108 protein-coding genes and 4 pseudogenes are annotated in these 103,407 nt (G+C 46.2%); 70 read left to right on the plus strand and 42 right to left on the minus strand.

Annotation, left to right across the window (positions count from 1 at the left end; genetic code table 11):
• Positions 1-618: 618 nt before the first annotated feature.
• Complete coding sequence (locus ACFQZT_RS14730) at positions 619-1,491, minus strand: sigma-70 family RNA polymerase sigma factor (RefSeq protein WP_379301075.1); 873 nt, start codon at positions 1,489-1,491, stop codon at positions 619-621.
• Between the two features lie 337 nt (positions 1,492-1,828).
• On the opposite strand from ACFQZT_RS14730, the gene ACFQZT_RS14735 reads away from it, so the two are divergent.
• Genes ACFQZT_RS14735 through ACFQZT_RS14745 form a run of 3 tightly spaced genes read left to right on the plus strand, consistent with a single transcriptional unit; the run spans position 1,829 to position 3,210 of the window.
• On the plus strand, positions 1,829-2,383 hold the full coding sequence (locus tag ACFQZT_RS14735; RefSeq protein ID WP_379301077.1) for an NADPH-dependent FMN reductase: 555 nt from the start codon (positions 1,829-1,831) through the stop codon (positions 2,381-2,383).
• A 30-nt stretch (positions 2,384-2,413) separates the two neighbouring features.
• A complete protein-coding gene (locus tag ACFQZT_RS14740; protein WP_379301079.1) occupies positions 2,414-2,761 on the plus strand; it encodes an ester cyclase in 348 nt (115 codons plus the stop codon).
• Positions 2,762-2,808: 47 nt separating this feature from the next.
• Entirely contained in the window at positions 2,809-3,210 is a 402-nt protein-coding gene (locus tag ACFQZT_RS14745) for an ester cyclase (protein ID WP_379301081.1), read from the plus strand.
• 132 nt (positions 3,211-3,342) lie between these two features.
• Here the strand turns inward: ACFQZT_RS14745 and ACFQZT_RS14750 are convergent, their stop codons facing one another.
• Positions 3,343-3,888 carry a DUF4309 domain-containing protein gene (locus ACFQZT_RS14750; protein WP_379301083.1) on the minus strand — a complete coding sequence of 182 codons (546 nt, stop codon included), beginning with the start codon at positions 3,886-3,888 and terminating at the stop codon, positions 3,343-3,345.
• A gap of 90 nt (positions 3,889-3,978) precedes the next feature.
• Entirely contained in the window at positions 3,979-4,788 is an 810-nt protein-coding gene (locus ACFQZT_RS14755; protein ID WP_379301085.1) for a M23 family metallopeptidase, read from the minus strand.
• Positions 4,789-4,938: 150 nt separating this feature from the next.
• Between ACFQZT_RS14755 and ACFQZT_RS14760 the strand changes: the two are divergent.
• Positions 4,939-5,061, plus strand: a pseudogene (locus ACFQZT_RS14760) (arsenate reductase); the annotation flags it as partial.
• Between the two features lie 15 nt (positions 5,062-5,076).
• The gene (locus ACFQZT_RS14765; protein WP_379301087.1) at positions 5,077-5,235 is read left to right on the plus strand and encodes a hypothetical protein; all 159 of its coding nucleotides are present in this window, start codon (positions 5,077-5,079) and stop codon (positions 5,233-5,235) included.
• Between the two features lie 299 nt (positions 5,236-5,534).
• Here ACFQZT_RS14765 and ACFQZT_RS14770 read toward each other — a convergent pair whose 3' ends face one another.
• Complete coding sequence (locus ACFQZT_RS14770) at positions 5,535-5,882, minus strand: hypothetical protein (protein ID WP_379301089.1); 348 nt, start codon at positions 5,880-5,882, stop codon at positions 5,535-5,537.
• A 331-nt stretch (positions 5,883-6,213) separates the two neighbouring features.
• Between ACFQZT_RS14770 and ACFQZT_RS14775 the strand changes: the two genes are divergently transcribed.
• Positions 6,214-6,609, plus strand: a complete 396-nt coding sequence (locus ACFQZT_RS14775) for a MerR family transcriptional regulator (RefSeq protein WP_379301091.1) — start codon at positions 6,214-6,216, stop codon at positions 6,607-6,609.
• A 15-nt stretch (positions 6,610-6,624) separates the two neighbouring features.
• A pseudogene (locus ACFQZT_RS14780) lies at positions 6,625-6,866 on the plus strand (YnfA family protein); the annotation flags it as partial.
• 235 nt (positions 6,867-7,101) lie between these two features.
• On the opposite strand, the gene ACFQZT_RS14785 reads toward ACFQZT_RS14780, so the two are convergent.
• Positions 7,102-8,490, minus strand: coding sequence for an NAD(P)-binding domain-containing protein (locus tag ACFQZT_RS14785; RefSeq protein WP_379301093.1), 1,389 nt, complete (start codon positions 8,488-8,490; stop codon positions 7,102-7,104).
• 339 nt (positions 8,491-8,829) lie between these two features.
• Positions 8,830-9,171 (minus strand): ArsR/SmtB family transcription factor, encoded by a 342-nt coding sequence (locus tag ACFQZT_RS14790; protein ID WP_379301095.1) that lies wholly within the window; start codon positions 9,169-9,171, stop codon positions 8,830-8,832.
• A 216-nt stretch (positions 9,172-9,387) separates the two neighbouring features.
• Between ACFQZT_RS14790 and ACFQZT_RS14795 the strand changes: the two genes are divergently transcribed.
• From ACFQZT_RS14795 to ACFQZT_RS14825, 7 genes and pseudogenes are all read left to right on the plus strand, one after another.
• Positions 9,388-9,807, plus strand: a complete 420-nt coding sequence (locus ACFQZT_RS14795) for an arsenate reductase ArsC (protein WP_379301097.1) — start codon at positions 9,388-9,390, stop codon at positions 9,805-9,807.
• Between the two features lie 14 nt (positions 9,808-9,821).
• Positions 9,822-10,145: an ArsR/SmtB family transcription factor gene (locus tag ACFQZT_RS14800; RefSeq protein WP_379301099.1), complete on the plus strand. Its 324-nt coding sequence runs from the start codon at positions 9,822-9,824 to the stop codon at positions 10,143-10,145.
• A gap of 12 nt (positions 10,146-10,157) precedes the next feature.
• Complete coding sequence (locus tag ACFQZT_RS14805; RefSeq protein WP_379301101.1) at positions 10,158-10,799, plus strand: MIP/aquaporin family protein; 642 nt, start codon at positions 10,158-10,160, stop codon at positions 10,797-10,799.
• Positions 10,800-10,813: 14 nt separating this feature from the next.
• Positions 10,814-11,233 (plus strand): annotated as a pseudogene (gene arsC, locus ACFQZT_RS14810) (arsenate reductase (thioredoxin)); the annotation flags it as partial.
• Positions 11,219-11,665, plus strand: a complete 447-nt coding sequence (locus tag ACFQZT_RS14815) for a protein-tyrosine phosphatase family protein (protein WP_379301285.1) — start codon at positions 11,219-11,221, stop codon at positions 11,663-11,665. The pseudogene arsC and the gene ACFQZT_RS14815, both read left to right, overlap by 15 nt.
• A gap of 123 nt (positions 11,666-11,788) precedes the next feature.
• Positions 11,789-12,358, plus strand: coding sequence for an RNA polymerase sigma factor SigZ (gene sigZ, locus ACFQZT_RS14820; protein WP_379301103.1), 570 nt, complete (start codon positions 11,789-11,791; stop codon positions 12,356-12,358).
• Between the two features lie 76 nt (positions 12,359-12,434).
• On the plus strand, positions 12,435-12,623 hold the full coding sequence (locus ACFQZT_RS14825) for a hypothetical protein (RefSeq protein WP_379301105.1): 189 nt from the start codon (positions 12,435-12,437) through the stop codon (positions 12,621-12,623).
• Between the two features lie 96 nt (positions 12,624-12,719).
• Here the strand turns inward: ACFQZT_RS14825 and ACFQZT_RS14830 are convergent, their stop codons facing one another.
• Both ACFQZT_RS14830 and ACFQZT_RS14835 read right to left on the minus strand, forming a co-directional pair.
• Positions 12,720-14,090: a sigma-54-dependent transcriptional regulator gene (locus ACFQZT_RS14830; protein WP_379301107.1), complete on the minus strand. Its 1,371-nt coding sequence runs from the start codon at positions 14,088-14,090 to the stop codon at positions 12,720-12,722.
• On the minus strand, positions 14,083-15,714 hold the full coding sequence (locus tag ACFQZT_RS14835; protein ID WP_379301109.1) for a transporter substrate-binding domain-containing protein: 1,632 nt from the start codon (positions 15,712-15,714) through the stop codon (positions 14,083-14,085). The genes ACFQZT_RS14830 and ACFQZT_RS14835 overlap by 8 nt, the downstream gene beginning before the upstream one ends.
• Before the next feature lie 288 nt (positions 15,715-16,002).
• Between ACFQZT_RS14835 and ACFQZT_RS14840 the strand changes: the two genes are divergently transcribed.
• From ACFQZT_RS14840 to ACFQZT_RS14855, 4 genes are read left to right on the plus strand one after another with little or no spacing between them, the layout of a single operon-like run.
• Complete coding sequence (locus ACFQZT_RS14840; RefSeq protein ID WP_379301111.1) at positions 16,003-16,836, plus strand: transporter substrate-binding domain-containing protein; 834 nt, start codon at positions 16,003-16,005, stop codon at positions 16,834-16,836.
• A gap of 19 nt (positions 16,837-16,855) precedes the next feature.
• Complete coding sequence (locus ACFQZT_RS14845; RefSeq protein ID WP_379301113.1) at positions 16,856-17,533, plus strand: amino acid ABC transporter permease; 678 nt, start codon at positions 16,856-16,858, stop codon at positions 17,531-17,533.
• Complete coding sequence (locus ACFQZT_RS14850) at positions 17,530-18,291, plus strand: amino acid ABC transporter ATP-binding protein (RefSeq protein ID WP_379301115.1); 762 nt, start codon at positions 17,530-17,532, stop codon at positions 18,289-18,291. The genes ACFQZT_RS14845 and ACFQZT_RS14850 overlap by 4 nt, the downstream gene beginning before the upstream one ends.
• A gap of 45 nt (positions 18,292-18,336) precedes the next feature.
• The gene (locus ACFQZT_RS14855; RefSeq protein WP_379301117.1) at positions 18,337-19,326 is read left to right on the plus strand and encodes an agmatinase family protein; all 990 of its coding nucleotides are present in this window, start codon (positions 18,337-18,339) and stop codon (positions 19,324-19,326) included.
• Between the two features lie 366 nt (positions 19,327-19,692).
• On the opposite strand, the gene ACFQZT_RS14860 is transcribed toward ACFQZT_RS14855, so the two are convergent.
• The 5 genes from ACFQZT_RS14860 to ACFQZT_RS14880 form a co-directional block, all read right to left on the minus strand.
• The gene (locus ACFQZT_RS14860; RefSeq protein WP_379301119.1) at positions 19,693-20,538 is read right to left on the minus strand and encodes a DUF72 domain-containing protein; all 846 of its coding nucleotides are present in this window, start codon (positions 20,536-20,538) and stop codon (positions 19,693-19,695) included.
• 144 nt (positions 20,539-20,682) lie between these two features.
• The gene (locus ACFQZT_RS14865) at positions 20,683-22,236 is read right to left on the minus strand and encodes an ABC transporter substrate-binding protein (RefSeq protein WP_379301121.1); all 1,554 of its coding nucleotides are present in this window, start codon (positions 22,234-22,236) and stop codon (positions 20,683-20,685) included.
• Positions 22,237-22,264: 28 nt separating this feature from the next.
• Positions 22,265-23,131, minus strand: coding sequence for a carbohydrate ABC transporter permease (locus ACFQZT_RS14870; protein WP_379301123.1), 867 nt, complete (start codon positions 23,129-23,131; stop codon positions 22,265-22,267).
• Positions 23,132-23,143: 12 nt separating this feature from the next.
• A complete protein-coding gene (locus ACFQZT_RS14875) occupies positions 23,144-24,079 on the minus strand; it encodes an ABC transporter permease (protein WP_379301125.1) in 936 nt (311 codons plus the stop codon).
• A 205-nt stretch (positions 24,080-24,284) separates the two neighbouring features.
• The gene (locus ACFQZT_RS14880; protein WP_379301127.1) at positions 24,285-26,429 is read right to left on the minus strand and encodes an AraC family transcriptional regulator; all 2,145 of its coding nucleotides are present in this window, start codon (positions 26,427-26,429) and stop codon (positions 24,285-24,287) included.
• A 370-nt stretch (positions 26,430-26,799) separates the two neighbouring features.
• Here ACFQZT_RS14880 and ACFQZT_RS14885 point away from each other — a divergent pair, with 370 nt between their 5' ends.
• Complete coding sequence (locus ACFQZT_RS14885; protein ID WP_379301129.1) at positions 26,800-29,130, plus strand: discoidin domain-containing protein; 2,331 nt, start codon at positions 26,800-26,802, stop codon at positions 29,128-29,130.
• A gap of 32 nt (positions 29,131-29,162) precedes the next feature.
• Here the strand turns inward: ACFQZT_RS14885 and ACFQZT_RS14890 are convergent, their stop codons facing one another.
• Complete coding sequence (locus ACFQZT_RS14890) at positions 29,163-29,435, minus strand: hypothetical protein (protein ID WP_379301131.1); 273 nt, start codon at positions 29,433-29,435, stop codon at positions 29,163-29,165.
• A 162-nt stretch (positions 29,436-29,597) separates the two neighbouring features.
• On the opposite strand from ACFQZT_RS14890, the gene ACFQZT_RS14895 reads away from it, so the two are divergent.
• From ACFQZT_RS14895 to ACFQZT_RS14905, 3 genes are all read left to right on the plus strand, one after another.
• Positions 29,598-29,768 carry a hypothetical protein gene (locus tag ACFQZT_RS14895; protein WP_379301133.1) on the plus strand — a complete coding sequence of 57 codons (171 nt, stop codon included), beginning with the start codon at positions 29,598-29,600 and terminating at the stop codon, positions 29,766-29,768.
• A gap of 181 nt (positions 29,769-29,949) precedes the next feature.
• The gene (locus ACFQZT_RS14900) at positions 29,950-30,465 is read left to right on the plus strand and encodes an NADPH-dependent FMN reductase (protein WP_379301135.1); all 516 of its coding nucleotides are present in this window, start codon (positions 29,950-29,952) and stop codon (positions 30,463-30,465) included.
• Positions 30,466-30,923: 458 nt separating this feature from the next.
• On the plus strand, positions 30,924-31,940 hold the full coding sequence (locus ACFQZT_RS14905) for an ABC transporter substrate-binding protein (protein ID WP_379301137.1): 1,017 nt from the start codon (positions 30,924-30,926) through the stop codon (positions 31,938-31,940).
• A 55-nt stretch (positions 31,941-31,995) separates the two neighbouring features.
• Here the strand turns inward: ACFQZT_RS14905 and ACFQZT_RS14910 are convergent, their stop codons facing one another.
• Positions 31,996-33,621, minus strand: a complete 1,626-nt coding sequence (locus tag ACFQZT_RS14910) for a copper amine oxidase N-terminal domain-containing protein (RefSeq protein WP_379301139.1) — start codon at positions 33,619-33,621, stop codon at positions 31,996-31,998.
• A gap of 183 nt (positions 33,622-33,804) precedes the next feature.
• Here ACFQZT_RS14910 and ACFQZT_RS14915 point away from each other — a divergent pair, with 183 nt between their 5' ends.
• The 5 genes from ACFQZT_RS14915 (at position 33,805) to ACFQZT_RS14935 (ending at position 41,630) form a co-directional block, all read left to right on the plus strand.
• Positions 33,805-34,164 (plus strand): Na-translocating system protein MpsC family protein, encoded by a 360-nt coding sequence (locus ACFQZT_RS14915; protein ID WP_379301141.1) that lies wholly within the window; start codon positions 33,805-33,807, stop codon positions 34,162-34,164.
• Positions 34,165-34,712: 548 nt separating this feature from the next.
• Complete coding sequence (locus ACFQZT_RS14920; RefSeq protein WP_379301143.1) at positions 34,713-37,067, plus strand: FdhF/YdeP family oxidoreductase; 2,355 nt, start codon at positions 34,713-34,715, stop codon at positions 37,065-37,067.
• 191 nt (positions 37,068-37,258) lie between these two features.
• The gene (gene fdhD / locus ACFQZT_RS14925) at positions 37,259-37,996 is read left to right on the plus strand and encodes a formate dehydrogenase accessory sulfurtransferase FdhD (protein ID WP_379301287.1); all 738 of its coding nucleotides are present in this window, start codon (positions 37,259-37,261) and stop codon (positions 37,994-37,996) included.
• 716 nt (positions 37,997-38,712) lie between these two features.
• Positions 38,713-41,238, plus strand: coding sequence for a trypsin-like peptidase domain-containing protein (locus ACFQZT_RS14930; protein ID WP_379301145.1), 2,526 nt, complete (start codon positions 38,713-38,715; stop codon positions 41,236-41,238).
• Positions 41,239-41,261: 23 nt separating this feature from the next.
• Positions 41,262-41,630, plus strand: coding sequence for a DUF1304 domain-containing protein (locus ACFQZT_RS14935; RefSeq protein WP_379301147.1), 369 nt, complete (start codon positions 41,262-41,264; stop codon positions 41,628-41,630).
• A gap of 77 nt (positions 41,631-41,707) precedes the next feature.
• Here ACFQZT_RS14935 and ACFQZT_RS14940 read toward each other — a convergent pair whose 3' ends face one another.
• Positions 41,708-42,550, minus strand: a complete 843-nt coding sequence (locus ACFQZT_RS14940; protein ID WP_379301149.1) for an aldo/keto reductase — start codon at positions 42,548-42,550, stop codon at positions 41,708-41,710.
• Positions 42,550-43,773 carry an MFS transporter gene (locus tag ACFQZT_RS14945; RefSeq protein ID WP_379301151.1) on the minus strand — a complete coding sequence of 408 codons (1,224 nt, stop codon included), beginning with the start codon at positions 43,771-43,773 and terminating at the stop codon, positions 42,550-42,552. Before ACFQZT_RS14945 ends, ACFQZT_RS14940 begins: the two co-directional genes overlap by 1 nt.
• A 137-nt stretch (positions 43,774-43,910) precedes the next feature.
• Between ACFQZT_RS14945 and ACFQZT_RS14950 the strand changes: the two genes are divergently transcribed.
• Together ACFQZT_RS14950 and ACFQZT_RS14955 are read left to right on the plus strand one after the other, a co-directional pair.
• Positions 43,911-44,273 carry a winged helix-turn-helix transcriptional regulator gene (locus tag ACFQZT_RS14950; RefSeq protein ID WP_379301289.1) on the plus strand — a complete coding sequence of 121 codons (363 nt, stop codon included), beginning with the start codon at positions 43,911-43,913 and terminating at the stop codon, positions 44,271-44,273.
• A 133-nt stretch (positions 44,274-44,406) separates the two neighbouring features.
• Complete coding sequence (locus ACFQZT_RS14955) at positions 44,407-44,661, plus strand: hypothetical protein (protein WP_379301153.1); 255 nt, start codon at positions 44,407-44,409, stop codon at positions 44,659-44,661.
• Positions 44,662-44,716: 55 nt separating this feature from the next.
• Here ACFQZT_RS14955 and ACFQZT_RS14960 read toward each other — a convergent pair whose 3' ends face one another.
• Positions 44,717-45,487, minus strand: coding sequence for a pirin family protein (locus ACFQZT_RS14960; RefSeq protein WP_379301155.1), 771 nt, complete (start codon positions 45,485-45,487; stop codon positions 44,717-44,719).
• Between the two features lie 167 nt (positions 45,488-45,654).
• On the opposite strand from ACFQZT_RS14960, the gene ACFQZT_RS14965 reads away from it, so the two are divergent.
• The 3 genes from ACFQZT_RS14965 to ACFQZT_RS14975 all read left to right on the plus strand — a co-directional run bounded on the left by ACFQZT_RS14965 (position 45,655) and on the right by ACFQZT_RS14975 (position 47,537).
• Positions 45,655-46,071 carry a BlaI/MecI/CopY family transcriptional regulator gene (locus ACFQZT_RS14965; RefSeq protein ID WP_379301157.1) on the plus strand — a complete coding sequence of 139 codons (417 nt, stop codon included), beginning with the start codon at positions 45,655-45,657 and terminating at the stop codon, positions 46,069-46,071.
• A 3-nt stretch (positions 46,072-46,074) separates the two neighbouring features.
• On the plus strand, positions 46,075-46,911 hold the full coding sequence (locus ACFQZT_RS14970) for a M56 family metallopeptidase (RefSeq protein WP_379301159.1): 837 nt from the start codon (positions 46,075-46,077) through the stop codon (positions 46,909-46,911).
• 71 nt (positions 46,912-46,982) lie between these two features.
• Complete coding sequence (locus tag ACFQZT_RS14975) at positions 46,983-47,537, plus strand: DUF2231 domain-containing protein (RefSeq protein ID WP_379301161.1); 555 nt, start codon at positions 46,983-46,985, stop codon at positions 47,535-47,537.
• Positions 47,538-48,436: 899 nt separating this feature from the next.
• On the opposite strand, the gene ACFQZT_RS14980 is transcribed toward ACFQZT_RS14975, so the two are convergent.
• Entirely contained in the window at positions 48,437-48,604 is a 168-nt protein-coding gene (locus ACFQZT_RS14980) for a hypothetical protein (RefSeq protein WP_379301163.1), read from the minus strand.
• Between the two features lie 493 nt (positions 48,605-49,097).
• Here ACFQZT_RS14980 and ACFQZT_RS14985 point away from each other — a divergent pair, with 493 nt between their 5' ends.
• The 3 genes from ACFQZT_RS14985 (at position 49,098) to ACFQZT_RS14995 (ending at position 53,655) form a co-directional block, all read left to right on the plus strand.
• Positions 49,098-50,843: an ABC transporter ATP-binding protein gene (locus tag ACFQZT_RS14985; RefSeq protein WP_379301165.1), complete on the plus strand. Its 1,746-nt coding sequence runs from the start codon at positions 49,098-49,100 to the stop codon at positions 50,841-50,843.
• A 293-nt stretch (positions 50,844-51,136) separates the two neighbouring features.
• Positions 51,137-53,188 carry an ABC transporter ATP-binding protein gene (locus ACFQZT_RS14990; RefSeq protein WP_379301167.1) on the plus strand — a complete coding sequence of 684 codons (2,052 nt, stop codon included), beginning with the start codon at positions 51,137-51,139 and terminating at the stop codon, positions 53,186-53,188.
• Between the two features lie 149 nt (positions 53,189-53,337).
• A complete protein-coding gene (locus ACFQZT_RS14995) occupies positions 53,338-53,655 on the plus strand; it encodes a hypothetical protein (RefSeq protein ID WP_379301169.1) in 318 nt (105 codons plus the stop codon).
• Positions 53,656-53,765: 110 nt separating this feature from the next.
• Here ACFQZT_RS14995 and ACFQZT_RS15000 read toward each other — a convergent pair whose 3' ends face one another.
• A complete protein-coding gene (locus ACFQZT_RS15000) occupies positions 53,766-54,719 on the minus strand; it encodes a nucleoside hydrolase (RefSeq protein ID WP_379301171.1) in 954 nt (317 codons plus the stop codon).
• 95 nt (positions 54,720-54,814) lie between these two features.
• On the opposite strand from ACFQZT_RS15000, the gene ACFQZT_RS15005 reads away from it, so the two are divergent.
• Positions 54,815-55,453 (plus strand): Crp/Fnr family transcriptional regulator, encoded by a 639-nt coding sequence (locus tag ACFQZT_RS15005; RefSeq protein ID WP_379301173.1) that lies wholly within the window; start codon positions 54,815-54,817, stop codon positions 55,451-55,453.
• Between the two features lie 105 nt (positions 55,454-55,558).
• Here ACFQZT_RS15005 and ACFQZT_RS15010 read toward each other — a convergent pair whose 3' ends face one another.
• Positions 55,559-56,749 (minus strand): MFS transporter, encoded by a 1,191-nt coding sequence (locus ACFQZT_RS15010; RefSeq protein ID WP_379301175.1) that lies wholly within the window; start codon positions 56,747-56,749, stop codon positions 55,559-55,561.
• A gap of 101 nt (positions 56,750-56,850) precedes the next feature.
• Between ACFQZT_RS15010 and ACFQZT_RS15015 the strand changes: the two genes are divergently transcribed.
• The 6 genes from ACFQZT_RS15015 (at position 56,851) to ACFQZT_RS15040 (ending at position 62,104) form a co-directional block, all read left to right on the plus strand.
• Entirely contained in the window at positions 56,851-57,792 is a 942-nt protein-coding gene (locus ACFQZT_RS15015) for a helix-turn-helix transcriptional regulator (RefSeq protein WP_379301177.1), read from the plus strand.
• 114 nt (positions 57,793-57,906) lie between these two features.
• Positions 57,907-58,476, plus strand: coding sequence for a hypothetical protein (locus ACFQZT_RS15020; RefSeq protein WP_379301179.1), 570 nt, complete (start codon positions 57,907-57,909; stop codon positions 58,474-58,476).
• Positions 58,477-58,520: 44 nt separating this feature from the next.
• Positions 58,521-59,108, plus strand: coding sequence for a hypothetical protein (locus tag ACFQZT_RS15025; protein WP_379301181.1), 588 nt, complete (start codon positions 58,521-58,523; stop codon positions 59,106-59,108).
• A gap of 70 nt (positions 59,109-59,178) precedes the next feature.
• Positions 59,179-59,595: an Rrf2 family transcriptional regulator gene (locus ACFQZT_RS15030; protein ID WP_379301183.1), complete on the plus strand. Its 417-nt coding sequence runs from the start codon at positions 59,179-59,181 to the stop codon at positions 59,593-59,595.
• A gap of 225 nt (positions 59,596-59,820) precedes the next feature.
• Positions 59,821-60,693: an SDR family oxidoreductase gene (locus ACFQZT_RS15035; protein ID WP_379301185.1), complete on the plus strand. Its 873-nt coding sequence runs from the start codon at positions 59,821-59,823 to the stop codon at positions 60,691-60,693.
• A gap of 187 nt (positions 60,694-60,880) precedes the next feature.
• Positions 60,881-62,104 carry a hypothetical protein gene (locus ACFQZT_RS15040; protein ID WP_379301187.1) on the plus strand — a complete coding sequence of 408 codons (1,224 nt, stop codon included), beginning with the start codon at positions 60,881-60,883 and terminating at the stop codon, positions 62,102-62,104.
• 97 nt (positions 62,105-62,201) lie between these two features.
• Here the strand turns inward: ACFQZT_RS15040 and ACFQZT_RS15045 are convergent, their stop codons facing one another.
• Positions 62,202-62,642, minus strand: coding sequence for an SRPBCC family protein (locus tag ACFQZT_RS15045; protein ID WP_379301189.1), 441 nt, complete (start codon positions 62,640-62,642; stop codon positions 62,202-62,204).
• A gap of 110 nt (positions 62,643-62,752) precedes the next feature.
• Between ACFQZT_RS15045 and ACFQZT_RS15050 the strand changes: the two genes are divergently transcribed.
• The 4 genes from ACFQZT_RS15050 (at position 62,753) to ACFQZT_RS15065 (ending at position 65,268) form a co-directional block, all read left to right on the plus strand.
• Entirely contained in the window at positions 62,753-63,559 is an 807-nt protein-coding gene (locus tag ACFQZT_RS15050; RefSeq protein ID WP_379301191.1) for a DUF6597 domain-containing transcriptional factor, read from the plus strand.
• Positions 63,560-63,799: 240 nt separating this feature from the next.
• Positions 63,800-64,222 (plus strand): DoxX family protein, encoded by a 423-nt coding sequence (locus tag ACFQZT_RS15055; RefSeq protein ID WP_379301193.1) that lies wholly within the window; start codon positions 63,800-63,802, stop codon positions 64,220-64,222.
• A 62-nt stretch (positions 64,223-64,284) separates the two neighbouring features.
• Positions 64,285-64,749 carry a phage tail protein gene (locus ACFQZT_RS15060; protein ID WP_379301195.1) on the plus strand — a complete coding sequence of 155 codons (465 nt, stop codon included), beginning with the start codon at positions 64,285-64,287 and terminating at the stop codon, positions 64,747-64,749.
• A 306-nt stretch (positions 64,750-65,055) separates the two neighbouring features.
• Positions 65,056-65,268: an HAD family hydrolase gene (locus ACFQZT_RS15065; RefSeq protein WP_379301197.1), complete on the plus strand. Its 213-nt coding sequence runs from the start codon at positions 65,056-65,058 to the stop codon at positions 65,266-65,268.
• Positions 65,269-65,701: 433 nt separating this feature from the next.
• Here the strand turns inward: ACFQZT_RS15065 and ACFQZT_RS15070 are convergent, their stop codons facing one another.
• Together ACFQZT_RS15070 and ACFQZT_RS15075 are read right to left on the minus strand one after the other, a co-directional pair.
• Positions 65,702-66,556 carry a sigma-E factor regulatory protein RseB domain-containing protein gene (locus ACFQZT_RS15070; RefSeq protein WP_379301199.1) on the minus strand — a complete coding sequence of 285 codons (855 nt, stop codon included), beginning with the start codon at positions 66,554-66,556 and terminating at the stop codon, positions 65,702-65,704.
• 21 nt (positions 66,557-66,577) lie between these two features.
• The gene (locus tag ACFQZT_RS15075; RefSeq protein WP_379301201.1) at positions 66,578-67,099 is read right to left on the minus strand and encodes a hypothetical protein; all 522 of its coding nucleotides are present in this window, start codon (positions 67,097-67,099) and stop codon (positions 66,578-66,580) included.
• Between the two features lie 883 nt (positions 67,100-67,982).
• On the opposite strand from ACFQZT_RS15075, the gene ACFQZT_RS15080 reads away from it, so the two are divergent.
• The 3 genes from ACFQZT_RS15080 to ACFQZT_RS15090 all read left to right on the plus strand — a co-directional run bounded on the left by ACFQZT_RS15080 (position 67,983) and on the right by ACFQZT_RS15090 (position 70,381).
• Positions 67,983-68,162: a site-specific integrase gene (locus ACFQZT_RS15080; RefSeq protein ID WP_379301203.1), complete on the plus strand. Its 180-nt coding sequence runs from the start codon at positions 67,983-67,985 to the stop codon at positions 68,160-68,162.
• Positions 68,147-68,893, plus strand: a complete 747-nt coding sequence (locus tag ACFQZT_RS15085; protein ID WP_379301205.1) for a tyrosine-type recombinase/integrase — start codon at positions 68,147-68,149, stop codon at positions 68,891-68,893. The genes ACFQZT_RS15080 and ACFQZT_RS15085 overlap by 16 nt, the downstream gene beginning before the upstream one ends.
• A gap of 669 nt (positions 68,894-69,562) precedes the next feature.
• Positions 69,563-70,381: a hypothetical protein gene (locus ACFQZT_RS15090; RefSeq protein ID WP_379301207.1), complete on the plus strand. Its 819-nt coding sequence runs from the start codon at positions 69,563-69,565 to the stop codon at positions 70,379-70,381.
• A gap of 37 nt (positions 70,382-70,418) precedes the next feature.
• Here the strand turns inward: ACFQZT_RS15090 and ACFQZT_RS15095 are convergent, their stop codons facing one another.
• Positions 70,419-71,282, minus strand: a complete 864-nt coding sequence (locus tag ACFQZT_RS15095) for a septal ring lytic transglycosylase RlpA family protein (RefSeq protein ID WP_379301209.1) — start codon at positions 71,280-71,282, stop codon at positions 70,419-70,421.
• Between the two features lie 426 nt (positions 71,283-71,708).
• Between ACFQZT_RS15095 and ACFQZT_RS15100 the strand changes: the two genes are divergently transcribed.
• Positions 71,709-72,590: a leucine-rich repeat domain-containing protein gene (locus ACFQZT_RS15100; RefSeq protein ID WP_379301211.1), complete on the plus strand. Its 882-nt coding sequence runs from the start codon at positions 71,709-71,711 to the stop codon at positions 72,588-72,590.
• A gap of 47 nt (positions 72,591-72,637) precedes the next feature.
• Here ACFQZT_RS15100 and ACFQZT_RS15105 read toward each other — a convergent pair whose 3' ends face one another.
• The gene (locus tag ACFQZT_RS15105) at positions 72,638-73,186 is read right to left on the minus strand and encodes a C39 family peptidase (RefSeq protein WP_379301213.1); all 549 of its coding nucleotides are present in this window, start codon (positions 73,184-73,186) and stop codon (positions 72,638-72,640) included.
• 315 nt (positions 73,187-73,501) lie between these two features.
• Between ACFQZT_RS15105 and ACFQZT_RS15110 the strand changes: the two genes are divergently transcribed.
• Positions 73,502-74,050, plus strand: coding sequence for a hypothetical protein (locus tag ACFQZT_RS15110; protein WP_379301215.1), 549 nt, complete (start codon positions 73,502-73,504; stop codon positions 74,048-74,050).
• Positions 74,051-74,110: 60 nt separating this feature from the next.
• On the opposite strand, the gene ACFQZT_RS15115 is transcribed toward ACFQZT_RS15110, so the two are convergent.
• On the minus strand, positions 74,111-74,839 hold the full coding sequence (locus tag ACFQZT_RS15115; protein WP_379301217.1) for an RlpA-like double-psi beta-barrel domain-containing protein: 729 nt from the start codon (positions 74,837-74,839) through the stop codon (positions 74,111-74,113).
• A 1,059-nt stretch (positions 74,840-75,898) separates the two neighbouring features.
• On the opposite strand from ACFQZT_RS15115, the gene ACFQZT_RS15120 reads away from it, so the two are divergent.
• From ACFQZT_RS15120 to ACFQZT_RS15155, 8 genes are all read left to right on the plus strand, one after another.
• The gene (locus ACFQZT_RS15120; RefSeq protein WP_379301219.1) at positions 75,899-76,498 is read left to right on the plus strand and encodes a sigma-70 RNA polymerase sigma factor region 4 domain-containing protein; all 600 of its coding nucleotides are present in this window, start codon (positions 75,899-75,901) and stop codon (positions 76,496-76,498) included.
• Positions 76,495-76,671, plus strand: coding sequence for a YvrJ family protein (locus ACFQZT_RS15125; protein ID WP_379301221.1), 177 nt, complete (start codon positions 76,495-76,497; stop codon positions 76,669-76,671). Before ACFQZT_RS15120 ends, ACFQZT_RS15125 begins: the two co-directional genes overlap by 4 nt.
• Positions 76,661-76,969, plus strand: a complete 309-nt coding sequence (locus ACFQZT_RS15130) for a helix-turn-helix domain-containing protein (protein ID WP_379301223.1) — start codon at positions 76,661-76,663, stop codon at positions 76,967-76,969. Before ACFQZT_RS15125 ends, ACFQZT_RS15130 begins: the two co-directional genes overlap by 11 nt.
• A 515-nt stretch (positions 76,970-77,484) precedes the next feature.
• Entirely contained in the window at positions 77,485-78,675 is a 1,191-nt protein-coding gene (locus ACFQZT_RS15135) for an NAD(P)/FAD-dependent oxidoreductase (protein ID WP_379301225.1), read from the plus strand.
• Positions 78,676-78,697: 22 nt separating this feature from the next.
• The gene (gene sigJ / locus ACFQZT_RS15140) at positions 78,698-79,561 is read left to right on the plus strand and encodes an RNA polymerase sigma factor SigJ (RefSeq protein ID WP_379301227.1); all 864 of its coding nucleotides are present in this window, start codon (positions 78,698-78,700) and stop codon (positions 79,559-79,561) included.
• 264 nt (positions 79,562-79,825) lie between these two features.
• On the plus strand, positions 79,826-80,461 hold the full coding sequence (locus ACFQZT_RS15145; protein ID WP_379301229.1) for an IS110 family transposase: 636 nt from the start codon (positions 79,826-79,828) through the stop codon (positions 80,459-80,461).
• Positions 80,462-80,986: 525 nt separating this feature from the next.
• Complete coding sequence (locus tag ACFQZT_RS15150; RefSeq protein WP_379301231.1) at positions 80,987-81,619, plus strand: SMI1/KNR4 family protein; 633 nt, start codon at positions 80,987-80,989, stop codon at positions 81,617-81,619.
• Positions 81,620-81,676: 57 nt separating this feature from the next.
• On the plus strand, positions 81,677-82,216 hold the full coding sequence (locus ACFQZT_RS15155; RefSeq protein ID WP_379301233.1) for a hypothetical protein: 540 nt from the start codon (positions 81,677-81,679) through the stop codon (positions 82,214-82,216).
• A 242-nt stretch (positions 82,217-82,458) separates the two neighbouring features.
• Here the strand turns inward: ACFQZT_RS15155 and ACFQZT_RS15160 are convergent, their stop codons facing one another.
• From ACFQZT_RS15160 to ACFQZT_RS15170, 3 genes are read right to left on the minus strand one after another with little or no spacing between them, the layout of a single operon-like run.
• Entirely contained in the window at positions 82,459-82,932 is a 474-nt protein-coding gene (locus ACFQZT_RS15160; protein WP_379301235.1) for an SRPBCC family protein, read from the minus strand.
• Between the two features lie 52 nt (positions 82,933-82,984).
• Positions 82,985-83,425: an SRPBCC family protein gene (locus ACFQZT_RS15165; RefSeq protein WP_379301237.1), complete on the minus strand. Its 441-nt coding sequence runs from the start codon at positions 83,423-83,425 to the stop codon at positions 82,985-82,987.
• Positions 83,418-83,927, minus strand: coding sequence for a MerR family transcriptional regulator (locus ACFQZT_RS15170; protein ID WP_379301239.1), 510 nt, complete (start codon positions 83,925-83,927; stop codon positions 83,418-83,420). The genes ACFQZT_RS15165 and ACFQZT_RS15170 overlap by 8 nt, the downstream gene beginning before the upstream one ends.
• Positions 83,928-84,236: 309 nt before the next feature.
• Between ACFQZT_RS15170 and ACFQZT_RS15175 the strand changes: the two genes are divergently transcribed.
• The gene (locus tag ACFQZT_RS15175; RefSeq protein ID WP_379301241.1) at positions 84,237-85,439 is read left to right on the plus strand and encodes a macrolide family glycosyltransferase; all 1,203 of its coding nucleotides are present in this window, start codon (positions 84,237-84,239) and stop codon (positions 85,437-85,439) included.
• A 324-nt stretch (positions 85,440-85,763) separates the two neighbouring features.
• The gene (locus tag ACFQZT_RS15180) at positions 85,764-85,958 is read left to right on the plus strand and encodes a hypothetical protein (RefSeq protein WP_379301244.1); all 195 of its coding nucleotides are present in this window, start codon (positions 85,764-85,766) and stop codon (positions 85,956-85,958) included.
• 15 nt (positions 85,959-85,973) lie between these two features.
• Here ACFQZT_RS15180 and ACFQZT_RS15185 read toward each other — a convergent pair whose 3' ends face one another.
• A complete protein-coding gene (locus tag ACFQZT_RS15185) occupies positions 85,974-86,537 on the minus strand; it encodes a tetratricopeptide repeat protein (RefSeq protein WP_379301246.1) in 564 nt (187 codons plus the stop codon).
• Between the two features lie 122 nt (positions 86,538-86,659).
• On the opposite strand from ACFQZT_RS15185, the gene ACFQZT_RS15190 reads away from it, so the two are divergent.
• A complete protein-coding gene (locus ACFQZT_RS15190) occupies positions 86,660-87,688 on the plus strand; it encodes a DUF3231 family protein (protein WP_379301248.1) in 1,029 nt (342 codons plus the stop codon).
• A gap of 264 nt (positions 87,689-87,952) precedes the next feature.
• Here ACFQZT_RS15190 and ACFQZT_RS15195 read toward each other — a convergent pair whose 3' ends face one another.
• The 6 genes from ACFQZT_RS15195 to ACFQZT_RS15220 all read right to left on the minus strand — a co-directional run bounded on the left by ACFQZT_RS15195 (position 87,953) and on the right by ACFQZT_RS15220 (position 92,126).
• Entirely contained in the window at positions 87,953-88,654 is a 702-nt protein-coding gene (locus ACFQZT_RS15195; protein WP_379301250.1) for a DUF998 domain-containing protein, read from the minus strand.
• 19 nt (positions 88,655-88,673) lie between these two features.
• Positions 88,674-89,483 (minus strand): alpha/beta fold hydrolase, encoded by an 810-nt coding sequence (locus ACFQZT_RS15200; protein WP_379301252.1) that lies wholly within the window; start codon positions 89,481-89,483, stop codon positions 88,674-88,676.
• A gap of 88 nt (positions 89,484-89,571) precedes the next feature.
• On the minus strand, positions 89,572-89,943 hold the full coding sequence (locus ACFQZT_RS15205; protein WP_379301254.1) for a YciI family protein: 372 nt from the start codon (positions 89,941-89,943) through the stop codon (positions 89,572-89,574).
• Positions 89,944-90,069: 126 nt separating this feature from the next.
• Positions 90,070-90,411 carry a DUF1801 domain-containing protein gene (locus ACFQZT_RS15210; RefSeq protein ID WP_379301256.1) on the minus strand — a complete coding sequence of 114 codons (342 nt, stop codon included), beginning with the start codon at positions 90,409-90,411 and terminating at the stop codon, positions 90,070-90,072.
• 30 nt (positions 90,412-90,441) lie between these two features.
• Positions 90,442-91,695 (minus strand): RNA polymerase sigma factor, encoded by a 1,254-nt coding sequence (locus ACFQZT_RS15215; RefSeq protein WP_379301258.1) that lies wholly within the window; start codon positions 91,693-91,695, stop codon positions 90,442-90,444.
• Positions 91,692-92,126: a YciI family protein gene (locus ACFQZT_RS15220; protein ID WP_379301260.1), complete on the minus strand. Its 435-nt coding sequence runs from the start codon at positions 92,124-92,126 to the stop codon at positions 91,692-91,694. Before ACFQZT_RS15220 ends, ACFQZT_RS15215 begins: the two co-directional genes overlap by 4 nt.
• Before the next feature lie 422 nt (positions 92,127-92,548).
• Between ACFQZT_RS15220 and ACFQZT_RS15225 the strand changes: the two genes are divergently transcribed.
• A complete protein-coding gene (locus ACFQZT_RS15225; protein WP_379301262.1) occupies positions 92,549-93,283 on the plus strand; it encodes a class I SAM-dependent methyltransferase in 735 nt (244 codons plus the stop codon).
• Between the two features lie 14 nt (positions 93,284-93,297).
• On the opposite strand, the gene ACFQZT_RS15230 is transcribed toward ACFQZT_RS15225, so the two are convergent.
• Positions 93,298-94,248, minus strand: coding sequence for a helix-turn-helix transcriptional regulator (locus tag ACFQZT_RS15230; RefSeq protein ID WP_379301265.1), 951 nt, complete (start codon positions 94,246-94,248; stop codon positions 93,298-93,300).
• A 127-nt stretch (positions 94,249-94,375) separates the two neighbouring features.
• Here ACFQZT_RS15230 and ACFQZT_RS15235 point away from each other — a divergent pair, with 127 nt between their 5' ends.
• Both ACFQZT_RS15235 and ACFQZT_RS15240 read left to right on the plus strand, forming a co-directional pair.
• On the plus strand, positions 94,376-94,894 hold the full coding sequence (locus ACFQZT_RS15235) for a DinB family protein (protein WP_379301267.1): 519 nt from the start codon (positions 94,376-94,378) through the stop codon (positions 94,892-94,894).
• 135 nt (positions 94,895-95,029) lie between these two features.
• Positions 95,030-95,308 (plus strand): annotated as a pseudogene (locus ACFQZT_RS15240) (isocitrate lyase/phosphoenolpyruvate mutase family protein); the annotation flags it as partial.
• Between the two features lie 14 nt (positions 95,309-95,322).
• Here ACFQZT_RS15240 and ACFQZT_RS15245 read toward each other — a convergent pair.
• Positions 95,323-95,478 (minus strand): hypothetical protein, encoded by a 156-nt coding sequence (locus tag ACFQZT_RS15245; RefSeq protein WP_379301269.1) that lies wholly within the window; start codon positions 95,476-95,478, stop codon positions 95,323-95,325.
• 164 nt (positions 95,479-95,642) lie between these two features.
• Between ACFQZT_RS15245 and ACFQZT_RS15250 the strand changes: the two genes are divergently transcribed.
• The 3 genes from ACFQZT_RS15250 to ACFQZT_RS15260 all read left to right on the plus strand — a co-directional run bounded on the left by ACFQZT_RS15250 (position 95,643) and on the right by ACFQZT_RS15260 (position 97,832).
• Entirely contained in the window at positions 95,643-96,107 is a 465-nt protein-coding gene (locus ACFQZT_RS15250; RefSeq protein WP_379301271.1) for a YiaA/YiaB family inner membrane protein, read from the plus strand.
• 103 nt (positions 96,108-96,210) lie between these two features.
• The gene (locus tag ACFQZT_RS15255; RefSeq protein WP_379301291.1) at positions 96,211-96,951 is read left to right on the plus strand and encodes a carbon-nitrogen hydrolase family protein; all 741 of its coding nucleotides are present in this window, start codon (positions 96,211-96,213) and stop codon (positions 96,949-96,951) included.
• Between the two features lie 299 nt (positions 96,952-97,250).
• Complete coding sequence (locus ACFQZT_RS15260) at positions 97,251-97,832, plus strand: TetR family transcriptional regulator (protein ID WP_379301273.1); 582 nt, start codon at positions 97,251-97,253, stop codon at positions 97,830-97,832.
• A gap of 501 nt (positions 97,833-98,333) precedes the next feature.
• Here ACFQZT_RS15260 and ACFQZT_RS15265 read toward each other — a convergent pair.
• From ACFQZT_RS15265 to ACFQZT_RS15275, 3 genes are all read right to left on the minus strand, one after another.
• On the minus strand, positions 98,334-99,161 hold the full coding sequence (locus tag ACFQZT_RS15265; protein ID WP_379301275.1) for a DJ-1/PfpI family protein: 828 nt from the start codon (positions 99,159-99,161) through the stop codon (positions 98,334-98,336).
• 108 nt (positions 99,162-99,269) lie between these two features.
• On the minus strand, positions 99,270-99,902 hold the full coding sequence (locus tag ACFQZT_RS15270; protein WP_379301277.1) for a DUF2306 domain-containing protein: 633 nt from the start codon (positions 99,900-99,902) through the stop codon (positions 99,270-99,272).
• A gap of 46 nt (positions 99,903-99,948) precedes the next feature.
• Positions 99,949-100,989, minus strand: coding sequence for a DJ-1/PfpI family protein (locus ACFQZT_RS15275; RefSeq protein WP_379301279.1), 1,041 nt, complete (start codon positions 100,987-100,989; stop codon positions 99,949-99,951).
• Positions 100,990-101,213: 224 nt separating this feature from the next.
• On the opposite strand from ACFQZT_RS15275, the gene ACFQZT_RS15280 reads away from it, so the two are divergent.
• Together ACFQZT_RS15280 and ACFQZT_RS15285 are read left to right on the plus strand one after the other, a co-directional pair.
• Positions 101,214-101,900, plus strand: a complete 687-nt coding sequence (locus tag ACFQZT_RS15280; RefSeq protein WP_379301281.1) for a response regulator transcription factor — start codon at positions 101,214-101,216, stop codon at positions 101,898-101,900.
• A 1-nt stretch (position 101,901) separates the two neighbouring features.
• Positions 101,902-103,233 carry a sensor histidine kinase gene (locus ACFQZT_RS15285; RefSeq protein ID WP_379301283.1) on the plus strand — a complete coding sequence of 444 codons (1,332 nt, stop codon included), beginning with the start codon at positions 101,902-101,904 and terminating at the stop codon, positions 103,231-103,233.
• Positions 103,234-103,407: the final 174 nt, after the last annotated feature.

The following is a 103,407-nucleotide window of genomic DNA, read 5'->3' on the forward strand; positions in this document are numbered from 1 at the left end:
AATGTCCTTTTAAAATTGGACTAGTGCACGACCAAACAAATTGAATTATGAAACTGACTCCTATGGAGGCAATTTCAATCGCTCTTCCGCAGAATCGATTGCACATCATGCAACCATCGGCTACTTCAAAGAAATGAGGGGGGAACCTTCGGGTCATCCGCTTGGCAAAGAACAAAGGTCGTTATTAGTGAACAAGTTTGACGCTAAATTTCGGAGAAATAGCCATTTCGGGACTCGAAAGAACAAAAGTCCATAAACAACGAACGATCTTCGCTAATTATGGAATTTTATTCGTTCGAAGCCTGATTGGTGGTCATTGACCCACCAAATGAGTCAAAATGTTCTCTATTAAAGACCTTTGTTNCCACCAAATGAGTCAAAATGTTCTCTATTAAAGACCTTTGTTCTTTCCATGACGGGTAAGGGGGAACTGTAGACATATAGGGCATTACCGACTGTTTAGGCATTTCATTCATCTCTACTCGAGCTTTTGCGGTCATTCCGGACAAATAGATCGATGATATTTATCCACAAATCGGCATCATGCACAGTTCCCTTTGTTTTCTATCCAATTATAATACGCACTTCTAAGCCCGAGCCGCATTGTAGGTTGGCTCGTCAGTCGCCAAGAACCGTCAGGTCGAGCTGGCCGAGGCGTACGGGGTCGGAGAACAAATCTAATCCAGCGATCTTGCCCTCCTTGAACGTTGGCATAATGACGAATAACAGTTCTCCATGCGGAACCACGGCGATGCCTATGGCTCCGTTCACGATTGCCGGTCGTGCAGCTTTGGCACCGCTAGCAATGACCTGCTTGGCTATAGCATGCGCACCGCGAATCTCCCTTATTGCACCAGCAGCTTCGCGATCGTCCCGGAGCACGACACCCGGGTCGAGTACCTTGAGCAGCGCTTCGAAGTTGCCTGCGCGTGCCGCCGAGAGGAAGGCATCAACCAGTTCGCGCTGGCGGGTAAGATCGGCGTCGGGAGCTGTCTCCGCTCCTTGCACCCTGCGGCGTGCACGGCTTGCGAGCTGCCTGGCCGCGGCCTCGGTGCGCCCTACGATGGGAGCAATCTCTACGAAGGGCATGGCGAATATATCGTGCAGCACGAACGTGATGCGCTCGGCGGGATTCAGGTTCTCAAGCACCACGAGCATCGCAAGACCGACGGAATCGGCCAGCAGCGCTTCGCGCTCGGGGTCGCTCCCGTCCTCGCGGCTCGTGATCGGCTCGGCCACGTACGCCTCCATGGGCTCCTCGTGCCGCGATTTGCGCGAGCGCAGCATGTCGAGGCACACCCGCGCGACAACCGTCGTCAGCCAACCGCCCAAATTCTCGACATTGCTTCTATCTGATCGGCTGAGGCGGAGCCAAGATTCCTGCACGGCGTCGTCCGCCTCGCTCAGAGATCCCAGCATTCGGTAAGCCACCGCTTGCAGATGGTTCCGGTAACCCTCGAATTCCTCCGCCAGCCATTTTTGTTCGTCCATCGGTCACATTCCTTCCTTATATGCCTTTTATATATATTGACGTATGAAACCCGAGCGATGTGACAGGAAGCCGGGATTTCCGGCGGGAATCGCTTCGAATTGCACCGCCAGATATTTTTTTTCGCCAACCGGTCACGTTCTCTTATCGCCATCCGTCATAGTAGTGACGAGCGAAAATGACCGATGCGACAGGAGAGCGGCCGACTCCCAAAGATGCGCAAGCGGGCGGACTCGTAAAGATCGTAACCCAAGTTTACCATTCAAACACGAATGAGCCAATTTTTGGATGACGACAATCCGAAACGATAAATTATAAGAGTGAAAGGTGATTATGAATATGAAAATTACAATGATTGCTGGCAGTAATCGCGAAGGCGCAATGAGCACGAATCTTCTTCACTATATCGATCATTTATTGAAAGCAAAAAATATATCAGCCACGCTTGTGGATCTGCGGGAGCTTCATTTACCGCTTTTTTCACCCGATAACTGGGACTTTCACCCGAACGCTCAGTATGTATTAGAAACGGCTGCAAATGCAGATGGACTGATCCTTGCGACCCCGGAATATCATGGCTCCATTTCGGGGGTGCTGAAAAACGCCTTGGATTACATGAATGCAAGTCATGTTTCGGGGAAGCCGGTGCTTTCCGTAAGTTCGGCAGGCGGTCCAATGGGGGTAAGCTCGTTATCGAATCTACAGAGCATTATTCGCGCTTTGCATGGTGTTAACAGTCCGGAGTGGATCTCTATTGGAGCTGGAAATCATAGTTTTGGTCCGGATGGTGCTCCGTCAGATGAGGGGATCAGGGAGAGGGTCGAAAGTGCGGTCGATAAGTTCGTGAATCTGACCCGGATGATTACCAATGGGATCGCTGCAGCAACAAAATGACCAACAAACAATAAAGGAGCATGATTTAGTATGAAAACGATAGAACAAAAAAATATTGAAACAGTAACCGCGTTTATCGAGGCCTTGCCGAATCCAAGTGATTTGGATCATACGGATCAATTTTTTGTTAAACAATTAGGGGAAGCATTTGCTGATAAACACTATGTGCTGGAAGAGACCATAGCCCAAGGAGAGAAAGTAATTGCAAGAATCGTTATAACAGGTACGCATAAAGGTACGTTTGCCGGACACTTACCTAAGGGCAAGTCCGTTAAGCTCACTCAGTTCCGTGAATTTCGGGTCGTAGACGATAAGATTGTCGAACATCGCGGTTGGTTTGACACGGGGACGCTATTGCCCCAAATTCAGGTCAAGTAACAAGAGGCCATAAAGCCGAACGGATAAACACAAAGGAGATGTTTACTATGGAAACGATTGAACAGAAGAATATCGAAACGGTAACCGCATTTATCGAGGCTTTTTGGAATCAAAGTGATTTGGATAGTACAGAACGATTTTTGACATCCGATTACCAAGAGCACACTTATCAATCCAAAGAAGGCCTGAAACAATTTGCCGGCAAAATATTAGAAGCATTTCCCGATAAACTCTACACAGTGGAAGAGATCATAGCCCAAGGGGAGAAGGTATTAGTGAGAATGGCTGTGAAGGGTACGCATAAAGGTATGTTTTTTGGAAACGCACCTACGGGCAATTCCATTGATGTCACCCTGTACCGCCAATATCGTGTAGTAGATGGTAAGATTGCCGAACATCGCGGTTGGATCGATATGGTGACCATGTGGCGCCAAATTCAAGCCAATTAGCTCAGGTCCCGTTGCGTGATAAAGCCAGGAATCCCTCGGAAGAGTGGAGTGGATCCATTGGCTGCCTGACCCTTGCTTTTAATCCTAGCACAGAGACATAGAAACAGGCTGTCGATTGACAGCCTGTTTCTATTATTCAACTATAATTTTAACAATGGGGCCTTCTTTGGTTTCCGAAATGAACTTTAAATATAAATTGTCCTTAACTTTATAAATTTGATTCCATGCAGGGCCGTAGGCTTCATCATCTAATTCTTGATCAGGTTCTCCTAACGCTTTTTTAACGTCGGCTGTTGTTCCCTGCCATCCTACTGTTGTTGGTTTGGCTGTAATCTTTTGAATTTTTGCATTTTTATCAAGCTCATTTAGTGAATGGATGGCCTCCACTCCATACACTTGAAATTCCAAGGAGAAGCCCTCGTATTCTAGACGATATCCGTTTTCAGAGCGCCCTGTACTTATTGGATTTGGAAGTATCTTAAGAGTTTCGCTCTTAGTAGTCCCAATTGGAACTTCAACTCCTTTAAGTTTACCCTCCAACGCCAGTTTCCATATTTCATTTTGAGTTCTGTCGATCTTTTGTTGATTGTTATTACAACCTATCAATACAATTAACATTAAGCTCATAGAGATCGTCCATACAACTAACTTTAAGAAAATCTGAATAGATTTTTGCATTAGAATCACCTCTGTCTGACAACAGATTAGCCTTTAAAGCTTAACGATCTAGTAACGAGTTTATCTACTACTTTGCGGTATTGCGAAATATTAAACTTTTAATAGGTCAGCGACTTTCTCATCTTTTAAATGAAATTTTTTCTTAAAATTTGTCAAAGAATGGTCTGTTACCGAAATATCAGCCATCCATTTTTCAAATGCATCTTGACCAACATAATTAATGAGTAATTGGTCAATAAAATAATCTGGGTTTGATAATTCATCAACTTCATGATTATCTGGTTCCAAGCTGAATGTTTGAAAGCCACTAACAAAATAAGGCCAAAAAAGCTTTGGGTTAATGGTTTGAGAAAAAGTAGGTGTCATTGTGTTACCGTTATTCACATCAAAATGAAGGTGATAATTGTCTGGAGTATTAGTACCGGTTTTTTTTGCACCTGTATTTCCTGATATTCCGATTTGTTGTCCTTTACTAACAGTATTCCCAGTGTTCACCGAAAAACTGTCAAGGTGAAGATAACGTGCGATTAGGTTATTACCATTAGGATCCTTCTGGTCATGTTTAATTGTTACATACTTAATTGCTGATGTATAGCCACTTACCAATGTATATTGTCCGGATCCCATAACGACTCCGCTTTCTACAGCTGTTACTGATTGTAATTTAACACCGATATCAATACCTTTATGCGGTTCACTTCCACCATATAACTGTGTAACATTGGTATTCGTCGTTGGCCAATCCCAATTCAGCGGGAAATAAGGATTATCTGGATCACCCATAGGGCTTATAATATTAGTACTTGAACTAGATTCTGCGTTAATAACATTTGACGAAAAAACACCAATACATGAAACAGTAAGGGCCAGAGATAAAATAGTCTTTGATATTTTCTTCATAAATTCCTCCAGATATATAAAATGTTAAGTTAACAAATTAAAAGGCGCCTTTTTAATTGGTTAAAAAAAGTAAATTCTACATTTTATTTAAAAATCCTTCTCATATTTTACATTTTAAAGAAATAATTTGAAATTAATTCCAATTTCTTAAATGGCAATGCTGAAAGATGGCACTGGGGCTTCGACGACTCTGCAAAAGCAACGGGAACCGAAGAAGAAATTACGGCGAAATTCCGTGAAATGCGCGATTCCATCAAGAACCGGATCGAGTAGTTCGTGAAGGAAGGTATGCAGAAAAACTATCAGGCATTAATCGATGATCAAATATTTTTCGGCGGTGCTGCTGACGTCGAGGATATGGTGAAAAATGAAGGCGTTGAAGTTATTGTGGATTTACGTGGAGAGGCTACGAGTGCGCCTATCTTGCAGGTAACGTGGAATGGCTAAAAGTCCCTCTGGGTGACAATGCGGAGGGACAGCAAGACCAATTGTTTCAACAAGCCATCGACCCCGTTGTAGAGAGGCTTATAAGAGCGGTAAGAAAGTTGGGTTCCATTGTGGCGGGGGAAAAGGGTGCACTGGTGCTGTAGCAGTTGGAGCATTGATAACATTGGGTAAGTAAACCATCGAAGAAGCTGAAAAACTGGCGCAAAGCATTCGCCCTTTTGTTAATATTAGACTGCCTCAACGTGAGGCGCTGGAAAAGTTATTTAATAAGTAACGTACTTACGGCCTCCGGCAGGTATTTATACTGACGGGGGTTGAATTATGTTTGAAATATTTTCGTTAATTTCTTGACTCAAGAAAGTTTTCGCCTCTTCGTTTCCGGTCAACGGAAGCCAAATCGGTTCTTCCTCGCGGCTCGCACGGACGGTAAAAGTTAAAAACGGGCAGCATTTCCGCTCCAGGCTAACCCATTCAATCAAAAGCCGCAGCGTATCCGGATCGCCAGGGAATTGATACTCGTATCCCTTTTCGATCTCTGTAACACGGAGCCTTCTTGCTTCAAGTTCTCCCCAAACGCTTTTGTACTCCACCCGCTGTTCTTTCGTAAAAACCGTATGGCAGCAAGCAACCGGTATTTCTTTTCTCATGGTTTCTACCCCCTCTAACTTTGTGCAGGAATTGCAGCTACATCCTTTTTTCATGCAAGTCGATCCGCTTTTCTTCCGCCGCTGATATATAATGACTCCCGCTATCACAAACACAAGGGACATACCCGCCACAATCAACGGATTCAAAAAGAAAGATGAGATGCCGAGAGCTGCCGCGCCACCGATCAATGGCAACGCGCAACATAAGGCACATGCCCCTAATAACCCAAGACCGGCGAGCCATTCCCCTTTTTTCATGTACATCACCTTCCAATCAAGATATAATCGAAGTATAAAACTTAAAGTTAACTTTAAGTCAAGGAGTGTTTTCATGGCTGGGCTTAGCATTGGTCAACTTGCAGCAAGGGCAGAATTGAACGCGTCGACGCTGCGTTATTACGAATCCGTTGGGTTGCTACCGTCTCCGCAGCGCCAAAACGGGCAACGCCGGTATGACGAAGGGCTGCTTGACCGTATCAACTTTATTAAAGTCGCGCAGCAAACCGGTTTTAGTATTCAGGAAATAGCTGTGTTGCTTGAAGGCTTTGAAACCGGCGATTCGCTTTCGGATCGTTGGCAACAGATGGCGAAGCAAAAGCGCTCTGAACTTGAAGAGCGAAAGAAGCATATCAATTCCATGATACGAATTCTAGACAATGGAATAAGCTGCAAATGCCTTACCTGGTCGGAATGCTTGGAGAAGATAGAAAATACGGGTTCGTGTTAGGGGATTTTTATGTTGATGGCTATATTAATTTTTGTGCTTGCTGGTCTTGCCGAAATTGGCGGCGGGTATCTAGTTTGGCTTTGGTTACGAGAATCAAAGCCCCTTTGGTATGGGGTGCTTGGAAGCAAGGCATCATTCCAACACTGCAAAGTTTCCCGACATTCGGGCGAGTCTACGCTGCTTACGGTGGCGTATTTGTTGTTCTCGCGGTGTTATGGGGATGGCTTGTCGATAAGAAAACACCCGATATATACGACTGGCTAGGAGCCGCTATTTGCATTGTAGGTGTGTCCGTCATGTTATGGGCACCAAGAAGTTAATAATTTCTTCGGGTTGAATTATGAAAGAATTATACTAACCTCCCGTTCTTAATAAAAAAGAACGTTCCCGCACCTTCGCTTGGGCTACGTCCTCCAGTATATCCAATTATCAATGAACTTCTCCTTTCAAAATAAAACCGGCATTGCCTATTAGACAACGCCGATGTGATTACTAACCGCAGCAAGAAGATTTTGATGCCGCTGGAGTCATGACTAGTGAACAACAAGTGCTTACGGTATCCGTTTTGAGTACAAGTTCTTCACTTTTTACAGGTTCACAGCATGAGCTAGTCTGTATACTACAAACACCTGTCTCGGGTAGTTCAAGTTCTACTCTCTCAGCTGCCTCATGATCACCTACTAAAGCTGCAACAACGGATCTTACTTGTTCATACCCTGTTGCCATCAAAAAAGTAGGTGCTCTACCATAGCTCTTCGATCCAACAATATAAAAGTCCCTCTCTGGTTGTCTAAGTTCTTTCTCTCCGTGTGGTCTAACCGTACCGCAGCTGTGAACGTTTGGATCGATGAGAGGCGCTAACTCCAAAGTACTTTCCAGGCTTGGATCTGTAATCACCCGGACTTCTCTTAAGAAGGATAGATCCGGACGGGAACCTGTATTTGAAACAATCTCATCAATAGCATCAATTTGAATCAATTCGTTATTTAAAGTACCAATAACCTGTATCTTTTCTCCGTTCTTTTTTAACTCTTGAATATAAAAAGGTGTTAGAACTTTAACTTTACCTGTTTCGACTAGCTTCTGAATACGTGTTCCAAGTTCCCCTCTAGCGGCGAGCTGATCTTGCTCTTGCCCTCCATAGACGTCTTTAAGCTTAGACTTCCTAAGTACCCAAACGATTTCCGTATCTTGTACTTGATCCTTAAGACCTCCGAGTTCCAAAAGTGTATTGATTGCAGAGTGACCGCTGCCTACAACGAGAACTTTCTTTCCACTGAAGCGATCTTTATGCTTGCCAAGAATCTCTGGTATACCATAGAAAACTTGCTTACTTAAAGACTGCTCCTCAGGAGTCCATACACCTTCTGAAATGACAGGGTTCGGATTAGTCCATGTACCCGAAGCATCAATGACTGCCTTGGCTTCAAACAAAATTCGATCTCCATTTTTCTCAACATGTAAAACAAACGGAAGGTCGTTGCGGCCATTTGTTTTGACCTTATTTAGGCCTTTTCGACTCACGGCAATCACTGAGGCATTCAATTGAATGAAAGGTTTTATTTCAGGTAATTCTGCTAAAGGTTTAAAATACTTCTCAACTAGTTCTAGCCCGGTAGGGATATCAGAATTATTCGGGGCAATCCAACCGTGTGAAGTCAGTAATTGACGTGCTGCTTTATCAATATTGTATTCCCATGGAGAAAAGAGACGTACATGTGACCATGTAAGAATATTGGCACCTACGTGGTTCCCGGCATCAAACAGTATAAAGGGTTCTCCCCGGGAAACTAAATGTGCTGCCGCGGCAAGACCAACTGGTCCAGCGCCTATAATGGCTACAGGTAATTGGGCCTTAGTTAGAACTGCATTTTCACTCATTGAAGATTCCTCCAAATAATTGTTTAGTTTTCATTATTCAAGACGGTTGCTACTTCCAAGAGACGCAAGTTTATTTGTTTTTAAGAGCAGGCGCATGCACAGCAAACACTTTGCGTAGTTTGTTTAGTCCGAAATAAGTTTGTGAGTTTATTGAGACTAAAACTAAATTGTTTTTGGTTCTGAACTTGAACCTCTTCTGCTAAGCTAACTTGTTTACCTTGCTGTTTTACATACATCATTTGTGGATTCACATCGTGGAATAACATGAAATAAACACTCCTTCATCAAAATATATTGATTTATAAATCAAAAAAAATTGATATTAATTCTAAAAAAAATTTATGATCGACTTGGTCTAAAAATGCAGCACAGCTCTTCTGAAAGCAAGCCGTTAACTTCAGAATTATTGATCTCGTAATAGCTCCAGGTACCAATGACTTCTTTCGTAATTAGGTTTGCATCTAATAGGATCTTCAAGTGATAAGACAATTTCGATTGAGCCATATCCACGATATCGCATAAGTCGCAAACACACGTTTTTCCTCGCTGGGTTAACTCATACATGATTTGCAGTCTTTTGCGATCCGCCAAGGCTTTAAACTTTGCCTCATACGTTTCAAAGAAGGAATCGTTCTTTTTAGTGGTAGTCTTTACTTCATGTATTGGAATTATGGTTTTCATTGTTTTCACCCGATTCATTCATCAAATATTTTTGATTTATTAACAATATAAACCAATGCGAATTGAATTGCAATAGCATAATCGAAATATTTTGATTAACTGAAACGTCTTGGAATTCCATCTAAATATGGTCCTAGATCATATTTACAATTTCTTAACTTACAAATATAACTGAATAATTATATAATCATTGACAGATGGTATAGGGTTGAGAAAATGTTGAAGAAACCAGTTCGTGTTTACTTTCTGTGTATTCAAAACCGCTGCCGCAGTCAAATAGCAGAAGCATTTGCTAAGCACTACGGTGGAGAACACGTTATAGTCGAAAGTGCAGGACTTGAGCCGTATGATATTCATCCTTTTACTGTTGAAGTCATGAAGGAATTTGGGATTGAACTTTCAGGGAATGCTTCTAAGAAAATCGATATGAAGTATTTTATTTCCTCTAATGTTATTGTTAAGCTCTGTCAACAAGTTGCCGAACGTTGTCCAATTATTCCTTTTGGTATCACTAGCGTTGATTGGAATATCGAGGATCCTCTGATAAAGGAGGATATCCAAGCGGTAAGACAAGCGAGAGACGAAATACAAAAGAAAGTGATCGAGCTGTTAAAAGGTTTGAATGTGCCTTTATAGAGGAGTGCATAGCTTTGGTTGAAATAGAAAAGTTATCGGAAGTATGCAAGCTGTTGGGGGATAAAATGAGGCTCACGATTCTTTCCCTTCTCAAAGAACGCGAACTTTGCGTTTATGAGATTGTAGAGCTCATGCAAACGAGCCAACCTAATGTAAGCCAACATATGCGAAAACTAAAAGATGGCGGTCTGGTCAAAGAAGCTAAAAAAGGCCAATGGGTGTTTTATTCCTTGAATATTGATGACAAACCGTATTTGCTTGAATTATTTGAGCACTTGCCTTCTCAAAAAGAAAAAGTAGAAAAAATATCTTGCGAACAACTGGATTGTTGTGATTAGGGGCCACTTGTGATGTTAAAGAAGAAACTGATTGCTGAATTTATTGGTACTTATTTTTTGGTTTTTGCAGGTACTGGGGCAGTTGTCATTAACGATATTACACAAAGCCTTACCCATGTTGGGATTGCAATCACATTTGGTTTGGTAGTTATGGCACTGATTTATACCTTCGGCCATATATCAGGAGCACATTTTAATCCTGCGGTTACAATTGGCTTTTTGGTAAGAGGCGATATTTCGTTTAAAGAAAGCTTGTTTTATATGGTTACGCAAATGCTAGCCGCAATTTTCGCGAGTATGACACTCTTGTTTATGTTCGGTAATGTAGCTCATTTAGGCGCAACTCTTCCTCGGTTTTCCTGGCAACAGTCATTTATTTTAGAGTTCATTTTAACTTTTATCCTCATGATGGTTATATTAGGTTCTGCCGTACATGGCAAAGCTGTTAAATCTTTTGCCGGTCTTGCCATTGGCGGGACTGTTGGGTTAATGGCCATGTTTGCGGGCCCTATTTGCGGGGCTTCCATGAATCCAGCCCGTTCATTTGGTCCTGCTATTGTATCAGGTACAACAGAGCATCTTTGGATTTACCTTGTAGCGACAGTTCTTGGAGCTGTAGTTGCATCAATCCTATATAAACAAATTCACGAATAAGGAGATATTCAGATATGGACAAAAAATTAGTTTATTTTCTTTGCACAGGAAACTCTTGCCGCAGTCAAATCGCCGATGGATTTTTGAAAGCTTTAGGCAGCGATAAATACGAAGTGAAAAGCGCAGGTCTGGAAGCACACGGATTGAACCCTCGCGCGGTTGCAACAATGAAAGAAGCGGGCATCGATATTTCGAGCCATACATCCGACGTGATAGACCCTGAGATTTTAAGCCGCGCCGATTACATTATCACACTGTGTGGTCACGCTAACGATAACTGCCCGGTTGTACGCAATGACAAGGCTGAGAGATGGCACTGGGGTTTCGATGATCCTGCAAAAGCAACGGGAACCGAAGAAGAAATTACGGCGAAATTCCGTGAAGTGCGCGATTCCATCAAGAACCGAATCGAACAGTTCGTGAAGGAAGGTAAGCAGAAAAACTATCAGGCATTAATCGACGATAAAGTATTCTTTGGCGGGGCTGCCGACGTTGAAGATATGGTTAAAAATGAAAACGTTGAAGTGATTGTGGATCTGCGCGGGGAAGCTACGGAATGCGCCTATCCTGAGGGCAACGTTGAATGGCTAAAAGTCCCCCTGGGTGACAATGCGGAGGGACCACAAGACCAACTGTTTCAACAAGCCATCGACCACGTTGTAGAGGCTTATAAGAGCGGTAAGAAAGTTGGGTTCCATTGTGGCGGCGGAAAAGGACGCACTGGTGCTGTAGCTGTTGGAACATTGATAACATTGGGCAAGAGTCAAACCATCGAAGAGGCTGAAAAACTGGCGCAAAGCATTCGTCCCGTTGTTAATATTAGACAACCTCAACGTGAGGCGCTGGTGAAATTATTTGATAAGTGATCTTATTACGGCTCCTGGCAATTATTATTGCTAAGGGGCTATTTTTTTGGAATAGTATTCGAAAAGTGCGTCCTTTTACATATTCGCACGTCTCTGTAATAAAACAAATGCCGGAGGAAGCGTATGGACACGGAGGAAGTATGGAAATCATTTTATAGCCCTTTGCGGAATTTCATTCTAAAACGGGTAACAAGTGAGCAGGACACTGATGACATTCTCCAGAATGTATTTATGAAAATACACACTAATTTAGATCATCTAAAGGACAGTGAGAAACTTCAGTCGTGGATTTATCAGATTACTCGAAATAGCATCATTGATTATTATCGAAAAGGAAAAAGCCAACTGCTGGATGAATTGCCTCTCAATCTACCCTCACCTGAGACATCGGAGGAAGTAAATGAAGCGTTCAAGGAAATATCGGCTTGTATCAGACCGATGGTACGGCAACTTTCTGAGAAATATGCGCATGCTCTCGAATTAACCGAATTTGGCGGCTATACGCAGAAACAGCTGAGCGAGGAGTTAGCTGTCTCCATTTCCGGAGCCAAATCGAGGGTACAGCGCGGTAGAGAGAAGTTGAAAGAGCTTTTGCTGAATTGTTGTGATTTTGAGTTTGATCGGCTTGGCCATATTATAGATGTTACGTCTCGTAATCATTGTGAAGGAGGTTGCGACTCGCGTTCTTGTTAGGAAAAATTTGCGTCCTTCTGAATAAATACGCGTCTACAGAAGCGTAAGACACTTCATTATTTAGGAGGAATTGAATATGAGCAAAGACATGAATACAGGCAAAGAAAGCAATGTTGAAAAAGAAAACTGTTGTGGGGGGCCTGCACCAACCGAAACGAATGCTTGTTGCGCGGCGGATGCGGACGCGAAGCCGCTAGGTAAGGATGGGTACGGGTGTAGTTCAAATTCAACGAATGCAAAGACTGCAGTTAACTCCTGCTGTTAATAAATATGGAGAAAAAAATGACCGTGAGTTCGTATCACGGTCTTTTGTTTTCGCAAAATTGCTGGGGCTGGATGACGAGGGCTGGGCTCGCCCTAGCTATAGGAGGGTCCCTTCCTCTTTATACCTCGCCATTTTGTCGCGCAGCGTCCGTTCGCCAATATCCAGCATCTCGGCCGTTTTACGGCGGTTTCCGTCAAGCTCCCGAAGCGTAGCCAATATGAGTTTTCGCTCCGCCTCTTGGGCGGTATCGCCCACATAAACGGGAACGAGCCGTCCGTCGGACGTGTGCTCGCGCTGTGGCTGAAGGTCCATCGGCAAATCGCGAATGGTCAAATGATCGCCATCCGCGAGTGCGATGGAACGCTCGATAATGTTTTGCAGCTCCCGCACGTTGCCGGGAAACGGGTAGTCGTGAAGCAAGTTGAGGGCTTCCTGCGAGATGCTCTTTATTTGTTTGGACATTTTTCCGCCGATTTTGTCCATAAAATGCCGGATCAGCAGCGGGATATCTTCCTTGCGCTCGCGCAGCGGCGGCACCTGGATCGGGATGACGTTCAGCCGGTAATACAAATCTTCCCTGAACTTGCCCTGCTGCACTTCTTTCTTCAAATCCCGGTTCGTTGCGGCAATAATCCGGACGTTGATCCGTTTCTCTTTATGCCCGCCGATCGGCGTCACCGTTTTCTCCTGCAGCACCCGCAGCAGCTTGCTTTGCAGCCCGATGTCGAGCTCCCCGATCTCATCGAGAAACAAAGTGCCCCCGTCGGCCGTCTCGAACATGCCCGCTTTGCGTACGTTTGCGCCCGTAAACGCGCCTTTTTCATAACCGAACAGTTCGGACTCCATCAAATTGGCGGGAATGGCGGCGCAATTAATCGTGGAAAACACCTGCTCCCGCCGCTCCCCTGCAAAATGGACGGCGCGGGCGACCAGTTCTTTTCCCGTCCCGCTTTCCCCCAGGATCAATACGCCGGAATCGATGTTCTTCACTTTGTCTACAAGCGCAAACACCTGCTTCATCCGGTCGCTTTCGCCGATCAAGCCGTGCACGTCGTAGGCTTTGCGGATTTCTTCGTCCAGCCATTCGACCCTCGATTGCAGGTGATACTGCTCTTGGGCTCTGCCGCATAGCACCTTGAGCTCTTCCATATCGATCGGCTTCTGCACGTAATAGAAAGCACCAAGCTTCATTGCCTCTACGGCGGAAGCGATGCTGCCGAACGCGGTCATCATGATGACGACCGTCTTGGGCGACAGTTGCTTGACCGTCCGCAGCACTTCGATGCCGTCCCGCATGCCGATTCGCAGATCCAGCAGTACGATCGCAAACGAAAGATGCGCGAACAAAGAGACCGCCTCGTCAGGATCGATGGACGTATACACTTGATAATCATCTTCCAGAATAAAAGACAACGATTTGCAGATCGAGATTTCGTCATCAATAATAAGCAAATTCGGTTTATGCATGTTCGCTCTCTCCCTGTTCGCCCGGTAATTTCAACGTCACCTTGGTTCCGGTTCCCTTCTCACTCGCCACTTCGATCGCCCCGTTGTTCTCGGCCATCAGCCGGTAGCAAATCGATAGTCCAAGTCCGACCCCTCCGGCTTTTCGCGTAAAGAACGGTTCGTAAATGTTCGCCATATCCCGGGAATCGATGCCTTCGCCGGTATCTTCAATCGTCATCCTAACATGGGAGCCATCGCTGATAGCCGTTATCCGCAGCTGTCCGCCGTCTTCCATCGCATCGATCGCATTTTTGAACAAATTGATCAGCACCTGCTTGATTTGCTGGGCATCCGCCCATACGGCGCAAGACTCCGGCACTTCAAGCCGGACTTCGATCCGTTGTTTCTCAAACAGCTGATGGAACAGCAGCACGACGGCTTGGACGGTTTCGCCGATAGGGAAAATCGTTTTCTCAGGCGGTTTGTCACGCGCGAAGTCCAGCAGTTCGCCGACAATCCGGTTCAACCGCATCACTTCCCCGGTTACATGCTCCGCAAAAAACTCCCGGTACTCCTTGTTTTCATATTTGATCGGCAGGAGCTGGGCATAAGATAGAATGGACGTAATCGGATTGCGAATTTCGTGGGCGATCCCTGCGACTAATTGGCCTAACGATTGCAGTCTGTCTTTACGCGCAAGCTCGTCCAGCGTTTTTTTGTAAGCGTCGACGCGCTTCTTCAGTTCTTTCTTCAGCGTAAGATTCCACCATAAAATAATCAGCAACACGCAGGTGGTCACGACCAGACCGATGATAAAATAAGTAATTAGGCCGCGCAAATTGCGAGGCGACGGGTAAATGTATTCGCCGAACCATTTGCGTTCGATTTTCGTGTATGTACCGTTTGTTTTGATTTTCCGCAGCCCGGCGTCGATCGGCGCAAGCAGCCGTTCGTTCCGTTTCAGAACGACCATACCGTAGTCGGTAGGCGAAATCGGATCGCCGACGAGCTTCACCTTGTCCTGCTGGCCATCCGTTTGCAGGAAATACTGTCCGGTAATTTGATTGCCGATAAACGCGTCTACTTTGCGCTCCAGCAGCATCTGGATTGCTTCTTCCTGATTTTCCCCGGCGAGTACGGTTGCAGCGGGAAACCGCTGCAGCGCTTCCCCGCTAATATCGCCTTCCTGAACGGCTATTTTCCGGTGCTGCAAGTCGCTAAGAGAGAACACGGAATAATTGTCCTTCAACACGAAAATCGCCTGCGCACTTGTAAAATACGGTTCGGAGTAGGCGTACAGCGACGCGCGTTCCTTGCTGTATTTCATCCCCTGGATGGCATCCACCCGACCTGCTTCCAGCGCCTTCAGCGCTTCGCTCCACGGCATCGGATAAAACTCGAACGTAATCCCGGTTTCGATGGAAAGGGCGTTCATCATATCGACATTAAAACCTTGAAACGTACCGTTGACCTCGAATTCGAACGGCGGAAACCGGTTATCGCCGGCGAGGCGAATCACTTGCCGCTGCTCGGGTGGCATCACATCACCAGCTGCAGCGAAAGACGGGAAGCAGAGGACCGCCGAGAGCACGGCGAACATTATACAGAGAAGCGGAATGCCCGTAACATGACCAGTTCTGCGCATTTTTCCTACATCCCCTTACGATCATGATAGTCAGTATTATATCTCAAATCGGGAAATTCCACGATGAGCCTCCAAAGGCAACGCGAATCTTCGCGTTATAAGGGCGGCAAAATCCACCGGAGCGGCAAAAACTGCCGCTTTGACTTTCTAGCTAATCTTTTATTATTCACTGTACTTTTTTGAAAACCCTTACAAAAACTCGTATTTTTCTCTATCAAATCGCTTGGCATGGAACTTGCTAGTTTATAGACATGCAGTAACCATCAAATTATAACGGGGGAAAATACAATGGCTAACCAAACGAAAAAAGTAATGCTTCTCGCAATCCTGTGCGTACTGACGATTCTTGCAACCGCTTGCGGGGGTGGGAAAGCGAGTCCGGCACCGAGCGAACAGGCCAAAACGGCAAATGCGCCTGCGAACGCCAGCACGGACGAAGTGCTGCAAAAAATCGCAAAGAGCAAAACGCTGACAGTCGGCACGGATGCGACGTTCAAGCCGTTCGAATACAAATCGGGCGATAAATACGATGGTTTTGACATCGAGCTCATTCAAGCGGTTGCCAAAGAACTTGGTGCGGATAAAGTGGAATTTGTCGATACGGAATTCAAGGGACTGATTCCTGGCTTGCAGGCCAAAAAATTCGATATGATCGCTTCCGCCATGTACATTACCGACGAGCGCAAGCAGACGATCGATTTTTCCGAAACGTATTACCCGGGCGGTCTGACGATCATGCTCAAGAAGGACAATGACAACATCAAAGGCATCGAGGATTTGAAAGGCAAAAAAGTAGCCGTGCAGATCGGCACCAAATCCGTCAAGTTCTTGGAAGAGAACCACAAGGACATTCCGCTGGTGAAGGTCGAGAAGAACACTGAAATGTTTCTGGAGCTCGAGACGGGCAAAGTCGAAGCAGTCGTAACCGGCGGGCCTGCCGCCAAGACGTACGCGAAAGAAAAAGGCACGGTAAAGGTGCTGCCGAAAGAGCTGACGGAAGAATTTTACGGATACGGTATCCGCAAAGACAATTCGGAATTCAAGAAAGCCGTTAACGAAGCGATTGCGAAAATAAAAGCGAACGGCAAATACAACGAAATCGTCAAAAAATGGTTCGAATAACGGGAAATGAGGGTTGACCATGCAGCATCTTGATTTTAGCGTCCTGGCGGAATGGCAAAACATTCGTCTCCTTCTTCAGTCGTTATGGTATACGGTTGCTTATACGCTTGCGGGGTTTGCGCTTAGCATCGTGGTCGGAACGGTCATTTCGTTCGGGCAGATGGCCAAAAACAAACCGGCGAGGCTCTTATCCCTGGCCTATCTTTCCTGGTTCCGGGGAACGCCGCTGATCGTCCAGCTTTTCCTCTTATACTATGGCTTGCCGATCCTGTTCGGCATCGATACGGTCCCATGGGTGTCCGGGGTCATCGCTTTGGCGATGTACAGCGGCGCCTACTCGTCGCAAATCATCCGCAGCACGATTCAATCGATCGACCGGGGACAGATGGAGGCCGGACGATCGCTAGGCTTCTCCTACGCGCAAACGATGCGGAAGATCATCGTTCCGCAAGCGGTTATCCGGATGCTGGCACCGATGACCAACGAACTGATTTCGCTGACCAAAAACTCGTCGCTGCTGTCCACGATCACGGTGGTGGAGCTTTTCCGGCAGGCGAACGTCCTGATCGCCGATACGTACAAGACGATGGAATTTTTAGTTGCTGTCGCTATTCTTTATTATGTGGTCAACAACATCATCGGACTCATCGGGATGAGGCTGGAGAAACGTATGGGTATGGGAGATGACATGCGATGATTCGAATTAACGGCTTACACAAAACGTATGGCAGCAACCGCGTGCTTCGGGGAGTGGATCTTCATGTAAATAGCGGGGAAGTCGTGGTTATCCTCGGACCGTCCGGTTCGGGGAAAAGCACACTGCTGCGCTGCATCAACTATTTGGAAACGTTCGAGCAAGGGAACGTATTCATTGAAGGAAAGGCGATCGGGCGCATTTTGGCCGGCGGACAATCCCGGGAGATGCCGCAAAGCGAGTTAAATGCGATGAGGCAGGAAGTAGGCATGGTTTTTCAATCGTTTAACCTGTTCCCGCACATGTCGGTGCTGCAGAACATCATGCTGGCTCCAACTTCATTACGCGACGTGCCCAAAGAGGAAGCGAAACAGCTGGCGCTCGAACTGCTCCGCAAGGTCGGTTTGGAGGAAAAGGCGGACACCCGTCCAGCGAGTCTGTCCGGCGGTCAAAAGCAGCGCGTCGCGATTGCCCGCGCCCTTGCGATGAAGCCGAGCGTGATGCTGTTCGACGAACCGACATCCGCGCTCGATCCGGAAACAGTGGGAGAAGTGCTTCAGGTGATGCGTAACCTTGCGCAGGAAGGAATGACGATGATCATTGTGACGCACGAGATGGGATTCGCCCGCGACGTGGCCGATCGGGTCGTCGTCATGGATGGCGGCGTTATTCTCGAAGAAGGAGCGCCTTCGGCCATTTTTACGAATCCGTCGCATCCGCGCACGCAAACATTTTTGAGCCAGGTGCTGCAAAGCAAATAATCCGTAGCCGGTACCGGCTCCGATTTAAGATAGGAGGCAATTTTCATGAACCAAATCCCTTATTTACAGCGGCCTAGTCTCGTTTATACACCCGGCCAAGGCGATCCTAACGTAACTCGGCTCAGCGATTGGATCACCGAATGGGACGGCACCGAATCGTTTCATGCAGCCGTTATCGGAGCGCCGCTATCGAAGAGCTCGATCAGCTTTTCCGGCGCCCATATGCATCCGACCGTATTCCGGCAGTTATTCAGCGCGTTCACGACGTATAACTTCGAAGACGATCTGGATTTGCTGCCGCTTCGCGTCCGCGACCTCGGCGACATCGTCATGCATACGACCGATATTCCACAATGTCACCATCGTATCGAGCAAGCGTTTGAAGAAGTGGCAAAACGGTTCCCGAACGTCGTTCCATGTTTGGTCGGCGGCGACCATTCGATCACGTATCCGGCTTTGACCGGTCTGCAACGCGCCCGCGGAGAACGGATCGGGTTAATCCAATTCGATGCCCATCTCGATGTGCGGGACACGGCCTCCGGGGGAAGATCGAACGGGACGCCCGTTCGCAGCCTGATGGAAACCGGCGTTGTCCGAGGTGAGGACGTTGTGACGATCGGCCTGCGCAGCTTCGCCAACTCCAAGCAGTACCGCACTTACGCAGAAGAACAGAGTGTTACGCTGTATACGGCGAAGAATGTCAGAGAGCGCGGCATTCGGACGATTCTGGAAGAAGCGATCGCTAAGCTGAAGCAGAATGTCGATGTGGTCTATGCGACTTTCGACATCGACGTGCTCGATCAGTCGGACGTGCCCGGGGTGCCGGCGATCGGACCGGGCGGCCTTGCTCCGCTCGACTTGTTTTATTGCGCGGAGGTGCTCGGGGCGTGGGACCGCGTCGCTGCCATGGACATGGTTTGCGTGGACCCGAACCGGGATACACGTGACCGAACGACGCGGATCAGCATGCACGTGCTTTTATACTTTTTGACCGGATTGGCTAAGCGGCTTAAGCTTGCACCGGGTCATATTTGACGGGAGCTTCAGGGGAGGACGTGTGGCGCACCTTCTAAGCGAGTTCGACCTTTGGGACGCGGATCGAAGCTGGAACGATGTTTTCAGCGTTAGAGACGTTGAAGTAAATAGAAACGGGTGAATAGCGATGTTTTTCATCGTTACAGAGTAGAAAAAGGCAGTATGGTGAACCGGAACGAAGCAATAGCAATGTTTTTCATCGTTACAGACGTAAGAGAAAATGGAATCGAGCCCATAATGATGATTTTCATCGTTACCGTTTGGAGTGGGCAGATGCCTTACCTAATTTCCACCTAATTCGCAAATGTATTTACACGCAAAAGGACCGTCGGGGCAATTTTCCCTGACGGTTTTTCTTTGAATCATTCACTCAAACATATCCATTTGCTCAGGAGGAAGCTGCTTTGTCTCTATACCCAGTAGATCCATAAGCTGCAAAGCGTTTGAGGCAGCATCCCCGCCCGAATTATTATTGAATATCACGCAAACCTCACCGGTTTCTTTTTCTAATCTCAAGAGGTTCTCTTTCCACTCCAGTAACTCTTCGTGGCTGTAACGATAAAGATATCGTACTTCTCGCCAATCTTTTGTTCCGCTTGAAGTCCATCCACCCGTATTTCGGCCATGGAAACGAACCATGGTTACATCGTCATTCGTTGGTTTTAAAATGGTTGGAACCGAACCCGGAAAAACTTGAGGCTCGTCACAAATGCTATGAATCCAACCTTCTTCACGCATGAATATTAACGTCTTTTCACGCATTTCCGTACTGAACCAGCTTTGGTGACGGAATTCAAGAGCTACCGGTATACCAGCCATTCGTTCCTTCGCTGATCGTAATAAAGCTACATGCTCGCGATTGCAATCAAACCACGGTGGGTATTGAAAAAGGACTGCTTTTAATTTGCCCGCCTCTAAGACAGGCCGTATAGACTCTTTGAAATTTCGGTACATATCTTCTAATTCCACTTCAGAATAGTTCTGACGCGTGTGCCCTGTCAGGCCTTGATAAGCTTTCACTATAAATGAGAAATTTTCTGAAGTGTCGGAAGCCCATTTATCAAATAAACTGTCTTTGTGGATCGCATAATAAGAACTATCTACTTCAACCAATGTAAAATACTTGTTATATGCTTTTAGCTTGTCTTGCGGCTTAACTCCAGTATATAACTGATCATGGTCTCCCCATCCTGCAAGCCCGATTGAAATCATGTTCCCACCATTTTTATGAGATTAGCTGTTATACTCTATATTATCTATTTCTCTTAAATAGTCCAAACCTGGATAATCCCTTTTCTGCGCATATACAGCAAAAAACCGCCTGCGTTCATAGAACCAGGCGGTCTGTTTGACGTCTCACTTTTTCTTTGCCAAGAAAGCGTCGATCTGCTTTTGCAGCTCTATTTGGATTTTCTTAAGCGCGGGGCCTGCCTCGGCTTCAAATTTTTTCATCGTTTCGGCAGGGTCAATCACGCCGTTAAACATAGCCGGGTAATATTTCGCTTCAATCGTATTGTATTGGCTGATATCGTTCTGGACGGGAGCGCTGTCGAATTCGAAGCCGGTTAAGATGTCCGGCGTGAAGTTGTCCGCGTTGCGCAGCACGGCATTCAATTCTTCTTGTGCGGGATCGCTTTCGGCGTCGGACCGCTCGTCGACCGGATTCCACACCCAGACGTAGCCGAATTGCCAGTAATTGGACGTATCAAGCGTTTTCATTTTATCCTTGCCGACTTCTTCCCAATGCTTGCCTTTGATGCCGTAGGAGAGCAGGTCGTAATTATCCTTCTCGTTGGCCCAATTCAGGAACATGAGGGCCCGTTCTTTGTTTTTGCTGACCTTCGGAACGGCAAGGAAGTTCCATTGCTTAAAGTTGGAGTAGTTGGCCCCCTTGGTCTTGTCGAAGAACGTAACGCTCTCCACGTCGGCGCCCGGTGCGTTCTCCTTCAACGCTTTAATAAACTCTTTGCCGAGACCGAACGCGCCGCTTGGCGTAACGGCCGCTTTGCCGGTTTTGAACAGCTGCTGAAAATCCTTGGCCGAAAGAATGTCTTTATAGATTAACCCATCCTCATATTGCTTGCGCACGTCGGTGAGCCATGTCCAAATCGGTTCTTTGTCTTCGAACAGGTTGAATACCTTGCCGTCGTTATTTTTATAGTAGAGCATCAGGGAGCTGCTTAATGCATGAGTAGGCCTGACATGCGTTTGGTAATCGTTCAACGACCTGTGTGCAACGAGCGAATAATGCTGCTGCCCTGTCGAGCCTGCGGCTGTCATCGGCACGATCCCTTTTTCCTTCTCCTTGACCGCATAAGCAAATTTAATCATGTCGTCGTATGTTTTGATCGGCGGGATTCCCAGCTTTTCGCGGATATCTTTGCGGATCATGTACGAGTTGCCGGCCATATAGCTGACGCCAAGAGGAATCGCCATAATTTTGCCGTCGTACTTGTTGGCGTCCCACATTTGCTTCGGACGTTTGTCGAGTATCGTTTTTCCGTATTTGGGCAGCAGGTCGTCCAGCGGCTCGTAGTAGCCGTTCGAAATCATCTGGTTGATGTGCAGCCACGGCGCGTCGAAGATCAAGTCGATATTTTCGCCGGATGCGAGCGTTACCTGCGTTTTTTGCGCGAGATCCGCCCAAGGGACGAAGACAATGTCGAGCTTGGCGTTCACCGTATCTTTCATCCGCTTTTCCGCTTCGGCGATGACCAGGTCCATATGCGGCGGCCGATCGCCGGGGATCATCATTTTCAGCGTCACCTGCGGCAGTTTGTCGGTTGTGGCCTGATTCGTATTGGCCGGCTGCGCCGTGCCCTTACCGTCGGTTCCCTCCGTGCTGCTGCACCCCGCGAGCGCGGACAGCGCCAGTACGAATGCGATGCAAAATGAAAGCATACGCTTCATGCTCATTCCCCCTATTTTTAATGTAGCACTATCCTTTTACGGCTCCGATCATGATGCCTTTGACGAAGTATTTCTGAATGAACGGATATACGAACAAAATCGGGCCGATCGTCACACAGACGATCGCCAGCTGCATGCCGTAGGTCGGCACGACGACGCTATACTCCGTTTGACTGCCGGACACGTAGGCCTTGGCATTCAAATTCGACATCAATTGACGGATCATCATTTGCAGCGGGTGGAGCTTGTAGTCATCGATGAACAGCAGCGCCAAATACCAATCGTTCCAATACTGCAGCGCGAAAAACAGGCTGACCGTCACCATAACGGGTACCGAGATCGGAAAGATGACGCGAAAGAAGATGACGAGATCGTTGGCGCCGTCCACCGTGGCCGCTTCATTCAGCTCATAAGGCAGCGTGCGAAAATGCGAAACCAGAATAAAAGCGTAGAACGGATTCAGCAAATACGGCAAAATAAGCGCCCATACCGAGTCCTTTAGGCCCAGCCAATTGGCTACTAGCATGTAGAACCCGACCAAGCCCGTTCCGAACAGCATCGTAAAATAAGTCAGAAACGAGAGGGCGTTCCTGAACTTTACCTTGGGATGGGACAGCGCGTAGGCATATGCAGCCGTTATCAAAACAGACAACACCGTTCCGACAATCGTCACGAACAGCGTCACCCCGTAACTGCGAAACAGCTGCTTTCCCGAGAGCAGAAATTCGTACGCCCCAAGACTGAAGCCGCGCGGTATGAAGCGGTACCCAAGCGTCTGGATGCTGGATTCGGCCGCGAACGAGTTGATGAAGACGAGCCAGAACGGAACGAAGCATGCGATGGCAGCCAATAACAAAACGGAATAAATCATTACGATAAATAAGCGTTCCCGCATTTTAACCACACCTTAGAACAATCTGGAGTCTGCATCGATTTTCCGGGCGATCGCATTAAAAATGACGACTGTGATCAGGCCCAGCACCGATTGATACAGAATAACGGCAGAAGAGGTGCTGAAGTTGCCGAGCTGCCGAAGAGCGCGATAGGCGAACGTATCGATGACGTCTGTCGTCGGGTACAGTACGCCGATATCTCCGACGATCGCGTAAATCATGCCGAAATCGCCGTAAAAAATCCGGCCTACGCCGAGCAGCACCATAATCATGATGACGGGACGGAGGAGCGGCAGCGTTATGTGTGCGATCATCTGCCAGCGGCTGGCTCCTTCGATTTTGGCGCTTTCGTAATAGTCCGGGGAAATGCCCGTGATTCCCGCCAAGAAAATGATCGTGGTGTACCCCGCGAATTTCCATACGTAGACCATCGTCAGGATGTACGGCCATACGCCCGGCGTCAAATACCATTCGATACCGGCAAAGCCGAACGCATTCAGCATGCGATTCAGCAGCCCTTCGCTTGTGCCGAACAAGGTTTGAGTCATCATGCTCACGACGAGCCACGAAATGAAATACGGTAAAAAAATGAACGACTGCGCGAACCGCTTGAACAACCGGCTGCCGATCTCGTTCAAAAAAACAGCCAGCATGACCGCACAGCCGATGCCGAACACCAGAAACAGTCCGTTCAGCAGCAGCGTATTATAAGTGACGCGAAGCCAATCGTTCCCGTGGAAAAAGTATTTGAAGTTGTCGAAGCCGACCCATTTGCTGCCCCACAGCCCTTCGGACAAGCGAAAGTTCTTGAACGCGAGCAGATGAGCGGACATCGGTACGTAGGCGAACACGATAAGAAACAGCGTGCCCGGCAGCGCAAGCAGGTACAAGTATCGGTTTCTCGCAATCTCGGCTGCCGCTCCCCTTCCGAATCCCCGTTGTTGTTTCAAAGTTTGTCTCTCCTTTCCCGTAAGATCTTGCCCTATAACCCGGCTGGCGTTTCACAGGGTCATCGTAGCACCGGGCCCGGCGGCCTGGCTAGTTCTCATAGTCCGAATCCGGTACTCAAAACGGAAATCGCAAGGTTCTGATTTTGCAGGCCAGGCGGGTTCCTGCGCACACAAATGGCCGCCTCCCTGCGGAGACGGCTGGAACTCATGCTTTTGATTCGCTCGTAAAATGGATTCTGTACTGGCTCGGCGTCATGCCCGTCGCTTTTTTGAACGCCGTGAAGAAGTGGCTTTTTGTCTGAAAGCCCGACTGCTCGGAAATATCCGCGATCGGCAGCCCGGTATTGCCGAGCAGTTCCTTCACTTTTTCGATACGCGCATGCAAAATATAGTTGGACAATGAAATGCCTCGTACTTCATCAAACAGCTGACGGACGTATTTAACGGATAAGGAAACGTGATCCGCGATGTCATCGACCGAAAGCATCGGATCGTGAATATGGTAATGCACGTAATCCGCCATTTCCTCTACCACTTTATCTTTGCGGCTGAAGCCCTTCTGGCTGGTTAACTGGCCCATGATCCTTACAAGTTCTTCTTTCGTCCAATCGCTAACCTCGCCTAACGTCGAAAATCGCTCCAAATGTTTTTCAATGCCCTCGACACTTTGGATGGACGTCAGCTTGTTAAACGACTTGACGATCGCGAAAAACAAGAGACTGAGCTGGAATTTGCACTCCGAATATTTCAGCGTCTGCAGATGGCGGAACAGCTCCTCCAAGACGGAGAACGTTTTCTCCTCTTTGCCGCTCCGGGCGGATTGGATCAATTGTTCGATCATCGCGTCGTCCAATAGCCCGCGGTGCTTCTCCAAGTAATGTTCGTAATCTTGCTCCGTATAGATTTTGTCCTCGCCGCTAATAAATTTGAACATCGCGAGGTCGCTGATCCCATCGTACACTTTGCGCAGGTCGGCATGGACGTGCCGGGCGTCGCTTGCCGCGATCGTAACGTTCAGGCCGATGCACTTCTCGACCTCTCTCCTGACCGTTTGCAAGTCGCTTGTCAATTCGCTATTCGCATTCGCTTCACCGACGAGGACGACGGTATGGTCCCCTCCGAAATCGACGATTTCAACAGCTCTGCCGGAACTGCGAAGAAGCTCCTCCGCAATGTTGCCCATCGCATACTTCATCAGCTTGCGCGAATTGAAATCGTACTTTTCGGAAAACGCGCTGTACGAGTCGATTTTGATGACCGCAAGCCGGATAAATCCGAAACCGAGCAGCGCAGATTCCCGCGAGATCGCTTCCCGCGCGCTGGGGCTGAGCCTGCCCTGCAACACCCATTGGCGCAAATATTCCGCTTTAATGAGCGAATAATGATTGCGCAGCAGCTCGACGCCCTGCTCGATGACGCCGTAGTCGTTCTTGGCATGCAGGCCGACTTTGCGCTGCAGTTGATCCGCCATTCGGCGGAACGGGCCGAAAAACCGCTGCGAATGCCAAAACGCGGCCACAAGCAGCGCCGCAAGCAGGAGCAGCGAATACATGACGATCGACGATTGGAACGACTGCGCTTTTTGCCTGAAATGCTTCATTTCGGTAAACGAGAACATCGTCCATTCCTGGGGGGACATCGCAGCGTAATCGACGAACCATTTGACGCCGTTCTCGACCAATTCGAAGGAACCGCTTTCAGAACCGGACCGCTTCGCACGAAGCAGATCCGGGCTCGGCCCGTTTGGCACGCCGAGTACCGCTTTGCCCGCTTGATCCAGAATCATCAGCCCGCTGCCGGCTTTGGCGTGATCGGTCATGAACAGGTTTTGCAATTTTTGTTTGTCCAGCAGCACGACCAAATAGCCGTTGTTGTCTTTGCGGGCAGGAGTCGAAGGAATGATAAGCGCCAAATAGGTGTTCTCGCCGATCCTGTGGTCGAAATACCGCAAAAACTCCGGACGTCCGGTATGGATGTGGCGCAGCATGTCCTCGTCCGGAAATTCCGGCATTCGGATAAGGCCGATTTGGGACGAGATCGTCTTCTCCAGCTTCGAATTGAACAGGTAGGCCCGATCGATGAACGGCTCGTTCGCCAAATAACTCGTCAACACCCGAAGCGTCTCGGCGTCGGTGATCGCATTGTCGGTTTGCGTATAGATCCAATTTTGAATGCGCTGATCCTCGTAGATGTTCAAGCTGTATGACTTCAGTTTCATTAATATGTATTCCGTCCGTTCCACCGTTTGGCGGATCATTTCCCGATTGAAATCCCCAGTCTGCTCGTACGCATAATTGGAAAAACGATTCGCCAGTAATAACGAAAACGGAATGATGCTGATGGAAAGCATAATGCAGCTCCATAAAAAAATACGCACATAGGTCGTTTTAAAAACCGGTTTGATGGATGATCCCCCCCTCGTTATTGGAATCGCTTTCATCTCAGAAAAGGAAATTGTGGGTTCATTATACTTGAATATCCATTTATATAAAATATGCCAAACCGACGATTCGTCCTTTGGGAACCGGATCCGCACTTTGAGAACTAGACGGGCCGCAGGCAGCGGTGCTACGATCACCCGTGTGGCGGCCTCTGCCATAACAACGGGAAAGGGGGGGCATTGACGAAGGAAAGAAATACCGGAATGCACACCATAGAGCCGCATCTACGCCTCAAGTTTGTATGATTTTAACTAATCATGGAAGGGAAGGGGTAAGAGGATGAAAAAGGTTACGGTTTTATTGGCTATGCTTGCCATCATGGTTGCCATGATCCTGCCGGCTGGCGGTGTTGCCGCAGCTACAGGCTATTTTCCGCCCAACACCGCTGCATCGGGATTTGTTAAAAACATGGCCCTGATTTACACCGGATACTACGGAGGAAAAACGTCATACGAAGGAAGAGAACTCGGCACTTATGATAAAAATACGTTCCTGCCCTATGTGGCGCATTACAACAGCTCTAACGCGATGGACGACACTTTTTTCGATTCCTTTCTGTTCCTAGGCTTAAGAACGCCTGATAATCGGGATTTCGGCGACTCGTCGGATTCCTCCTTATGGACCTACAAGACCAATTGGGACTGGTACATCAACCGGATCTTTACGGCCAATCAGCAGCTTGATGCCTTGAACCAGGCTACCCAGCAGGTTGCAACTACACTGAACCTCACAAACTATAAATCCAAGGTCTACATCATGATTCCATTCCCCAACAGCGAAATTACGAGCTTCGGGGATGTCGATGGCGACGGGATCAGCGAGAATCTGACAGTCCCCGCCAACATGACCAAGGTGACCAAATGGTATATTGATACCGTCTTAAGCAAATGGAACCAGGCGAGCTACAGCAATCTGGAGTTAAAAGGCTTTTACTGGCTGAATGAAGATATCGATACGGGCAACCAAGGGGAAGTGAATGCGGTCAACAACTCCGGCAACTACCTCCATACGCTGGGTATGAAGCTTGCCTGGTGCCCTTGGTCGGGCGCCTTGGAAAGAGACCACTGGAGCAGCTACTCCTTTGATTTTAGCATCCAGCAGCCAAACCACTATTTCGTTACGGAGAACGACTATACCAGACTGACAACCACCGCCACCGAAGCGCAAACTTACAACGAAGGATTCGAAATGGAGTTCGACGAAAGAACGATGTTCGATCCCGACTACAACAGCCGCTTTTATAACTACTTGAGAGCGGGCGTGGAATCCGGGTATATGACGCAAGCGTTAAAAGGCTGGTACCAGGATATCTATACGGTGTATAACTTTTATAAGAACAAGAACAACGACGGCGTAGAAGGCGTATTTGACGGCAAACAAATGTATCAAGACGTATACAAATTTATCAAAGGAACGTATACGCTTCCGACGAATCTTGCAGTCGGTAAACCGGCTGTCTCGTCTTCGAACGAGAACGGCACTTTAACCGCCGCCAAAGCGGTCGACAATCTGTTTGGCACCCGATGGTCAAGCCAGCAGAATTCAACTTCCGAATGGATCTATGTTGATCTTGGCCAGGCTTATAATGTAAGCAGGGTCAGACTCAACTGGGAGAATGCCTACGCGAAAGGCTACAAAATCCAAATATCGAACGATGCAACCAATTGGACGGATGTTTATACGACCACGACGGGTGACGGTGGTTTCGACGATATGAGCTTTGCGCCTGCAACGGCCAGGTATGTGAGAATGTTAGGCACACAGAAGGGGACGATCTACGGGTATTCCCTTTATGAGTTCCAGGTTTTCGGCAACGTTGTAGGAGCGGTCCCAACCGCGAATCTGGCTATGGGCAAGACGGCGACGTCGTCATCCAATGAGACGGCTGCCTTGACGCCGAATAAAGCGGTGGACGACAATACGACAACAAGATGGTCGAGTCTGAATACGGATTCGGAATGGATTAGCGTTGACTTGGGGCAAGCCTATAACGTAAACAGGGTCAGGCTGAACTGGGAGCTCGCCTATGGCAAAGGCTACAAGATTCAGGTATCAAGCAATGGGACCACTTGGACAGATGTGTATGCCACAACGACAGGCGACGGCGGTATCGACGATATCAGCTTTGCGCCAGTCAATACAAGGTACGTCAGAATGCTCGGGACACAGAGGGGGACATTCTATGGGTATTCCCTTTATGAATTCCAGGTTTTTGATAAGCCGAACTTGGCCTTGAACAAGACAGCCGTATCATCCTCCAGCGAGACATCCGCTTATACTCCCGATAAAGCAGTGGACGGCAACCCGGCGACAAGGTGGTCGAGTCTGTACACAAACCCGCAGTGGATCTACGTAGACCTCGGGCAAGCCTATCGTATCAACAATGTGAAACTGAGCTGGGAGCTTGCCTATGCCAGCGGCTACAAAATACAAGTATCGGGTGATGGCGCCAATTGGACGGACGTCTTTACAACGGCGACAGGCGACGGCGGCATTGACGATATCGCCTTTGAGCCGGTCAATGCGAGGTATGTCAGAATGCTTGCGACAACCCAAGGCTCAGGCTACTGGTATTCGTTATACGAGTTCGAGGTTTATAACAAAGGGTAATGAAAAAAACTGACGTATCCGAAAGGACTACGTCAGTTTTTGTTGTTTTTCCCCTGATCTTTTTTGCGTTCCAACACACATTTTTCCCATTCCATCTCTACTCTCTTGATAATAGGGAACAAATTATTGTACATAGTTGCGATTTGCGAAAATCGTTCTTGAAACTGATCCAGCGCTTCGCGCTCTCCGGGGTCTGAGGTTTCGACGGCAGGAATTTGTTGGATCGTATTCTCTGCCCACTTGTGGAAAACTTCCAAATCATGCATGATCCGACGAATGTGGTTCAAGCTATAGTTTTCGGACATATAGTAATAATCACATCCCAAACTCCTACAGATCTAGAATAGCTGGTAAATGACCGCATCGACCGTGTCATCAGCGACACTGCTTTTTTCGCGAAGAAAGAAGAGCAGGATGTAAGAGATGATCTTCGTCAAGGCAAGTCGCTTGCAGGATCGGCTGCCAGTTTGGATGCAGGCGAGCTTCAAGAAAAAATATTAAATGTAGTCAAACAGGATCTTGATTTTGCAGTGGCCACGAATCGTGCTAGGCAGGCAGATGCCGATAAATATTATGCGGAAGCCGTTACTAAAATCGCAGGCATTATCTATACACCCGGCTACACGCCCCAAAAATAGCATAGAATAGACAAGAGACAGCTGCCCATTATTCAGAATTGGGCAGTTTTTCTCATTAGGACGCTCATCCATGGAATGGCCTCGATAATGGGCACTGCATTTGCTTGACACTCACACTAATGTCATCGTTTAGACTAAGCGGAGAACGTACCCATTTCACTGAGGAAGGGATGAATGCACGTTGAACATTCTAGCGATATCAGGCAGCCTTCGCGCGAAATCGTCGAATACGGCGATTCTGCAGGCCGCTTCAACTTTGGCGCCTGCTGGTATGAAGGTGAGCTTCTATGAGGGGATCGGGGGTCTTCCGCATTTCAACCCGGATATCGACGGGGATGAGCCGCCTGCTGCAGTGCGAGAATGGCGTCAGCAGCTGCAAAGTGCTGATGGCGTCCTTATTTGTACACCTGAGTACGCGAATGGGGTGCCCGGCGTTTTGAAAAATGCGCTCGATTGGATCGTCTCATCCGGAGAGTTCATGAATAAGAGGACGGCTGTCATTAGCGCTTCTCCGATGACGACTGGCGGCGAGAAGGCGCATGATTCATTGCTGCTGACGCTTGGCATGTTGACTGCGAAGATCACGTGCACCATGAAGGTCGCTATGGTGAGCAAGAAGCTCGACCCTGCAGGTGCCATAACGGACGACGCCTTGGAGCAGGAGATTAGGCGGCTAATGGACGGTTTCACAGATTAATGGGAATAGGAGAGTTGGCCGTAGAAGAGGGTTTTTCATCGTTACAGTGGGCGAGGGGATATGAAGTCGTGTCTCTAACGATGTTTTGAATGCTTACAGACGAGAAAAAAAGCAGTTGTGCACGCTGAGCGACGCTGGAAAGATGTTTTATTATCGTAACAGACATGTGGGGATGCTGCAATCGTGTCTCAAATGATATTTATCATCTTTACAGACGTGAAGATGGAGAATTGACAATGACAAGCTAGTCCCCAAACGTACGGATTTAGATAAGACCTGGCCATTGGGGCTGTTAACAAATACCCTCTCCGAGAGGCCGTTTGTCAACAGCCTCGATCGGCCAGTTTTTTTGTATTCCAGCCTACATAGACGTCTTGACAAGAAAAGCCATTGGCATTAGGATTAATACCGATAATGATAATCGTTCTCATATATATAAATTGGGAGGGGAAAAGTTCATGCAGACCAAGAAGTTCCAAGCAAGTCGTACAGTAGGGGGCAAGCTGCTTGTTCTGGTAACCGTGATCATGCTCGTTTTGGCAGGGTGCGGACAGCAAACGGATGCCAAGAAAACGGATGCTGCGGCAGGCAACAAGGATGCGAGACCGGAAAATCAGCAAGGCAACACCGGAGAATACACGGTCAAACACGCGATGGGTGAAACGAAGATTAAAGGAGCTCCGAAGAAAGTGGTTGTGCTGACAAATGAGGGAACCGAAGCCGTTCTGGCGATGGGCATTAAGCCTGTTGGCGCCGTGAAGTCCTTTACTGTAACGGGAGGCTGGTATGACCATATCAAAGCCGACATGGAAGGTGTCAACATCGTCGGTGACGAGAACCAACCGAACCTGGAAGCGATCGCGGCTCTCCAGCCTGACCTGATTCTGGGCAATAAACTGCGTCAGGAGAAGGTATATGCGCAATTGTCGGCCATTGCACCGACTGTATTTTCCGAAAAACTGATGGGGGACTGGCAAGTCAACTTCAAACTGTACGCGGAGGCTCTGAATAAAAAGCCAGAAGGCGACAAAATCATCGGGGATTTCGAGAAACGCATCACGGATTTCAAACAAAAAGCGGGCGATAAATTGAACACGAAAGTGTCGATTATTCGTTTCATGCCGGGCAAAGTAAGGATTTATATGGAAGATACATTCTCCGGTGTTATGTTGAAGAAGCTCGGCTTCCAGCGTCCGGCTCCCCAGGATCAAGACAAATTCGCTGATGATGTACAGAAGGAACGGATTCCGGATATGAACGGCGACATGCTGTTCTACTTCACTTACGATAACGATAAAGGCGAAGCGAACACAATCGAGCAAGATTGGATGAATGACCCGCTCTGGAAAAACCTTGATGTTGTGAAAAAGGGCAATGTCCACAAAGTGAGCGACGCGGTTTGGAATACGGCGGGCGGGATTAAAGCGGCGAATTTGCTGCTGGATGATTTGGAGAAGTATTTCCTGCAAAAATAAGAGGAAAAGAAAAATGACCGGAGCAAAAGGCGCTCTGGTCATTTTATCATAAGTTCTAATCTCGTTTAATCGTCACCACATGGGTATCCTTGTCGAATTCAATTGTAGCGCCGAGCTTTTCTGCAATAAAACGAATGGGCACATAGGTAGTGCCGTTGCTCAGAACAGGAGCGCTCTCCAATTCTACGCTAGCCCCTCCAACTGTTGCGATTTTGCTGCCGACGGTCATGACGATGCTAGTGCCGGTTAATCCGTCCTTGATCGTAGCTTGTTTCAATTCCGCGTTCCATTTGACCTCGGCTCCAAGCTGTTCGGAGAGGAATCGCACTGGAACCATGGTAACCTCATCTTCGTTGATATAGGGATGGGTCATCCCGTATAGACGACCATCTTCATTCTGGGTATTTTTACCTTCGACAATGAAATGAAGCTCTTTTTTGGTAACTTTCAAATCTTCCTTCAACAGCTTGTAGAACAAAGAGTTTTTATCAAAATTGTTTAAGAACGCATGGCCTTTGAATGCGTCAGAATCAACATTCAGTACGCCGCCGGAGGTATCGATGGTGTCAGCAGTTACGGCTTTATTGATGTTCCAGTTCTCAAATGCAGCCGTTAGTTTCACGGCAGATACGCCGCCGCTAGGTTTGACGATAGGGATATACAGCTCAAGCTGCGATTTACGGATCTGTTTATCCTGATCGATATAGTAATCGGCTTTAAGCGTCGGCTTGTCGCTGAGCAAGGCTTGCAGCTGCGCACTGGCGGTTGGTGAGGACACACTGTCCTTCATAGTTGCATCGAATTCATCGACGGCTTTTTTCAAAAATTCATGAATTGTTGTGTAGGCGAATTCTACGGCAAGGGTTTTGTTGTCCAGATAGGCCATCGCCAAATCCGGCATACCCGATTTATGCGGCAATCCATCGGTATCTTCGTTCATTTGGGATTGAACAGCTTTCATCTGTTCTTTAATAATTGGCACGATAACGTCATACAACTGGCCGAGCAGTTCTTTCAGCCCTTTTTCATCGGCGAGAACGTTGGTCAGAAATAGCTTGAGAAGCCCGGTTATTTCACTGCCGTTCAATTCCACGTGCGCCTTTTGCAGGCTGATCGTTTCATTGTACACTTGCTCCGAGACACTCGTTACGGAGATTGTATTGGGATTTGGCGCATTAGTTAAGAAAAATTTGATGAGAGCAGGCTGCAATTGTTCAGCGCTTTTGACTAGCTTTTCCCGAACTTCCTGTGATAGTGGGCTTGTTGCCCCACCGGCAGCAGATGCAGTTTGATCAAAAACGACCGGTTTTTTGCCACCGTCGATTTGAATGATCAATTTCGTACCGTCGACGACGATTTGGAACGGGATCGTTCCTTTTATGTATTGGAGTTCGGCGTTAATGGATGCATGTTGTTTGTCCTGCATTTTGGAACTTTTGATTGTAATCTTTGTGTTTTTCAGGGCTTGGATGAGAGCCTTCTCTTGCGGCGTCAGCTTGTCGGTGTTCCCTTCAACCAGCTCTAACCCTAGCGAACCTTTAGACTCGCCTGACTTTACATTCGCGCTGTTTTCCAGAGCTTGCCCGATATCAAGGCCTTGAACTGCCTGACAACCCGTTAAGGCGATGAGTAATAAGACGAGTACGGCGGAAACCCACCCTTGCAAACGTTTTTTCTGCATACTGAAATCTACTCCTTAAAATTTGATAGAATCTATGAGGTGTATGATAGATTATACACGAAAAAGTCTTGGAAGGAATTAGGGAGATAAGATAAAATTTCGAAAGAATATGCGTTTGCTTTAGTTGTCAGGTATAGGCTTTCTTGCTAAGATAAAAGCAGCATACGTAAAGGTGGCTGGCCGATGAATCGAATCGAGGCCGAATTCAGTAACCTGGTGAAGGCGTACCGCAAGCGCCATATGGGCAAGGGGCCCGAACGCGTGACGACGACCTTTTCCAAGCACTGGGCGATTTGCGAGATGGAAGGGAACTTGTCCCCCGTAGAAAAGTTTATCGCGAAGACCGACGATGGCAGGAACATGCTCCGTACGGCTCGCACGGAAATGGTCAAGGAGATTTACCGGGATCATCCGCCCGTTGAAATGGAGGAGCTGCTCGGCGCGAAGTTCGTGCGGCTGTTCGTCGACATCGACATTCAGCAGGATGTGGGCATGTCGGTTTTCGTCTTCGATCAGGATTTGGAGAAGAAGTTTAGTAGATAGCAACGGTGACTAGACCCCTATGAAATCCGGGGGAGGACGAACAGAGCGAGACAACCTCGAATACATAGTAAGGTGCTGTTGGCACTTGGTAGCGAACCTGCCGGAGACTAACCACTGTGAGACATTCCATGAAGATTCTTATTGATAAGAACCGACAGGGCTGTTTTGCGGTGGTTTTTTAATTCCCTCTCTCTAGGGAAATTAGGTGGGGTTTCTTAACTCGGTGGACAGCCAGGTGCCTCAACTTTGATAAACAACATGCAGGTTGCGGGCAAGTACCTGAGGGAATCGAATGATCTTCGGCCTTCACTAGGCCGCCAATCCACACGCGCTATTGGAAAATGTGCAATGGAAATCTTTCACTCAGCCGTTTTAGCAGCCTTCTGTTGGAAAATATCCAGCAGAACTGCCGCTATCTTATACAGCGAAGAGGTTTGGGGCGATTCCATTGTACAAAATACAATCTACGCCGCATCACGGCGTATTTATTCACAAAACACTGTACAAATTCCAATGGAAGTGCAGTTCATTAAAGGAGCGTACTCAATATGGGAAAAACCAAACATACTGGGCCGATCAAGCTGCCCTCTAAGCCAGATCCGAAGCTTTGGGTGAGCAAGGTACCGTTCGGTCTAGGCAAGATCAAGCCGCATCATATCCGAGAAACGGCCAAAATTGCTTGGCAAAATCGAGACAATCTGCCATACGCATACCGCATTCTGACGCAAGGCGTCTGCGACGGCTGTGCCCTTGGCGTGTCCGGTCTGTATGACCAGACGCTGGCGGGGCCGCATCTATGCACGACGCGGCTGAACGTGCTGCGGCTGAATACGATGCCGGCAATCCGCGAGGAGGTGCTGCACGCGGACATCGACGAGCTGCGCCGCATGAACAGCACCGAGCTCCGGCAGCTCGGGCGCATCCCGTATCCGCTCATCCGCAGGCAAGGGGAGCGCAGGTTCCGCCGTGCCAGCTGGGACGAAGCGCTGGACACGATTGCAGCCAAGATTCGGGCGATCGATCCGAAGCAGATGGCTTTTTACCTGACGGCTCGGGGCATCACCAACGAGTCGTATTATGTGGCCGCGAAGGTGGCGAGACTGCTCGGCACGAGCAATATCGACAACGCTTCGCGCATTTGTCATTCGCCGTCGAAGACCGCGCTCAAGCGGTCGGTCGGCGTCGGCGCGTCGACTTGCAATTATAAGGACTGGATCGGCACGGACGTCCTGGTGTTCTGGGGCAGCGTGGCCGCGAACAACCAGCCGGTGTCGACGAAATATATGTATGCGGCCAAGCGCAAAGGGACGAAAATCATTGTCATTAACCCGTACTACGAGCCTTCGATGGAGCAGTACTGGATTCCTTCGATTGCCGAATCGGCGTTATTCGGCACCAAGCTGGCCGATGATGTGTATCAGGTGAATATCGGCGGCGATATCGGCTTCATGAACGGCGTCATGAAGATTTGGTTTGAGATGGAGGAGCGCCAGCCGGGCTCCGCCATTGATCATGCGTTCGTGCAGGCGCACACGAACGGGCTGCAAGAGCTGCGCGCCCACATCGCGCAGCAGGACTGGACGACGCTGGAGCAGTCGTCCGGCCTCTCCCGCGAGCGCATGCGCGAGTTCGCGGAACTGCTGGCGCGTGCCAAGAGCGCGGTCTTCGTGTGGAGCATGGGGCTCACACAGCACCGCTTCGGCACGGACAACATCTCGCAGGTGGCGAATCTCGCCCTCCTGCGGGGCTTTCTCGGCCGCGCGCACTGCGGGCTGATGCCCATCCGCGGCCACAGCGGCGTCCAGGGATCCGGCGAAATGGGCGCCGATCCCTTCAGCCTGCCCGGCGGCGAATGGAGCAGCGCCGCCGACCGCAAGCGCATCGAGCAGCTCTGGGGCTTCGAGCTGCCGGCCTGGCAGGGTGACATCGTCGGTGTCACCCTCGAGAATGCGCTCCTGCCCGAGACGCAGGAGCGGAAGCTCCGGATGTTCTACACATCCGGCGGCAATTTTCTAGAGACGATGCCGGACCCGGCGTTCGTCCGGCAAGCTCTAGAAGCCGTCGATGTCCGTGTCCACCAGGACATCATCCTGAACACCTCGACGCTCGTCGACGCGCGGGAGGCGGTGGTGGTGCTGCCCGCGATGACGCGCTACGAGCAGCCAGGAGGAGGCACGTCCACCTCGACGGAGCGGATGGTGTACTTCTCGCCGGAGATCGCCGGCCCGCGGATCGATGAGGCCCGCGCGGAATGGGCGATCTACGTCGATCTCGCCCGCCGCGTGAAGCCCGAAGCCGCAGCGCTGCTTGGCTGCGGCAGCGCCGAAGCGATCCGCGCGGAGATAGCGCAGGCCGCGCCCAACTACGACGGCATCCAGCACCTGCGGGAGCGCGGGGATGTGTTCCAGTGGGGCGGCGCGTGGTTATGCGAGGATGGCGTCTGTCCGACGCCGGACGGCCGCGGCGCGCTGCTGCCGATCGAGCTGCCGGAGCTGCGCAAGCCGGAAGGGCACTTTGCCGTGACGACGCGCCGCGGCAAGCAGTTCAATTCCATGATCTACAGCGACGTCGATCCGTTCAACGCTGCGGATCGGTACGATGTGCTGATGCATGACGACGATGCAGCTTCGCTTTCTTTGAGCGAAGGCGAGGCGATTGTCGTCTATAACGGCTACGGGAGCATGCATGGCAGGGTGAAGCGGGCCGATGTGAAGGCCGGCAACATTGAGGTGCATTGGCCCGAAGGCAACTCATTGATACCCAAAGGTGTTTACGAAACGTATGCCGGAATTCCGGAGTACAACACGGCTGTCATTGTGGAGAAGGCAGAAACCTATCATGCTCACAAAGATACACGCTATGTCGAGAAGCGGATCCAAGAGCTGGAAACCGAAATGGAGTGAAGCGCATGGAACACGAACGTGATTTAGGGAACGAGCGCGAAGCTGGACCGGATCCGGAAACGATAGAAGCTGAAGGCATAGATACTTTGGGTGTCTCAGGTGCTACCGTCGCTGAAGCTGCAGTCCCGCAGCATGCGGACAGCCCTTCATCCACCACCACTTGGCGAATCTACCGCTATGACGGCGCAAAAATGCTTGAGCAGGAAGATACGATCGCCACAGAAGCGCCGCTCACGATCAAAATCGATGGGGAGGAATTCGCCACGCTAGTCTGCACGCCAACGGATGTGGTTGATTTGGTGACGGGGTTTTTGGCCTCTGAAGGTTTGATCCGGTTCGCGGATCAGATCGAGACGCTCTCTCTGGAAGTAGATCGGGGCTTTGCGTATGTGAAGCTGCGTCATCTGCATCAGTTCAACCAGGCGATGGTTTCAAAACGGTTTATCGGGTCTTGCTGCGGCAAGAGCCGCCAGTTTTATTTTCATAACGACGCCCAAACGGCCAAAACTGTCCGCACCTCCCTGCAAATTTCGGTGCATCAATGCTTTCGATTGATGCGTGAGCTGCAGGAGCAGTCTGAGGATTTTAAAGCAACGGGCGGTTTACATAATGCGGCGTTGTGTACGTCTAACGAGCTGTTGCTGACAAGAGCGGACATCGGCCGGCATAACGCGCTGGATAAAATTTATGGGCACATGCTGCGGCACCGTCTCCCTGCCCGTGACAAGTTAATTGCTTTCAGCGGACGCGTCTCATCGGAAGTGGCGTTGAAAGCAGCTAAGATCGGCGTTGGCGTTCTGCTTTCGAAATCTGCGCCAACCGATTTGGCGCTCAGGCTTGCCCAGGATCTCGGCATCACGGTGGTCGGCTTTATCCGCAGGAATCAGCTGACGGTGTATACGCACCCGGAGCGAATACTAGAAGCTTGATCTGTATTCAGGAACAGGTTGTGCCATCAGAATCCCTGGAGGCTCTACTTTAACACGGAAAAATCGCCTTAACCGGCAGCGACTCGCCACGCTCATGACTTTAACACGGTTTTTCCGCTTTAAAGTTAGGAGTTACAGCAAATGTCCCCAGAATGCGCTAGTTAACACGGTTTTTCCGTCTTAACTGACCAATCCCGGGCACATCCGCGACTTTAACACGGTTTTTCCGCTTTAAAGTTAGGAGTTACCGCAAATGTCCCCAGAATGCACCAGTTAACACGTTTTTTCCGTCTTAACTGACCAATCCCTGGCCACGTCCGCAACTTTAACACGGTTTTTCCGTGTAAAAGTCACGCGTTACCGCACATGTCCCCAGAATGCACCAGTTAACACGGTTTTTCCGTCTTAACTGACCACTCCCTGGTCATATTGCGACTTTAACACGTTTTTCCGTCTTAACAGCCGTGGCCCCGGCCCGGTTGCCCCCTTAACACGGTTTTTCCGCGTAAAAGCGGCATTTTGGATGCCCGCCGGGTGTTTGTTTATGGAAGTTATTGATCGAATACTAGCGTACTGCTACATGGCTAGACTTGTTTTTCAGACAACCCGTCCCCCCGCGACACAGCTTTTTATATGGAAAAAGTTGTATTATCCCTTAGTCTTCATTATGCTAGAATCTAGTAGATGCTAAGATTTACCAAGAAGGGGAGACTAAAATGGGGAAATGGAATAGATTCACGAACAAGGGAATCATTGCGCTAGTTGCCGCTTTCATGGTTCTATCATGGGTGGGCTCAGCATCATCTTATGCGGCAGAAGTGAACGCCGAGATCCCGAAAGTGATAGAGAAGGCATCGCCGTCCGTCGTAGCGATCATAGGGAAGCCTTCTTCCGATACAGATAAAACACTGGAGAAAAACCGCTTTAATCTAGCCCACGGAACAGGCGTTATCGTAGAGTCCGGAGGTGTTATTGTGACGAATGCGCATGTGGTCAAAGATATGAAAAATATCGCCGTCGTCACGTCGGACGGCACGACATACAATGGGCGCGCGACGAATATCGATGAGGAGAGCGATCTGGCGTTAGTCAAAATCGACGCGACGGGGCTGTCGCCTGCGAAGTTTGCTGCCTCTTCATCCGACATTAAAGTGGGGGAAACGGTAGCGGCCATTGGTACGCCGATCTCCTTCGCCTTGCGGAATTCGGTCACGGTGGGCATCGTGAGCGGTATCGACCGCTCGGTCAACTCGCAGTATCAACTTATCCAGACCGATGCCGCGATCAATCCGGGGAACAGCGGCGGCGCGCTCATTAATATGAACGGCGAAGTAATCGGTATCAATACGATGAAATATGCCGATTTCGGGGTCGAGAACCTCGGCTTTGCCATTCCGGTCGATACGGTCAAATATGTTTTAAAGCATTTTCAGCTCTACGGCAAGGTGAAACGCCCTTATCTTGGCTTGGAATTGGAAGAAAGCTGGGAAGCGGTAGTGGGTTTGCCAAGTTCTACAGGTTTGCGGGTTGCTTACGTAGATCCCGATTCTCCGGCCGCCAAGGCTGGCCTGAAGCAGGATGATCTTCTTGTCGCCATCGGCGGTAGCAAAGTAAAAACGATGGTCGATTACAACGAAGCGCTAAAGAAATACTTACCGAATGAAACGGTCGAGGTGACGATCCAATCCGGCGGCTCCGAGGTATCGAAATCGATCACGCTTGGCGAAGCGCAAAGCCAAGAGACCAAATGGACGCAGGAGACGGAAGGCTCCTCCCTGGATGCGGACCGCGGCAAAACGAAAATTGGCGACAGCCACTTCGGCTGGTCGATGAAATATCCGGCAGGACTTGTAAAAAGCCATCAATCCGAGGCTGGAGATTCCGTCAGTTTCGTAGATGCGAAAGGCGAATTCTCCTTGTCCGTTCAGGTGGACAGCCATCAAAGCGACGAACTATCGCCGTCTGCCTTGCTGAACAAGCTGGCGGGCAGCAATGAGGATGATTATGATTACGAGTATGGCGGCGCACCTGCTACGATTTTGGAGCGTCAATATGTGAAGCGGGAAGGAAGCCCCTATGCTAAAGTGGTAGGCCGCTCGGGCGATAACGGCTACATCCAGACCCGCGGCTATCTTCACAAGGGAAGCCTGTATACCTTACGCTTATTAGTGAACAAAGAGCACTACAACAACAATTTTAAGCAAAACAGTTACAATGAGCTGCTGGATAGTTTCCAGCCTGCTTTCGACGGCAAGGACGCGTCTTTGAAAGATATCTCGGTTTACTCGAGTGGCAATACAACGTATAAGAACGAGTACGGGCTTTCTCTTGACCTGCCGGCCAATTGGCAGCAAGGCGGCTACACGTCAGGCTCTTCCTTCTATAGCGACGATTCTTCGCAAATGGTGCATGTCAGCGTAACGTCCGCCTCTTCCGGCGATACGCTTAAGGCATGGGTGGACCGTCAGCGCGAGCAGTTTGAAGCGGTGTATGTACCCAAATACCGAAGTATGAAGGAACCTGAGGAGCTGACTTTAGCCGGCGTTCCGGCACTTAAAGTCGCCTATTCCAGTTCTTTGGGCAGCAAGTGGAAGGCGGGCTATTCGCTCTTTTTCATCAAAGATAAATACAAATACGAGGTCGACTACACCTACCCGCAAGAGGCGGATGGGGCTGAAGTGAAGGGGCTGCTGGAGACGCTGACTTCTTCGATCAAGGTGGACAAAGACGGTATGGATAAGGAGCTTGGTTTCATTCAAGATCTGGACGAGCTGCTTGATCCGAATCGTACGATTACCTACAAAAATGAAAAGTACAAGTACTCCTTGCAAATCCCGGAAATCTGGTCCAGCAGCAAATCCTATGACAATAAAGACCAGGGCAGCCAAACCTTCTTCTTCACGGGTGGGTACTTGATCGTCCAAGCTGATCCCAAAGCAACTTATGAAAGTTTGGTCAAGGATCAGGACGCCGCTCAAAAGAAAAGCCATGACAATGATGCTGAATATGCAGTTACGAACTCTGAAACGACCTTGTTCGACGACGTGAAAGCGAAACAGTACGTCATTCACTATGCAACCCGGAAAGTGCCTTACCAGGAGACCGTGTACATTTTCCAGAAAAACAACATCGGCTACACGGTGACGCTCCGTATCGATGAAGCCGTACAAACGGAAGCCAATGAGGCGCGGTTGGAAAAAACGTTTGAGTCGATGAAATTTTTGGACGGCGGGAAAAAATAAATGGGGCTTTAACTTGAGGAGGTATGCCAGTGGCAATCATTAGTATGGTATTAGTTGCACTTGTTGCCATAGAGCATATCTACATCTTAATCCTGGAAATGTTCATGTGGACCACGCCGCGAGGCCTAAAAGCATTCGGAACGAATAAGCAATTTGCGGAAGAGTCCAAAGCGCTAGCCGCTAACCAAGGGCTATATAACGGTTTTTTGGCGGCAGGTCTACTGTGGGGACTCCTTCATCCCAATGCCTTAATGGGACACCAGCTACAGCTGTTCTTCCTCGGCTGCGTTCTCGTAGCCGCGATCTATGGGGGCGCGACGGCGAAGAGGTCGATCCTTTTTGTTCAAGGACTTCCGGCATTGCTTGCGCTGGTATTCGTATTACTGTCATAAGCAACAAACAAAACCCGTACCTGCTGCAAGAGAAGCAGTGGTGCGGGTTTTTGTATGTTTTTTTATTGAATACCGGATTAAAAATCGAAGTTGTCCGGATCAGGACCGACACGATGATTTTGGTTCAAACGATCGATGCGCGCCATGTCTTCTTTGGTTAATTCAAAATCAAATACGGCTGCATTTTCGATAATTCGATGCTCTTTGGTAGACTTCGGTATAGTGACTACGCCATGCTGCAAGTCCCAACGCAAAATGACTTGGGCAACCGATTTGCCATGTTGTTCTCCAATTTCTTTCAAAACGGGGTGATCCAGCAGTTGGCCTTGCATAAGCGGGGACCATGCCTCCATCTGAATGTCTTGTTCCTTACAGAACTGAAGAAGGTCCTGCTGTGTTAATTGCGGATGGAATTCAACTTGGTTCACCATCGGTTTGATTTCAGCATCGTTCATTAAGTCTTTCAGGTGATGGATTTGAAAATTGCTTACCCCAATGGCCTTAACCCGGCCTTCTTTATAGAGGGTTTCTAAAGCTCTCCATGCCTCTTTATATTTACCTTGTACAGGCCAATGTATGAGGTACAAATCAAGATACTCTAAGCCAAGCTTGCTCAGGCTTGTTTCGTAGGCCGCGAGCGTCTGCTCGTACCCAAGATCGGCATTCCAAACCTTTGAGGTTACGAAAAGCTCCTCTCTAGAGATTGAAAACTCGGAAATAGCTTCGCTAATTCCCTGCCCGACACTGTTTTCATTTCCGTAAATGGCTGCAGTATCGATGCTGCGATAACCATGCCGAATGGCTGATTTCACAGCCTGTACCAGCTCCTGCCCTTCTTCAACTTTAAATACCCCGAGCCCAAACATGGGCATTTTCACACCGTTGTGTAAGGTTGTTGTATCTTGCAAATGTTTAGTCATTATATAATTGCCTCCTTATGTGTATTAGCGATTAGTGATTCATCTTCATCGTTTTTTTCCAGAGCACGGCTCCAGACGGTTAAAATGACAGCGCCAAGAACCATCAACGCGCCGACCCATGTCGTATGAACCAGGCCGATCGAGTCCGTAATGACTCCACCCAAGTATGCCCCGATAGCAATGCCTGCATTAAAAGCCGCAATATTGACGGCAGAAGCCACATCGACGGCGTTCGGTGCAAATCGTTCAGCTAATGAAACCACATATACTTGCAACCCGGGCACGTTCATGAAAGCGAACAATCCCATAAAGAAGACCGTTATCAAACTGGCAGCCTTAAACGGTACTGTGAAAGCCAGAACAAAGAGCACTATAGATTGGATGGCAAACATATAGAACAAGGCGGAAATAGGTCTGCGGTTAGCAGCTTTGCCTCCAATAACATTGCCGATGGCAATAGCGATTCCGTATACAAGGAGGATAGCAGCGACCGTTTTTTCTTTAAATCCGGTTATGTCGTGAAGGAGAGGAGATAAATAAGTAAAGACGACAAACGTACCTCCGTACCCCAATGCAGTAATGGAAAAAGCAAGCAGCAACCGTTTATGCGTAATCAGTTTAAGCTGGTCGCGAAGCAGGGATTTGGCTCCTTTACGCAAGTTGGAGGGAACTAGAACCAAGTTGGCAATGAGTGCAAGGATGCCGACTGCAACGATGGCGATGAAGGCGGCCCGCCAGCCCAATTGTTGTCCGATCAAGGTGCCCAAAGGCACTCCGGTAACGGTAGCTACAGTAAGTCCGGAAAACATGATGGAGACGGCGCTGGCTCTGCGGTTCTCGGATACAAGTTCCGCGGCGATGGTGGAACCAATGGACATGAATACGCCGTGTGAGAAAGCTGAGATTACGCGCGCCAGCAGCAGAACGGCAATCCCGCTTGCAGTGGCAGCAAGACTATTGCCTGCTATGAACACAAGCATAATCAACAGCAATAGGGTTTTACGTGATATACGGGAGGTCAAGGACGTTAAAATTGGTGCTCCCAGTGTGACTCCAAGAGCATATAAAGTAACGGTTAACCCGGAAGTTGTGACTGATATATGCAAGTCTTCAGCGATAAGAGGGAGCAATCCTACACTGATAAACTCTGTTGTTCCGATCGCAAAGGCGCTAATTGCTAAAGCCAAGAGCGCAAAAATACTTCTTTTTTTATCTATCAGCATTCGTCTCACTCCTACTTTTTTTGTTGATCCCGGCCGGTACATGTTATTATGGATTATCGTGTTTAAAATGAATAGTACGTACTTTTAAGTGTTATAGGCACTAAAAAGTTCCCATACCTGAATGGAGAGAAAAGATGATGGTCAAAAAGAAATATAATATTTCGGTCGAAGCAACGCTGGAGGTCATCGGTGGAAAGTGGAAATGTGTCATTCTTTGTCACTTGACGCACGGGAAAAAGAGGACAAGTGATTTAAAACGTCTGATGCCCGGAATTACTCAAAAAATGCTGACTCAGCAACTAAGAGAACTAGAGCAAGACGGCATTGTGAATCGGATTATTTATCATCAGATTCCTCCCAAAGTCGAATATGAGCTTAGCGAATATGGCTGGAGCTTGAAAACGATTTTGGATTCCTTATGCAATTGGGGTGAAAAGCACATTATTAAAGAGTATGGCGATAAATTCGCTGTGTTGGAAGACAGCATATTGAATAAATAGCTCAGCCACCTTTAGCAGGATCGTCCCAGTGTCAATATTGCAGCTTCAACATCGACGGGGTATAAAAACAGGTCATTTTCCTCAATATAGCCGATGTAGGGAATTTGCTTTATTGAAGGAGGCAGGCAACACAATGACCCACCAAGATTCTAGTTGGCAGTCGCAAAACCCGGTATCCTCAGCGCAAAATTCGGTAGACAACGTTCATAATGCCGTTTCTCACGCGATGACTCATCCGACGCCGCTGACGATTCAAGAGGCCCAGAACGCAATTACGCAGGCGGAAAGAGCGCTGGCGCAAGCCAAGGCGCATCACGACCAGCCAGCTGTACAGCAAGCGGAGGAATCGTTAAACCAAGAGAAGTCCAGACTTCAAAGCATCCAGTGAAAATCAAAACAGCCCCTATCCTTGCGAAGGATGAGGGCTGTTTTCCAATGATTTATTATTTGCGATACAGCGAATAACCTGGATCTTTGGGGACTTCAATCGCGATGATGCGTAAACCTTGTTCGCTATCGGCTTGAAGCCTTAGAAGCTCGCTTGCTTCAGCAGCTTTGACAACGGCGAAGTCTTTGTGCGCCAGAGCATGAGCTTCTGCAGCCGCGGCAGCAGTACCTTGACCTCGAATGACGAGCGCAGCCAGAAGTCGGCTAGGATCCAGCTTATAGCTGAATTCGGCGCCGGCCTGCAACGTCCAGTCGTACATGTTGACATCGGTATCGAGCTTGATAGGAGCGTCACCGCCGATGACGGTCTTCACCGCTGTACCGCCTTCGGTGATGCTTGGGAAAGCCTCGTTATCATATTGATTGTAAGTGGCAGGCTGCTTCACTGTCACGTTCAGGTTCGGCTCGAACCAGATTTGAAGCCCTTCGCTTCCGACTTTGCGGAATGCTTCCGAGTGATATACGCCGGAACCCGCTTGAATGACTTGAGCGCCACCGTTCGTCACAGTTTGCAGCGAACCAAGAGAGTCGCGGTGCTCGACGAGTCCTTCAATGACATAGGTCACAATCTCGAACGCTTTATGCGGATGCATCGGGATCTCAGCTACGTCCGTTGCCTTACCCCAAGCCCAATAGAAGAGTGAGCCTATGCGGTCGACGGCTGTTTTCTCGCCGGGAAAGCTGATTGGACGTTGTTCGACGAATTTTCCGCCATCAAAATGGCCTACGCCTTGCCGTTCGGGAGAAAATATTTGAATATCCATCATGGATCCACTCCTTTTTGCTAAATATTTTTCAATAACTAACTTTATGTAAGTAATTATAAATCGTTGTATCCACGCTGTCAATCATCTCCGAAATGAGCCGCCGAATGAACAGCTTGACTGGATATCCCCCTTCCTACTACAATATGTAGTGTAAGGAGTTGTTTCCAATGAAAATGCAAAATTTCAAGTTTCAAAGCAGTGGTTTGGGCCGCTTTTTCGGTCCGCTCGAGGCTAAAATCATGGAGATTTTGTGGGCAGCGGAGTCGGAGATCACGATCAAAGATGTCCATCATAAACTTGATCAGGAGAAAGCTATTTCTTTTAACACGGTTATGACGGTGATGAACCGCCTCGTGGAGAAGGGCATTCTTCAGAAACGCTCCCTCATTCGCTCTTTCGTGTACCGTCCGGTGATGACGCGAGACGCCTTTATGGAGGCTCAGTCCAAGGAACTCACCTTCGATCTGATCGAAGAGTTCGGCTCGCAAGCTGTCGTACACATGGTGGATGCGCTGGATCAGGTGGACCCTGAACTGCTGGACCGTCTGGAGCAGAAAATCAAAGAACTGAAAAAGGATAGATAACACATGTGGGAAACCCGGTCCAAATGGATGCTATACGCTTCTCTCGCGACGGCAGGCTTCATTTTACTGCAAATGACCTTCTTCTCCTTGCACATCCTGTTCGGAATTCGCCTATCATTTAACGTATTTAAAATATGTCTGGAGCTGTTTCATATCCTGCGTTCGCCGTGGGTTTGCGACATGATCCACCTGCTTGTCCTCTACACGTTCGCCGCGTGCTTCTGGGTTATCGGCAGGCAGATTCTGGTCTCTGCCCGTTCCGCCAAGCGGCTGCTTCGCTGCCAAGATACCCGGCTCACCCGGATTTACAGCAGCAAGTACGGATTGAGGGAACGGGACTTGGTCGTCATTCAAAATCATGCCGCTGTAGCCTTGACGCTCGGCGTCATCAGACCGAGAATCGTCGTGTCGACCGGACTTCTGCAGCGCCTGGAGCAAAGCGAATTGGAAGCCGTCATGGAGCATGAGAAATTCCATCTGCAGCATCGCGACCCATTGGCGATTTTCCTGCTGTCGATGCTTTCCATTTCGATGTGGTACATTCCTTTGTTCAGATGGGTGCTGGATAAATATAAAATTATGATTGAGATTATGGCTGACCAATTTGCCATCTCCACCAACTGCAGCGCAAAGGATTTAGGCAGCGCACTGCTCAAAATGCTGAAGCTGCAGGGACAAGTTCCCGGACCGTCCGTCTCCTACGCCTCATTTGCGGAAACTTCGATCAATCTGCGCATCATGCACATTTTGGAGCCGCAAACGCAGCTTTCCCTCAGGATGCCGCTCCTGCGCACCCTGATTTCAATTGTAGCTTTGCTGATTCTGGTGACCCTCACCTGAATCTTTTTTTCATCAACTACACTACAATATGTAGTTTGAATTTTACCGAAAAAGAAGAGGAGAGAGTAACTATGGACTACTTGATCAAGAATGCGCACTTTATTTTTACCCATTTTCCAATTGCTTTGCTGATCTTCAGTCTGGTCTTTGACCTGCTGGCGCTGATTGCGAAGAAGCGGGAATGGCATGCAGCGGGCTGGCTCAGCCTTCTGGTGGGTACCCTCGGTGCGATTGCTTCCGTTATCACGGGACCGGAGGAATCCAGGAATCCGCTGGTGCATACGCATGAATTCTATGCGAAACTGACCATGTTCGCCGCAATCGTGTTAACGGTTGTCAGAGTCGGCCTACTGATTTGGAAAAAGAAAGAGATCGGCCGCAACCCGATCTATCTGGCGGGGGCGCTTGTCGCTGTGATCCTCGTTTCGTATACCGGACATCTCGGCGGCCAAATGGTACATAGACCGTTCAATCCGAACGGCGGACCAATGATGCAGGGTCCGGGCGGCGGGCCGGGACAAGGAGGCCAAGGCCAAGGCGGAGCTAAACAGGGAAGCCCGGGTCAAGGTCAGGGGCAAAACAATCCTGGCGGAGAAAAGCCACAGGCTAGTCCCGCGGCAAAGTAGTTTGGCGAAGTAACCCGACATAGTGTGAGTGTTCCAAAGGACAGCCAATAGGTTGTCCTTTTTTTACCTGGAATAAGGGGCTAACCACCATGAAAGCTGTAAGCGTGCAACAATAAATAGCAAGTGTTGCCGCTGGAAAGGTGTTTTTCATCGTTGCAGTGGGCGTGGGGAAATGAAGTCGTGCCTCGAACGATGTTTTGAACGCTTACAGACGAGAAAAAAAGCAGGGTTGTACGCTGAGCGATGCTGGTATGATGTTTATTATCGTTACAGACATGTGGGGATGCTGCAGTCGTGTCTCTAACGATATTTTTCATCTTTGCAGACGAGAAGATGGCGGATTGACAAAGACAAGTTCGTTCCCAAACGTTCGGCTTTAGATAAGGACCTGGCCATCATCAGCCAGGTTTTTTCATATTTATAAAGTGTATTTCGGCTGTCGGGATGATAAGGCATAAGGGCGCCCCTGGTTGCATTGGAAAAAGTCCAATGGAACGAGTTGAAATCGATATAGCTGAGGCTTGGATTGGAAATTGTGCAATGAAATCGGGTACATATCCGCATTGTTGCTGATTTTGTGAGGAAACGTTGGATGAAATCCACTGTAGGCATGATTGACCTCGGCAGGGCGAATGTTCTGCTGCAAATTATCCAATAGAGAGAACAATGAGTCGTTTTACAGAAAGAATTTCGTTGATTCGGGAACATATGTTTGGTATACTGATGTAAGTAAATATTTGTAAATAAAAAGGAGTTCATCCTGGTGATTTCATCTTTCTTGCGCGTCATGCAGGAGGATTTGAATCCGATGACATTGGATTCCAGATGAAGTCTAGTTTCGATAGTCTTGGCATGACTTTAAATTCAGATGGCGCATTGATATCCGTGTTCTCACCGAGCTACTTCAACTCCAGTTCCTCCAACGTATACCGATGATCCCACAGGAACTCCATATCATAGTTTGTCGAGTCACGACTGATAAAGCGGGCAATGAGAGCAATCGTGCCTCCCATAATGACGATAAATGCAAGAATCCAACCCATCAATTCAAAAACCTGATCAACCATCGTAATCCTCCCCTGCAAGATGTCCTTTACTTCAACATATGCCGCCTATTTGTGAAACATGTGTGACAAAGGCTGGGTCAAGCTGAAAGTTTGTTATAGTCGTTCTCTCCTGTTGACACATCCGACCGAGGGGTGTTAAGATCACCTCTGTGAAGAAGAACATACAACTTTTGGAAAAGGAGGGTTTCGAGATGAATGAGATTGTTATGGATCTAGATCGTAGCGCACATAGGGATTTGAGTAGCTTAAACCATACAATTTCATATCCGGTAACCCGTCCGTCTGCCGTGAGCCACTGATCGTTCATCGTCGGCTGCTGCAGCATCACAATTTTAACGCTTATCGAAGCGCGGGTTACGAAGCAAGTTCGTAACGTGCGCTTTTATGATTTTTTAGAAGGCATATCGCTGCGTGCGATGTGCCTTTTTGCGTGTACGGCGATGCCAAAGCCGCGAGGCAAAAAAGGCACCATTTGAGAGGAGTGAACTACCTGATGTTTACCGTATTAAAGAAATTAAGCTGGTTTTTTCGGATGAATTGGAAACGATATAGCGTCGCCGTGGGCTTGCTAATTATCGTCGGATTCATTGACGTTATTCCGCCTAAGCTAATCGGCTATGCGATTGATGGCATACACATGGGAACTTTGACAGGAAGTAAGCTGTTCCAGCTTCTGGCCTTTTGGGGCACATTGATCGTACTTGGTTATGCGATGACGTACGTTTGGCTGTATCAGCTGTTTGGCGGCGCTTTTGTATTGGAACGCATTCTGCGCTCCAGGATCATGAGGCACTTGCTCCGTATGACTCCCACGTTCTATGAGCGCAATCGCACAGGGGATTTGATGGCGAGAGCGACCAATGACTTGCAGGCGGTGTCTACGACAGCCGGGTTCGGGATTTTAACGTTCGTCGACTCCACGTTATTTATGCTGACGATCCTCGGTATGATGGGCTTTCTCATCAGTTGGAAGCTGACGCTTGCCGCGATTCTGCCGTTGCCTATCATGGCAATCGCCATTACGATCTACGGCGGACGGATTCATGAACGATTCATGAAGGCGCAGGACGCTTTTGGGGAAATGAATGACCGGGTGCTGGAAACGATCGCCGGTGTGCGGGTAATCCGCGCCTATGTGCAGGAACAAGCAAGCCAAGAGAGCTTCAAAACGATGACGGACGATGTCTATCGCAAAAATATCGCCGTCGCCATGATCGACGCTTTATTTGAACCAACGGTTAAAATCCTCGTCGGCATCTCTTACCTGATCGGGTTGTGCTACGGCGGTTACATGGTTTTTCATAGTGAATTGACCTTAGGTGAACTCGTTTCGTTCAATACGTTCCTCGGAATGCTGATCTGGCCTATGTTCGCGATTGGCGAGTTGATGAACATCATGCAGCGTGGCAATGCCTCCCTCGACCGTGTCAATGAAACGCTCGGCTATAAGCCGGACGTGTCGGATGCTCCGGATGCGACTACGCTGCTGCTGCCTAACTCCATTGCTTTCAGGGAAGTAACTTTCCGCTATCCGTCCTCATCCATCGATAATCTGGTGAATATTTCCTTCCAACTGCAGCGCGGCCAGACGCTCGGCATTGTTGGAAGAACAGGAAGCGGCAAAACGACGCTGCTCAAGCAGCTGCTCAGAGAATACCCGCTCGGTCAAGGAGCGATCACCGTATCCGATACCCCGATCGAGCAATTGACGGTAGACACTTTGCATGGCTGGATTGGCTACGTACCGCAGCAGCCGATTCTGTTCTCGAAAACAGTGAAAGAGAACATTATGTTCGGCCGAAGTAAAGGTACGGAGGAAGAGCTCATTCAAGCGCTGGAGTTGGCCGCGTTCCGCAAGGACGTGGAATTCCTGCCGGAAGGCTTGGAGACACTGGTCGGGGAAAAAGGCGTTGCCTTATCCGGTGGGCAAAAACAGCGCGTTTCCATTGCCCGTGCACTCTATGTGAATCCGGAAATTCTCATGCTTGACGATGCGCTGTCCGCAGTCGATGCAAAAACAGAGGCCGAGATCATCCGCGGTATTCGCACCGAACGCGCCGGCAAAACAACGTTGATCACTACGCACCGACTCTCCGCAGTACAACATGCTGATTGGATCCTTGTGTTGGATGAAGGCTATGTTGTGGAAGAAGGCACGCACGAGCATCTTATCGCGCTTGGCGGCTGGTACAAAGAACAGTACGACCGTCAACAGCTGGAAGAGCAGGTCGAGGTTTAGGGCTTTGTAATAAAATAGGGGTTTAAAAAGTCCGCTTTCAGAACCGAGAAGGTTGGACGAAATCCGGAGAAAGAGGAACGGAGCGAGATGAGAGTACCGGACTTCCCGGATTCGTTCAAGATTCGATGTCGATATGACATCCTGAAATTCTTCGTTATGAGTAAACTTTTATCGAAGTCTTTCGAGGATGAGCGACCGCATTAAAATGTAAGTTTAATCGCCAATCAGACTGTGGTCTGATGTGGACAAAGTGGATTTTTTAAACTACCTCTAAGAAATGAAGGTGAGAATCCTTGAGACATACAGGAAGACGACTATTTCAATATGCGACATTGTTCAAAAAGCCGCTGCTGATCGCGCTGCTATTCTTAGCACTGGCTGTAGCTGCCGAGCTTGCGGGCCCGTTCATTGCGAAGCAGATGATCGACCGCCATATTCTCGGCATCGAGAAGCCGTGGTACGAAACTACATCTGCGACGCAAACGGCTAAAGCTGTACCCTTCGGTGGTACGTTTTATAAGAGAAGCGACAACTTCGCAATAGGCGAAGCGAAAGGGAAGGAAGTCCGCATTTTACAAGTGGGCAGTCAGTTCGTGTGGGTGGAACAGCCCATAGTGTTCGATGGCGCTCGAAAATTGGCAGGCAGCAAGCTCATAATCACGCAAGGCAATGAGCAAGCAGAGTACGTGGCGAAGAAGCTCAGCATTCAAGAGCTGTATACGTTCTATGAGCCTGAATTTAACAATCTGATGAGGCTGGCCGGACTGTATCTAGGACTGATTATTGTTGGCGCTGTGTTTACGTACGGGCAGCGGTACTTGCTCCAAGCAGCGGCAAATCGCATCATTCAGCGGATGCGGACCGATGTGTTTGCGCAGATTCAACGACTGCCGATCAACTATTTTGACAATCAGCCTGCGGGTAAGGTCGTATCTCGCATCACGAATGATACCGAGGCTGTACGGGATTTGTATGTGCAGGTATTGGCAAACTTTTTTACCGGTACCATTTATATCGTAGGGATCATTGCGGCTTTATTCGTCTTGGATTACCGTTTGGCACTGTTTACGCTGCCGATTATTCCGATGCTCTATGTGTGGATTATTGTGTACCGCAAATTTGCTTCCCGTTATAATCACGAAATTCGCGAGCGCCTCAGTTCCATTAACGGGATGATCAATGAGTCGATTCAAGGGATGACGATCATTCAGGCGTTCCGCAGACAAAAGGAAACGATCCAGGAATTCGATCAACTGAATGATGAGTACACCAAATACCAGAACAAAATGTTGAGTCTAAACTCCATCACTTCTCACAATTTGATGAATGTAATTCGAAATCTGTTCTTCTTCGGACTGATTTGGTACGTTGGCGGCAGCTCGATGAATTCGCTGATCACCGTCGGTGTCCTTTACGCTTTTGTCGATTATCTCAACCGGATGTTTCATCCGATGGTCGGTATCGTCAATCAGCTGCCGAATCTGGAGCGTGCTATCGTATCTGCGGACCGCGTGTTCGAGCTGCTCGACGAGCAGGGCATTGACGTGGCGGCCGGCAAATCCGAGCGTTATCTCGGCAATGTGAAATTCGAACATGTGCGTTTTGCTTACAAAGAAGGGGAATATGTGCTTAAAGATATTTCCTTCGAGGCGAAGCAGGGGCAGACGGTGGCGCTGGTCGGCCATACCGGATCCGGCAAAAGCTCAATCCTGAACCTGCTGTTCCGCTTCTACGATGTGAATGAAGGCCGGATCACGGTAGACGACCGTGATGTGCGCGACATGCCCAAACAGCTGCTGCGCCAGCATATGGGCATCGTGCTCCAAGATCCGTTCCTGTTCACCGGGACGATCGCGTCCAACGTCAGTCTGGACGATCCGTCCATCACCCGGGAACGGGTGGAGCAGGCGCTCCGCGACGTTGGCGCTGCGGAGATGTTTGCGAGCTTGCCACGGGGCATCGATGAGCCCGTGATCGAGAAGGGCAGCACGCTGTCCGCCGGCCAGCGGCAGCTAATTTCCTTCGCCCGGGCGCTGGCGTTCGACCCGGCGATTCTGATTCTCGATGAGGCGACGGCCAGCATCGATACGGAAACCGAGGCCGTCATTCAGGCCGCGCTCGATGTATTGAAGAAGGGGCGTACCACCTTCATCATTGCACACCGTTTGTCGACGATTAAAAACGCCGACCAGATTCTGGTGCTCGACCATGGTCAGATCGTCGAGCGGGGCAATCATGACGAGCTGATGCAGCAGCTCGGCCGTTACTATCAGATGTACCAGCTTCAGCAGGGACATCAGGAGAGTGCCGCCGCCACTGAAATCGAGGCACGCAGCGGCGTGTAAGTGCAGACCCGGGGTGCGATAGTGACGCTCACCCCGGGTTTTTGAGCTTTGCCCGAAGGACAAAGCTCGTTAATAGGGCTAACGATTATTGCCCGAGGGTATGCTACAATGTAAACGAAAGCAACCTATTTTTGGAACGGAGGAGCTACATGCGACCAGACACGCTTCGCATTTTAAACTTGCTGCAACTGTTATCCGAGATTGGTATTGGCATCGGATATTTGCTAGGCCTTATACCGTTTGTGTATTTATGGTCGAGTGCCTGGGTAATTCCACTCGTATTCGTCAGTCTGGTGCTCGCGCTGCTCACTCGTAACGGTACAACCAATATGACAATTATCAACGTAGTATTGTCTTTCTTAAGCTACATTCCTGTCGTGGGCTACGCGTTTCGCGCAGCGGGCATTGTGATTTCATGGATCAACATTCGTGCGATAACAAGTGGACGGAACACAAGTCCGTATTGAATAATGGTGTTAAAAGATAGGTTAAAGCCAAAGAGCTCTCAGTGCTTCCCAGTAGGAAGTAGTGAGAGCTCTTCGGGTTTTACTTGGACATATTTTATCGTCATGATTTTTTATTGGACTAGTAAGCTGATTAATTTTTCTTTAAATAAAGGATTGTTAATCGTTTTGCATACTTTTGCTTTAGGGGTATGACCCGCAAAGCCATCTGATATGGCAAGCTTACTACCGTCATTTACAATGACTTGACCATAGGCAGCTTCTTCTATTGTGCAGACATAGCAGTAACACAATTTTTCTTCAACGACAATTTCATTCCAGAGAACAACACCCATTGCCACAGCATCAGGTAAGTCAACGATATGTTCATTGCTTCTTTGCAAATTATATTCAAGCAAGGTACGGTTGCATGTAACGGAAAACACAGCTTCTTCCTTACCGCTCGCCAGTAATACATCCATATCTTCCTTGTTTAAAGCAGCTTCCCCCAAACATACATCAAATCCAATGATAGTAATAGGTATACCTGAGCCCAGCATAATACGATAGGCCTCAGCATCTACATACACATTAAATTCAGCGACAGGTGTAGTGTTTCCAGGGCCAAAACCAGATGTACCCATCGTGAAAATATGTTTGACCTTTTTCATCGTTTCAGGTGCTTTTAAAATCGCAAGGGCAATATTGGTAACGGGGCCGATGGTTACAATTTCGATTTCTCCAGGGTTATTTTCAATAATGTCCAGGATCGCATCTACGGCATGCTTGATTTCCGGCAAAATCGTAGGATGAATTAAATCGCAATCTCCCATGCCGTCTTCACCATGAACATTAACAGCCGTAACTAAATCGCGCATCAGCGGTTTGGCTGCTCCGACATAAAGAGGCGGTTTTTGACCGTGAGCAACTTCGATTGTCATAAGCGCATTCTTAGTTGCTAGTATCAGCGGGACGTTACCACAGACGGTTGTTATCGCTTCCACTTTAACATCCGTTGATTTCAATGCCATAATTAATGCTACAGCATCATCGCTTCCAGTATCCGTGTCGATAATTAATTTTCTCATAACAAGACCTCCAATTCGTATTTGGTCTTATTATAGAGTTCCACTTATAATGAAAAACAGGTCAAATGACCAAAAGCAAAAAGAAGGTGGAAATAATGAATTTACAAGATATTGTGAATGATGCACCGGCGCATATTAGTGAAGCATTTATTTATAAAAAGCATAAGAAAGGCAGTCTTATCATTCATCCGCATGAGCATAATCATTATCTTTATATTTTAACTTCAGGTATTGCAGAAGTGTATAGACAGACTTTTGTGGGAACGATGCTTTCCTTATATGTTTATCATTCATATAGTTGTTTTGGGGAGATAGAAATTTTTAATGAAAAAATTAAAACGCTCGGTGTTATTGCGAAACAAAATTGTGAAACGATAGCGATCCATAAAACAAAGGTTTATGAATGGATGAAAATCGATTTTAATTTTAATTTCTACTTGATTGAGCAACTTGCCTCCAAATTAATTTTAAGTTCGGATACCGCGGCGCAGTTATCCCTGCTAACAGCTAAAGATCGTATTTTATTAAGTATACATAATCATTATAAAATCGGTGATTTGGATTACCTTACAAAGCAAATTTTATCAAGCGAGGTCTGTGCTCCAATTAGAAGTTTAAATCGCTCCATAGCTCAGTGCATAAATGAGGGTTATATAAATTATAAGAATAAAAAATTTTCGATAATTTCAATTGAAAAAATTGAAAAATATCTTGAAAATTTTTTACTAAGTTAAAGAAAAAGGGCCCATTGAAGGCCCTTTTTCTGCTTTCTTGCGAGACCGGGATTACCGGCATTCCCGGATTTACCCAATTCCCATTCGCATTGTCTCGAGCCGCCCTTAAGCTACAGTTTCGGTTTTTGATTCGGATTTTTCTGCATGAGTCGCCAGAACTCCGCTCAAGATAAACACAAGCAGCGAACAAGCCAGGCAAATCCCCGTAAAAATACCTATAGCAGAATAACCGTTAAATCCCGCATAAAGCATCCCGGCCACCCAAGCTCCCACTGTTGTCGCAGCATTCATAGTTGATGTGGCCAGACTTGAAATGGTGCCGCGGATCGTTGGATTTAAACTGTTCAGCAGCCCCACCATAAGGGGGAATAGAATACCGAGAATAGCGAAAATGAAAAAGTAAACGCCTTTGACGATATAAATCGACGACACATGGGGCAATGCGATATAAGCCGCAATAATGATGAGCATTCCCGCCGCCATAGTCTGAAACTGATTTAACGCTTTTATCACGTAAGGACTGCAAATGCTTCCTATCAAATTGCCAAGCCCCAAAAAGATGATCACATATCCGGCCTCATCAATCGATAGGGAAAAGCGGTCCGTCATCCATTTCCCGAGAAAAGCAAAGGCGGCGCTGCTCCCCAGATGAACAAAAAAGTAGGCGAGAAAGGTGCCTCTCGCTTTGCCGCTTGTCAGCAGGGGCACGTATCTTTTTAATATAGATGGCTTAGCACCTTGCTGGACGCGCGGTTTCATGCTGGGGACGACGAAGAAGGCTGCAATTGCCAAAAGCAGTGAAAATAGGCCGATGCTCCAAAAGGGAAGAGACCAATTATCTGCCGCCAGCAGGCTTCCGATCGGCACGCCGAGCGCTTGAGAGACAGCGAGCCCTGCGTAGGCAATGCCTAGTACTTTGCTGATTTTGGCCGGAGGAAACAGGGTTGGGATGGCTGCCCACACTTGCGGTGCTGTAAAGGCTGCGCTGACTCCAGCCAAAAAACGGAACAAACACATGGTCCAAAAGTTGACGGAGAAACCGCACAAGCATGTTGAAACGGCGAAGCAAGTAAGGCCGGTAAGGAGTACCTTTTTTCGATCCCATCCATCGGATAATGGACCGGCAATCAGCGCAAACGCCGCCGAACCCAAGGTGTAAGCTCCCATCATCCACCCCGCCATTTCAGTAGGTACATCGAACATACTTTGCAGTGTCGGAATCAGCGGAGAGATCAAAAACGTATCCGTACCGATAACGAACATGACAAGAAAAAATATCACGATAATTTTATTCATTTTTCTTCACCATTTTCTTTTGTTATTTGATCTTGAACCTTATTGTATAGGATAATAGTGACAATAGTTGTCACAAATTATAAAGAAATTGGAGCCATGTCATGTCTAAATCGAAACGTTTATTGGAACTGATGATGACGGTCAACCGCAAACGGAAATTTACGGTTAAGGAGCTTGCCATGGAGTTCGGCGTATCCACGAGGACGATGTTAAGAGATCTCCAGGAACTAAGCGAGCTGGGGGTCCCGCTTTATTCGGAGGTAGGTCCCCACGGCGGTTATCAGGTGTTGAAGGAAAGAATTTTGCCGCCTATCGCATTTTCCGAAGAAGAGGCTGTCGCTATGTTTTTTGCGGTGTATGCCCTTCGTCATTATTCTTCTCTGCCCTTTGAAACGGAATCTGCTTCCGCATTGGACAAATTTTATTTGCACATGTCCGGGGACATTCGGGATCGCATTGATCAAATGAAAAATCGGGTGGATTTCGTGACGCCAACGAGACAGCAGGAATCCCCTTATTTATCGATCCTGCTCGAAGCAGCCGTTCAACAAAAGGTATTACTCATCGAATACGAGAAGCGCAAGGCGTGCAGAAAAATACAACCGATCGGCATCTATGCCAACAACGGCTTGTGGTTTTGTCCGGCTTATTGCTTTCTTCGTAAAGATTTTCGCGTATTTCGTTGCGATCGCATTCATACGGCGGTATACGATGCTGACGGTACGGAGCCTATGGATCTGCGGCATGTTCATCTTGGAAACAAGGAGTCATTTTTCCAATCGGAGAAGGAGTCGGCCGGGCTTTATGCGGAATTAAGCCAAAAAGGCGTCCAAATGTGCGAGGCTGTATTATGGTTGGGCTCCCATTTGCATATCCGGGAGGATGGCACGGGGTGGCTGGAAGGTCCAATTCCTCAGAGCGACTTCGCTTTTTATGCCAGATTTTTTATCGGATTGGGCAATGAAGTGACAGTAAAGCAACCACCGGAGTTGGTGGGTGATATGAAACGGCTGTTCGCGGAAATCATGTCCAAATATGATTAGTCGCGCATAATGTAATTTTATAAAATGCACATATCACCCTCGTATTTTGTCCATAGCAATAGAAATTCGATCTGAATTTAATATATTAGTAAATCTGATAGAGGGATGATGTGTGTGAGCAAAGAACGATTACTCAAGTGGTACGATTATCATGAATTACCTAATCCCATGCTCCTTGGCGGCAGTACCGTTATAGTTCCCAGTTATTTTGGTGGTCAGGAAGTTCTTATTCCCGGATCGATCACATTAAAACGTATTCATTCTAACGATCGCATCGAATTGAAAGCGACAATCGTATGGAATTTTTCCCTTAATTCCATTGCTAGTCCGGAAATAACAGTAGCAACTCAAAAAATGCAATTTAGTATTTGGCGCGATAAACCTTTTACAGGTGAACGTCTCTATACTGTTTTGGACGCTGGCAGCCTTACTGAACTAATCCCGGTTGGAGGGCAGCCAACAATCATTAATAATTCTTTTACAACATCATTTGCATGCACGGATCAACACGTTAAAGGAGAAACTCATAACTATTATTTGACTGCTTCAACAGGGGGCACTTTTGGTTTCAATGTATTTATTGGAGATGGCGGTGGCCAACCCATACCGATCAACAACATCAACGCCCCGACCATTACGGAAGTTCATTTTAGCGGCTTCGTTATTGGTGAGAACAAGACTTAGTTCGTCGTTGTCTATCTTCAATCATACACAAAAGGAGGATGCGCATGAACAAAGAACAATTACTCAAGTGGTATGATTTTCATCAATCGTCTAACCCGATGGATCCCGGTAGTGCAGTTATCGCTACTCTTGATCTACCAGTGATCGCCAATTCCGTTGGTACGGAGGTTCAAGTCGGAAAATCTATTAAATTAAATAGAATCAATCCAAATGATCGTCAAGAGCTTTACGCGACAATTGTTTGGAATTTTGGACTTCAATCGCAAACATTAGGTACGCAAATAATGGCAGCGACGCAAGGCATGCAATTCAGTATTTGGCGTGATGCTCCTTTTACTGGAAAACGTCTTTGTACTGTTATGGATTCTGGAACTCTTTCAGAACTAAGGACAGTCGTTTCGCTCCCTTCTATTATTAGCAATACCATTACTACAACTTTTGAATGTACAGATAGGAATGTGAAAAAAGATAGCTCCCACAAATACTATTTAACTGCAGCGGCAAGGAACGCCTCAGGAATAATGGTAACTGAAGCCAGTCAAGGCCAACCCTTTCCTATTACCACATTCAGTAATCCCACTATACTAGAAGTACATTTTAGTGGCTTTGTCATTGACGAAAACGAGACTTAAACGTTGGATGATACGGATATTGACATTATGCCCGGTAATAACTATTATAGTTACAACGGTGGTGATAAGCTTGAAGCAAATAAGCACGCGCTTTTCAATGGCTGTTCATATCCTTTCCCTGATTGCTCTTAATCCGAACGAATTGACTGGGGACTTCATTGCGGGCAGCGTAAACACCAATCCTGTGGTCATCCGAAGAATTATGGGTATGTTAAAAAAAGCAGGGTTATTGGAAGTACGTCCGGGGGTAGGAGGCGCTTCTCTACGCAAACCACCCGAGGAAATTACGCTTCTTGATGTTTATCGCGCTGTAAATGTGATCGAAGATAACCAATTATTCCGTGTTCACGAAGATTCGAATGTGCGATGCCAAGTCGGGCGCAATATTGAAGCGGTTCTTCAAACTGAATTGAATGAGGCTCAATCCGTTATGGAACACAGGTTGGCACAAACGACTTTGAGTCAACTTACAGCAAGATTCAAATAAATGAGAGCTCCTTTAAGAGCTTTTATTTTACCACATAGGAAAGTTTAACTACGTTAAAGCACTAAAGTGCTTAACAAACTTTCCTATTGGCGATAAAAACTTCCGCTAAACGCGGTCGCTCATCTTCGAAAGGACGTCGATAGACGTTTTTCTCATAAGATTGTTGTAACTGCTCATGTTATAACAAAAGAAATTACAACAAAACATAGTTGGAGGAATGCGAAGATGAAAATCTTAGTCACAGGAGCTACAGGGAGATTGGGATCGAAAGTCGTAGAAACATTATTGAAATCTGTACCAGCAAGTCAATTAGCTGTTAGCGTGCGCAATCCAGAAAAAGCAGAAGGACTACAAGCTCAAGGAGTAGAAGTTCGGCATGGGGATTTTGACCGTCCAGAGACATTGGATTCAGCCTTTGCGGGTATCGGCCGGCTGTTAATCATATCTGCAGATGGGGACAACGAGACAAGAATTCGTCAACATACCAATGCGGTAGCAGCGGCACAACGGGCTCAAGTTGGATTTATTGCATACACCAGTGCAGCCAATGCAAGTGAAAGCAAGTTGTTCCTCGCTCAAGTACACCGTGTCACGGAAGAAGCCATCATCAAAACGGGCATTCCGTACTCCTTCTTGCGAAACAACTGGTACTTGGAGAATGAGATCGGGAACATTCAAGGTGTGGTGGCAGGAGCGCCGTGGGTGACGTCTGCCGGAAAGGGCAAGGCAGGCTGGGCCGTACAACAAGATTATGCGGAGGCAGCTGCAGCAGTACTGGCGGAAGATGGGCACGAGAATACCATTTACGAGCTTTCGGGTAAACTGATGACTCAAGAAGAACTAGTGTCGGTTATTGAAACGGTTTTAGGCAAAGAAGTTCCCGTGCAACAAGTCGATGATGCCAAGTATGCCGAAATCATGAAAGGTGCGGGAGTACCCGACTTTGTCATCCCTATTCTCGTAGGTATCCAGCAAGGCATCCGGGAAGGCGCACTGGAGATCGAAAGCAACGATTTGGAAAAGCTGCTTGGTCGTCCAGTTACGCCAATCAAGGAGGCACTAACCCAAATTGTTAATGGAATCTCTCAAGCTAAGTAATTGAGCTAGCTAACAGGGGAGTTATAACCATATAAATACTTAAAACAAGGCTGCCGGCATGATCGGGAGCCTTCGTTGCATTAATGGGCAGAGTTGTTAACCTCATTACCGGACTAGACGACGGCAAAAGATAAAAGCAACTTTCTAGTAAATCTCGTGTCTAATTTGGCAAAGGAGAATGACGAACATGAACAAATGGTTAACTTTACTGCTGGCAGCAGCTATAGCTTTTCTATCTGGGCCGCGGCCCTCTCAGGCAGAGCAGGAGCTCGTTACACCTAGCGTTATGCCTTATGTTACCCTGCTTGACGAGTTTACATTGTATGCAAGTAACAATACAAGACCGAATGAGGCCATCGGCTCGCTAAGCGCCTTCCAGTCTGTCCAACTAGCTCCAATCGAGAACAGCAAGCTGCTCGGCATCACACTTATGGATAAAGTTAAGGTTGTAACATGGCTCGGCGAGGCATGGATTAATTTGAAGGAAGGCGCGTACAAGTACGGCCAGTTGGAGGTTCAGGAGCAGACACTAACATTACTAGAACAGGAGACCCCCATTTATGACTCACCGATGAAAATAACCGAATATAGACTCTCCCCACAAAAGGTTCAGGCAGTTGCCTCCATCGATGTGTGCGATCCATACACCCCCTGCTACACAAATGATAAGTGGTATTTGATCCGGACCTCATGGATCGGGGAAAAATGGATTCGCCCCTATCATTATGCCGAGAAATACAAAGGCGAACCGGTAGAAGGCATGATCACTATTGCACAGGAGAGCGAAATGTATATGCTGCCCTTCGAAAAACCGATACTTGACGAGCCAAAGCTGACTCCTCAAGTGGTGAAGCCCGTTGCGAAATATATACAGCAGTCGCGAATGGTTCCTCCAAGCGTCTGGTATCAGATCGATACCCCGAAGGGACTTAGATGGATTCACGCGGATGACTCTTATGGGCTTGGATTTGAAAGGGTAGAGCAGGTCGACCTTAAACTCGATATTCCCGTTCCATTCCAGTATTACAAAACACCCTTCTCCTACTCCAATGATTCAACGGGGCAGCAGCAGCCGCAAACCGTTCATGCGATCGGAAAAAGAGAAGACTGGTTCTTCGTGATAGCGGACGGTTCCGGCAAGTGGATCAACCCGGCCAAGGAAATTTCCTCACGATTGACCGGGGATTTCCAGAACGATGCGAAGCTCGGGGTGAAGCAGAGCGATGCGCGTCTCGAGCTGACCGAAGCATCCATCGTACTTAATACACCTTATGTGGATAACTCGTTGATGAACAACTCACTCACTTTCACACCGCAATCCGTAACCGCTTCACGCGTTTGGAATTCCCCTAATGGGGAATTGTGGTATTACATCCACACCTGGCAGGGTGCCAAATGGGTGAGGCCATAAGCAAGTTATATAAGGATACATAGTAGCTATTGTTTACCTGACAGGAAACGATAATGGAGGAGTTTGCTTTACAGCAGCTCCTCTTTTCGTTTATTGATCAGTTGATTAAAGATTCTCTTTCAGCAATTTTCTTTATACTGTCCAATGTTTCTTCCCAGTTCTTATCTGAATGTTCGTACATAGTCCGAGTACAAAAGTTACTGTGTTTTAATATTAAAATTGTCTTGTTATCTTGGTTTAATAGCGTAAATTTGATGATTGAGTAGTTTTCGGGGATGTCATCTGTGCCGGAGAGACCGCTCCAGTAGTCATACGAGAAAACTTTGGGAGCTTCCAACTCCAATATATGTCCTTTATCTTCGAAAGCTTTGCCATCCCAACTGAAGGAAAAGGAAATCTGATGGCCAATCTTCCAATCAGTCTTGAAAGTGACTCCCAGCCATTGTTTAATAAAATCAGGGTCAGTTAAGACATTCCAAACAGTCTCTGCTGCTGCAACAATTTCTCTTTGTTTGTCAATGGACAACGTGTTGCTCATAATCTCAAACCTTTCTTTATTAAATTTAATGGTTCATATAATCGTTCCAATTGAAATATTACAACATGAGGAAAGGGAAGTATCGTAAAAATGCGACAGGAGGTAAAATAATGGCGGCTGAAATAAAACCAATCGGCATGTTAAACAATAAATCCGCAGAGACTAAGTTTAAGTTATCCTTATTTCGACCTTCGGAGCATCTTGCATTTTTTGTGGAGAACTACTGGATCGTTCAGTGGGATTTACGTGGAGAAGAACCGTTTCTTTCAGAAAATCTGCCTCATCCTAGCGTCCATATGGTTTTTGAGAAGAACAACACAAGGGTGGTTGGCGTTGTCACCGGAAAATTCGGTTACTTGCTCGAAGGCTATGGAACCATAGTTGGCATAAAGTTTAGACCAGGGGCTTTTTATCCTTTCATGAACATTCCGGTGTCGCAAATTACGAATGGAACAATGAAACTTACCGCTTTATTTGATATAAATGTACAAGAGCTTGAGGATGCAATCTTATCGCAGGCGGACCGAGAGAAAATGGTCGAGACGGTGGAAATTTTTTTAACTTCAAGGCTTCCGGAACGTGATGACAATGTGGAATTGATTAACCGAATCCACCAAGACATGATGTCAGATCGGGAACTGACAAGGGTTGAACATGTTGCTGCCCATTTTCAAATGAATTCAAGGGGACTGCAACGTTTGTTTAATTTGTATGTGGGCGTCAGTCCCAAATGGGTGATCCAGAGATATCGGCTCCATGACATCGCAGAAAGGACGGCCAGGGATGAGGAGCTGAACTGGTCCCAATTGGCACTAGATCTCGGTTATCATGATCAAACCCATCTTATAAAAGCTTTCAAATCCGTTATTGGGTTGACTCCGGAAGAATTTCGCAATAGAAGATCATCCAGTGAATAGTTGCCGATGTTATGATTGAATTAACGGAGTACAATAGTGTAGGAGTTGCTATACAGCAGCTCCTCTTTTCGTTTAACGGGCAGTTTTCAGGTGGAATTTAAAAATGCTGTTGACATGACACTAAATGGTGTCATATAATAAAAGTGTCACCAAATGGTGTCTAATTGGAAGCTAGTCAGTTGGAAAGTTTGGAACATGAATATAAGTTCACTTGAATCAAAAATTATGAGGAGGAACAAAATGAGTACGATCATTGGTGCGGAAACAACCGCGAAAGTAGAAACCCGGCCCCGAGGAAAAATGATTGCTTATTGGACAGTCACATTATTTCTCGCAATAGCTATTACGTTAAGTGGTATCGGGCAACTGATGCGATATGGGGGAAATGTCGAGTTAGTGACCAATATTGGTTTCCCATTATACATCACGTACATTCTCGGGAGTTGGAAATTGCTTGGAGTCATTGCTATCGTCGTGCCAGGTTTTCCTCGGCTTAAAGAATGGGCTCATGCTGGTCTCTTCTTTTTAATGACTGGTGCGGTTTTATCTCATGCGTTTGCGGACGATTATGGTGATTACGGGTTTCATCTTATTCTTCCACTTTCATATGCTGCACTAAATATCGCCTCGTGGGCGCTACGTCCGAAGAGTCGCAAACTTTAATGAGGTGGTGAAATCTGGATTCCCGTTTGTAGAATAAAGTGATAAAAAGGAGAGATATGGAAATGTCCTATATCGTTGATTTTAACAATGTGTCTACGGTTGGTTTAGAGTCTTCACCTGTAGTAGAAGCGCTTGCTGGTTTACGTGCTAATGAAGCCCGTTACTTTATGAACAAATATAAGCATGAATTTACGGTTGTACCAGCTAGTGAAAGCCAAGAGACCCTTGATTATGTGAACCGAATTTTGAAAGCTGAACGTGATATTGAGTTTGCGGCCAAACCTTTAGAAACGTCGCGTTTTCAAGTGGAAAATATCAAAATGGCGTACGTCTTTTATGAGGATGGTCTTGCGGTCAATGTCATGTATACGGTTGATGACCCTAAGAAGCGGGCCGTTGGTTTTAAGCTTTCTGAGGGGATGGAGGTACCAAAGGAGTTAGAAGAGAAGTTTAAGTTTGCTAGGCAGAAGTCTAAATTAGCCGGAACAATTCGTGGCTCGTTTTTTGTAATTAAAGGAGAATATTAAAGAAATTAGGGAAAGCTGTCTTCTCTGGTGACAAAAACATTATCTCATTCAAGGCCGCGTAAATCGCGGCTTTTTTGTTTATTCACTCGATACGGCCGCCGGCAAAACAAGCATAATTCTTTACTCACTTGAACTAATCGTTGCTTTCAAAAAGAATTTGAACTATTGAATAACAATAGTTCTACGAAAACAGGAGCAGATTGCCACGGCGGCTGCTCCTGTTTCATTGAAGTAACTGGCAGGAGAATTAAGTAATCATATGGAATATAATGGGCGACCAAGATTTCCAGAAAAAGGAGCTAGTTCATGACCACCAATCTTATTTTGTTTGACTTTGATGGTACTTTGGCTGATACGTTACCTTCGTCTTTTGCTGCATTTCGAACTGTTTTCAAAAAGTATGATAGGCAAGATGTTACAAACGACATGCTTGTTTCCATGTTTGGTCCGACAGAAGATGAAATAATTTCTATGAACTTCAATAATAAAGAATTAGTTCAAAAAGCAATTATTGAATAGTATGATTTGTATGGACAAGGACACTCTGAAGTAAATGAAATCAATTCAATTGCAAAAGCAAAAATCCAGCTCACAGAATATACAAAAATGATTAGTGTCCTTGCTGGATATGAAAATAACCCCCCCCCCCCCATATCAGATGAAAATAAATTTCTGCAGGCGAGGTTAATTCGTACATGCCCATTGCTACAGAGAGCAGTTGAGCAAATCCAAGAATATAGTGTTCGCGAGGTAACCAAATATCGTTACATAAAGGGTAACTAAAGATCTGCCACCATTTTACGATTTAGTGGGTGGGGATACTGCGAAAAAACCATAGATAGAAAGTTGATTGAGGGAATTATTAGCGTTGCAAATACATTATTATATCTTGAATAGTTTATTTGGATTCAAAAAAAAGATGTCACCTCAAAATAGGTGACACCTTTTTTATTTAATTATTTGATGCGCCATCCTTGAAGCCTTTCGAATGCAACTCTTGTTCAAATGATCCAACAGTTTTTTTGGCTTCTGATACAGCACTCTTAGCATTAGGAGTAACATTATCGAATTCAATATCAGATACCTCGATACGACTAGTTTCCTGTTGCTTTTGATCAAATGTAATTAATTTCAATAATACTCCTGTATTTGTGTCAACCCACAATTTAAATGAGTTTCCAAATTTCTCTGAAAGGGTTGAATTTAGATAGCCTTGGATGACAGTTGTATCCCTATTTAATAGATTCTCAGTGCCAACTATTTCATAATTTTTTTGATCGTCATTTAGCCAAAATGCGATTTGTTGCGGAAATGTAACTAATTGAGCATCCTGTGCTGTTGCCGGATCGCTTCTATATTTGAATTCCCTTTGACCTTTGCTGTTTTTAGATTCACGAGTAGTTTCGATTTTTTCTCTGTTCAAAACTTTTTTCTCTTTAGTAAAAGTTCTGTTTATTTCATCAGTTTCTAAAAGATAATTACTGTCTGAAACAACTTCTTTCTTTTTTGAACCGTCAATATTTTTTAAGAGAATGTGACTATACGGGCTTTGTCCTTGTTCTACATCAAAATCAACAGTGACATTTCGATTTTTTGTTATATTTTTATAACTCCCTTTTACTCTTTGGTAATTATCAATTGCATTTAACATTTTATTTTTAATAGATATAGGTGAAGAGTTGCTTTGAACACTTGAGTTATCAATAGGTGTTGCTGCTTTTGTATTAGTTTCAAGTAGATAGCTCGAGATGAAAACAATTGCAGCTAAACTAAGTATTGAAACACCAACAACTTTTATCTTTTTCATTATCAATTAGCCTCTATAATTTTAGGATTTCCAACTTTTGTTGTCGAGCCACATATCGTCTGCACCCATACCACCATAATATGTAGATCTTTCAAGTACGATTAAAGTATTTGGTGCGGATGCCCAAAAAGTTGTAGGGAAGAAGCTCCAACCATTTGGTGCATACTCTTGATCAAGAGTGTAAGAGGTTCCACCGTACCTATATTTGACTACATCAACAAATTTCTTGTTACTAAGATATGTTGAAGCTTGTAATTGAATTGTTGGGCTTATCACATCAATTGAAATTGTCCATCCCCACCAAGAAGATGATGTCGTGTCATTCTTTGTGTTAAGTGCAGCTGTCCATTGTGCTCCAGCACAGCATGAATTTCCTGGCACTGTTGTCCAGTTTGCATCCACACTTGGTTTTGCATAGCATTGAGAATCGTTTTGTCGTTCGCCACATGCGTAAATAGATTGGCCAGGACCAGATGCTGCAACAGAAGAAGAAATTGAAGCAAAAATTAACAAACACAAAGCAATAAATCCTAACTTTCTCATTAACTTAATACCTCCTAATTTTATTATACATGAAGCCAAAATAATACCCAAAATAGAAAAAAAGGAATTATAATGTTCATATATTGAAATATAGACAATATATGTAAAAATATTAATGGGCATAAATTACTATTTTTTTAATATATAGTATTCCTAAGGTAATAGAGTTGAATGAAAAAATACAAAAAAATACAAAAACTATGTAATATTCAAGTATTGTAAATATCCAAGCTTTCTAGAATAAAATAAATTAATGTCTATTCTAAGTCCAAAAGCTGTCTATAAAGTGTCCAAGCTTACAGGGTACAGTTGTATCACAAAGAGCACCATTGCTCGGGTGATACCTACTGTACCCTTATCACATTTGTAGGAACTCGGCCATGCTGTGGGACTTAAAGCCTTAGACGTTCAGCGTCAGTGGTATGGTGTGAGGCGGGGTTAGATGCCCCAGCTCATTATGAGCAAAGCGAAGTGTATGTCTGTTCATTCCAGGCATCCAGTTCCTTTTGTTCATAGCGGCTACCATGAGCAGAGGAAAAATAAAATGGTCTGTTGTTTCCGACAATTCAACCAGACAAAAGGAGGGCTGCTTCGGAGACTCAAAGGGGAGGAAGCAGGATGTTAAGGAAGATCAGGGATATATTCAGCCGGAAAACCAATGTTACCAATAGGGTACCAAGATCAATTCGACGTAAGAAATGGCGGGAAAGTTGGCAGCAATATAAATAATAGATAACCCCAAGTGAAATGGAGGGAGGTAAATGAAGAAGTCTATAAAACTTCCCAAGCAACCGGCAATATGTAAAGGATGCGTATGGGGCAGGTGGGAAGGATGTAAACAGTTTTGTTCTAAGATTATATCTGTTAGGTATGGTGATTCTTCATGAACACAGTCGAACCTATCCGTGACACTGATATCATCGCACAAATCAAATGGGATTTAAAAAGAAAATACATGCGTAATTATTGCATGTTCCTGCTTGGGATTAACTCGGCCTTGCGGATATCGGATATTTTGAAGCTGCAGGTCGGGAACATGAAGATTAGTTGTATATTCGAGTGACCAAAACAGGGCAAGAGATTACATTGCCCATTTCAGATTGGCTGCGGCGAGAGCTTGCGCTACTGCTTGAAGGGCGGGCCGAATACGAATATATTTTCTCCTCCAGGCAAGTCAAGAAGCAAGGCGGTCGTAAGAGCATCGATCGAAGCCAGGCGTACCGCATTTTGCGCAGCGCCGTGAAGAAGTATGGTTTGCGTCGTATTGGAACACATACCTTAAGCAAAACGTTCGCCTATCATTATTACCGAGCACGTGATTTGGCTTCTTGCTTCGCATCTACAGACGTTGCGCAGGCATGGCAAAAGCTTGCGGCGAAGGAACTCGAGGGCGTAGAAATGATTGCCGAGGACGCCTTCAAAGACGTGCTGAAGCAGCGTATGAAGGAACTCCCGGACGCCACCATACGTCTTTGTGGGTTGGATCCGGAAGTATGGCGTGCGTCTCGCGAGAAAGTCCAGCACGATGAGGAACAAGTTCTTACTTCTGCTGCAGCTTATCAGAGCGAGGATGAGGTTATGGACGTCGATGTGGAGGTACTTGATCTGTTCGATATTTTCGGCACAAAAACAGCAGAGACAGTCATTACCGAAGTGGCTACGGCAAAGCAGAAGCAGGAGATCGAAACGATTCAGCTTCTTACATTTGCGGAGCTCGCGTCTGCTTCAGGAAAGAAAAAAGTCAAGCGGCCAGCAAAGATTATGGAAAATCAATTGCTGCTATCGTTTGGATAACCCTATGTACAAAGAAGAGGTTCGCACAATTGCGGCCTCTTTTTCTTATTCGCGCTTTAGTTGGTGAATGCCGGAGCGGGAGTAATCTCGAGGGCAGAAAGGCGAGAGAAGATATAATAGTATTGCAGGGGGTACCCTTGAAAAGACCTCATAGAAATGCAAATCCGAATATGAACAGCGAACTTCGCTTGAGGAAAGTCCTTAGCAATATTGAAGCAGCGCAAGAGATTTAGTCCGTCCCTCGCAAACGGAGAGTCTAATCCAACCAACATCATAAGTAAACCTCTTGTATAGGCCAAGAGGTTTTTTGTTTCCAATATAAGCACGGGAGATATTCAGTTTCACCATACCGATTAATAGTGTTCGTTTATTGTATTTCTCGACTTACGGAACTTTTTTCATTACAGTCGCGTCAAATATGTATATATTTTCTAACGGAGGATGGAAATGAGAAAGAGGGATGATCATTCTTTAAACTAGATTGCTTTACATTAAATAAAGTGAAATAAGATTGGATTTAAACAACCTTTTCAAAATTTGTTTCAAACTAAAACTCAAAGCAGTAGCAAGATTTGTACAAATTGAAATAAGAATTTCAGTATAAAGATTCATCAAAAGGGTTATGGTAAACCACACCAACGGGTATTTTATAGGAAGGATTGAGAAAAAATGAAAATCAGGCAATTGATCCTGTTTCGCATGCGTCCATTATGTTTGATAGTTACTCTGAGTCTATTCTTTTTGGTCTGTTCGGCATGCCAAAGTAGTACAAAGAGTTCTGTTAATGAGGTAATAAATACACCGACCAATCCCTCACCTTCAGAGTCGGTAGCATCAGTAAAACCAAATGCAGACAGTACGAATAATGTTCCTCTGAGCAAACAAATTGAATATAAAGCCGTGCAAGATAAAGTCCCGACAGCGAAAATTTCCTCTTCAGACGTCATCAAAACCCCAATTACTAAGAATGTTGGGGGTGTAACGTATTTCGTTTTTTCTAAGAAATCTGATAAGGAGAACTACTATTTAGGAGCTCAAGTAGGGAGTACCGTATGGGATTATGGAATCATTGGATATGGGCAAAAAGAAAATTTGGATCTTATTCAATTCAAGTCAATACATCTAGGCAATAACAAGGAAATGTTGAAAATCGCAGGGGCATGCGGTTCAGCGTGTCCGGTAGCGATTTATTTTAACATACTTGGACCACAACCCAATGCGATCATTCGCTTGGAGAAATTTACTGAGGAATCCGACATAGATAAAGATGGGGTTATCGAAATCATTGCGAACGTGGGGATGCCCCATAATACCGAAATCTATAAACTGAAAGACTCCCAAGTACTCTCCACAAATTTGAATGAATTGCTTGGAGCAGCCAATGTGGAGTACGATAACCAAAAAAATTCGTTCATTGTTACTTTTCCCGGTAGTAATGAACAATACGAATACATGATTGATAATGATAAAATAAAAATAAAGAAGTAGCCCATAAAAAGGAGCTACTTCTTTATTGGAGTTATTTTTATGCCATTAACTCAATCTTAACAGTGCCGGTTCCAGACGGCTTTCCGATGTGGGCCCATGCTCGGTACGTCAATTCAATACCTCTTCCAGCCGGCGCTGTATCGGTAACCCTAACAACTACATACTGACCAGTGGAAAGGTTCGTTACTTTTACAAACTTGTTCAAATAGTTTGTGTTCCAGTTGTTGGTACTGGTAATAGCTGCAGTTAGCCCTTGTCCATGAAGAACCTCGCCATTGCCAGTGGTTGTATTTAGAATATTTTGCGCCGAATAGCCTATCTCAGAGCACGGAGATGTTGTTCCTGCAGAACCACCTTGACATGGTAGTGCATAGAAGTCACAAGTTGCACTCGATGAGATTGTACTTGCGACATAGGACTGCTCATTAGATGGTTTTACGAGTTGCTGAGGCGTCGAGCGGCCAGCAGCATCCGGGAAGTTAAGATTAATAGCTGCACGAATGCTATTTGCGACTAGCAATGCCTGAACCCAAGGATTCGAGACCCCTTCAATCGTAAGGATTGCTGTTTGATTTTTGTCTCTAGAATCATTCCAATGCGTTGCCTCATATAATTTTTCTGGATACGATCTCCATCCATCTGAACTGTTCGTGTCATACAGGTAAGTTACCTCTCCGACATTTTTACGTACCAGCGGGCAAGTGATAACGTAGTACCCATCACTTGTAATGGATGGTGTAATGAAATCTAGATCCCGATTGGTATCTGAGAAGATTGCATTTAATCTTGCCACGATGGCGGTGACTCGTGCTGGGTCAGAAGTCGCATAGACACGGACATTATTTACTCTAACCCAGAAGGGTGCCACGCCTGTATTTTCTTCAGTTGCCGTATTAGCCATTTAGATTCACTCCATTTTTATTTAGTATTAGATAATGGAGTACAAAAGGGATACAGTCAGATCGATTTATCCCTAACCGATCGTCCTGTGATGTACTCACATTATTTAAAGTGAACCGAGTTCGGATTTTAACAACCTTTTACAAAAAATAATTCCTTTCCCTTGCTTTTGGTGTAACTTTTCTTTTTATGACCTTATGATCCCCTCGTGAGCTCTCTTCTTTTTAGATACTCAAGAACATAAGATTCACTCGGTCCTTCAAAATTCACCCTGTTTTTTGGAAATACTATTGGATATGAACGTTTGAGCGACACTCAGTTGCACAAAGCGATTTAAAAGTGTTTGTTAGTTTTTTTATTAGACTTACGGAACTTTTATCATTGATGTCGCGTCAAATATGTATATATTTTCAAATGGAGGATGAAAATGAGAATTAAGCGGATGATGATCATGGGAACAATATTTGCAATATTCCTTGTAGCTTGTAAGGCTGAAGAGATAAAATTCAATGAGCCAGCTTCTAGCTCTAATGCTTACTTACAACAAAATAGAACTGAAGAAGTCCCACAAGCACCCAAATTCGTCATAAAAGCAATTGCTAAACTCGTGGATAAAGAGCCTGATTCCATTGTGTATGCCGATTTATCTAAAATAAGAGCATTTACATTAAATGGTGTGACTATGATGACGGATGAAGACCGCCGAGGTGGTCCTGTCGATTTATCTATTATTTCTCATATGAACAACTTAAAAAACTTATCGCTTAGTCACATCAAAGTAAAAGATTATTCTTTTATATCTACATTAAATCTGCTGGAGAGCTTTGCTGTTACTGAGTTTATAATTAAAGAAATACCTGTTGAGCAAATGAATCAGTTGAAATCTGTTTCATTAACTAATGGAGACCTAACCAACATTGAGGCTATAAAGGCATTATCATCACTGCAACATTTAGATATCTCCAATAATCCTATATCAGATATAAAGGAAATTTCCTCATTCTCGAAACTAACCTTTTTGGACATTTCGGCCGATCCGATAAATGATATCGCGCCCGTATCATCACTTACAAACCTTAATAGGTTACAAGCAAGGGAAACTCAAATTAAGGATCTGTCATCATTGAAATCTCTATCAAAACTGCAATATTTAGACGTAAGGAAATCCCCAATAACTTCTGTCGCAGCATTGTCCAATTTAAAGGATCTGCAGTACCTTCTTATAGATAAATCAAACGTCACTGATTTGGAGTCGCTTTCTTTGAATAAAAATCTCAAAATATCTGATTCGGCAATCCTTGCACAATGAAAACATAAAAAGAGAGGTATGCAAATAGATACCTCTCTCCTTTTAACTTATTTATTATATGCAACGATTTTCACAGACGATGGATATCTGGAGAATACTTGGTCCAACGTGCTATTAGAATTGTTCCCCGGATCATTAACATAGAACATCGAGCTGGTCAGATACGCCGTTTCAGGAGCGCCTGTATCAGGATCTACCGGAATGGTTGCGTTCACGCCAGTAATGACCACAGCGTGAGTAGTAGACCCCGACACGCAATATACAACTGGCTTATTTTTATTGTAGATATAATCAAACAGTTTTGCCTTTAATTGATCGAAGGTGCCAGGAGCTTGTTCGCCGACGGTATGTCCATATTTACTTGCCGCGGAAGTCCAGTTTATCGGGCAATCAGCTGCATTTGGCTTAAGTGCTGCTAAAAGTGTACCAGGATCAACGGTGTCTCCAAAACTTTTGAAAACCATTGCTGTTGATGTGATATAACAACCCTCAGAACACATCGATCCACCACAACTAGTAGTGGAACCAGACCAGGATTGCCCGCATTGAAGATACTTTTGCGTGTTGAGATTATTAATAAACGTCCGATTTGCCATTGAGATTTCCTCCCTCAAAATATTGAATGGATAATTCGTCAAATTCGTAAAACAAACTGGATGCTGTCGGTCAGGACCATCCAAATCCCTCAGACAAGAATTGCTTTACACTATATATAGTGAAATGAGATGTCATTAAAACAACCCTATGGAATATGTTGATGTGTTGAAATTTCTAATCTCACCCATTTGATTGAGACGGAGAGCAAGAGGGGAAGAATGGGACATTTACCACATTTTTTAAGAGTAAAGGAACAAATACCTTGCTCGTAACGTCTAAATATTAAATAATAATTATGAAGTTGGAGGTATGTCGTGTCTAAGATATTTATGTTTTTTATCATTTCAATCGCCTTGTTAACTGGTTGCCAATCCTCTACGACCTCTGAACCGAAGCAAATATCCGGCTCTTCTGTTTCACCAGCAGTAACCCCAGAACCAACTCATACTACCATTCTCATTTACAGTGTTGCAAATTTAAGCGGGCCTCTTACCAGTATTCCTTACTATTCAAAAGGTGAAGTTGTAAATTTGCCGGAAGAGACGTTCAAACAATTTAAAGAAGGTCACCAACCTACGTTAGGGGATTCATTTACTGCTGCAGTAATTAAGACAACTAACTTAACAACCCAGGACATTGAAAACGAGGCAAACCCAAATAATGCGAAAAATACAAACACTCTGACATTAAAGCAGGGCGTCGTTATTAAACGAACGGATAAAAACATGTTTATAGATGGAGATGAACGTAAGGCTAGCTATGAAATCACTGTACCTTCCATCGGGAAATATAACATTACGGTTGAAAAACCATCAAATACTGATATATTCTTTATTACTAAAATCACCTTGACAATACATTAATTCAAATGAAAGAGAAAAGAGCAGCTGCCGATTGAACGGCGTCTGCTCTTTTTTGTATTTTTAGGTGAATCTCCAAAGGGCATTCGGAATCGTATCGTAACCAGACGACCCGAGAGCCTGTGCTGTTGGAATTCCAAGGTCAATAATGGCTCCATTAATTTTCGTTGTATCACTCGGATATCCACAGAGGGTCCCCCGTGTCTCACCCTTATGCTGGACGTTAAATGGAATGTTCCCAGTCTGCCAATACGGATCTTCTGAACAACTATGGTATGGAACAAATGGCCCTACATCATAGCGCTGCGCTGTGACAGATTTTCCGGTTCCAGGATTATACACCACGACACTTGTACCGCAAGGAAGAACAGATGAGTATGCCGGTAAAGCTACGTAATATGTTGGTGGCGTATTTCCGCAATAGTCGCCTGTATGACCATCGAATGTCGTTGCATCCCCTTGGAACCATACACCTACACTCACACTCGACGTGTTTCCATAAGAATCGCGAACCGTTATTTTTCGCCCGCTTCCGTTACCCAAAACGGATGAAATCGTCAAGCTACCTGAGGTACCGGAACCGTTGCTTAAATAGACAGAACCGAGTGTATACGCTGTATCGCTTGATGCCGAGTTTGCGTAAATTGTGACGGAACCATTATACGAAGTATCTGGAATGCCACTGGTTAGTGCTGTTACACTAATGGTAAATGCTTTACGTGCAATTACGCTTCCTGAATAATAACCTTCAATTGATACCGCATGCGGTGCCCCGATGGCTAATGTTGTCATTAGAAAAGCACTCCTTAAAATTATTGTATTTTAGAACAAAAGGGATACATCATAGTTGTCGGCCTATCCCTGCCCGACAAGTTGTTTTGTTCATATATTAAAAGTGATATTTGACCAATAAAAAAACAACCGTGATTAATTAAATTTTTTCCTAATCGAGTGTAAGTTGCTTATCCATGTGGAATGACTTCTGAATAAACATAAAAAAGACCGACCTCTTAGCTAAAGATAAGAGGTCGGTTGTTTTGTTTTCTTTATAATGAACTTTTGTTTTGAAACGGACTGATTAGACTTATTCGTTTAAGAGGATTTACATAGACAAATGCGCAAGGTAGAAGGGCAGTTATCACTGTAAGACCAAACGATGGGGGCTTACGTGGCAATCTATTTTCCACATACTTTCATCTGTTCATGGTCATTCTTGCAATAAAAGCTTTCGTCTTCAACTCCCGTCAATCCACAATCTACTGACTTTGAATATCTAGTCATACAATCAGCCTCCAATGATTTCAGCCATGTCGCATAATACTGCGCTACTTTATCATAAAATTCTTGATCTCTTGGATCACATTGTAGAAGGCAGCCCGCTAATCTGCAGAGTTCCTTCCGTAGTGCTAATATACGAGTCATATAGGACTCATTACTTGTCATGTAGAAAGCTCCTTTCAGTCTTTTTTTCTTTAAAGTGAAAGAACTGCAAAAATAAACAACCTAGATGGAATGATTTAATCTAAACACTTTAGAAATCCACTTTAACATTTATCGCGACGAAACATAATATTTTCCAAATTAAGTATGCTTTGTGGTATAATATATATGCGACAGGAACGCACGATCTCTTTTTTAGAGATCATTTTTTCATGAAAAAACTAACAAACATTCGTTCCTTCAGTTGTCTTCAATCCTCCTGATGTGTTGAAATTCAAAACAATTCTTGAGAATTCATTGCCACTTTTTTTTAAAAAAAATTATACGAACATTAGTTTCTGTGGTTGTTTTTTAACTAATAAATTTCACTTTAATAATAGAGAAAGAGTTAGAATTGGAGTGATAAATAGAATGATTTCAACGGCACAATTAGAAAAATTTGAGGAGTATCGTTTAAAGAACTCCATCCTATTTTCGAATCCGTTAATACGAAAGTTTTTTGAGAATGAAGATAATATTGTGTTGATTCTCAAAACACTTGATGGAGATTCTGATAGCCAAAATGAATTAGAAATTACCTTCCGTAAATATTTCTTTCGAATTCGCTTTGTCAAATTCCTTGTTTCTACCATTAAATTTGTTGCTATTGATCAAATGCGCATTCATCAAAAAAGAGATAAACGAGACCAACTTATTTTTGATCGTCCTGTATCCGAAAATGGCGAGTCTACTACACTTGGAGAGCTGTTAGTCCATAGTCAAATTGTAAAAGATCCAGAAATATGTGTGTCGGATCCACTCCAATTTCAATCTTCATTTACTAATGAAAATTTAGCCAATGCATTTGCTATGCTCTCACAGAAACAACAGATGATAACTACCCTCTGTTATGCATTGTGCTATCAAGATAACGAAATTTCAAAAATACTTGGTGTCTCTCCCCAAGCTGTTTGCAAGACCAGGAACCTAGCCTTACAAAAATTAAGGCTTGCTATGCCAGAAAGGAGGTGATCAATTTGGATAGTACCAACTTATTAACTGCGATCAGCCAAGTCGGTTTCCCTATTGTCCTCACTGGTTATTTACTCATGCGATTTGAAAGAAAATTAGAAATTTTAACAGATACCATTAATAAATTAACTGAAGTTATTATTCAAAATAGCGGGGGCAGCCATGGAAAATGAATTGTTCGATTTAGTTTTAAAGGCTCAAAATGGCGATAGTAAAGCTCTCGATTTAATTATCACATCTGTTTCGCCGACTATTCAAAGTGTTCGAAAACAAATTAAGTATGATCGAAGAGATGATTTAGAGCAAAATCTAATTGAGGCCTTGATAAAGAAAATTCTGAGTTACGATTTAAAACAAACTCCCGATTTCTCTTCATTTTGCCGCCAGATTTCAAATGGTGGTGACGAGTATGAATCGCTTGTTCACTTACTTCAGCAAAAGGAATCCGAAAGACCTCATAGCACTGGCTAAGGAACTGAAAAGCATAAATGCAAATCCGAATATGGACTGAGAGCTTCGCTTGGGGAAAGTCCTAAGCAATATTGAAGTTGCGCAAGAGATTTTGTCCGTCCCGCGCAAACGAAGTGTCTAATCCTCACGATACCACAAGTAACCTTTTGGCCCTGCCAAGAGGTTTTTTTGCATCCTATCATAGGTAATAGCGTTTTTGCTAGGATATATATTTACAATTTATCCCATATCAGCAATTGTTGCCGGCCCTGATCGGCAGCCTCATTACGCTAACTGGCAGATTTACTCAAAAAACTGGCATGAAAGAACGGCTAATTAAACGGAGACCACTGAAAAACCACGAATAGACCGATTAAAGCCATTTACAGGCTGAACAAGGTCTTTTTGTATCGCATCAAACAGTCAGAGAACTTTTTCAGTGGCCTCATTAAACGGGCGCATTTTTTTGCGTTTCCGATGTTACAAATCAGGGCCTTACATTGTTATATGTGCAAACGTAAAGGAGCTGAGGAAAGATGAACGACTTGACATGTATAATTATCGGAGGCGGCTATGCAGGGCTACAAGCGCTCAAACAAATACAGGCAACGACACGGGGCATGGCGAACGGACAGCCGATTCGGTTTGTTCTGATCGATAAGCAGCCCGGTCACTTGCGCAAATTGAGAATGTTCCGTCCGACCGCGGTCGAGGAAGAGATTGTGATTCCATGGAATAACTTGGTTTTAAAGGGATTCGAATTCGTGCAAGGTACGGTTACGTCCGTGGATAGCGGGGAAAAACGGATTCTATATACGGATGTGCAAGGAAATAATGCCTGCATGCATTTCGACCTTTTAGTCGTGGCGGTCGGCAGCATCGTTCGGCGACCGGATCTCGATCAGGGAGGCATCGCCTTGACCGACCCACAAGCCGCGGCAAACATCCGGGAACACTGGCGTGTCAACCTGCGGAAGGCTGCCGACGAGACGAATCCTGAGGAACGAAAGAGACTGATGACCATCATGGTTGCGGGAGCAGGCATCAGCGGCATTGAGACGTCCGCCGAGCTGGCGCTCGCCATTCAGAAGGAAGCAGCGGCGCTGGGGCTGAATCCGTCCGATGCCTCCGTCTATTTGCTGAATGCACAGGAAAGACTGCTCCCGGAAGTGTCGAAGAAATTTAGACGGAGGTTGGATCAGCAGCTCATCGAATGTGGAGTAACAGTGCTTCACAATCGTAGGGCGTTACGAGAGGAAGCAGGAGCGGTGACGCTCAGGGGCGGCGATTGTCTGGCGGCCTCCCTATGTATATGGACACTCGGCTTGATACCCAATCCGGGACTGCGGGGTTTGGGCTTGCCGCTTACTCCTGATGGGAAGGTACTGGTGGATGAATGTTATCGCGTCCAAGGGATGTCGAACGTTTACAGCATTGGGGACTGTGCGGGAATCGTCGATCCGAGAGACGGCAGAGCAACTCAGATGACGTGCTTTGAAGCTGGGGAGCAGGGGTTACGACTGGGGAAAATCGTGATGGCAGATTTGGAGGGCCGTCCGGCTCCAAGTCATCATTCAGCCAAGTCGAATATGGATGCTTTCACCATCGCATTGGGGCAAAAAGGAGTGTTCTGGATACGTACATGGGGACTCGATATGGTAATGTCAGGAAAGATTCCCGGGAGAATCAAGAAGCTGGTAGAGGATGCCGCCAGTATGCTTAGATAGAAAATGAAAGGAGGGACAGCGATTGGAAGAACTTTACGATCAATATAAATCGCTGCTGTTCACTCTGGCTTATCAGTTGACCGGTTCTGCGGCAGACGCGGAAGATGCGGTGCAGGACGTGTTTGTTAAGGCATGCGACGTACATCCCGAACGGTTAGAGGAGCCGAAGGCATATTTGTGCAAAATGGTAACCAATCACTGCCTCAATCAGCTGAAGTCGGCGCGGAAGAGAAGGGAAATGTACGTCGGTCCTTGGCTCCCAGAACCGATTCGGACGCCGGAAGCGGATACGCTCGAGACGACAGTCGTCCGCCGCGATTTGCTGTCTTACGCAATGCTCGTACTGCTCGAGCGGCTAACTCCGACAGAGCGGATGGTTTTCGTCCTGCGTGAGGCGCTTGGCTTCGATTATCCCGAAATAGCTGAACTGCTCGACAAGCGAGAGACGAATTGCCGCATGTTGATGAGCCGGGCAAGAAGCAAGATGGGCATATCCGAGGAAGAGCCGGTCGCGGCCGAAGCGATCGAATTGGAATGGGTTAGCCGGTTCCTCGCATCCCTCGAACAAGGTAACGTCGACCATGTGCTGTGCCTGCTTTCTGAAGATGTCATGCTCGTCTCCGACGGGGGCGGAAAAGTACTCGCCTTTACGCGTCCGATACAAACGCGCGATCAAGTGGCCCGAATCCTTGCTGGCGCGTTCGAGGGCATAAAGCCCTATTATCAGGGAAGTCTTCAATCCGAGTCTGCCCCTCTGAACGGTGAGACCGGTATCGTACTCCGTTCGGGGGACGAAACCGTCGCTGCTATATTTTTGCAGCACCGACACGGAAAGCTTGCCAGAATCTACTTCATACGAAACCCGGATAAGCTTACCCGGGTTTAGGTAGTCAACTGCAGATTTTTCAATCATGTTTGGAACCGGGAAACTAATATAAAGGCGTTCTAAGCCTCCTTTTAAGTTTGATGAACATTACATCATAAGACTAAACATTCCTGTATAGCCTAAGAAATGGGCTTTGTCAAAAAAGGAGCGCCTCGGTATGATGGGTTTGTCGACGGGTAGATACCCAACACCATCAAGGAGGCGCTCTTATTATGAAGTTTAAGCAATCAGACGGACAAAATCAACGTAGTTGTGGGCATAGATATGGCAAAGGAAACTCAAGTAGCTCAAGCTACTAATTATCGAGGCATTATCCTTACAAATCAGCGCCTTTTCTTCAAAAACACACTTCTAGGATTTGAAAAGTTACATCGTTGGATGGAAGGCTTGCAACAAAAACATCGATTAAAGAGCATCATAATTGGCATGGAGCCAACGGGACACTACTGGTACAGTTTGGCAAACTGGCTGGTGGAAAAAGGCCTAAACGTTGTTCTAGTGAATCCAGCAACGACGAAACGAAACAAGGAGAACCGAGATAATTGTCCTTCCAAAAGTGATCCTAAGGATGCCCTTGTTATAGCAGATGTTGTTAGCCGTGGCTATTACTATGAATACATCCGACAAGCAACTCATTTTCAGAGGTTACGGACCCTAATGAGTGATCGGGAATTTTGGGTAACAAATAGTGTTCGGATGCAAAATCGGATCGTTCGTTGGTTGGATATACGCTTCCCTGAGTATGCTTCGGTGTTTAAAGATTGGACCTGTCCACGATCCCTAGCAACACTCAAAGATTTCCCATCCCCGCTGGATTTAAAAGGTCAATCTACTTCAGAAGTTATTACAGGTTGGAGAAAATATATGAAGCGAGCTGGAGGCTCTACACACGAATCTTAGTCGGCATGGTGCATTCTAAGGAGTCGTTTACTCCTGAAAAAACAGTCATTCAGTATACTCAGGCTGCTTAACATGATCGAACTAACGTAAATTGATTCATTCGCAGGACTTCAAACAAAGAAAGCACGGAGGACCGAGTTCGTTTCCCATAAGGGCACAGACCCATCCGCTAAACGCTATCGGTCTCCACACCTTGGATAGGTGTAACGAAGGAATGTAAGGGCATCGACCCGTAGAGCCTTGGGATGGTTAGTCTCCAGGGAAATGTGGAGCATGCGTGCAGTAGATTTTTAAATGGGGAAATGTTCCATTTGTTTCTTCTGTTCCCGCATGCCTTAAATGGCCACCACGGGGTCGAATAAGTCCAACTTCATTTCGTTTATGCTAACCCAAAGTGATGAAATCCTGCGAATGAATGAGTATTCGTTAGATAAATCCTTAATATTGAGGGACGGAGAACGTTAGTTGAAAAACGAGAGGATACTGCGAGACTGAGGTGAAATACAAAGCAGATGGGGTGGGTACTTGTTAATAAACAAGGTGTTCGAAAAGTCGGCATTATTACATAAGCATGGGACAGAGATAGATCTTTCAGATCCTCTCCCTAAAATTGACATGAGTAAATGGAACGCTCTGGTCGCTGCACTGAATAAGGCACTTCCAGTTGCTTTGAAGAAGATATATTTAGAGGAAACAAGTGGCTTAATTTTTAAATGGTCTGCCTCAAAAGAAAAGTTTGGTGATCCATGTAAAAGGGGCTATCTGCACTTGCTCTCGCCTGAAGAAATAATTACAACTTATGGTGAAATGCTTAAAATGGTTCAGGAATCAAAGAATAGTCATGAGTTTAGCACGAATGTTGGGTTACAGGCTCTAGTTGTAGATTGGCCCAATTGGATACCCATAACTAGGTTCCCCAATGGAGATTTATTTTGTATAGATGTAACAAAAAATTTTTCCATAGTTTTTTTAGAGCATGATGTAATGGATGGAGGTCCATATATACACGGGACAACTATTGCAAGGAATCTTGAAAAATTGTTGGAACTGTGGGACAAAATAGCTTTTGCTGATGTATATGATTGGTCTAAATACTGTAATGAGAAAGGGATTGATATTGAAAACCCACTGTTTAATAGTATTCGTTCATTAAAGTAACTGGGAACAATAGTGCAATTGTATAGGGTGATAACTTACATTTTGTGAGGTAATTTCATGATTAATTTTCTATACCATTATTTTGATGAATCAACAGGTCCTTTTCAAAATTTATCAGATTTAGAACCAGAAGATGCGGAGAGAACACTTCAAGATATTCGCGTCCAGAAGAAAGGATTCGCAAGCAAAAGATCCACAGACTACCTAACAATTCGACGAAGTCTTGAAAAAACAGCAAGAGAACTGTTTATGTTAAAGGGCGGCAAGCCTATTCGAAACTCTCCACATTACATGACTGTTGGAGAATGTCCGTGGCTCTTAGAGTGGTTTGAAAAGGGAAAGGAGCTTTATATTCGTATTAGAGAATTCGATTCTAATTCCATAAGCTTTACTTATGGAGGTTTGTTTCCAACGATGAGATACCAGGATGGAAAGAAATATCGAGGTCAAATTTATACATTACATGAGATTAATGAAGTAATAGAAGAATTCGGATTACCTCAGGTTTGGAATCCCCTGGGTAATAAAGGACCCGAGAGGTACATAGAAGTTCAAGTCTGGGATGATAAGCCATTGACCCGGAGGTTGTTAAACTAACGAGTACGTTAGTTGATTGAAAAAGAGCGACAGTCTAGGACTATATTTTCTCGTCCATGGCTTGTCGCTGTTTCAATTTCTGGTTTGGCCAATATCGATGTATAACATGGATGCCGTCCTGTGCTGTAGGCCTAGTGTTTTGCCAAGGTTTTACTGAACCCTCAAAACGATACGATTTCATCCTCGCGAAATAAATAGCGAGCTGTTACCGGGGGCATCAATAAGAGGCCGGCCCCTTACTTTTAAGACATACTTGCCAGATGCTCATCAAGACGATCCATGGTCTGTTCGCCGCCTGGGACGGCATATGTTTTCACCTTATCGAATATAGCGGCATCTTCTTCAAAAACTGTGCTATAAGTGAGTTTGGTCTTACCATCCAAATCTTCAAAGATCGTAGTCGCCAGAAAATGAGGAAACACATCATGTTTAAAGATGATTCGCTCGGGTTTAACAACCTCGACAAAGACGTTGGTGTTGGGATAATCAACGCCATCAGGACCATGCATGATAAACTGCCATGTACCGCCCGGCTTCATCTCAAACTTCTGAAAAGTCGTCGTGAAACCTTGAGGTCCCCACCACTTCGACAGGTGCTCCTCTTTTGTCCAAGCATCAAAGACAAGATCCCGTGGAGTATCAAATACGCGGGTGATCACAATCTCGCGTTCACCTACTTGCGTTGTCATTTTGTTTGATGCGTTGTTTTGGTTCATGTCCACCCCTCCAAAATGAATCCTCAATCGATTTGTAAACTCTCCGCAACTTTCATTGCCCGTCCAGAGCGTCGCCGAGCTTGTCCAATAATAGTTTCGTTCCGTGTTCCCGCAGTTCTGGCTTATCATGGCCGTCCAGAAAAACACCCTGCTCTGTGTAGACCAACCGTGTGCCGCCGTCCTCTGGTTTGAACTCCACCGTCGTCACGGAGACGGATAACCGCGTTTCGTCCATGTCCAGCGTGTACGAGTAGACAATGCGTCTGTCCGGAACGATCTCTTGATAGCATGCGTCCATAGTGAAGACTGGGCCTCCCGGCGGGCCTCCACGGCTGTACTCTCGTCCTCCTACGCGGAAATCGAACTCGTCGGCTTTCGGGAACCAGACGGCTTTGGCGGCTTGGCCCGCCCAAGCGGCGAATACCCTGGCAGTCGAATGCTTATAGTTCCTTTCGATGACGAAAGTGGAATGGTTGGCAGATGGTTCATTCATGGTCGAATCCTCCTTGGCCGGGTTCTCCCGGATGTTCGTCTAAATATGCGCCGAGTTGGTCGAGGTGGAGATTCCAGCTCGACTTCTTCTCTTCCAAATACTTCTCATGATTCATCCTCATTGACCGCATGATTTTAGTGAAATTTTCAACTGTCAACGGTTCGTTTCTGTGCATCCGGCTTGATACATTCTCGAGTTCGTGCAAAAGCTTCTGTTGCATACGAATGTTTTCTTTTAGCCGGGCTATTTGTAGGGAAACTGTGTCTAATAGGCTTAGCTGATCACCAGCGATAACGGCTTTAATTTGCTCCAGAGACAGCCCTAACTCTTTCAAGGACAGAATTTGCTGCAGACGCGAAATGTCCGTTTCCGTATAGAGCCTGTATCCGGAATTAGAATGCCCGGATGGCGAAAACAAACTGATTTGATCGTAAAATCGTAAAGTGCGAATCGTTAGTCCCGCCAATTTCGCAAGTTCTCCGACTTTCCACTCTCGTTGCATGATCATCTCCTTTCTTGAGCGCTAGCTGTTACCGGTAAATTTACTATACACCGTTACGTAACGTAATGGTCAAGTATTTAACAAAAAAAGTAAATGTTCCATTAACAGAAAAACTCCGAACGTCGGCAATTGGCGGCTTGTTGCGCTAACAGGCAGAATCGCGGGAAAATATGGCGATTAAAGTTTTGAAATTTTCAAGTATTGTACTATGATAAACTTGATTCCATTATTTAATTCGAGCGTTGGTATGGGACAGTGTCCCTTACACGTACACAATTTAGAGAACAGTATACCTAAGGAGTGGTAGAAATGGCGCGTGTTTTATTTATTAGTGGTGGATCAGAGGGACATATCAATCCAACTATTGGAGTTGTGGAAGAGCTTATTTCGCGTGGAGAAGAGGTCGTGTACTTTTCTATAGAAGCTTTTCGGGAGCGTATTGAGAAGACGGGAGCTACAGTACGAACATTTGACGATCAAAAATTTATAAAAGCCTTTATCTCAGGTGGAAGAGATTATTTACTCGAAAGAATCAACGGTCTTTTACTTACGGCAGATATAGTCATACCTAGCGTTCTTGAACAGATCAAAGGAGAGCAGTTTGATTACATCATCCATGATTCCATGTTTGGTTGTGGACGTTTACTTGCTCAAATTCTTAAGCTTCCTGCAATCAACTCTTGTACTTCTTTTGCGCAGTCAAAAGTATCATTCGATAAAATGTTGGAGCAATTTTCTATAAACGTCCCTACAGAAATAGTTAAACCTATACAGGATAAATTTCAAAACCTAACGGTAATGGTGAAGGAAAAATATGATGTGGAGATCCATTCTCCTTACGAAGTGTTTTGTAATCCAGCACCACTTACAATCGTTTATACAACTAGGGAGTTTCAACCTTATGGAGAAGCATTTGACCAAACTTATAAATTTGTAGGTCCATCCATCTCTTCACGATTAACTCAAAAAAGCTTCGACTTTACTGCAATCAAGGGGAAAAACCCAATTTACATTTCACTGGGTACAGTCTTTAACCAAGCAATTGATTTCTATAAGCTTTGTTTTGAGGCATTTGGGAACACTGGTCATACTATTGTCATGTCTATTGGGAATAGAACCCAAATTTCTGATTTAGGGGAAATTCCTAAAAACTTTATCGTAAAAAATTATGTTCCACAAACGGATGTACTGCAGTACACTAAATTATTTATTACACATGGTGGAATGAACAGTACCAATGAAGGTCTCTATTACGGGGTACCGCTAATTGTAATCCCACAAAGCGCGGATCAGCCGATCATTGCCGGGCAAGTCGCCAATATCGGAGCAGGCATTAAATTACAAATGCAAAGCTTGACTGCAAATCAACTACGGGAAGCCGTAGATCATGTGTTAAGTTACTCATCTTTCAAGAAAGCTGTTGCAAGTATTAGGGAATCCTTTCAAAAATCAGGTGGGTATCATCAAGCCGTTGATGAGATTTTCAAATTTAAAAGTCAATATCATATCTAAATATAAATGGACTTTCTCAACTAACAGACAGTTATCCCTAAGAATCGTTTATTAACGATGATTAGGGATATTTTTTTTCGCGATCTTGAATTCTTTGTAACAAAATCCCAGATTTTTACGTTTGTTTCGTAGGAGGTGCTTAAATGAACAAATTTATTATTATAATTCTCGCCGTACTTAACTTAGTTGCATGCGGTCAGTCTTCACCATCTGAAGAACAAACAGCAAATCTCTCTCTTCCCAAATTTTACGATTTTACATGCGTCAGGTCTCTTTTATTTCTCTATTAAAGATAGTAATGGCAAGGGGGTTAATACATTTGCAATGGCTATGGTAGGAAAATATCGTACTTTTCAAGGAAAAGGGATGATTACTGAGCATTACACGTATAAACTTGAAAAGCCAGGTTTTTATGAAGTTTCGGCAGTTGCAAAATTCACAGTTGGAAACGGGGACAATGTAAAAGACTTAGAACTTGAAACTAACAAGGCAAGTTTTGAGGTAATACCACTCAACTAACGGAAAAAAATAGATTTATTCAGCCGTTTCATCAAGATCTTCATTATATGCCATTATTCCGCGTTTAAAATAAAGAAGTTTTTCGTCTGAGGTAGTCTCCATTAAATTGGTGATCAGAAGTTCAATGCTTTCCTTGTAGTTTTGGCTATTGTAGAGAGCCATGGTTAGAAACACTTGAATCGCTCGGTTCTCTGGAAATTCTCGCATACCTCTGCGTAACGTCTCAACTGCTTTATTGTAGTTGCCCAAGTAGCGGTAAGTACTCCCTAGACCCATTAGGCATCTTTCTAAATCAGGACCAGATAGGCCCAACTCAAGGGCTCGCTCATAAAATGGAATAGCCTCTCGTCCAAGGCCGGAATTGTCATGCGCTACACCGGTTTGATAGTTGATCTCAGCATCATTCGGGTAACCAGAGAGTAGTTCTAACAATTGTTTCCGAACCTCACTTAAGATCGCTTGATCTTGCTTGGCTCGTCCTTCTTCACGCCGTTCAATTATTTTACTCAATTCGTCTCTTCTCATATTTTCACCATTCCCAAGTCGCGCTGTCTTTTTTAGATAAGACCATCTTAACATAAACATGACTCTCATTGCGTTACCGAGGAACTAGGATTTATAACTCAACAAAAACAAGGAGCATCAGAATATGATTTCGAATGGATGAAAATACTAAGCAAAAATTTTGTTAGGGAGGTATCATGGAAACGACGATTAAACCCATAAAAATCGGTTCAACTAAATTGAATACCAGTGAAAAACTAACATCTGCAGAAATGGGTAAACTTTGGGCAACATTTGTAGGAAACAGCATGTCAAAATGTATATTACAATATTTCCTTCAACACGTTGAGGATGAAGATATTAAAACTTTATTACAGAATGCATTAAAATTAAGCTTAGAGTTCATGAAAACAATTGAAGATATTTTCAGGAAAGAACATTTCCCGATTCCTAAAGGTTTTACAGAAGAAGACGTAAACCTTGGTGCTCCTCGTTTGTTTGAAGATGAATACTATGTTCATTACTTGAAATATGCAGCAAAAGCAGGAATGAGCATCTATAATGTAGCCGTACCGCTTGTGTATAGGAAGGATGTAAAAGAATTTTTTATTTATTGTATGGATTCCACCATGGCTTTGATTGAACAAATCAAAGATATATTAATGAATAAAGGATTCATTATTAAACCTCCTATTATTCCAGTTCCAGATAAAGTGGAGTTTATTCATCAAGACTTTTTAAATGGTTTTTTTGGACATGTACGACCTTTACATGCATTAGAAATTGCCCATTTCTATGATAATATTGAAAACAATGTAACAAGCAAGGCATTAATCATGGCATTTTGCCAAGTAGTAAAATCCGAAAAGATTCGAAAACTGTTTATAAAAGGCAAGGATATGACACATAAACACGTTGAACTCTATATGGAAAAACTACATAATGAAAATTTGCCTTCCCCATCGTTTCTTGACCATTTGGTTACAACATCAACATTTTCTCCATTTTCGGATAAATTAATGTTGTTTCATAAGACGGACATGTTTTCAATGAAAATTAGATCGTTTGGAAATTCTGCGGCTGTAAACGGAAGACATGATATAGGACTCCTCTATGCGAAGTCATTAATGAACATCTCATCATTTGTTGAAGATGCAGCAAAAATTATGATTGAGAACGGTTGGATGGAGCAACCGCCCTATGCGTTTAATAGAGATAAGAGCTAAGTTGAGGCTGCCGGGATAACCGGCAGCCTCATCTTAATAGTATGACACAAGTTGACATATTTAAGGTTGATAATCGGTGGGCATTACCCCTGTTAATCCGTAACAAGAATGGACTGATCCGGACCGGCGATTGCTTTTGGTTACCGCTAATATCTCCGGCGAGCATTACTTCTCACTGCCAAGATTCGCGAAAAACGTACGCTAAACACATTTAAGTAAAAAGCCAGTCTCCTGATTTTTTTTGACGTTAAAAAAACACACTCGTCAGTGACGAATGTGCCTTGTAGCCACCCTAATAGGAACCTTTGCTTTAGAAACTTCAGCGCGCAATCGTACGGAAAGAGCCGAAACCCATCCGAACGCCGCCAATCCGGAGCACCCCATAATAACGCCGATCCAACTGCTCATGACCACGCCCACTGCGATAAGCAAAGGAGAAATAAAGCCCGTCGCTATGCAATAGGTCTTCCAGCTGTGATTGCTTTGCGTGGCAAACCGGCGGGCAAAAACAAAGCATGCCGCAATCAGGCAGATGAAAGCCGTAAAGAAAGCCAAAGAATGGATGGCCGCAGAGCTGCTCATCGATGTCGGCATGGCCTCAGGGGCGCCGGGGGGGAAGCTGAGCCCGGGATCCGGACGGAACAGCCCGGCCGCGATCATTCCGATCCCGTAAACCCCGATGAGCAATGGCCCCCACACGCCGTCCTTGCCGCCTCGAAGCACACCGCGAATTCCTATGGACGCCAATACGGCGAGACATCCGGTGACGATAAAATCGGCACTTTGAATCCAACCCAAATCGCCCAGTGTTAAGGTGCTGATGGCGTGACGCCTGATATCGAATCCCGTACGAGTGAACGCCTGGACGATGGCTACTGCGAAAAACAACGGTGCGGAAACCGCCCCACCGATGAGTAGCAGTTTATTCAAATTTAGATTGTTCTTTTGGACAATTGCATTTTGCATAGTGATCTTCTTCCCATAGTTATTTTCCCGTAAAGAATGTCACAAGCTCCGATGAAATGATCTTCGCATCAAGCTTCTTCGTGTGGCCGAGTCCCTTCTTGCTTTTCAGTTGCGAACGGGGGAGCGCCTTGGCCAGCGCCTGAGCGGCGCGACGCATCGAAACCGGGCTCTCCGTACCCTCGAGCACAAGTGTAGGCATTTGAACCGTGCTCCATGCCTCGGTTGGCAGCGGCTTTCCTGCCGTATATCCATCGAGCAATGCCGCATCATAGGGGAGCGTGTGCGCTACCGCCATCAGGTTAGACCATACGCCTGGCAACAAGCGCATGATCCCGATAACGAAGGCAGGTACGCCCATCCCTTCGGTCATGAAATATTTGATGGCTTCGGCACGGCGATTGTCTGCAATCAGTTCCGTAACTTGACTGATAAAATCTTTAGGCGGCTGGCGGTCCGCCATATCCACGATAAACGGAGGCTCATGTAGCGCCAATTTCGCGATGTTGGCCCCTCTCGCCGCTGCCTGCAAGGCAAGAACCGCGCCGGACGACAGCCCCCATACATAAGCCGAACCGCCGACCTCATCGATCAAAGCCTGAAGATCTTCGATCTCTCGCTCGATGGCATAGGGCTGCTTGTCTCCGCTGTCCCCGCGACCGCGGCGGTCATAATTGTAGACCGTGAAGCGCTCTGATAACATGGATGCCAACTTCACCAGTCCTGGGAATTTGCGGTAGCTGAACGCTCCCCCAACTAAGATAAGTGCCGGGCCTTGACCGGATTTGTCATAGGCAATCTTGGTGCCGTCTTTCGATGTTACCGTGTACATGAAAATTCTCCTTTGCAATATATTTATCCAAGTCTCTATTAAAGCGACGAACCGCCGACGGGAGAATCGACACATCCGTGGGAAAAAATTATAGATATTTTTCGGGCATCTCATCCAACTGACGAAGCTCGATCTCTCCTTCTCCGAATCCGTGGGGATCCGGCATCCGGAATGCCCACTCGATTGCTTCTTCTCTCGATCTTACCTCGATAAGCGTGAAGCCGGCGACGAGTTCTCTTGTCTCGATAAAGGGACCTTCCTTCATGACCGCTTCATCTCCTGGAACAGGATAAGAGAGACGGGTAGCGCTTGAGCTCGGAAGAAGATCTTCGGAGGCGAGCAGCACACCGGCTCTAGCCAATTGTTCGTGGTACTTCCGCATCGCTTCAAGCACTTCCCGTCCTGACGGCTGTCCGGATTCGGAAGCATTCGTCGCTTTGATGATCAACATGAATCGCATCGTGTTTACCTCCTATCATTGAGGCTTTCGTATTGCCTCTATATAAACGACGAATGGAATCCGTGAAAATCGACAGGCTAGAACGGTTCAAAAATAAGAAACCGCCCAATGATGGGCGGCGTTCGTTTATAGCGTACTGGAGGCTTGTTTTACCAGAGCGGTTAGCATTTCGCCCTCAATTTGCTGGCCATTGCGGAACTTGATCGTCTTCCGTTCCGGAGGGCCGTCGAACAATCCTTCGGGCAGCTCCAGCCCAGCCGCATTGAAGATCGTGAAGCTGATAGCATCCTTCGAAGTCGAGATCACTGCTGCATATTTTTTGTTTTTCAGGAAATGAGGCTTGTTGTATTGCATGCGCTCCTGAACGTCGGGAATGGCGTTATGTACAATTTGGCGTAAATCATGGCACAGACTGGCTTGCCACGGCTCTTTGACTTTCTCGATAAACTCGGTAACTTCTTGGCTCATTTGAATTTCTCCTATCATATGCTTATCTGATTATGCGGTGCTCTCTGACGCACGTTTCAAGAGCAGCTCGCGCTCCTTCTCATTGCGCGCCAAAGCTGCAGCTCGTTTGAATTCTGAACAGGCTTCTTGCTTGCGGCCCAGCTTCAGGAGAAAGTCCCCTCGTACGCTAGGTAAAAGATGATAATTTTTCAAGGAAGGTTCTTGCATTAACGCATCGACGACTTCTAGGCCCACTTCCGGGCCGAACGCCATCGAGAGCGCGACAGCGCGATTCAGTTCGACGACGGGGGATGGCGCGACTTGGGAGAGAGCGTCGTAAAGAGCAGAAATCCGAATCCAGTCCGTCTCTGAAGCCGTTCGAGCACTGGCGTGACACGCCGCGATCGAGGCTTGGATCAAATAAGGACCGAACGCTTTGCCGAGACGCTCGGCTCGTTCGATCGCGGTTAGCCCTCGACGGATGAGAAGGTGATCCCATAGCGCCCGGCTCTGGTCCATGAGCAGAATTGGTTCCCCACTTGGGCTGACCCGCGCCCGGAATCTGGACGATTGAATTTCCATCAGTGCCACGAGTCCATGGACTTCCGGCTCTGCTGGCGCTATCTCAGCGAGTATCCTTCCAAGCCGCAGCGCCTCATCGCAGAGCATGGGCCGGATCCAGCTTCCGCCGGAAGATGCGGCGTACCCTTCATTGAACATGAGGTAGATGACCTCGAGCACAGACGACAGCCGCGCCGTCAGCTCGGCTTTCGGCGGCACTTCAAAAGGAACGCGTGCTGCTGCGAGTGTGCGCTTCGCTCGAACGATCCGCTGGGCGACGGTCGGTTCCGGAACAAGGAACGCGCTTGCGATTTCTTCAGTCGTCAATCCCCCGAGCAGCCGAAGCGTGAGCGCCACCCGCGCCTCTGCGGAAAGGACAGGATGGCACGTCGTGAAGATGAGGCGAAGGAGATCATCGCCAACGGGATCGTCAAGCGCTTCATCCCAATCCGGCTCGTGCTGCCGGTCGATTTCCCAGCCTAGCTCCTCGTATTTGCGGTCGCGTAACTTGTTCCTGCGCAGGTGATCGATAGCCCGTCGCTTCGCGGTTGTCATCAGCCACGCTCCGGGGTTTTCGGGTATGCCGATCTTCGGCCACCGCTCGAGCGCGATGATAAGCGCATCTTGAGCCAGATCCTCGGCAAGCCCGACATCGCGTACCATACGAGCCAGACCGGCAATGATTCTGGCCGACTCGATTCTCCAGATTCCATCGATGGTGCGTTGGACTGCGGATTCCTTCACGACCTCGGCTTCCTCGTGACCTGTGCCCGCATTTCAAGCTCTTTGGCTAACGCCTCTGGGTCCTGCGTCAGTTCCGGCGCTTCGAACACTTGGCGCAACTCAATTTCCCCTTCCCCGAAGCCGTGTGGATCCGGCATTCGCATCGCCCACTCGATTGCCTCTTCCCTCGACTTCACATCTATTAACGTGAATCCCGCGATCAGCTCCTTTGCTTCTGTAAAAGGACCGTCAACCACTTTCGGCTTTCCACCGGGTTCGGGATAAGAGATGCGAATCGCACTCGAACTCGGATGGAGTCCTTCCGCTGCGACCAACACGCCGGCCCTCGCCAGCTCCTCGTTGTACCTCGCCATGGCGTCAAAAAGCTCTTGACTTGGCATTACGCCGGCTTCAGAATCTTTTGTTGCTTTGACAATCATCATAAATCTCATCGTGAATCTCCTCCTTATAATTTAGCTCTATATTCGCAACGAACGGGTGACACCGAAATCGACAGGTCGAAAAAATTTTTCTAAATCTTTTTTCAACGCGTGCCGACGATTTCCCTTTCTGCCCCAGGTGTAGAAAGTGTATTAAATGACTGAAGAAGGCTTCGATTCAAGTATTAAACAAGTACAGGCAGCTAACCGCGACAGATAAACTTCGAGAGCTACAGACCCCTCTTTGGATACGAAATATGGTCAAATCGTCCATCGAATGGAGGTCGGGCGGAACGCAAGATTGAAAAGGAAATTCTGATTATGAGGAGGCGGGTAGTATTGTTTTATTAAAATAAAAATATCGTTAGATACCCTCCATGGTTTGAAGTTAAAATATAAGTAGGTTATTAAATCATTTGGAGGTTTCGGTTATTGTGAAACAGAACAAATACGATGATTCCGGGTTCTTCGAGAAATATAGTCAGATGCCGCGCTCGCTGGGCGGATTGGATGCTGCCGGTGAATGGACCGCCTTTCGTACATTGCTTCCGGATCTGCGCGATAAAAAGGTGCTTGATCTTGGCTGCGGTTTTGGCTGGCATTGCCGTTTTGCGCGCGAACGTCAGGCGCGATCGGTGGTAGGCGTAGATCTTTCGGAGAATATGTTAGAACGAGCTAAAGCTATGACTGACGATCCACAAATTGAATACCGGCGTCTTGCAATCGAAGACATCGACTTTGCTGAAGGAGAGTTCGACGCAGTGATAAGTTCTCTTGCGCTCCACTATGTAGAGAACTTCGACATCATTTGCCGTAAAGTTTATCATTGCCTTGCACCAGGTGGTACCTTCGTGCTATCGGTTGAGCATCCTATCTTCACCGCGCTCGCCGCACAAGATTGGTACTACGGCCAGCAAGGCGAGAAGCTGCATTGGCCTGTCGACAACTACCACAATGAAGGTCCGCGGCAGTCCAGATTTTTGGACAATGATGTCATCAAATACCATCGCACCGTTACCACCCATATTAACTCATTAATTGAATCCGGGTTCAAAATTATGAAGCTTTCCGAACTTCAACCAACCCAAGATATGCTGGATAAGAATTTTGCCTGGCAAGAAGAAATTCGGCGCCCGATGTTCTTATTAATTTCGGCAGTAAAAGACTAGGAACTTTTGAAAGTTCAAAGATAGCGCTGTCTGATAGTATCTATTTTTTGTTTTATATAATCTATAGCTTCTACAGGTTCCACAATCCTTGCTTCTCCTCCCAGCTGCCATACCAAATCCACAAAAAATGCTATTTTCTGAACAGGAATCCGAAATCGCAGGGTTCCTCTTCCATCTTCGTGAACTTCAATATGAGAACCGAACCAAACATTGGTTTCAAGCGAACGCACGGCTTCCTCACTTAACTCTACGATCAAGTCGCGCTGATGATCAAATCGAGTTAAATCCGGTGTGATCCAATCAAATACCGATCTGCCGCTCAGATCCTGCCGGTAAGGAAGCGTATCATTCAAACTGGCGAAGCCGATGCGGTCCGCTCGGAAAAGACGATACGTTCGACGCAAGAAGCAATAGGCCGGACAATACCAGTATCCTTCGCTCGCATAGAGACCGACCGGTTGAATATCTCTTTGCGTTACTCCATCACCGGATTTATATGTAATGGTCACGACGCTGTCGTTCATGATTGCTTGAAGCAAGGTCTGGAGACAGTCCGCGGACATCGTCCGACGAGGACTCCAGATCACGACCCGATTCCTGAGTCGGTCGATTTGTTCCTTCGCATCGGCAGGCAAGTAATGATAAAACTTGTGAATCGCAGAAGCCGCACTTTCATCAAAGGGGACCGAGCCAAAATATTGCAGCGATTGGCAGGCAAAAAACACGGCGACCGCTTCGTTCTCCGAGAAGGCAATCGGCGGCAGCATCCTTTCCTGCAGCAGCCGATAACCGCCGCCGCGGCCCTGCACCGTATAGATAGGAAAGCCCACTTCGCTAAGTTCCTGCAAATCTCGGGTAATCGTACGCGGAGACAAGCCAAACTCGTCGGCAAGCTCCTTGACTGTAAACGACTTTTTTGCGTTGATCACCATCATTAGTCGAATGAGACGCTGTGATTTTATCAAAATAAACTCATCCCTCGCCGCACATTTTCTTTCATTTTACCACGCCAAATAAGCCAAGATTTGACTTATTTACGTGCTATAGTCATTAGCGAAGCAACTTTTGCACATATAGAAAGGATGAGAGAAGATGAATCTGGAAATTTCCCGTATCATGAACCTTCTTTTTGAAGAAATGGAGCTTGCGCTCACCACGACCTGTTCATTGCTTTCCATGATCAAAGAGGAGCATTGGGAGTATCGCCCCCGCGAAAATATGCGGAGTTTAATTGAGCTTGCCCGTCATCTCGTTCATGTGCCTGCACAAGAACTAGCCATCCTTCAGGAACAATCCATGGAGCAGGTAAGAGGTCTTGTCGTGTCCATCAGGCATCTAAAAGATGCAGCTGCCTTATCGGATGTCATGCATCGCGGAGTCGCTGCGTTAAAAGACTACATGAATTCCTTGGATGAAACGGAGCTCCTTTACAAATCGACCGCCCCCTTTTTTGCCACACATCAACCGGCTGTCCAGATCAAATGGCTGATGGAGATCACCACGCATCTTTATCACCACCGTGGCCAAATGTTCACCTATATGAAGCAGCTGGGCCTGCCAGTATCCATGCGCGATCTATATGGACCGGCTTCGGATTCCTGGAAGTTATAATCTGACGAAGGAAAAGAATATGAACAATATTAAACTGTTTCAAAAGCTGCACGAGTCGGATGAACTGTTGCTGCTATTTAGAATCGGGCAACGGAGCTGAAGCAGGTCACGGATCGATGCGATCTCCTGTCCAAAATAAGGGCCACCCTAGAGAATCATGGTTTCGACCATTTTTATATCAACGCCAGAACCGACACCTATATTCTGAATCAAGAAGATCCTCTGAGCGAAACACTGACTCGGGCAAAAGCTTTTTTGGAGAGCGGCGCAAGCGGGATCTTCGTCCCGGGGCTAAAGGATGAGGAAGAAATCAAATCCATCGCATCCTCCACACCCGCACCTCTTAATGTAATGTCAATGCCTGGTCTTACCAGTGTCGTTAAGTTGAAGGACCTGGGAGTGGAAAGGCTAAGTCTGGGAGGATCGTTTTACAGGAAAATGTCATCGCTGTTGGAGCGATGCGCGGTAGAGATGCTGGAATCTCGGAATACCGCGATCTTATTCGAATAATCGACTAAGCACGTATGAGAATTAATATGGATAAACCAGAAGGCTGCCGGCATATCAGGCAGCCTTCTCTGCATTTTAAGAAAACCTGGACGTTTAAACTAAGGTACTAGATGAAAATAAGCCTTTTCACATGCTGCCCTGTAAGTTAATATTTGTAAAAGAGAACCAATTTTGATTATAAACTAAAGATTTGCATACCATTTTAGGTTGTTCGTAACCTTAAGAGGAGGACCCCCAAATGTACCCAAAGTATCAAAGACGCAACACAGTTGCTTTTACAGCCGCTTCTTATTTCGCACTTGCCGCAGGATTGTTCTTATATTGCCTCGGTATCTACAATGCTGATTGGCAATTAAACGTCAAAGGTTACTATTTGTTATGTATGTTCTTAATCACCATTACAAGTATAGTTACCCAAAAGGTGGTACGGGACAACGCGGAGGACAGAGAACTAAAAAACGAAAATCCTAAACATCGTATGCGTAACACTCCCGCCTTCACAGGAATGGCGATAGTCGGTTTAATAATCGGATTCGGCATGTTTTTCATTGGACTATTTAACGCTCCATTCGAATTAAACGTCAAAGGTTACTACATTGCCGTTATGCTTTTGATCTCCTACAGCTCTATTGGGGTACAAAAAGTTACTCGCGATAATGCTGAAGACAAAGAAATCTTGGAAAATCAAAATTTGAATGGCTGATTATAACATATTTGTTGAGGTCTAATATACGAAGTTATTCGGATTATTGCTGCAATTGCATCGGGGAAGTAGAAACGAAGAACGGAGGTAGTTTCGACTGAAAATAGCGGTTGCTCAAATGATGCCCGAGAAGGGTAACATCTTGAAAAATATTGAAAAACACAAAGCACTTATCTCTCTTGCAGCATCTGGCCAAGCAAGTGCAATCTTTTTCCCGGAACTTTCTGTGACGGGCTATGAACCCGAACTTGCATTGGATTTAGCGACAGACCAATACGATCAAAGATTTGATGATTTTCAGCACATTAGCGATAAAAATCATATTACAATCGGGATCGGCGTACCGACGAAGTCCGTCTCAGGAATTCTCATCAGCATGATAATCTTTCAACCTAACCAACCCAGACAAACATATTCGAAGCAAAAATTACATGCCGATGAATTCCCATACTTCGTTGGTGGCCGTGAACAACTAGTTTTGACTCTAGATGGTACCAGGGTTGCTCCTGCTATTTGCTATGAGTCTCTGCAGATCGAACATGCAGAACAAGCAAATAAGCTGGGGGCAAACGTTTATCTTGCAAGCGTAGCTAAGTCTCGAAATGGAGTTAGCAAAGCAATGAGCCATTACCCGCATATTGCAAATACCTATTCAATGACCGTTTTGATGGCGAATTGTATTGGGTTTTGTGACAATTTTGAAAGTGTGGGGCAATCAGCAGTATGGAATAATCAAGGACATTTAGTTGATCAGCTTAACGACACAAACGAAGGAATTATCATATATGATTTAACAACGAAATCACTCATAAAGAAACAATATTTAGATGTGTCTGACTGCTAACCGAACAGGTTACATGGATGCTTAGGTTTAGATTGTTACAACCTCATAAGTTCATTACGTTCCCTCGAGAAACGATAGTTTACTAATCATGCAAATGCTGCCGCGTAAGTAACGGCAGCATTCTTTATTTAAATTCAACAAGTGCGTTAAAGTTATGTTTTCCAGCAACTCAAGGATTATCGCGGAGTGCGCCGACGCTGAAATCAGTCGCGAATAGATCTAACTAACCGGTTTGTCTATCGAACGATTCGTGTGATATATTGTTAAATACAAAATGCATGAACAAGGAGGTACATCCTTTGAGAAACGCTGAAGCAACAAAAGAGCGGATTTTAGAAGCAGCAATGGAGGAGTTCTCCTCCTATGGCATCGCTGGCGCACGTGTGGATCGCATTGCAAAGAACGCCGGATGCAACAAGAACATGATCTATATTTACTTTGAAAATAAAGAGACCCTTTTTACAACTGTTCTTCAGAATAACCTGACACGTGTCTATGAAGAAATAACCTTCACACCTGATGATCTTCCCGGTTATGCGGCGAGGGTATTTGATTTTGCTATGGCACATCCCGATATATTTAGATTAATGACTTGGTACGGGTTGGAACAAAAGGTCGTTAACTTAACCGAGCGTGCCTCTGTCCAACAAAAGAAAATAAAAGAGGTAATGAATGCGCAAAACGCCGGGTTGGTAGGAACGACATTCACCCCTGGTTTTCTTTTGACTGCTATCATGGCCTTAGCTACATCATGGACAGAAACAAACCCTTTTGGTCCGTCGTACGACCCAAATGCTTTGAAAACGCCAAACGAGACAAGGGAAGCAATCGGCAAGGCCGTTAGTTTGATGATTAAAGTTGATGAAGGCAACTCAAATTAAGGAAATAATCATTCTCGGTTGGCTGAATCCAGCAATCGTCAATTATACATTAGATTTGTTAAACTGGCCCTGTTGTTAGGTTCTCCTGCTGCAGATCAGCTATGCGTGGGGTAACCTTCGGTTACCAGCTGGACAAAGAACAAAGGTCGTTGATAGTGAACAAGTTTGACGCTAAATTTCGGAGAAATGGCCATTTCGGGGCTCGAACGAACAAAAGTCCATAAACAACGAACAATCTTCGCTAATTATGGACTTTTATTCGTTCGAAGCCTGATTGGTGATCATTTACCCACCAAGTGCGTCAAAATGTTCTCTATTAGAGACCTTGGTTCTTTCCACGACGCGTAAGGGGGAACTCTAGAAATGTTGGGTATTATATCCAATTTCAAAACGCCCTCTGTCGGAGAGGTAAGTTATTTTTCCAGTGACGGAAAACACTTATCTTGCAAGGCTTATGAATTATGAAATTGATTCTTTAGTTGCGTTTATCGAAAAGGTTCCTCACTTTTCGGGAGTACTCGCAGAATTAGAAGTTGGTTGTTTTTCTTCTGACGCTTTTGGTCTCGTATTAAAATCGATCGGCGCAATGCCTTCCGCTTTCCACACTGTGCCTCTTTTCTCGTATTCGAATAACTTTTCTACGGCATTTGCGATTTGGGGCCCTAACTCACGATCGACCAAATACAAGGCCACGTCAAGACCCGAAGTCACGCCTCCCCCACTCACGAAGCGAGGACTATCTTCAACGACTCTTGCTTCAACTGGAATTGCACCGAGAGCTCCTAACGCATCCATGCCTATGTGATTGGTGACCGCATGTCTATCTTTCAACAAACCTTGCATGGCAGGCAGCAATGTACCTCCACATACGGTAGCCACAGTGACTTCCTTATTATTAAAAGCTTGTTTCAACATACCCGGTAAGCCTGTCTTCATAGCCTGTCTTAATATGTTCGGAATGGCATCTTCCGAATTTCCCCCCGGCTTGCCAGAAGCTCCAGGCACCAAAATAATTCCCGGACGATTCGGGTCTAATGCGGCTTGCGCTTCGAGGGCGGGCCCATTCAGACCGCTCGGGACAGAACGCTTACCTTCTGCGGATACCAATTCCACAGTAACTGCTCCTTTTGAGTACATTCCCGCGGCAGCGAATACTTCATATGGCGCTAATGCGTCCATCAGATCGAAACCATCGAATAATACGATTTGAACATGTCTGCTTTTGTTCTTGGATGCATCATTTTTCTCTTTTGTTTCCGCACTTGCAGCAGGGCCGACTAGACTTAAAACTAGTGCCAGCGCCATGAGTAGTCCCAAAATTTTTTTCATCTTTATACCAATTCCTTTCGTATAGCTCAAGGCATAAACGCAATAAAATTCGTTAGCCTTAAGGGATTTTTTTTTCTTCACATAGCTTCATATAGCTAGGGGTAACCGTTACCTCTCTGATTGACCGATCATTCTAATGATGACGTTAGGAATGACCAACAGCAGCACGATGGAACCGTAAACGCCAATTGTATAGCCAGTAGAGTAACCGAGACCGAATCCCTGATGAAAAAGGGAGGTGATGAGATGAATCGACATGTTCGTAAAACAAAAGGCGTAACTTCGGATCATCCAGTTCCGGTGCCGGATCATCCGTTTCTTTTTGATTTGGACGAGCGCCATAATGGTGATAAGCAGCCATATAATATTAAGCACATTGAACCCCATGCTGCTTATTTTTCCTCCGGTGGCGTAAGGCGCCATGTACCCGGAAGTAATCACGACAAGAAGTACGGACACTAAATAAACATAGCCGTTAATGCGATGAAACTTGCGGCTTTTTTCAAAGATTCGTTTGGAAAAGTTGAGCAGCCCCGCCGCCATGGCGATGCAGGCAAACGCAACATGAACGTGCATAACGCTTAACCAGACCGGAAGATTTAACTCGCGCTTCAGCCCGGTTTTATAGCTTAAAAATACCTCTGCTCTGGGATCGATCATATAATTAGTCACCAAGGCGTAAAGGATAAATAGAATACTGACGAAGGCTAAAAGCCCATATAATGTTTTCCGCTTCTTCATGCAATCCTAAACCCCCACGGCTTCACTTTTATTATCACTACACATTTCAAGGCAAGGAAACCCGCTTGCCTGTTAATTTGGATGCCGGCAGTATGCCGGCCCTGGCGACCCCGGTCATGTCATCTCCGCCCGCGGCAACTTCGAATTTCAGATTTAAGCGCATGGGTTTCGTGATATGTAGCGACCAGATCAGCTTATTGTCCTTAAGTACGGGGTTTATAAATTCGACCGTCTCTCCCCCTTGTGTTGCCTTGCCTTGGATCATCCCATTACTTGTGGAGATGGTGAGCTTGACCTGCAGTTTCCCGACTGGGGCAGCGATTGTCGTGTCCCAATCACCGTCGAAGATAGACGCCTGCGCGATATTGTCATGTGGGGTGTCGTGAGTCATTACCGCTTGATTCTTTGCGATGTTCGTCTCTTCACCCGTCACTGCCTGATGAGAGCTAGGCGCAATTCCTTTTTCCCGCCAAACCGTTCCCCTCCGTTCATATTCGAACAACTGCTCTACCGCGTGTGCGATACGCGATCCAAGCTCGCGTTCCACCAGATACAGCGCTACATCGAGTCCCGAAGTGACGCCGCCGCCGGTTACCAGGTTGCCGTCGTCCACTACGCGTGCGGGGACGGGAATGGCACCGGTTGCTCCTAGTAAATCCATGCCCATACGGTGCGTTACTGCCGGTCTGCCTTCCATGAGCCCTCCCATGGCCAGCAACAGGGAACCGCCACAAACCGTGGCGACGACGATGTCCTTTTGCCCGATTGCCTGCCCGATCATTCCGGTCAATTCTGTATTCATTGCTCGCGTTAGAATAGCCGGGATCGAATCGGGGCCATCTCCTTCGACGTCCCCTGACGCGCCAGGCACGAGAATGATATCCGCACGTTCCGGGTTCAGTCTGCCGCTCGCTTCAATTTTTAATCCGTTGATGCCGCTAGCCACGGACCTCGGCCCTTCGGCGGTGACGAATTCTACGTTTAGCGCGTTTTCAGCATACATGGCAGCGGCGCAAAAAACCTCGTAAGGTGCAATGGCATCCAGAAGGTCGAAGCCGTCAAAAAGCACAATTTGAACTGTTAACATCTATACACCTCCTCGTATTTAAAGACTTCATCAGTTACTGCGTGGGACAAGTCACTACCCGCGATATTTGCCGTCCGTGTACGCAAGAAGAATCATAACAAATGAATCTCTCAAACGAAGATGTAAAAAGGTAACAAAAATATAAACATTCCATCACAAAATATGAGATTACGTTCGCTCTTGTAGAAAAAATGATAAACTAGGACGCAAAGGTGGGATCGTTCATGAGCGAAGTAAGTACGATACTGGTTGTAGACGATGACCAAAGTATCGTTGAATTATTGAGAGACTTTTTAGAGTACGAAAATTTTCACGTTATAACCGCTTGCGACACCGCTGAGGCTTGGGCCTTGTTTGAGCAGAGTTCCATTCATTGTATTGTTCTTGACATCATGATGCCGGGACAAAACGGATTTGAGTTATGTCGCCGGATCCGGGCGGTGAGCAACGTTCCAATCCTTTTCTTAAGCGCACGCAGTGATGATGTGGATAAGATTCGAGGGCTGACGCTCGGCGGCGATGATTATATCGTCAAAAGCGCTTCGCCTGGTGAGATCATAGCCAGGGTCAAAGCTGTATTGCGGCGTTCTGCTTCTCAGCAGCAAATGAATGAAAGGATCTTGGATTTTGGCCGCCTCAAGCTAAATCTGTCCACAAGAGAAGTGATCGTGGAGGGGAAGAAGGTAGTGCTCACGCCGAGGGAATATGAGTTGCTGCGATTATTTGCCGAACACCCCAGACATGTTTTTTCATATGAACAGATCCTTGCAAAATTTTGGGATGGGGTGGGCGATAAGCATACGATTAGGGTGCATCTCGGTCGACTTCGCGAAAAAATCGAATCCGATCCGAACCGCCCACAATTCCTGGTCAACGTTTGGGGAGTAGGGTATCGCTTCGAGGGAGGATAAAATGAGAACGCTGCGCATTCGAACATTTACTATGCTGATCTTTATTTTCATAATGTTGGTACCATGGATCTTTTTACTTACAGCTCACTTCTTGGAGACGAAAACGCTCAGCTACCCCAGTAATGGGTTACAAGATGAGATTCAGCAAAGAAATTTGACCGATATCATCCAACTGATCGAAACGAACCCGGACCAATGGAGGGATCCGAATTGGCAAAACCAATTGTATAAAGAGTTGCAGCAAGCGAAGATGGAGGCGGCTATTCTATCTGCGTCCGATCAGGATATTTTCCGGTCTAATCCGGAACGCCATGGCTCTTTGTCGTCAACCGAAAGGTTCGCCATCATTGAGAACGGTCATTTAATCGGAAAAGTCATCATTTATCTCCCGAAGTCGAATACGGTTCAGATGATTTCGATGTTTGCCGGGTTATTGCTAGCTATCTTTATTATCGGTATTGAAATGCGAAGGTTCCTTCTTAAGCCCCTCGAAAAGATGAGCTTGGCAGCTAGGCAAATCGCCGCAGGAGATTGGGATGTAAAGCTGCCTTTGTCCAGGATCACCGAAATCTCAGAAGTACGCGACGGATTTGAAGTGATGGTGAAGGGGCTTCAACAATCTTTTCAAAAACAAGCGGAATTGGAAGAAGAACGTCGATTTGTCATCGCCGCTGTCGCGCATGATTTACGGACCCCATTGTTTGCCTTACGAGGTTATTTGGATGGTCTGGAACAAGGCATTGCACAATCTCCGGAGAAAATAACAAAATATCTGGCGATTTGTAAGGAAAAATCGGCGCAATTGGACCGGCTGGTAGAGGACCTTTTCACATTTACAAAGATGGAGTATGTGGAGATGAACCTACACAACCAGACGGTTGATTTTAAACTCTTACTTCAGAAGTCGATTGACAGTCTAATTCCGCTAGCCCGGCAAAAGCACATTTCGATCTCGAACCATGCTGCAGACGGTTGCTTCATTAGCGGTGACATGCACTTATTGGAGCGTTCTATCAACAACCTCTTGGACAATGCAGTTAGACACACACCCACCAATGGTGAAATAGCTGTTCAATGTTATAAAGAGGATAATAGAGTAAAGTTTACGATGCGTGATACAGGGCCGGGCTTCTCCTCGGAAGAACTGCAACGAGTTTTTGAACCTCTCTATCGCGGCGAAGAATCCAGAAACCGTTCAACTGGAGGCAGCGGACTAGGGTTAACCATTTCACAAAGAATTGTACGACGACACGGAGGCGAACTCTCCGCAGGCAACCATCCGGAGGGTGGAGCATTGCTAACAGGTTGGATACCCGTAGCTGCTCCAGATTAAAAATTGACCTTATTAGTCAGCCGTTACTCCGTTGATGCCGAGAAAACTCGGAAAAACTCTAGAATGGAGGAACAAATGAAAACATTGCCCGAACGAAATGGGCAATGTTTTTTGTGTGCGCCCAGCATGGGCGCTATCTATAGGGTTCAAGTCCCGAATGGCGAAGGCAGTAGT

Origin of the sequence: Paenibacillus sp. GCM10027628 (assembly GCF_042676385.1) — a bacterium.
GTDB lineage: Bacteria > Bacillota > Bacilli > Paenibacillales > NBRC-103111 > Paenibacillus_E.

Excerpts from the sequence above, each read along its gene's own strand:
- ACFQZT_RS14730 (WP_379301075.1), bottom strand. The coding sequence starts at position 1,491 with ATGGACGAACAAAAATGGCTGGCGGAGGAATTCGAGGGTTACCGGAAC.
- ACFQZT_RS14735 (WP_379301077.1), top strand. The coding sequence starts at position 1,829 with ATGAAAATTACAATGATTGCTGGCAGTAATCGCGAAGGCGCAATGAGC.
- ACFQZT_RS14740 (WP_379301079.1), top strand. The coding sequence starts at position 2,414 with ATGAAAACGATAGAACAAAAAAATATTGAAACAGTAACCGCGTTTATC.
- ACFQZT_RS14745 (WP_379301081.1), top strand. The coding sequence starts at position 2,809 with ATGGAAACGATTGAACAGAAGAATATCGAAACGGTAACCGCATTTATC.
- ACFQZT_RS14750 (WP_379301083.1), bottom strand. The coding sequence starts at position 3,888 with ATGCAAAAATCTATTCAGATTTTCTTAAAGTTAGTTGTATGGACGATC.
- ACFQZT_RS14755 (WP_379301085.1), bottom strand. The coding sequence starts at position 4,788 with ATGAAGAAAATATCAAAGACTATTTTATCTCTGGCCCTTACTGTTTCA.
- ACFQZT_RS14765 (WP_379301087.1), top strand. The coding sequence starts at position 5,077 with ATGCAGAAAAACTATCAGGCATTAATCGATGATCAAATATTTTTCGGC.
- ACFQZT_RS14770 (WP_379301089.1), bottom strand. The coding sequence starts at position 5,882 with ATGAGAAAAGAAATACCGGTTGCTTGCTGCCATACGGTTTTTACGAAA.
- ACFQZT_RS14775 (WP_379301091.1), top strand. The coding sequence starts at position 6,214 with ATGGCTGGGCTTAGCATTGGTCAACTTGCAGCAAGGGCAGAATTGAAC.
- ACFQZT_RS14785 (WP_379301093.1), bottom strand. The coding sequence starts at position 8,490 with ATGAGTGAAAATGCAGTTCTAACTAAGGCCCAATTACCTGTAGCCATT.
- ACFQZT_RS14790 (WP_379301095.1), bottom strand. The coding sequence starts at position 9,171 with ATGAAAACCATAATTCCAATACATGAAGTAAAGACTACCACTAAAAAG.
- ACFQZT_RS14795 (WP_379301097.1), top strand. The coding sequence starts at position 9,388 with ATGTTGAAGAAACCAGTTCGTGTTTACTTTCTGTGTATTCAAAACCGC.
- ACFQZT_RS14805 (WP_379301101.1), top strand. The coding sequence starts at position 10,158 with ATGTTAAAGAAGAAACTGATTGCTGAATTTATTGGTACTTATTTTTTG.
- sigZ (WP_379301103.1), top strand. The coding sequence starts at position 11,789 with ATGGACACGGAGGAAGTATGGAAATCATTTTATAGCCCTTTGCGGAAT.
- ACFQZT_RS14825 (WP_379301105.1), top strand. The coding sequence starts at position 12,435 with ATGAGCAAAGACATGAATACAGGCAAAGAAAGCAATGTTGAAAAAGAA.
- ACFQZT_RS14830 (WP_379301107.1), bottom strand. The coding sequence starts at position 14,090 with ATGCATAAACCGAATTTGCTTATTATTGATGACGAAATCTCGATCTGC.
- ACFQZT_RS14835 (WP_379301109.1), bottom strand. The coding sequence starts at position 15,714 with ATGCGCAGAACTGGTCATGTTACGGGCATTCCGCTTCTCTGTATAATG.
- ACFQZT_RS14840 (WP_379301111.1), top strand. The coding sequence starts at position 16,003 with ATGGCTAACCAAACGAAAAAAGTAATGCTTCTCGCAATCCTGTGCGTA.
- ACFQZT_RS14845 (WP_379301113.1), top strand. The coding sequence starts at position 16,856 with ATGCAGCATCTTGATTTTAGCGTCCTGGCGGAATGGCAAAACATTCGT.
- ACFQZT_RS14850 (WP_379301115.1), top strand. The coding sequence starts at position 17,530 with ATGATTCGAATTAACGGCTTACACAAAACGTATGGCAGCAACCGCGTG.
- ACFQZT_RS14855 (WP_379301117.1), top strand. The coding sequence starts at position 18,337 with ATGAACCAAATCCCTTATTTACAGCGGCCTAGTCTCGTTTATACACCC.
- ACFQZT_RS14860 (WP_379301119.1), bottom strand. The coding sequence starts at position 20,538 with ATGATTTCAATCGGGCTTGCAGGATGGGGAGACCATGATCAGTTATAT.
- ACFQZT_RS14865 (WP_379301121.1), bottom strand. The coding sequence starts at position 22,236 with ATGAAGCGTATGCTTTCATTTTGCATCGCATTCGTACTGGCGCTGTCC.
- ACFQZT_RS14870 (WP_379301123.1), bottom strand. The coding sequence starts at position 23,131 with ATGCGGGAACGCTTATTTATCGTAATGATTTATTCCGTTTTGTTATTG.
- ACFQZT_RS14880 (WP_379301127.1), bottom strand. The coding sequence starts at position 26,429 with ATGCTTTCCATCAGCATCATTCCGTTTTCGTTATTACTGGCGAATCGT.
- ACFQZT_RS14885 (WP_379301129.1), top strand. The coding sequence starts at position 26,800 with ATGAAAAAGGTTACGGTTTTATTGGCTATGCTTGCCATCATGGTTGCC.
- ACFQZT_RS14890 (WP_379301131.1), bottom strand. The coding sequence starts at position 29,435 with ATGTCCGAAAACTATAGCTTGAACCACATTCGTCGGATCATGCATGAT.
- ACFQZT_RS14905 (WP_379301137.1), top strand. The coding sequence starts at position 30,924 with ATGCAGACCAAGAAGTTCCAAGCAAGTCGTACAGTAGGGGGCAAGCTG.
- ACFQZT_RS14910 (WP_379301139.1), bottom strand. The coding sequence starts at position 33,621 with ATGCAGAAAAAACGTTTGCAAGGGTGGGTTTCCGCCGTACTCGTCTTA.
- ACFQZT_RS14915 (WP_379301141.1), top strand. The coding sequence starts at position 33,805 with ATGAATCGAATCGAGGCCGAATTCAGTAACCTGGTGAAGGCGTACCGC.
- ACFQZT_RS14920 (WP_379301143.1), top strand. The coding sequence starts at position 34,713 with ATGGGAAAAACCAAACATACTGGGCCGATCAAGCTGCCCTCTAAGCCA.
- fdhD (WP_379301287.1), top strand. The coding sequence starts at position 37,259 with ATGCTTGAGCAGGAAGATACGATCGCCACAGAAGCGCCGCTCACGATC.
- ACFQZT_RS14930 (WP_379301145.1), top strand. The coding sequence starts at position 38,713 with ATGGGGAAATGGAATAGATTCACGAACAAGGGAATCATTGCGCTAGTT.
- ACFQZT_RS14935 (WP_379301147.1), top strand. The coding sequence starts at position 41,262 with ATGCCAGTGGCAATCATTAGTATGGTATTAGTTGCACTTGTTGCCATA.
- ACFQZT_RS14940 (WP_379301149.1), bottom strand. The coding sequence starts at position 42,550 with ATGACTAAACATTTGCAAGATACAACAACCTTACACAACGGTGTGAAA.
- ACFQZT_RS14945 (WP_379301151.1), bottom strand. The coding sequence starts at position 43,773 with ATGCTGATAGATAAAAAAAGAAGTATTTTTGCGCTCTTGGCTTTAGCA.
- ACFQZT_RS14950 (WP_379301289.1), top strand. The coding sequence starts at position 43,911 with ATGGTCAAAAAGAAATATAATATTTCGGTCGAAGCAACGCTGGAGGTC.
- ACFQZT_RS14955 (WP_379301153.1), top strand. The coding sequence starts at position 44,407 with ATGACCCACCAAGATTCTAGTTGGCAGTCGCAAAACCCGGTATCCTCA.
- ACFQZT_RS14960 (WP_379301155.1), bottom strand. The coding sequence starts at position 45,487 with ATGATGGATATTCAAATATTTTCTCCCGAACGGCAAGGCGTAGGCCAT.
- ACFQZT_RS14965 (WP_379301157.1), top strand. The coding sequence starts at position 45,655 with ATGAAAATGCAAAATTTCAAGTTTCAAAGCAGTGGTTTGGGCCGCTTT.
- ACFQZT_RS14970 (WP_379301159.1), top strand. The coding sequence starts at position 46,075 with ATGTGGGAAACCCGGTCCAAATGGATGCTATACGCTTCTCTCGCGACG.
- ACFQZT_RS14975 (WP_379301161.1), top strand. The coding sequence starts at position 46,983 with ATGGACTACTTGATCAAGAATGCGCACTTTATTTTTACCCATTTTCCA.
- ACFQZT_RS14980 (WP_379301163.1), bottom strand. The coding sequence starts at position 48,604 with ATGGTTGATCAGGTTTTTGAATTGATGGGTTGGATTCTTGCATTTATC.
- ACFQZT_RS14985 (WP_379301165.1), top strand. The coding sequence starts at position 49,098 with ATGTTTACCGTATTAAAGAAATTAAGCTGGTTTTTTCGGATGAATTGG.
- ACFQZT_RS14995 (WP_379301169.1), top strand. The coding sequence starts at position 53,338 with ATGCGACCAGACACGCTTCGCATTTTAAACTTGCTGCAACTGTTATCC.
- ACFQZT_RS15000 (WP_379301171.1), bottom strand. The coding sequence starts at position 54,719 with ATGAGAAAATTAATTATCGACACGGATACTGGAAGCGATGATGCTGTA.
- ACFQZT_RS15005 (WP_379301173.1), top strand. The coding sequence starts at position 54,815 with ATGAATTTACAAGATATTGTGAATGATGCACCGGCGCATATTAGTGAA.
- ACFQZT_RS15010 (WP_379301175.1), bottom strand. The coding sequence starts at position 56,749 with ATGAATAAAATTATCGTGATATTTTTTCTTGTCATGTTCGTTATCGGT.
- ACFQZT_RS15015 (WP_379301177.1), top strand. The coding sequence starts at position 56,851 with ATGTCTAAATCGAAACGTTTATTGGAACTGATGATGACGGTCAACCGC.
- ACFQZT_RS15025 (WP_379301181.1), top strand. The coding sequence starts at position 58,521 with ATGAACAAAGAACAATTACTCAAGTGGTATGATTTTCATCAATCGTCT.
- ACFQZT_RS15035 (WP_379301185.1), top strand. The coding sequence starts at position 59,821 with ATGAAAATCTTAGTCACAGGAGCTACAGGGAGATTGGGATCGAAAGTC.
- ACFQZT_RS15040 (WP_379301187.1), top strand. The coding sequence starts at position 60,881 with ATGAACAAATGGTTAACTTTACTGCTGGCAGCAGCTATAGCTTTTCTA.
- ACFQZT_RS15045 (WP_379301189.1), bottom strand. The coding sequence starts at position 62,642 with ATGAGCAACACGTTGTCCATTGACAAACAAAGAGAAATTGTTGCAGCA.
- ACFQZT_RS15050 (WP_379301191.1), top strand. The coding sequence starts at position 62,753 with ATGGCGGCTGAAATAAAACCAATCGGCATGTTAAACAATAAATCCGCA.
- ACFQZT_RS15055 (WP_379301193.1), top strand. The coding sequence starts at position 63,800 with ATGAGTACGATCATTGGTGCGGAAACAACCGCGAAAGTAGAAACCCGG.
- ACFQZT_RS15060 (WP_379301195.1), top strand. The coding sequence starts at position 64,285 with ATGTCCTATATCGTTGATTTTAACAATGTGTCTACGGTTGGTTTAGAG.
- ACFQZT_RS15065 (WP_379301197.1), top strand. The coding sequence starts at position 65,056 with ATGACCACCAATCTTATTTTGTTTGACTTTGATGGTACTTTGGCTGAT.
- ACFQZT_RS15070 (WP_379301199.1), bottom strand. The coding sequence starts at position 66,556 with ATGAAAAAGATAAAAGTTGTTGGTGTTTCAATACTTAGTTTAGCTGCA.
- ACFQZT_RS15075 (WP_379301201.1), bottom strand. The coding sequence starts at position 67,099 with ATGAGAAAGTTAGGATTTATTGCTTTGTGTTTGTTAATTTTTGCTTCA.
- ACFQZT_RS15080 (WP_379301203.1), top strand. The coding sequence starts at position 67,983 with ATGAACACAGTCGAACCTATCCGTGACACTGATATCATCGCACAAATC.
- ACFQZT_RS15090 (WP_379301207.1), top strand. The coding sequence starts at position 69,563 with ATGAAAATCAGGCAATTGATCCTGTTTCGCATGCGTCCATTATGTTTG.
- ACFQZT_RS15095 (WP_379301209.1), bottom strand. The coding sequence starts at position 71,282 with ATGGCTAATACGGCAACTGAAGAAAATACAGGCGTGGCACCCTTCTGG.
- ACFQZT_RS15100 (WP_379301211.1), top strand. The coding sequence starts at position 71,709 with ATGAGAATTAAGCGGATGATGATCATGGGAACAATATTTGCAATATTC.
- ACFQZT_RS15105 (WP_379301213.1), bottom strand. The coding sequence starts at position 73,186 with ATGGCAAATCGGACGTTTATTAATAATCTCAACACGCAAAAGTATCTT.
- ACFQZT_RS15115 (WP_379301217.1), bottom strand. The coding sequence starts at position 74,839 with ATGACAACATTAGCCATCGGGGCACCGCATGCGGTATCAATTGAAGGT.
- ACFQZT_RS15120 (WP_379301219.1), top strand. The coding sequence starts at position 75,899 with ATGATTTCAACGGCACAATTAGAAAAATTTGAGGAGTATCGTTTAAAG.
- ACFQZT_RS15130 (WP_379301223.1), top strand. The coding sequence starts at position 76,661 with ATGGAAAATGAATTGTTCGATTTAGTTTTAAAGGCTCAAAATGGCGAT.
- ACFQZT_RS15135 (WP_379301225.1), top strand. The coding sequence starts at position 77,485 with ATGAACGACTTGACATGTATAATTATCGGAGGCGGCTATGCAGGGCTA.
- ACFQZT_RS15145 (WP_379301229.1), top strand. The coding sequence starts at position 79,826 with ATGGCAAAGGAAACTCAAGTAGCTCAAGCTACTAATTATCGAGGCATT.
- ACFQZT_RS15155 (WP_379301233.1), top strand. The coding sequence starts at position 81,677 with ATGATTAATTTTCTATACCATTATTTTGATGAATCAACAGGTCCTTTT.
- ACFQZT_RS15160 (WP_379301235.1), bottom strand. The coding sequence starts at position 82,932 with ATGAACCAAAACAACGCATCAAACAAAATGACAACGCAAGTAGGTGAA.
- ACFQZT_RS15165 (WP_379301237.1), bottom strand. The coding sequence starts at position 83,425 with ATGAATGAACCATCTGCCAACCATTCCACTTTCGTCATCGAAAGGAAC.
- ACFQZT_RS15170 (WP_379301239.1), bottom strand. The coding sequence starts at position 83,927 with ATGCAACGAGAGTGGAAAGTCGGAGAACTTGCGAAATTGGCGGGACTA.
- ACFQZT_RS15175 (WP_379301241.1), top strand. The coding sequence starts at position 84,237 with ATGGCGCGTGTTTTATTTATTAGTGGTGGATCAGAGGGACATATCAAT.
- ACFQZT_RS15180 (WP_379301244.1), top strand. The coding sequence starts at position 85,764 with ATGGCTATGGTAGGAAAATATCGTACTTTTCAAGGAAAAGGGATGATT.
- ACFQZT_RS15185 (WP_379301246.1), bottom strand. The coding sequence starts at position 86,537 with ATGTTAAGATGGTCTTATCTAAAAAAGACAGCGCGACTTGGGAATGGT.
- ACFQZT_RS15190 (WP_379301248.1), top strand. The coding sequence starts at position 86,660 with ATGGAAACGACGATTAAACCCATAAAAATCGGTTCAACTAAATTGAAT.
- ACFQZT_RS15195 (WP_379301250.1), bottom strand. The coding sequence starts at position 88,654 with ATGCAAAATGCAATTGTCCAAAAGAACAATCTAAATTTGAATAAACTG.
- ACFQZT_RS15200 (WP_379301252.1), bottom strand. The coding sequence starts at position 89,483 with ATGTACACGGTAACATCGAAAGACGGCACCAAGATTGCCTATGACAAA.
- ACFQZT_RS15205 (WP_379301254.1), bottom strand. The coding sequence starts at position 89,943 with ATGCGATTCATGTTGATCATCAAAGCGACGAATGCTTCCGAATCCGGA.
- ACFQZT_RS15210 (WP_379301256.1), bottom strand. The coding sequence starts at position 90,411 with ATGAGCCAAGAAGTTACCGAGTTTATCGAGAAAGTCAAAGAGCCGTGG.
- ACFQZT_RS15220 (WP_379301260.1), bottom strand. The coding sequence starts at position 92,126 with ATGAGATTTATGATGATTGTCAAAGCAACAAAAGATTCTGAAGCCGGC.
- ACFQZT_RS15235 (WP_379301267.1), top strand. The coding sequence starts at position 94,376 with ATGAATCTGGAAATTTCCCGTATCATGAACCTTCTTTTTGAAGAAATG.
- ACFQZT_RS15245 (WP_379301269.1), bottom strand. The coding sequence starts at position 95,478 with ATGCAGAGAAGGCTGCCTGATATGCCGGCAGCCTTCTGGTTTATCCAT.
- ACFQZT_RS15250 (WP_379301271.1), top strand. The coding sequence starts at position 95,643 with ATGTACCCAAAGTATCAAAGACGCAACACAGTTGCTTTTACAGCCGCT.
- ACFQZT_RS15265 (WP_379301275.1), bottom strand. The coding sequence starts at position 99,161 with ATGAAAAAAATTTTGGGACTACTCATGGCGCTGGCACTAGTTTTAAGT.
- ACFQZT_RS15270 (WP_379301277.1), bottom strand. The coding sequence starts at position 99,902 with ATGAAGAAGCGGAAAACATTATATGGGCTTTTAGCCTTCGTCAGTATT.
- ACFQZT_RS15275 (WP_379301279.1), bottom strand. The coding sequence starts at position 100,989 with ATGTTAACAGTTCAAATTGTGCTTTTTGACGGCTTCGACCTTCTGGAT.
- ACFQZT_RS15280 (WP_379301281.1), top strand. The coding sequence starts at position 101,214 with ATGAGCGAAGTAAGTACGATACTGGTTGTAGACGATGACCAAAGTATC.
- ACFQZT_RS15285 (WP_379301283.1), top strand. The coding sequence starts at position 101,902 with ATGAGAACGCTGCGCATTCGAACATTTACTATGCTGATCTTTATTTTC.